This window comes from Streptomyces javensis (assembly GCF_039525925.1).
Taxonomy (GTDB): Bacteria; Actinomycetota; Actinomycetes; order Streptomycetales; family Streptomycetaceae; genus Streptomyces; species Streptomyces asiaticus.
On the sequence record NZ_BAAAIF010000025.1, the window covers coordinates 1 to 115,343 of the forward strand.

Annotated in this window: 92 protein-coding genes and 2 pseudogenes (1 of these 94 running past the window's edge); 52 read left to right on the plus strand and 42 right to left on the minus strand. The window is 72.7% G+C overall.

The genetic code is table 11. From position 1 onward, the window contains the following. Positions 1-254: 254 nt before the first annotated feature. Together ABD329_RS22500 and ABD329_RS22505 are read left to right on the plus strand one after the other, a co-directional pair. Positions 255-1,547 carry a DUF6986 family protein gene (locus ABD329_RS22500; protein WP_198281815.1) on the plus strand — a complete coding sequence of 431 codons (1,293 nt, stop codon included), beginning with the start codon at positions 255-257 and terminating at the stop codon, positions 1,545-1,547. Between the two features lie 135 nt (positions 1,548-1,682). Then, a complete protein-coding gene (locus ABD329_RS22505) occupies positions 1,683-2,894 on the plus strand; it encodes a hypothetical protein (protein WP_198281816.1) in 1,212 nt (403 codons plus the stop codon). A gap of 54 nt (positions 2,895-2,948) precedes the next feature. Here ABD329_RS22505 and ABD329_RS22510 read toward each other — a convergent pair whose 3' ends face one another. Next, the gene (locus ABD329_RS22510) at positions 2,949-3,581 is read right to left on the minus strand and encodes a GAP family protein (RefSeq protein WP_198281817.1); all 633 of its coding nucleotides are present in this window, start codon (positions 3,579-3,581) and stop codon (positions 2,949-2,951) included. A 177-nt stretch (positions 3,582-3,758) separates the two neighbouring features. On the opposite strand from ABD329_RS22510, the gene ABD329_RS22515 reads away from it, so the two are divergent. Further along, the gene (locus ABD329_RS22515) at positions 3,759-4,142 is read left to right on the plus strand and encodes an SHOCT domain-containing protein (RefSeq protein WP_198279725.1); all 384 of its coding nucleotides are present in this window, start codon (positions 3,759-3,761) and stop codon (positions 4,140-4,142) included. Between the two features lie 17 nt (positions 4,143-4,159). Here ABD329_RS22515 and ABD329_RS22520 read toward each other — a convergent pair whose 3' ends face one another. Both ABD329_RS22520 and ABD329_RS22525 read right to left on the minus strand, forming a co-directional pair. Next, positions 4,160-4,612 carry a hypothetical protein gene (locus ABD329_RS22520; RefSeq protein ID WP_198279726.1) on the minus strand — a complete coding sequence of 151 codons (453 nt, stop codon included), beginning with the start codon at positions 4,610-4,612 and terminating at the stop codon, positions 4,160-4,162. A 152-nt stretch (positions 4,613-4,764) separates the two neighbouring features. Next, on the minus strand, positions 4,765-5,832 hold the full coding sequence (locus ABD329_RS22525) for a LacI family DNA-binding transcriptional regulator (protein ID WP_198279727.1): 1,068 nt from the start codon (positions 5,830-5,832) through the stop codon (positions 4,765-4,767). 145 nt (positions 5,833-5,977) lie between these two features. Between ABD329_RS22525 and ABD329_RS22530 the strand changes: the two genes are divergently transcribed. After that, positions 5,978-6,955: an ROK family protein gene (locus ABD329_RS22530; RefSeq protein ID WP_198279728.1), complete on the plus strand. Its 978-nt coding sequence runs from the start codon at positions 5,978-5,980 to the stop codon at positions 6,953-6,955. 902 nt (positions 6,956-7,857) lie between these two features. On the opposite strand, the gene ABD329_RS22535 is transcribed toward ABD329_RS22530, so the two are convergent. Continuing rightward, a complete protein-coding gene (locus tag ABD329_RS22535; protein ID WP_198279729.1) occupies positions 7,858-9,915 on the minus strand; it encodes an NPCBM/NEW2 domain-containing protein in 2,058 nt (685 codons plus the stop codon). 213 nt (positions 9,916-10,128) lie between these two features. Between ABD329_RS22535 and ABD329_RS22540 the strand changes: the two genes are divergently transcribed. The 4 genes from ABD329_RS22540 to ABD329_RS22555 all read left to right on the plus strand — a co-directional run bounded on the left by ABD329_RS22540 (position 10,129) and on the right by ABD329_RS22555 (position 14,498). After that, positions 10,129-11,412 (plus strand): ABC transporter substrate-binding protein, encoded by a 1,284-nt coding sequence (locus ABD329_RS22540; RefSeq protein WP_198279730.1) that lies wholly within the window; start codon positions 10,129-10,131, stop codon positions 11,410-11,412. Positions 11,413-11,424: 12 nt separating this feature from the next. Continuing rightward, entirely contained in the window at positions 11,425-12,339 is a 915-nt protein-coding gene (locus tag ABD329_RS22545) for a carbohydrate ABC transporter permease (RefSeq protein WP_198279731.1), read from the plus strand. Next, positions 12,336-13,256 (plus strand): carbohydrate ABC transporter permease, encoded by a 921-nt coding sequence (locus ABD329_RS22550; RefSeq protein WP_198279732.1) that lies wholly within the window; start codon positions 12,336-12,338, stop codon positions 13,254-13,256. The genes ABD329_RS22545 and ABD329_RS22550 overlap by 4 nt, the downstream gene beginning before the upstream one ends. A gap of 207 nt (positions 13,257-13,463) precedes the next feature. Beyond that, the gene (locus tag ABD329_RS22555) at positions 13,464-14,498 is read left to right on the plus strand and encodes an NUDIX hydrolase (protein ID WP_198281645.1); all 1,035 of its coding nucleotides are present in this window, start codon (positions 13,464-13,466) and stop codon (positions 14,496-14,498) included. Positions 14,499-14,583: 85 nt separating this feature from the next. Here the strand turns inward: ABD329_RS22555 and ABD329_RS22560 are convergent, their stop codons facing one another. Next, positions 14,584-15,945 (minus strand): dipeptidase, encoded by a 1,362-nt coding sequence (locus ABD329_RS22560; RefSeq protein WP_198281646.1) that lies wholly within the window; start codon positions 15,943-15,945, stop codon positions 14,584-14,586. Positions 15,946-16,115: 170 nt separating this feature from the next. On the opposite strand from ABD329_RS22560, the gene ABD329_RS22565 reads away from it, so the two are divergent. From ABD329_RS22565 to ABD329_RS22575, 3 genes are all read left to right on the plus strand, one after another. Continuing rightward, complete coding sequence (locus ABD329_RS22565; RefSeq protein ID WP_198281647.1) at positions 16,116-17,321, plus strand: geranylgeranyl reductase family protein; 1,206 nt, start codon at positions 16,116-16,118, stop codon at positions 17,319-17,321. A gap of 694 nt (positions 17,322-18,015) precedes the next feature. Next, entirely contained in the window at positions 18,016-19,251 is a 1,236-nt protein-coding gene (locus tag ABD329_RS22570; RefSeq protein ID WP_198280955.1) for a sensor histidine kinase, read from the plus strand. A gap of 44 nt (positions 19,252-19,295) precedes the next feature. Further along, positions 19,296-19,961 carry a response regulator transcription factor gene (locus ABD329_RS22575; protein WP_198280959.1) on the plus strand — a complete coding sequence of 222 codons (666 nt, stop codon included), beginning with the start codon at positions 19,296-19,298 and terminating at the stop codon, positions 19,959-19,961. A 191-nt stretch (positions 19,962-20,152) separates the two neighbouring features. On the opposite strand, the gene ABD329_RS22580 is transcribed toward ABD329_RS22575, so the two are convergent. The 5 genes from ABD329_RS22580 to ABD329_RS22600 form a co-directional block, all read right to left on the minus strand. Beyond that, positions 20,153-21,082 carry a DUF2797 domain-containing protein gene (locus ABD329_RS22580; protein WP_425574370.1) on the minus strand — a complete coding sequence of 310 codons (930 nt, stop codon included), beginning with the start codon at positions 21,080-21,082 and terminating at the stop codon, positions 20,153-20,155. Then, positions 21,082-21,321, minus strand: coding sequence for a DUF6332 family protein (locus tag ABD329_RS22585; protein ID WP_198280956.1), 240 nt, complete (start codon positions 21,319-21,321; stop codon positions 21,082-21,084). The genes ABD329_RS22580 and ABD329_RS22585 overlap by 1 nt, the downstream gene beginning before the upstream one ends. A 6-nt stretch (positions 21,322-21,327) precedes the next feature. Further along, positions 21,328-21,858 (minus strand): DUF4442 domain-containing protein, encoded by a 531-nt coding sequence (locus ABD329_RS22590; RefSeq protein WP_246619018.1) that lies wholly within the window; start codon positions 21,856-21,858, stop codon positions 21,328-21,330. Between the two features lie 176 nt (positions 21,859-22,034). After that, positions 22,035-22,769: a maleylpyruvate isomerase family mycothiol-dependent enzyme gene (locus ABD329_RS22595; RefSeq protein WP_198280957.1), complete on the minus strand. Its 735-nt coding sequence runs from the start codon at positions 22,767-22,769 to the stop codon at positions 22,035-22,037. Between the two features lie 53 nt (positions 22,770-22,822). After that, on the minus strand, positions 22,823-24,079 hold the full coding sequence (locus ABD329_RS22600) for an MFS transporter (protein WP_344316817.1): 1,257 nt from the start codon (positions 24,077-24,079) through the stop codon (positions 22,823-22,825). 17 nt (positions 24,080-24,096) lie between these two features. Between ABD329_RS22600 and ABD329_RS22605 the strand changes: the two genes are divergently transcribed. Further along, positions 24,097-25,326 carry an ROK family protein gene (locus ABD329_RS22605; RefSeq protein WP_198281612.1) on the plus strand — a complete coding sequence of 410 codons (1,230 nt, stop codon included), beginning with the start codon at positions 24,097-24,099 and terminating at the stop codon, positions 25,324-25,326. Positions 25,327-25,458: 132 nt separating this feature from the next. Here the strand turns inward: ABD329_RS22605 and ABD329_RS22610 are convergent, their stop codons facing one another. Further along, positions 25,459-25,872, minus strand: a complete 414-nt coding sequence (locus tag ABD329_RS22610) for a hypothetical protein (RefSeq protein WP_198281613.1) — start codon at positions 25,870-25,872, stop codon at positions 25,459-25,461. A 294-nt stretch (positions 25,873-26,166) separates the two neighbouring features. Here ABD329_RS22610 and ABD329_RS22615 point away from each other — a divergent pair, with 294 nt between their 5' ends. Both ABD329_RS22615 and ABD329_RS22620 read left to right on the plus strand, forming a co-directional pair. Next, complete coding sequence (locus tag ABD329_RS22615) at positions 26,167-27,099, plus strand: ArsR/SmtB family transcription factor (protein ID WP_344316818.1); 933 nt, start codon at positions 26,167-26,169, stop codon at positions 27,097-27,099. A gap of 134 nt (positions 27,100-27,233) precedes the next feature. Further along, positions 27,234-27,524, plus strand: a complete 291-nt coding sequence (locus ABD329_RS22620) for an SHOCT domain-containing protein (RefSeq protein WP_198281615.1) — start codon at positions 27,234-27,236, stop codon at positions 27,522-27,524. Between the two features lie 387 nt (positions 27,525-27,911). Here the strand turns inward: ABD329_RS22620 and ABD329_RS22625 are convergent. Next, a pseudogene (locus ABD329_RS22625) lies at positions 27,912-28,367 on the minus strand (ATP-binding protein); the annotation flags it as partial. A 184-nt stretch (positions 28,368-28,551) separates the two neighbouring features. Continuing rightward, positions 28,552-28,887 carry a hypothetical protein gene (locus ABD329_RS22630; RefSeq protein ID WP_020873483.1) on the minus strand — a complete coding sequence of 112 codons (336 nt, stop codon included), beginning with the start codon at positions 28,885-28,887 and terminating at the stop codon, positions 28,552-28,554. A gap of 152 nt (positions 28,888-29,039) precedes the next feature. Here ABD329_RS22630 and ABD329_RS22635 point away from each other — a divergent pair, with 152 nt between their 5' ends. Beyond that, a complete protein-coding gene (locus ABD329_RS22635) occupies positions 29,040-30,188 on the plus strand; it encodes a PLP-dependent cysteine synthase family protein (protein WP_198280623.1) in 1,149 nt (382 codons plus the stop codon). A 123-nt stretch (positions 30,189-30,311) separates the two neighbouring features. On the opposite strand, the gene ABD329_RS22640 is transcribed toward ABD329_RS22635, so the two are convergent. Together ABD329_RS22640 and ABD329_RS22645 are read right to left on the minus strand one after the other, a co-directional pair. Further along, positions 30,312-30,782, minus strand: a complete 471-nt coding sequence (locus ABD329_RS22640) for an SRPBCC family protein (protein ID WP_198280621.1) — start codon at positions 30,780-30,782, stop codon at positions 30,312-30,314. A 24-nt stretch (positions 30,783-30,806) separates the two neighbouring features. Continuing rightward, complete coding sequence (locus ABD329_RS22645) at positions 30,807-31,652, minus strand: DeoR/GlpR family DNA-binding transcription regulator (protein ID WP_198280620.1); 846 nt, start codon at positions 31,650-31,652, stop codon at positions 30,807-30,809. Between the two features lie 202 nt (positions 31,653-31,854). Between ABD329_RS22645 and ABD329_RS22650 the strand changes: the two genes are divergently transcribed. Continuing rightward, on the plus strand, positions 31,855-34,239 hold the full coding sequence (locus tag ABD329_RS22650) for a hypothetical protein (protein WP_246618961.1): 2,385 nt from the start codon (positions 31,855-31,857) through the stop codon (positions 34,237-34,239). Here ABD329_RS22650 and ABD329_RS22655 read toward each other — a convergent pair. The 5 genes from ABD329_RS22655 to ABD329_RS22675 form a co-directional block, all read right to left on the minus strand. Then, a complete protein-coding gene (locus ABD329_RS22655) occupies positions 34,209-36,644 on the minus strand; it encodes a right-handed parallel beta-helix repeat-containing protein (RefSeq protein ID WP_344316820.1) in 2,436 nt (811 codons plus the stop codon). The genes ABD329_RS22650 and ABD329_RS22655 overlap by 31 nt on opposite strands. Before the next feature lie 191 nt (positions 36,645-36,835). Then, entirely contained in the window at positions 36,836-37,438 is a 603-nt protein-coding gene (locus ABD329_RS22660) for an Rv1733c family protein (RefSeq protein ID WP_198279979.1), read from the minus strand. Positions 37,439-37,518: 80 nt separating this feature from the next. Then, entirely contained in the window at positions 37,519-39,276 is a 1,758-nt protein-coding gene (locus ABD329_RS22665) for a GAF domain-containing sensor histidine kinase (protein ID WP_198279978.1), read from the minus strand. Positions 39,277-39,391: 115 nt separating this feature from the next. After that, entirely contained in the window at positions 39,392-40,459 is a 1,068-nt protein-coding gene (locus ABD329_RS22670; RefSeq protein WP_425574368.1) for a universal stress protein, read from the minus strand. A 61-nt stretch (positions 40,460-40,520) separates the two neighbouring features. Further along, the gene (locus tag ABD329_RS22675) at positions 40,521-40,946 is read right to left on the minus strand and encodes an ATP-binding protein (protein WP_198279982.1); all 426 of its coding nucleotides are present in this window, start codon (positions 40,944-40,946) and stop codon (positions 40,521-40,523) included. Between the two features lie 260 nt (positions 40,947-41,206). Here ABD329_RS22675 and ABD329_RS22680 point away from each other — a divergent pair, with 260 nt between their 5' ends. After that, on the plus strand, positions 41,207-41,656 hold the full coding sequence (locus ABD329_RS22680) for a Crp/Fnr family transcriptional regulator (RefSeq protein WP_020873493.1): 450 nt from the start codon (positions 41,207-41,209) through the stop codon (positions 41,654-41,656). Between the two features lie 123 nt (positions 41,657-41,779). Continuing rightward, positions 41,780-42,472 (plus strand): response regulator transcription factor, encoded by a 693-nt coding sequence (locus tag ABD329_RS22685; RefSeq protein WP_309142862.1) that lies wholly within the window; start codon positions 41,780-41,782, stop codon positions 42,470-42,472. 407 nt (positions 42,473-42,879) lie between these two features. Here the strand turns inward: ABD329_RS22685 and ABD329_RS22690 are convergent, their stop codons facing one another. Next, a complete protein-coding gene (locus ABD329_RS22690; RefSeq protein ID WP_086886285.1) occupies positions 42,880-43,377 on the minus strand; it encodes a DUF6643 family protein in 498 nt (165 codons plus the stop codon). Between the two features lie 237 nt (positions 43,378-43,614). On the opposite strand from ABD329_RS22690, the gene ABD329_RS22695 reads away from it, so the two are divergent. Beyond that, the gene (locus ABD329_RS22695) at positions 43,615-45,021 is read left to right on the plus strand and encodes a TerD family protein (RefSeq protein WP_344316836.1); all 1,407 of its coding nucleotides are present in this window, start codon (positions 43,615-43,617) and stop codon (positions 45,019-45,021) included. Positions 45,022-45,046: 25 nt separating this feature from the next. Here ABD329_RS22695 and ABD329_RS22700 read toward each other — a convergent pair whose 3' ends face one another. Then, positions 45,047-46,327 carry a glycosyltransferase gene (locus ABD329_RS22700; RefSeq protein WP_198277263.1) on the minus strand — a complete coding sequence of 427 codons (1,281 nt, stop codon included), beginning with the start codon at positions 46,325-46,327 and terminating at the stop codon, positions 45,047-45,049. 80 nt (positions 46,328-46,407) lie between these two features. Here ABD329_RS22700 and ABD329_RS22705 point away from each other — a divergent pair, with 80 nt between their 5' ends. Next, positions 46,408-47,202, plus strand: coding sequence for a glutamate racemase (locus tag ABD329_RS22705; RefSeq protein WP_198277259.1), 795 nt, complete (start codon positions 46,408-46,410; stop codon positions 47,200-47,202). A 98-nt stretch (positions 47,203-47,300) separates the two neighbouring features. Next, complete coding sequence (locus tag ABD329_RS22710) at positions 47,301-47,858, plus strand: hypothetical protein (RefSeq protein ID WP_198277258.1); 558 nt, start codon at positions 47,301-47,303, stop codon at positions 47,856-47,858. A 101-nt stretch (positions 47,859-47,959) separates the two neighbouring features. Here ABD329_RS22710 and ABD329_RS22715 read toward each other — a convergent pair whose 3' ends face one another. Then, the gene (locus ABD329_RS22715; protein ID WP_344316822.1) at positions 47,960-48,973 is read right to left on the minus strand and encodes an O-antigen ligase family protein; all 1,014 of its coding nucleotides are present in this window, start codon (positions 48,971-48,973) and stop codon (positions 47,960-47,962) included. A gap of 215 nt (positions 48,974-49,188) precedes the next feature. Between ABD329_RS22715 and ABD329_RS22720 the strand changes: the two genes are divergently transcribed. The 3 genes from ABD329_RS22720 to ABD329_RS22730 all read left to right on the plus strand — a co-directional run bounded on the left by ABD329_RS22720 (position 49,189) and on the right by ABD329_RS22730 (position 52,812). Then, positions 49,189-49,668 (plus strand): NUDIX hydrolase, encoded by a 480-nt coding sequence (locus ABD329_RS22720; protein WP_198277257.1) that lies wholly within the window; start codon positions 49,189-49,191, stop codon positions 49,666-49,668. Positions 49,669-49,723: 55 nt separating this feature from the next. Continuing rightward, positions 49,724-50,530, plus strand: a complete 807-nt coding sequence (locus ABD329_RS22725; RefSeq protein ID WP_198277256.1) for a 3-hydroxybutyrate dehydrogenase — start codon at positions 49,724-49,726, stop codon at positions 50,528-50,530. Positions 50,531-50,781: 251 nt separating this feature from the next. Continuing rightward, positions 50,782-52,812 (plus strand): helix-turn-helix domain-containing protein, encoded by a 2,031-nt coding sequence (locus ABD329_RS22730; protein WP_344316823.1) that lies wholly within the window; start codon positions 50,782-50,784, stop codon positions 52,810-52,812. 58 nt (positions 52,813-52,870) lie between these two features. Here the strand turns inward: ABD329_RS22730 and ABD329_RS22735 are convergent, their stop codons facing one another. Then, positions 52,871-54,298, minus strand: coding sequence for an MFS transporter (locus ABD329_RS22735; RefSeq protein WP_198277255.1), 1,428 nt, complete (start codon positions 54,296-54,298; stop codon positions 52,871-52,873). 170 nt (positions 54,299-54,468) lie between these two features. Next, positions 54,469-55,149 carry a TetR/AcrR family transcriptional regulator gene (locus ABD329_RS22740; protein WP_198277254.1) on the minus strand — a complete coding sequence of 227 codons (681 nt, stop codon included), beginning with the start codon at positions 55,147-55,149 and terminating at the stop codon, positions 54,469-54,471. A 121-nt stretch (positions 55,150-55,270) separates the two neighbouring features. Here ABD329_RS22740 and ABD329_RS22745 point away from each other — a divergent pair, with 121 nt between their 5' ends. Beyond that, positions 55,271-56,464, plus strand: a complete 1,194-nt coding sequence (locus ABD329_RS22745) for a cytochrome P450 family protein (RefSeq protein WP_198277253.1) — start codon at positions 55,271-55,273, stop codon at positions 56,462-56,464. Positions 56,465-56,691: 227 nt separating this feature from the next. Here the strand turns inward: ABD329_RS22745 and ABD329_RS22750 are convergent, their stop codons facing one another. From ABD329_RS22750 to dhaK, 7 genes are all read right to left on the minus strand, one after another. Then, positions 56,692-58,053, minus strand: a complete 1,362-nt coding sequence (locus ABD329_RS22750) for a cytochrome P450 (RefSeq protein ID WP_198277252.1) — start codon at positions 58,051-58,053, stop codon at positions 56,692-56,694. 82 nt (positions 58,054-58,135) lie between these two features. Further along, a complete protein-coding gene (locus ABD329_RS22755; RefSeq protein ID WP_198277251.1) occupies positions 58,136-59,497 on the minus strand; it encodes a cytochrome P450 in 1,362 nt (453 codons plus the stop codon). A 14-nt stretch (positions 59,498-59,511) separates the two neighbouring features. Then, positions 59,512-60,435, minus strand: coding sequence for a terpene synthase family protein (locus tag ABD329_RS22760; protein ID WP_198277250.1), 924 nt, complete (start codon positions 60,433-60,435; stop codon positions 59,512-59,514). Continuing rightward, on the minus strand, positions 60,432-61,511 hold the full coding sequence (locus ABD329_RS22765) for a polyprenyl synthetase family protein (protein ID WP_198277249.1): 1,080 nt from the start codon (positions 61,509-61,511) through the stop codon (positions 60,432-60,434). Before ABD329_RS22765 ends, ABD329_RS22760 begins: the two co-directional genes overlap by 4 nt. 670 nt (positions 61,512-62,181) lie before the next feature. Continuing rightward, entirely contained in the window at positions 62,182-62,592 is a 411-nt protein-coding gene (gene dhaM, locus ABD329_RS22770; protein ID WP_020873511.1) for a dihydroxyacetone kinase phosphoryl donor subunit DhaM, read from the minus strand. Next, a complete protein-coding gene (gene dhaL / locus ABD329_RS22775) occupies positions 62,589-63,224 on the minus strand; it encodes a dihydroxyacetone kinase subunit DhaL (protein ID WP_309142723.1) in 636 nt (211 codons plus the stop codon). Before dhaL ends, dhaM begins: the two co-directional genes overlap by 4 nt. A gap of 59 nt (positions 63,225-63,283) precedes the next feature. After that, entirely contained in the window at positions 63,284-64,276 is a 993-nt protein-coding gene (gene dhaK / locus ABD329_RS22780; RefSeq protein WP_198277248.1) for a dihydroxyacetone kinase subunit DhaK, read from the minus strand. Positions 64,277-64,417: 141 nt separating this feature from the next. Between dhaK and ABD329_RS22785 the strand changes: the two genes are divergently transcribed. Next, positions 64,418-66,526 carry a pyridoxamine 5'-phosphate oxidase family protein gene (locus tag ABD329_RS22785; protein WP_344316825.1) on the plus strand — a complete coding sequence of 703 codons (2,109 nt, stop codon included), beginning with the start codon at positions 64,418-64,420 and terminating at the stop codon, positions 66,524-66,526. Positions 66,527-66,663: 137 nt separating this feature from the next. Continuing rightward, positions 66,664-67,842, plus strand: coding sequence for an acyl-CoA dehydrogenase family protein (locus tag ABD329_RS22790; RefSeq protein ID WP_344316826.1), 1,179 nt, complete (start codon positions 66,664-66,666; stop codon positions 67,840-67,842). 88 nt (positions 67,843-67,930) lie between these two features. On the opposite strand, the gene ABD329_RS22795 is transcribed toward ABD329_RS22790, so the two are convergent. Next, positions 67,931-70,324 (minus strand): ATP-binding cassette domain-containing protein, encoded by a 2,394-nt coding sequence (locus ABD329_RS22795; RefSeq protein ID WP_198281468.1) that lies wholly within the window; start codon positions 70,322-70,324, stop codon positions 67,931-67,933. Positions 70,325-70,521: 197 nt separating this feature from the next. On the opposite strand from ABD329_RS22795, the gene ABD329_RS22800 reads away from it, so the two are divergent. The 8 genes from ABD329_RS22800 (at position 70,522) to ABD329_RS22835 (ending at position 80,122) form a co-directional block, all read left to right on the plus strand. Then, on the plus strand, positions 70,522-70,950 hold the full coding sequence (locus tag ABD329_RS22800) for a helix-turn-helix transcriptional regulator (protein ID WP_198281469.1): 429 nt from the start codon (positions 70,522-70,524) through the stop codon (positions 70,948-70,950). Positions 70,951-70,960: 10 nt separating this feature from the next. Continuing rightward, positions 70,961-71,377, plus strand: a complete 417-nt coding sequence (locus ABD329_RS22805) for a VOC family protein (protein WP_198281470.1) — start codon at positions 70,961-70,963, stop codon at positions 71,375-71,377. A gap of 195 nt (positions 71,378-71,572) precedes the next feature. After that, on the plus strand, positions 71,573-72,523 hold the full coding sequence (locus ABD329_RS22810) for an oxygenase MpaB family protein (RefSeq protein ID WP_198279050.1): 951 nt from the start codon (positions 71,573-71,575) through the stop codon (positions 72,521-72,523). Positions 72,524-72,545: 22 nt separating this feature from the next. Beyond that, positions 72,546-74,804 carry a serine/threonine-protein kinase gene (locus ABD329_RS22815; RefSeq protein WP_198279049.1) on the plus strand — a complete coding sequence of 753 codons (2,259 nt, stop codon included), beginning with the start codon at positions 72,546-72,548 and terminating at the stop codon, positions 74,802-74,804. 85 nt (positions 74,805-74,889) lie between these two features. After that, positions 74,890-76,446: a phytoene desaturase family protein gene (locus ABD329_RS22820; protein WP_198279048.1), complete on the plus strand. Its 1,557-nt coding sequence runs from the start codon at positions 74,890-74,892 to the stop codon at positions 76,444-76,446. Between the two features lie 138 nt (positions 76,447-76,584). Further along, a complete protein-coding gene (locus ABD329_RS22825) occupies positions 76,585-77,688 on the plus strand; it encodes an NAD(P)H-dependent flavin oxidoreductase (RefSeq protein WP_037958637.1) in 1,104 nt (367 codons plus the stop codon). Between the two features lie 76 nt (positions 77,689-77,764). Then, positions 77,765-79,336: an acyl-CoA synthetase gene (locus ABD329_RS22830; RefSeq protein WP_198279047.1), complete on the plus strand. Its 1,572-nt coding sequence runs from the start codon at positions 77,765-77,767 to the stop codon at positions 79,334-79,336. A 180-nt stretch (positions 79,337-79,516) separates the two neighbouring features. After that, positions 79,517-80,122 carry a chorismate mutase gene (locus ABD329_RS22835; RefSeq protein WP_198279046.1) on the plus strand — a complete coding sequence of 202 codons (606 nt, stop codon included), beginning with the start codon at positions 79,517-79,519 and terminating at the stop codon, positions 80,120-80,122. 8 nt (positions 80,123-80,130) lie between these two features. On the opposite strand, the gene ABD329_RS22840 is transcribed toward ABD329_RS22835, so the two are convergent. Beyond that, positions 80,131-80,691: a GNAT family N-acetyltransferase gene (locus tag ABD329_RS22840; protein WP_425574369.1), complete on the minus strand. Its 561-nt coding sequence runs from the start codon at positions 80,689-80,691 to the stop codon at positions 80,131-80,133. 9 nt (positions 80,692-80,700) lie between these two features. Next, positions 80,701-82,323 (minus strand): acyl-CoA synthetase, encoded by a 1,623-nt coding sequence (locus ABD329_RS22845; protein WP_198279044.1) that lies wholly within the window; start codon positions 82,321-82,323, stop codon positions 80,701-80,703. A gap of 175 nt (positions 82,324-82,498) precedes the next feature. On the opposite strand from ABD329_RS22845, the gene ABD329_RS22850 reads away from it, so the two are divergent. The 6 genes from ABD329_RS22850 to ABD329_RS22875 all read left to right on the plus strand — a co-directional run bounded on the left by ABD329_RS22850 (position 82,499) and on the right by ABD329_RS22875 (position 89,106). Continuing rightward, a complete protein-coding gene (locus ABD329_RS22850) occupies positions 82,499-83,305 on the plus strand; it encodes a crotonase/enoyl-CoA hydratase family protein (RefSeq protein WP_020873526.1) in 807 nt (268 codons plus the stop codon). A 60-nt stretch (positions 83,306-83,365) separates the two neighbouring features. Beyond that, complete coding sequence (locus ABD329_RS22855; RefSeq protein ID WP_344316827.1) at positions 83,366-84,325, plus strand: Zn-ribbon domain-containing OB-fold protein; 960 nt, start codon at positions 83,366-83,368, stop codon at positions 84,323-84,325. Then, positions 84,326-85,429 carry a thiolase domain-containing protein gene (locus ABD329_RS22860; RefSeq protein ID WP_198276627.1) on the plus strand — a complete coding sequence of 368 codons (1,104 nt, stop codon included), beginning with the start codon at positions 84,326-84,328 and terminating at the stop codon, positions 85,427-85,429. Continuing rightward, the gene (locus ABD329_RS22865) at positions 85,426-86,592 is read left to right on the plus strand and encodes a thiolase domain-containing protein (protein WP_198276628.1); all 1,167 of its coding nucleotides are present in this window, start codon (positions 85,426-85,428) and stop codon (positions 86,590-86,592) included. The genes ABD329_RS22860 and ABD329_RS22865 overlap by 4 nt, the downstream gene beginning before the upstream one ends. A 93-nt stretch (positions 86,593-86,685) precedes the next feature. Then, the gene (locus tag ABD329_RS22870) at positions 86,686-86,931 is read left to right on the plus strand and encodes a DUF397 domain-containing protein (protein ID WP_198276629.1); all 246 of its coding nucleotides are present in this window, start codon (positions 86,686-86,688) and stop codon (positions 86,929-86,931) included. 342 nt (positions 86,932-87,273) lie between these two features. Continuing rightward, positions 87,274-89,106: an AMP-dependent synthetase/ligase gene (locus ABD329_RS22875; protein ID WP_198276630.1), complete on the plus strand. Its 1,833-nt coding sequence runs from the start codon at positions 87,274-87,276 to the stop codon at positions 89,104-89,106. 40 nt (positions 89,107-89,146) lie between these two features. On the opposite strand, the gene ABD329_RS22880 is transcribed toward ABD329_RS22875, so the two are convergent. Then, positions 89,147-90,247 carry an isoafricanol synthase gene (locus ABD329_RS22880; RefSeq protein WP_198276631.1) on the minus strand — a complete coding sequence of 367 codons (1,101 nt, stop codon included), beginning with the start codon at positions 90,245-90,247 and terminating at the stop codon, positions 89,147-89,149. Between the two features lie 252 nt (positions 90,248-90,499). Between ABD329_RS22880 and ABD329_RS22885 the strand changes: the two are divergent. Together ABD329_RS22885 and ABD329_RS22890 are read left to right on the plus strand one after the other, a co-directional pair. Continuing rightward, positions 90,500-93,425 (plus strand): annotated as a pseudogene (locus ABD329_RS22885) (ATP-binding protein). A 61-nt stretch (positions 93,426-93,486) separates the two neighbouring features. Continuing rightward, complete coding sequence (locus ABD329_RS22890) at positions 93,487-93,987, plus strand: hypothetical protein (protein WP_020873536.1); 501 nt, start codon at positions 93,487-93,489, stop codon at positions 93,985-93,987. A 131-nt stretch (positions 93,988-94,118) separates the two neighbouring features. Here the strand turns inward: ABD329_RS22890 and ABD329_RS22895 are convergent, their stop codons facing one another. Beyond that, positions 94,119-96,143, minus strand: coding sequence for an N-acetylmuramoyl-L-alanine amidase (locus ABD329_RS22895; RefSeq protein ID WP_198276632.1), 2,025 nt, complete (start codon positions 96,141-96,143; stop codon positions 94,119-94,121). Between the two features lie 170 nt (positions 96,144-96,313). Next, the gene (locus tag ABD329_RS22900) at positions 96,314-97,417 is read right to left on the minus strand and encodes an aminoglycoside phosphotransferase family protein (RefSeq protein ID WP_198276633.1); all 1,104 of its coding nucleotides are present in this window, start codon (positions 97,415-97,417) and stop codon (positions 96,314-96,316) included. Between the two features lie 248 nt (positions 97,418-97,665). Here ABD329_RS22900 and ABD329_RS22905 point away from each other — a divergent pair, with 248 nt between their 5' ends. After that, on the plus strand, positions 97,666-99,174 hold the full coding sequence (locus ABD329_RS22905) for a DNA-binding protein NsdB (RefSeq protein ID WP_198276634.1): 1,509 nt from the start codon (positions 97,666-97,668) through the stop codon (positions 99,172-99,174). Between the two features lie 174 nt (positions 99,175-99,348). Here the strand turns inward: ABD329_RS22905 and ABD329_RS22910 are convergent, their stop codons facing one another. Beyond that, a complete protein-coding gene (locus ABD329_RS22910; RefSeq protein WP_198276635.1) occupies positions 99,349-100,914 on the minus strand; it encodes a PP2C family protein-serine/threonine phosphatase in 1,566 nt (521 codons plus the stop codon). A gap of 313 nt (positions 100,915-101,227) precedes the next feature. Between ABD329_RS22910 and ABD329_RS22915 the strand changes: the two genes are divergently transcribed. From ABD329_RS22915 to ABD329_RS22945, 7 genes are all read left to right on the plus strand, one after another. Further along, complete coding sequence (locus tag ABD329_RS22915; RefSeq protein WP_198276636.1) at positions 101,228-102,652, plus strand: HEAT repeat domain-containing protein; 1,425 nt, start codon at positions 101,228-101,230, stop codon at positions 102,650-102,652. A gap of 372 nt (positions 102,653-103,024) precedes the next feature. Then, positions 103,025-104,191, plus strand: coding sequence for a glycosyltransferase family 4 protein (locus tag ABD329_RS22920; RefSeq protein WP_198276637.1), 1,167 nt, complete (start codon positions 103,025-103,027; stop codon positions 104,189-104,191). 68 nt (positions 104,192-104,259) lie between these two features. After that, positions 104,260-105,489 (plus strand): glycosyltransferase, encoded by a 1,230-nt coding sequence (locus ABD329_RS22925; RefSeq protein ID WP_198276638.1) that lies wholly within the window; start codon positions 104,260-104,262, stop codon positions 105,487-105,489. Positions 105,490-105,599: 110 nt separating this feature from the next. Beyond that, positions 105,600-106,751: an SGNH/GDSL hydrolase family protein gene (locus tag ABD329_RS22930; protein WP_344316832.1), complete on the plus strand. Its 1,152-nt coding sequence runs from the start codon at positions 105,600-105,602 to the stop codon at positions 106,749-106,751. Continuing rightward, positions 106,748-110,392, plus strand: a complete 3,645-nt coding sequence (locus tag ABD329_RS22935; RefSeq protein WP_198280326.1) for a hydantoinase B/oxoprolinase family protein — start codon at positions 106,748-106,750, stop codon at positions 110,390-110,392. The genes ABD329_RS22930 and ABD329_RS22935 overlap by 4 nt, the downstream gene beginning before the upstream one ends. Then, a complete protein-coding gene (locus ABD329_RS22940; RefSeq protein WP_198280327.1) occupies positions 110,389-111,405 on the plus strand; it encodes an ankyrin repeat domain-containing protein in 1,017 nt (338 codons plus the stop codon). The genes ABD329_RS22935 and ABD329_RS22940 overlap by 4 nt, the downstream gene beginning before the upstream one ends. Before the next feature lie 221 nt (positions 111,406-111,626). Then, positions 111,627-111,893, plus strand: a complete 267-nt coding sequence (locus tag ABD329_RS22945; protein ID WP_198280328.1) for a WhiB family transcriptional regulator — start codon at positions 111,627-111,629, stop codon at positions 111,891-111,893. Positions 111,894-112,066: 173 nt separating this feature from the next. On the opposite strand, the gene ABD329_RS22950 is transcribed toward ABD329_RS22945, so the two are convergent. From ABD329_RS22950 to ABD329_RS22960, 3 genes are read right to left on the minus strand one after another with little or no spacing between them, the layout of a single operon-like run. After that, the gene (locus ABD329_RS22950) at positions 112,067-112,963 is read right to left on the minus strand and encodes a 5-oxoprolinase subunit C family protein (RefSeq protein ID WP_198280329.1); all 897 of its coding nucleotides are present in this window, start codon (positions 112,961-112,963) and stop codon (positions 112,067-112,069) included. Next, positions 112,960-113,610, minus strand: a complete 651-nt coding sequence (locus ABD329_RS22955; protein ID WP_198280330.1) for a 5-oxoprolinase subunit B family protein — start codon at positions 113,608-113,610, stop codon at positions 112,960-112,962. Before ABD329_RS22955 ends, ABD329_RS22950 begins: the two co-directional genes overlap by 4 nt. After that, on the minus strand, positions 113,607-114,386 hold the full coding sequence (locus tag ABD329_RS22960) for a LamB/YcsF family protein (RefSeq protein WP_198280331.1): 780 nt from the start codon (positions 114,384-114,386) through the stop codon (positions 113,607-113,609). Before ABD329_RS22960 ends, ABD329_RS22955 begins: the two co-directional genes overlap by 4 nt. 234 nt (positions 114,387-114,620) lie before the next feature. On the opposite strand from ABD329_RS22960, the gene ABD329_RS22965 reads away from it, so the two are divergent. Beyond that, a protein-coding gene (locus tag ABD329_RS22965; protein ID WP_344316835.1) for a GntR family transcriptional regulator crosses the window boundary here: on the plus strand, positions 114,621-115,343 show its 5' portion. It continues 51 nt past the right edge of the window; the window shows 723 of its 774 coding nt (coding positions 1-723); its start codon is at positions 114,621-114,623; its stop codon lies off the right edge, out of view.

Genomic DNA, 115,343 nt, shown 5'->3' on the forward strand with positions numbered 1-115,343 from the left:
GCCCCGATCTTCGACCTGGTCGACTACGGCGTGGTCGGCGACCTCTTCGAGGTCGTCCCGCAGCTGACCGAGGAGGTCAAGACCCGCAAGGGCTGACACCCGCCGGACCTCCGCGAGGCCCCGTACGCGATGCGCGTGCGGGGCCTCGCGGCTACCGGGAGGGTGTTGACCAGCCGTTCCACGGCTGGCTAACTTCACTGCACGGATCATCGTTTCCGTACAGCGGAAATGGCGGGAAGGGTGGAGGAGTGGACATGGAGTCTCAGGGGACGGTGCGGACCAGCCTGCCCGGTGCCGTACGGGCATCCATCGCCGACTCCCTCGCCGCCGTCGACGCCGAGCTCGCCCGCCGATACCCCGGCGACCCCGGCACCCGCCAGCCCGTCCACACCGTCTACGTCCCCGCCGACCTCTTCACCGCCGGTACGGTGCGCGACTGGGGCGACCAGGCGCTGGCGGCCCTCGACCGGCACGCCCCCGACGCCGCCGCCTTCGCCGCCGTCCTCGGCCTCCCCGGCGAACTCGCCGAACCCGTCCACACCCGGGTCCGGGCCAAGCTCGAGCGCGAGCCCGTGGAGGACCTGCGCATCGACTTCGAGGACGGCTACGGCCCCCGCCCCGACGCCGAGGAGGACGCCGCGGCCGCCCGCGCCGCCTCGCTCGTCGCGGCCGCACAGGCCGAGGGCACCGCGCCGCCCTACGTCGGCATCCGCATGAAGTGCCTGGAGGCAGCCGTACGCGACCGCGGCATCCGCACCCTCGACATCTTCCTCACCGGGCTGATGGCGGCCGGAGGGCTGCCGGACGGCCTGGTGCTCACCCTCCCCAAGGTGACGTACGCCGAGCAGATCACCGCGATGGCCCGGCTGTGCGAGGAGTTCGAGAAGGCGCACGGACTCGCCCCCGGCCGCATCGGCTTCGAGATCCAGATCGAGACCACCCAGGCCATCCTCGGCCCGGACGGCCGCGCCACCGTCGCCCGGATGATCGACGCCGCCGAGGGGCGGGCCACCGGGCTGCACTACGGCACCTTCGACTACAGCGCCTCCTGCGGCGTCGGCGCGACCCATCAGTCCATGGACCACCCCGTGGCCGACCACGCCAAGGCCGTGATGCAGGTCGCCGCCGCCGGTACCGGCGTACGGCTCTCCGACGGCTCCACCAACGTGCTGCCGGTCGGCCCCACCGAGCGGGTCCACGACGCCTGGCGGCTCCACCACCGCCTGGTCCGGCGGTCGTTGGCGCGCGCCTACTACCAGGGCTGGGACATGCACCCCGGCCACCTCCCGACCCGCTACGCCGCCGTCTACGCGTTCTACCGCGAGGGCCTGGAGGCGGCCGCGGAACGGCTCGCCGCGTATGTGGACCGTACGGCCGGAGGCACCGGCATCGCCGACGAACCGGCCACCGCGAAGGCCCTCAGCGGCCACTTGGTGCGCGGGCTCGACTGCGGGGCCCTCGACGGCGCCGAGGTCGAGCGGCTGACCGGGCTCGGCCGCGCCGAACTCGACGCGCTGGCGGGCCGCGCGGCCCCGGCCGCCCCCTGACCCCGGAACACCGGATCCGCGCGGGCCCACGGACCGGCCCCTACCGCCGGGTCGCTGATCCGCTTGGCCATATCCGCTCACCCGCACGTGTCACCCCGGATGCGACCCCGTCGGTGAAGGCGGGAGATGGGTGTCATGGCCAGAAGCGCCGTGTCGGCCCTGCTGATCCTGCTCGGTTGCCTCCTCGTACCGGTGTCCGTGCTGACGGTGTGGGTCCACGACATCGTCCTGGACACCGACCGCTATGTGGCGACCGTCGCCCCGCTCGCGAAGGACCCGGCGATCCAGGACACCGCCGTGGAACAGGTCAGCCAGGCCGTCGACATCCGCCACAACAGCCAGGAGATCACCGCCGACATCGCCTCCTGGCTGCGCGCCCACGGCCTCCCGGAGCGGGCCGCCGACACCATCGAGGGGCTGGCCCCGCAGCTGGACTCGGCCCTGGACCAGGCGGTGCGGAAGGTGGCCGCCCACATCGTGCGCAGCGAGCAGTTCCCCGCCGTGTGGACCGGCGCCAACCGGGCCGCCCACACCGCCGTCGTGAGCGCCCTCACCGGCAAGGGCGGCGGGCCGGTCGGCGTCGAGGGGCACACCGTCACCCTCAACGTCGGCGCCGCCGTGGAGCGGGTCAGACAGCAACTGGTGGACGCCGGTCTCCCCGCGGTGACCGGCGTCCCCGACATCCACCAGCGGCTCGTCCTCTTCCACTCCGACCGGCTCGACACCTTTCGACGGGCGGCGCGCCTGCTCGACCTGGCCGGGAACTGGCTGCCCGCGCTGACCGTGACCCTCGGCGGTACGGGAGTGCTGCTCGCCCGCCGGCGCCGCCGGGCGCTCGCCCGCGCGGCCCTGGGCACCGCGCTCGCCTCCCTCGCCCTGGCCCTGGTCCTCGTGGTGGGCCGCCGCTACTACCTCGACCATGTGCCGACGGGCGTGTTGTCCCGGGAGGCCGCCTCGGTCCTCTTCGACACGGTGGTGCGCTTCCTGCGGGTCACCGTGCTCACCGTGCTGGTGCTCGGCCTCGTGGTCGCGCTCGGCGCCTACCTGGTCGGGCCGGGGCGGCTGCCGAGCACCGTACGCGGCCGGGCCGAGGTCCTCACCGACAGCGCGGCCCGCTGGGGCGCCGCCCACGGGATGCGCACCGGCCGGGCCGGAACCTGGACCGCCGACCACCGGCGGGGACTGACGACGACGGCCCTGCTGGTGCCGGTCGCGGTGTTCGCCCTGTGGAACCACCCCACCGTGCTGACCGTGCTCTTCCTGGTGCTGATCCTGCTGGCCGCCCTCGCCGTGATCGCCCTCCTGGCCGCCACGGGCCGCGCGGGCGCGCACGGCCGGGGCGGCTGAAACCGGATCGGGGCCCGTTCCACGGGCCGTCAGCCGGGGCCCGCTCACAGGACGTCAGGGGGCCAGGATGAGCACGATGAAGATCAGGCACGCGGCGGCATTGACCACCCAGCTGTGGGTGGTGAGCCATTCCCGGAGCCGGGGCATCGCGCGCCGCGCCCGGTGGCCGAGAAGGAGGTAGACCAGCAGCGGCAGTGCCGCGATCAGCACGGTGGCGGCGACGAACGGCAGCGCCGCCGTCCATTCCGCGTCGTGCTGCTCCAGATTCGCCCCCACGGTCAGCATGACCGCGATGTCGGACGGCATGAGCAGGATGATCAGAAAGCCGGTCGTGAGCGCCTTACGGGGACCGGCCTCCATCAGCGAGCCCAGCCACTTCGGCGGCTCGACCGTCCGCCGCTTCACCACGTTCTTCACGGCGACCAGCGCCAGCAGTCCCACCAGCACCAGCTGGACGACGACCGCCGCCACACCCCGGTCGGACGGGTCGCCCGGTGCGATCGCCTGCCCCAGCAGCGCGAAGATCCCCCGGGCCAGGGCGACTCCCGCCGCCGTGGCGACCACCACCCCGAGCAGAAACGCCAGGCCCACCCGCACCGGCCGCGCGGTGGTCACGAGGACGACGGCGGCGACGATCTGCGGCCCCGCCATCATCGTGACGGCCAGGGGCAGAACCTGGAGGTCCATGGCCCACCCGCCCTTCCGGTCTCCGCCGCGTGGTGCCGCCCCGCCCTCCCATTGGTACGCACCGCTCGCCCGTGTGGCATCCGCTGCTGCGCCGACCGGGGGTCGCCGTAAGCTGAGGATGTGGGCCCTGGTGGGGCCCTGGTGGCCCCGCCGGGCGTGTCCGACGGGAGGCAGACGATGGACTATCCACTGCTGAATGTTTTTCTGACCACGATGTGGGTCTTTCTGTGGATCCTGTGGCTGTTTCTGCTGTTCCGCGTGTTCGCCGATCTCTTCCGCGACGATGCGCTGAACGGATGGGCCAAGGCGGGCTGGACCGTCTTCGTCCTGGTACTGCCCTTCCTCGGCGTCTTCGTGTATCTGGTGGCGCGTGGCCGGGGGATGGGCATGCGTGAGACGAAGCGGGCCGAGAAGGCGGAGGCCGAATTCCGGGAGTCCATGCGGACGACGGCCACCACGGGCCGGGCGGCGGAGCTCGAGCACCTCGTGGATCTCAAGAATCACGGCGACCTCACGGCCGAGGAGTACGAGCGCGCCAAGGCCAAGGTGCTCGCCGCCTGAGTGGGGTCGGTACGGGGTCAGTACCGCACCGCCGTGCCCACGTTCGCCGTGATGCGGCCGGTGAGCTTGCGGTGGCTGCGAGCGGTGGCCGGGGTGGGCTGGTCCGGGGGCACCTTGGACAGGCGCAGGACGACGGCGTCCACCAAGTCCCCGCTCGCGTCGCGGAAGTTGACCTCGATGGCGTAGCCGGCCGGGTGCTTGCTCCCGTTGGTCACGGTCAGCGGTGCCACGGCCCGTCCCGTGCCGTCGCGGCTCACCCGGCCGACCTTCACCTCGCCCTTGGCCTGGGAGCCGCCCTTGATCTTGTCCAGCTCGGCCTGCGCCGACGCCCTCGCGGACGCGATGGCGGCGGAGGCCCGGGACACCTCGGACGACGGGGTGCCCCCGTCGTCCGAACAGCCGACGGCGGCCGGCGCCAGCACGGCCATGAGGCTCACCGCGCAGATCGTCCGCGTTCGGCGCCCGCTCATCGCGTCTCCCTCGTTCCGTCGGACCGGCCCCGGGCCCTCCGCCTCCACCCTCGGGGGAGTGGGAGACCGAGGCAACCGGAGCGGGGCCGTTCAGGCGTTCGGGGGAAGCGGGCCGCTCGGGGAGGGGCGATCGGATGCCGGGGAAGGGCCGCTCAGGATGGAGCGTGCGGGGGCAGTTCGCCCGAACCGCGCGGGATCAGCCGGGTCGGCAGGACGAGCCGCCGGGGGTCCCCGCCCGCGCCGTCGAGGCGGCGGAAGAGCAGATCGGCCGCGGTACGGCCGAGCTGGGCCGAGTCCTGGGCTATGACGGTGATCCCGGGGGAGAGCAGATCGGCGAGCTCGAAGTCGTCGAAGCCGATGAGGGCCACCGGCGTGGCGGGCGCGGGGCGCTCGGCCAGGACCCGTACGACCGTGACGGTGACCCGGTTGTTGCCCGCGAAGAGCGCGGTGACCGGCTCGGCGGCGTCCAGCATCGCGGTGGCCGCGGTCCGGACCCGCTCCGGATCGGTGGGGCCGAGCGAGACCCAGGCGTCATGGACCGGCAACCCGGCCTCGCTCATCGCCGCGTGATAGCCGCGCAGCCGCTCGGCGGCGGTGTGGATGCCGGGCAGGTCGCCGAGGAAGCCGATCCGGCGGTGGCCGTGGGCGATCAGATGGGCGACGGCGTCGCGGGAACCGCCGAAGCTGTCGGCGAGCACGGCGTCGGCGTCGATGCGCCCCGCGGGCCGGTCGACGAAGACGGTGGCGACCCCGGCCGCCATCTCGGGCGCCAGATAGCGGTGGTCATGGCCGGCCGGGATGATGACGAGCCCGTCGACCCGGCGCGCGCACAGGGCGAGCACCAGCTCCTGCTCCCGCTCGGGGTCCTCCGCGCTGGACCCGTTGATCAGCAGCGCGCCATGGGCCCGGGCGACCTCCTCGACGGCGCGGCTCAACGGACCGTAGAAAGGGTCGGCCAGATCCTCCAGAACCAGTCCGATGCTCGCCGTACGGCCCTTGCGCAGGATGCGGGCGCTGTCGTTGCGGCGGAAGCCGAGCGCGGTGATGGCCTCCTGGACGCGGCGCTCGGTGTCGGGGGTGACGCCCGGCTCGCCGTTGACCACTCTGGAGACGGTTTTGAGGCCGACTCCGGCCCGTGCGGCCACGTCCTTCATAGTGGGGCGGGTGCCGTAACGGCGTGTGGGGGTGCGGCTGGCGGTGCCCGGGGCGGTGTCGGTCACAGTGCGCTCGTCCCGTCGCTGGTCGTCGTGGGGAAAGGAGTGACGAGCATAGCCCCTGGACAACGTTGTCAGCGGCGGGAAGACTATTGCCGCACACCGAACGCGTCCATGCCCACCAGCATGCCCACCAGGAGAGTCGACACCTATGCCACGTGACCTCATCGCCGCACTGGACATCGGCGGGACCAAGATCGCGGGCGCTCTGGTGGACGGGAGCGGAAAGCTGGTCGTACGGGCCCGTCGCGCCACCCTCGCCCAGGAGGCCGGCGACACGGTGATGGGCCAGGTCACCGCCGTGCTCGAGGAGCTCGCGGCCACCGCGCACTGGTCGCGGGTCGCCGCCGTCGGCATCGGCAGCGCGGGCCCGGTGGACGCCTCGGTGGGCACCGTCAGCCCCGTCAACATCCCCGGCTGGCGTGACTTCCCGCTGGTCGCCGGGGTGCGCGAGACCACCGGCGCACTGCCGCTCTCGCTGGTCGGCGACGGGCCGGCGATGACGGCCGCCGAACACTGGCAGGGCGCGGCGCGCGGCCGTAAGAGCGCGCTGTGCATGGTGGTCTCCACCGGCGTGGGCGGCGGGCTGGTCCTGGGCGGCCGGCTGCACCCGGGCCCGACCGGCAACGCCGGGCACATCGGCCACATCAGCGTGGACCTGAACGGCGATCCGTGCCCGTGCGGCGGACGCGGCTGTGTGGAGCGGATCGCCAGCGGCCCCAACATCGCCCGCCGCGCCCTGGACGACGGCTGGCGCCCGGGGCCGGACGGCGACACCAGCGCCGAGGCCGTCGCCGCCTCGGCGCGGGCCGGAGACCCGGTCGCGCGAGCCTCCTTCGAACGGGCCGCCCAGGCCCTGGCCGCCGGGATCGCCGCGACCGCCGCACTCGTCGAGATCGAGGTGGCGGTCATCGGCGGCGGCGTGGCGGGCGCCGGGGACGTGCTCTTCGCGCCCCTGCGGCGCGCCCTGCGCGACTACGCGACCCTGTCCTTCGTCCAGGGGCTGGAGGTCGTCCCGGCGCAGATGGGCACCGACGCCGGGCTGGTGGGCGCGGCCGCCGCGGCGGCGCAGGAGGCACGGCTGGAGGGGTTCGGCCCGGCGGCGGGCACACGTCCCACCGACGAGTGAGCCCCGCTCCTTCACCGTTTGACCATGACCCGCTGTCACCGTCTCCCCCTGGGCTGTTCGCCCTGAGCCCGGCAGTGGCCGGGCCGGACCGAGGAGCGCGCGAGGGTCTGTCGTCAAAGGGGGCGCCCGGCCGCGGGCAGGGGGCACCTCCCAGCGGTAGCCGGGGGAGTCTGGTGCGGTCGGTCGCAAGGCGGAGCATCGCCCTCGTACTGGGCGTACTCGGGTGATGCGACAACGCGGCGAGCGGCCGTGCCAGGCGTCGGGAGCAGGGCGCCCCCTTTGACGACGGGCCCTGGGGGAGGCGGAGCGGTGACACCGGCGGAGTTGGGCGGCGGGCCGCCGCCCGTTCCCTCGAGCGGGCCAACCGCCTCCGCCGTGCCTCCGGGCTTCGGCCCGCCGCCCGTGGTGGAGCCGCTGGTGGCCGGGGAGCCGGGCGCGGGGGACAGGGCCGGGGCGCGGAGCGCGGGGCGCAGGCGCCGCGGAGCGCTCATCGCGGCCGCGGCCGCCACCGTCGCGCTCATCGGCGGCGGGCTGACGTACGCGCTGGGCGGAGGCGATGGCCACACCGCGGAGCCGGGGCGGACGAAGGATCCGCCGGCGGTCGGTACGACTGCGAGGTGTGGCGTGACGCCACCTCGTACACCCACGGCGGTGAGCCGGTCGGCACCCTCGAGCACGGTGTGAACTACTTCTACTGCCGGAAGAACCTGGGCCGCCGGGAGACCTATGGCAAGTGGACGAACGTGTGGTGGGCCAGGACCGACGACGACAACGGCCATCGCGATGTCTATGCGAGCGTCGTCCACGTCAAGGGCGGCGACAAGCCGCGCCCCTTCCCGGGCTGCCCGAGTGCTGAGCCAGGGACGGCCGCGGGAAGGGGCGGATCTCATCGGTGGATCTCGTCAGCAGGTGAAGGCCGCGTCGGCCCAGTCCCCGTGATCGCTGGTGACGTCGTCCCCGCCGTCGGTGACGACGAGCCGGACCGTCTTCGCCCCGCCGATGGCGGCGTCGAGGGCGGTGGCCGGATCGGCGTTGGTCAGCGTCTTCGACGAGGCCACCTTGGTGTCGTCGGCCCAGACCTCGAAGCCGACCGTCCCGGCGGTGCCCTCCTCGTCGTCCACGCCGACCTGCGCGGTGAACCGCGAGCACCGGCCGCCGGTGTAGTACGTGACCTCACTGGGCGCGTGCACACCCAGGCCCTTGTCGTACGAGGTGCCGCCGAGGGTGAGCGGATGGCCGTCCCCCGCCTCGTTCTCGCCGACGCTGGTGTTCTTCTCCACCGGGCCCCAGCCGTTGAGCGCGCTCAGCCAGGGCAGATCGCTCGCGTACGAGCTGCCGGAGGGCGGAGCGACCACCACATGGACCGCCGAGACCAGCCGGGCGGCGGCCTTGTCGCCTCCCGGTGAGCGGTAGTCGGCGCTGACCGTCAGGTCGTACGCACCGGGCGCGGCACCGGCGGGCGCGGTCACCTGCCAGCGCGTGGCCAGTTTCGACCCGCTGGGCAGCGAGGCGGACCGGGTCGGGGAGGTGGCCTTGATCTGCCAGCCGTCGGGGCCGGTGAGCCGGACCGAGACCTGCTGGGCCGGAGTGCGGCCGAGGTCGGTGAGCGTGGTGTCGATCTTGGCCGCGGCCCCGGCCTCGGTCAGCGCCGTGCCGTCGAGGCCGAGTTCGGCGGCGGGCGGGTAGGAGGCCCAGCGGGTGTCGGCCGAGGCCCGGTAGAGCACGGTGCCGTGGGCCGGGACGGTGGCCGAAATGGCTCCGGCGGTGTTGTAGTCCTTGTGCGACCACAGGTCGCGCAGCCGGTACGCGGTCGCCCGGGGCAACCCGACCCCGGTCGCCGTGGTGGCGATGTGCTGCGGCCGGTCGGTCTCGTTGAACAGCGCGATGGCGCGGCTGCCGTCCGCCATCTCCTTGGCGATGACCCAGCGCCCGCCCTCGGAGGAGACCACGGTGCCCTGCTTGCCCAGCGGGTCCTGATCGACGGCGATCACTTCGTGATTGCCGAGGATCTCATAGGTCTCGGCGTTGGCCTTGCGCAGATCGGTACCGATCAGCAGCGGTGCGGCCATGATCGACCACAGCGAGAAGTGGCTGCGGTACTCGGTGGCCGTCATCCCGCCGTTGCCGACCTCCAGCATGTCGGGGTCGTTCCAGTGGCCGGGCCCGGCGTACTTCGCGAGCGGCAGGTTCTGCTTGGCGATCGACAGCATGCTGCCCCAGCTGTCGCTGATGTCGCCCGTGGTCCGCCACAGATGGCCGACTTCCCCGGCCCACTCCCAGGGCTTGTTCTGGCCCCATTCGCAGATGCTGTAGACGATGGGGCGGCCGGTGGTCTCGGTCGCGGCCTTGAGAGCGTCGCGCATGGTGCGGTAGCGCTGCTTGGCGTCGACACCCTGGTTATTGCAGTTGTCGTACTTGAGGTAGTCGATGCCCCAGTCGGCGAACTGCTGGGCGTCGGACTTCTCATGGCCGAGGCCCCCGGGGAAGCCGGCACTGTTGCAGGTCTTGGTGCCCGCGCTGGTGTAGATGCCGATCTTCAGTCCCTTGGCGTGGACGTAGTCGGCGACGGCCTTGATGCCGTTCGGGAAGCGGACCGGATCGGGCACCAGCTTGCCGTTGGCGTCGCGCTGCGGCAGCGCCCAGCAGTCGTCGAGGTTGACGTACTGGTATCCGGCGTCCTTCAGTCCCTTGGCCACGAAGATATCGGCGATGCCCTTGACCATCGCCTCATTGAACTCCGCGCGGCAGTGGGTCGAGTTCCAGTTGTTGAAGCCCATTGGAGGGGTGAGGGCGAGCCCGTCACCGGGCGCGGCGCCCGGGGCGGAGGCCGGTGAGGTGCCCTCGGCGGGGTGCGCGGGCTGGGCGACGGCCGGGAGGGCCAGGCCGACCGTGGCCAGCAGTCCGGCGCTCAATGCTCCGATGACTCTTCGTCTCGCGGGTCGAAAACAGCGGTGGCGCACGATGCGGGTCCTCCGTTCTCAACGGGGGTAACGCAGTGTCATGGCTGCGTCACATGCGAGCGTTTACGGTAGACCCTGTTGGAGTCTGTTGGAAGAGATGCGATAACAGTTGTTCGATATCTCGTCAAAACCCTTGACGATTCGCCTGGTCGCCGGGTGAGATCCCCTCACTCGCGTTCGGTTGTGTTTGATTGAACCTCTGTGGAGGGGCACATGGCACCGTCATCGTCAGGACATCGGATCTCCCGCCGTGCGCTACTACGAGGCACCGCGGCCGGAGCCGGCGCGGTAGCCCTTCCGACGCTGCTGACCGCCTGTGGTGGTCCGGGCAACGAAGTGAAGATCGGCTCCAACGCCTCCGACGCCGTGCCCCGCAAGGCGTTCGCCGAGGTGTTCAACGCGTACGAGAAGAAGTCGGACAAGAAGGTCAAGGTCAACACGGTCAATCACGAGGCCTTCCAGGAGGGCATCAACCGCTATCTGAAGGGCACCCCCGACGACGTCTTCATGTGGTTCGCCGGGTACCGCATGCAGTTCTTCGCCGAACAGGGGCAGCTCGCCGAGATCAGCGACCTCTGGAAGGGCTTCGACGGCTTCTCGGACGCGCTCAAAAAGCAGTCCACCGGCAAGGACGGCAAGCAGTATCTCGTGCCGTACTACTACTACCCCTGGGCGGTCTTCTACCGGAAGAGCGTCTTCGCCCAGCGCGGCTACGAGGTTCCGAAGACCTTCGACGAGTTCCGGGCGCTCGCCAAGCGGATGGACAAGGACGGCCTCGACGCCATCGCCTTCGGCGACAAGGACGGCTGGCCCGCCATGGGGACCTTCGACTATCTCAATATGCGGGCCAACGGCTACGACTTCCATATCTCCCTCATGGGCGGCAAGGAGTCCTGGACCGATCCCAAGGTCCGAAACGTCTTCGACCTGTGGCGCGGGCTGATGCCGTACCACCAGAAGGGCGCCAACGGGCGGACCTGGCAGGAGGCCGCCCAGAGCCTGGCGCAGAAGAAGTCCGGTATGGCCGTCTTCGGGCTGCCCCACCCCGGGCAGCAGTTCTCCGCCGCCGACCGCGATGATCTGGACTTCTTCCCCTTCCCCGAGATCGACTCCGCCTACGGTCAGGACGCCGTGGAGGCGCCGATCGACGGCTTTCTGCTGGCGAAGAAGTCCAAGCGGCAGAAGGAGGGCAAGGAGCTGATGAAGTACCTCGCCACCCCCGCCGCCGAGGAGATCTACCTGAAGCGGGACCCGAACAACATCGCGGTCAACGACAAGGCGTCCACCTCGTCGTACAACGCGCTCCAGAAGAAGGCCGTCGACCTCGTCTCGAACGCCAAGCAGATATCGCAGTTCATGGACCGGGACACCCGGCCGGACTTCGCGTCCCAGGTGATGATCCGGGCCATTCAGCAGTTCATCAACAAGCCGAACGACATCGACGGCCTCACCAAGGACATCGAGTCCCAGAAGAAGACCATCTTCGCCAGCGACTAGGAGATTCGCGCCGTGCCCCTCACGACCGCGCGGCGTGCCAAACGGCGGGGTCCGCGGAGATTCACCTCCCGCGACCTCGCCGTCATCGGCGTGCTGCTGGGCATACCCGTCCTGCTCGACCTGGCCCTGATCTGGGGCCCGACCCTCGCCTCCATCGGCCTGTCCTTCACCAGTTGGGACGGCATCGGCGATATCCACTGGGTGGGCATCGACAACTACAAGACCCTCTTCACCGACTATCCGCCGTTCTGGCCCGCGGTCCGCAACAATCTGCTCTGGGTGGCCTTTCTCGGCTTGGTCGCGACCCCCTTCGGACTGCTGCTGGCCGTACTGCTGGACAAGGGTGTCCGGTTCAGCCGCTTCTACCAGTCCACCCTCTATATGCCGGTGGTGCTCTCCCTCGCCATCGTCGGCTTCATCGCACAGCTGGTCTTCTCCCGAGACCAGGGCGCGCTGAACGCGATCCTCGCCGACAGACACGACCCGGTGGACTGGCTCGGAGACCCGGACCTCAATATCTGGATGGTGCTGCTGGCGGCCGCCTGGCGGCACACCGGGTATGTGATGATCTTGTATCTGGCCGGGCTGAAATCCGTCGATCCCTCGCTCAAGGAAGCGGCCGCGATCGACGGTGCCAGCGAGACCCAGACCTTCTTCCGGGTGGTGCTGCCCACCCTGCGGCCGGTCAATATCATCGTCGGCGTCATCACCGTGATCGAGGCATTGCGCGCCTTCGACATCGTCTACGCCATCAACCACGGCCGTAACGGGCTCGAACTGCTCTCGGTGCTGGTCACCGACAACATCATCGGTGAGGCCAGCCGGATCGGATTCGGCTCCGCGATCGCCGTCGTCCTGCTGACCGTTTCCCTGGGATTCATCGTGACCTATCTGGTCCAGGAGCTGCGAGGGGGGAAGAAGGGATGACCGTCACCACTCCGCCCGCCCCCGTGCGGACCGTGACTCCGGTGACCAGCACCGGCAAACGCCGGGTGACCCGTGGCCGGCTCGGGCTGCACGCCTTTCTGATGGTCGTGTCGCTCGCCTTCCTCGCCCCGCTGCTACTCGCCGTCTACGCCTCGCTGCGGCCGTACGAGGAGACCGCGAAATACGGCTATTTCTCGCTGCCGCGCCATCTGTCGTTCGACTACTACGCCAAGGCGTTCAACGACTCCGGGATGGGCAAGTACTTCGTCAACTCGCTCATCATCGCGGTGCCCGGGGTGCTGTTGACGCTGTTTCTCGCCTCGTTCGTCGCCTTCTCCGTGACCCGGCTGAGAATACGCGGCGGGCTGGTGCTGCTGATGGTGTTCACGGCGGGAAACCTGCTGCCGCAGCAGGTCATCGTCACCCCGCTCTATGTGCTCTTCACCAAGATCGATCTGCCCTATTGGATGTCGGACTCGATGACGATGTACGACTCCTACTGGGCCGTGCTCGCCGTTCAGGTCGCCTTCCAGGTGGGATTCTGCGTCTTCGTCCTCGCCAACTTCATGCGCACCATTCCCGATGAGATCGTGGAGGCGGCGCGGGTGGACGGCGCGGGGGTCTGGACGCAGTACTGGAACATCACGCTTCCGCTGTGCCGCCCCGCGCTGGCCGCACTGGCCACCCTGCAATTCACCTGGATGTACAACGACTTCCTGTGGGCGCTCGTCTTCATCTCCGACGGCGACAAGCTGCCCATCACCTCCGCGCTCAACAATCTGCGCGGCCAGTTCTTCACCGACTACAACCTGCTCGCGGCGGGGTCGGTGATCGTGGCGCTTCCCACGGTGCTGGTCTTCCTGCTGTTGCAGCGCCACTTCATCGCCGGGCTCACCCTCGGCGCCAGCAAGGGCTGATACGGCAGGGGTCACTGTGGCTCACATGGCCATGGTGACCCCTGTGGCACGTGGGCCACACGATCCCCGACCACGCGCCGCCGCCCCGCCCCACACCCCCCGCCCAACCCGTCCGGAGCGACGCGATCCGTCACTCGGTCGTCTTCGCGCGTTTCCATGGCAGGGTGATGCGGGCAACTGTCAGGAGGCGATGGAATAGGGGGAAATGTGATCGTCTGGCTGAACGGTGCGTTCGGTGCGGGTAAGACCTCCGCGGCCCGCGAATTGGTGGACTTCATGCCCGGCAGCACGTTCTACGACCCGGAGCTGGTCGGTAACGGTCTGCGGATGATGCTCCCGCGGAAACGTCTTGAACAGGTGTCCGACTACCAGGATCTGCCCTCCTGGCGCCGGCTGGTGGTGGACACCGGAGCGGCGCTGATCGCGGAGGTCGGCGGCCCCCTCGTGGTCCCGATGACGGTCCTCAGACAGGAGTACCGGGACGAGATCTTCGGCGGGTTCGCGGCCCGTCGCATCCCCGTACGGCATGTTCTGCTGCACACCGATGAAACGATCCTTCGCGAGCGCATAGCCGAACGCGAGGAGATACCCGGGAACGCGGACGCGAGCGAGTCCGTACGCCAGTGGTGCCTGGCCCATCTCGCGCCCTACCAGGCGGCCCTGACCTGGCTCACCACCGATGCCCATGTCGTGGACACCACCGGGCTCACCCCGCGCCAGACCGCCCAGCACATCGCCGACGCGGTCCGCGAGGGCGCCGGGATCTGCGACATCGTGCAGACCCCGGAGCCGAGGGCGGAGACGCTGGCCGCCGGGGTCCTGCTCTTCGACGAGGAGGACCGGGTGCTGCTCGTCGACCCCACCTACAAGCCCGGCTGGGAGTTCCCCGGCGGCGTCGTCGAGCCGGGCGAACCCCCGATGTGCGCCGGGGTGCGCGAGGTCACCGAGGAGCTGGGGGTACGGCTGGACGAACCGCTGCGGCTGCTGGTGGCCGACTGGGAGCGCCCCCAGCCGCCCGGCTACGGGGGCCTGCGGCTGCTCTTCGACGGCGGCAAGCTCTCCAGCGCGGCCGCCCAGGAGGTGCTGCTGCCCGGCTCCGAACTGCGCGGCTGGCGCTTCGTCACCGAGAGCGAGGCCGCCGCGCTGCTGCCACCGGTACGGCTGAGCCGGCTGCGCTGGGCGCTGCGCGCCCGTGAGCAGGGCCGCCCGCTGTACCTCGAAGCGGGCGTCCCCACGGGCTGACCACACCGGCCCAGCCCGTGGGGGCGCCCCCACGGACCGGGTGCGGGGTGACGGGACCGCCGACCGGGTGCGAGGTGGAGGGGGCTCAGCCCTTGCTCGCCGCGTACATCCCCAGGAACAGCGCCTCGGTGAGCGAGAGCTTCTCCAACTCCTCCGGCGAGACGCTCTCGTTGACCGCGTGGATCTGCGCCTCCGGCTCGCTCAGCCCGATCAGCAGGATCTCCGCCTCCGGGTAGAGCGAGGCCAGCGTGTTGCACAGCGGGATCGAGCCGCCCTGCCCGGCGACGGCCATCTCCTGGCCGTCGTACGCCAGGCTCATCGCCTCCCGCATCGCCGCGTACGCCGGACTCGTGGTGTCCGCGCGGAACGGCTGGCCCTGGCCGATCTGCTCCACCGAAAGTCGAGCACCCCACGGCACCGAGGACCGGAGGTGCTCGGCGAGCAGCCGGTTGGCCTCGGCCGCGTCCACGCCCGGCGGCACCCGCAGGCTGATCAGCGCCCGCGCGCCCGCCTGGACGGACGGGGTGGCGCCGACCACCGGCGGGCAGTCGATGCCGAGCACGGTGACCGCCGGGCGCGCCCAGATGCGGTCGGCGACCGTACCGGAGCCGATCAGCCCGACCCCGTCGAGCACCTTGGCGTCCTTGCGGAACTCCTCGTCCGGGTACTGGAGCCCGTCCCAGACCGCGTCCGCGTCGAGGCCCTTGACCGTGGTCGAGCCGTCCTCGGCGCGCAGCGAGTCCAGGACGCGGATCAGCGCCGCGAGCGCGTCCGGGGCCGCCCCGCCGAACTGGCCGGAGTGCAGATTGCCCTCCAGGGTCTCCACCGAGACCCGCAGCAGCGTCATCCCGCGCAGCGTGGCCGTGACCGTCGGCAGCCCGACCCGGAAGTTGCCCGCGTCACCGATCACGATGGTGTCGGCGGTCAGCAGCTCCGGATGGGCCTCGGCATAGCGCTCCAGACCGCCCGTGCCCTGCTCCTCCGAACCCTCCACGATCACCTTCACGTTGACCGGGACCCCGCCGTTCGCCTTGAGCGCGCGCAGGGCGGTGAGATGCATGATCACGCCGCCCTTGCAGTCCGCGGCGCCCCGCCCGTACCAGCGGCCGTCGCGCTCGGTCAGCTCGAAGGGCGGGGTGTGCCAGGCGTCCTCGTCCAGCGGGGGCTGCACGTCGTAGTGCGCGTAGAGCAGCACGGTCGGGGCGCCGGCCGGACCCGGCAGGAAGCCGTACACGGACTGGGTGCCGTCGGGGGTGTCCAGCAGCGCCACGTCCTCGAACCCCTCGGCGCGCAGCGCGTCGGCCACCCAGCGGGCGGCGGCCTCGCATTCGCCGGGCGGGAACTGCGCCGGGTCCGCCACCGACTTGAAGGCCACCAGCTCGGCCAGCTCGGCCCTGGCGCGCGGTTGCAGGGCGGCGACGGTGGCGGCGAGAGGCGCCTTCTCCATGGGGGGACCCTCCTGGGGTGCGACGGGCCGACGGCGGGTTGCGCGGCGATGGGCACGTATGTACGGCTTGATGCCGCGTGGCCGATCATCCCACAGCGGGGTCATCCGCCGGGGAGCCGTAGGATGCCGGGTAGGCGCATCAGGTCGGTCGATTGGGAGCGGATCCACACGTGAGCAGCGACAACGCAGCCCCGGACAATGAGACGGTATGGGACGTCGTCGTGGTGGGCGCGGGCCCCGCGGGTGCCTCCGCGGCCCATGCCGCCGCCTGCGCCGGGCGCCGGGTGCTGTTGTTGGAGAAGGCCGAGCTGCCGCGCTACAAGACCTGTGGCGGTGGCATCATCGGCCCCTCGCGGGACGCCCTTCCGCCGGGTTTCGAACTGCCGCTGCGGGAGCGGGTGCACGCGGTGACCTTTTCGCTCAACGGCAAGTTGTCCCGCACCCGCCGCTCCAAGCACGCGCTCTTCGGGCTGATCAACCGGCCGGAGTTCGACGCGGCCCTGGTCGACGCGGCCAAGGACGCGGGCGCCGAGGTCCGTACGGGCGTCGCGGTCACCCGCGTCGAGCAGCACGGCCCGGCCGTGCCCGACCGGCGCACGGTCGCCGTGGTGCTCTCCGACGGTGAGACGGTGCTGGCGCGGGCCGTCGTCGGCGCCGACGGCAGCGCGAGCCGCATAGGCGCGCATGTCGGCGTGAAGCTGGACCAGGTGGACCTCGGCCTGGAGGCGGAGATCCCCGTTCCGGAGACCGTCGCGGAGGACTGGGCGGGCCGGGTGCTCATCGACTGGGGCCCGATGCCGGGGAGTTACGGCTGGGTCTTCCCCAAGGGCGACACCCTTACCGTCGGCGTCATCTCGGCGCGCGGCGAGGGCGCCGGGACCAAGCGCTACCTGGAGGACTTCATCGCCCGGCTCGGCCTCGCCGGATTCGAGCCGAGCATCTCCTCCGGCCATCTGACCCGCTGCCGCGCCGACGACTCGCCGCTGTCGCGCGGCCGGGTCCTGGTGTGCGGCGACGCGGCCGGGCTGCTGGAGCCGTGGACCCGCGAGGGCATCTCCTACGCGCTGCGCTCGGGCCGGCTGGCGGGGGAGTGGGCGGTGCGCGTCGCCGAGGCCCATGACGCGGTGGACGCCCGCCGCCAGGCCCTGAACTACGCCTTCGCGATCAAGGCGGGGCTCGGTGTGGAGATGGGTGTCGGCCGCCGACTGCACACGGTTTTCGCCCGCCGACCCGGGATGTTCCACGCGGCGCTCACCGGGTTCCGCCCGGCGTGGCGCGCCTTCACGAAGATCACTCGCGGCACCACGACGCTGGGCGACCTCGTCCGCACCCACCCGGCCGCCCGTCGGGCCCTGGGGGCGATGGATCGGGGCTAGGGGCTGTCGTCAAAGGGCGCGCGCCCTGCTCCTGACGCCTGGCGAGGCACCGCACCAGGCTCCCCCAGCTACCGCTGGGAGGCGCCCCCTGCTCGCGGCGGAACGCCCACTTTGACGACAGACCCTAGGGGGTCTGTCGGATCGGACGCCTGCGGCGGGCCGTTTCCCTGAGGCCTGCGGCGCGCTGTTCCCCTCCCCGCCCCTCCCCACAACTGGGACTCCACCCCAGCCCCCGGGGTCCGGGGCGGAGCCCCTGCCATCGATGCGCGGCCCCGTCGCGTGGTCCGCCGGACGTCGCGGAGAACCTGACACGTTGGGCTGATCTTCGCGGGGCCCGCGACCGCCATGCCGGGGGCGCCCCGCCCGTACGGGGAGAGGCGGAAGCGCTGCCGGGGACGGACGACGTGGGGGCCCTGGCGACCGGCGACCGGCGACCGGCGACCGGCAAACGGCGAGCGGCGAGCGGCGACCGGTCCGGCGGCCCGCGACCCGCGTGGCCTCGCACGGCTCGTCGCCGCGCGCCGCAGGTTTGAGCTCACCGCGCGTCCGCCGCACTGCGGCGGGGAGCCGGGCGCGGCTCGGCCCTGGCCCGCGATCTGCCCGGCAGGGCATGGGCGCCTACTCCGCCGGGAGTAGGCGCGGGCACCGCGCAGGGGGGACGCCCCGGCCGCCCGGCCGGTTTAGCGTTGCCCGTATGCACGGATTCACGGGGGAGCACGGCCCGGGGCAGCGGCCGGGCGGATGGTGGCGCGGGGCGCCCTTCGACCCATCGCGTACGGCCGTACCCTGGCGCTCCTCGCTCGCCATCGCCGTCATCCAGATGGTGGGCACCGGGTTCGCCGCTCACGATCAGCCCGCCCGGGCGGGCCTCGGCCCCGGGAGCGCCGTGCTGCTGCTCGCCGGGCCCGCGCTGCTGCTCATGCGCCATCGCCGCCCCGGGACCGTCGTGGTCGGCACGGCGGCGGTGACCGCCGTCTACCTCGCCGCCGGATATCCGTACGGGCCCGTCTTCCTCAGCGTCGTCGTCGCCTGTGTGGCGGCGATCGCGGCCGGGCGGCGGATCGCCGCGTGGAGCGCGCTCGGGCTGCTGTGGGGAAGCCATCTGCTCATCGGCCACTGGCTCTACCGCTGGCTGCCGCCGGGCGACGACGGGCCCGCCGGATGGGGGCAGGAACTGGCGGTCACCGCCTGGGCGGCGGCGATCGTGGCCGCCTCCGAACTCGTCCGCGTACGGCGTGAGCAGTGGGCCCGCGCGCGGGCCGAACGGGAGGCGGCGGCGCGGCGCCGGGCGGACGAGGAGCGGCTGCGGATCGCCCGCGAACTGCATGACGTGCTCGCCCACAGCATCTCGGTCATCAACGTCCAGGCGGGCGTCGGGCTCGCCCTGCTCGACCAGGACCCCGAGCAGGCCCGCACCGCGCTGACCACCATCAAGGCGGCCAGCAAGGAGGCGCTGGGCGAGGTCCGCCAGGTCCTCGACACCCTGCGGACCTCCGGCTCCGGCGCGCCCGGTGCCGCGCCCCGTTCACCCGCGCCCGGCCTGGACCGGCTGGAGGAGCTGACCGGGCAGGCGGCGGACGCGGGGCTCGCGGTGCGGGTGGAGGTGGAGGGCGTACGGACGGCCCTGCCGCCCGGCGCCGATCTCGCGGCGTTCCGTATCGTGCAGGAGGCCCTGACCAACATCGTCCGCCACTCCGGCTCCCGGAACGCCCATGTGCTGCTGCACTACGCCCCCGGTGAGTTGGAGCTGCGGGTGGACGACGACGGCCCCGCGACCGGGGACGGGGCGACGGGCGGCGGCAACGGCCTGGTCGGCATGCGCGAGCGGGCCGCCGCGCTCGGCGGCACAGTGGCGGCGGGCCCGCGCCCGGACGGCGGCTTCCGCGTCCGGGCCAGGATCCCGTTCAAGGGTGGGAGGGAGACGTCATGAGGGATGAGCGAGACCCCGTGCGGGATGAGGACGGGCCCGAGGCCGTGATCCGCGTCGCGCTCGCCGATGACCAGCTCCTCGTCCGCGCCGGATTCCGCGCCCTGCTGGCCGCGCAACCGGATGTCGAGGTGGTCGGCGAGGCGGCCGACGGGGAGCAGGCGCTGGCGCTCGTACGGGAGCGGCACCCCGATGTCGTCCTCATGGACATCCGCATGCCGGTGCTCGACGGCCTCGCCGCCACCCGTGGGATCACCGGGGACCCGGCCCTCGGCGAGGTGAAGGTGGTCATGCTGACCACCTTCGAACTCGATGAGTACGTCTTCGAGGCGATCCGCTCCGGCGCCTCCGGCTTCCTGGTCAAGGACACCGAACCGGATGAGCTGCTGCGGGCGGTGCGCGCGGTCGTCGGTGGCGACGCGCTGCTGTCGCCCGGGGTGACCCGCCGTCTCATCGCCGAGTTCGCGGCCCGGTCCAGGGAGCCCGCGCCCGCGGCGGCGCTGGCGGAGCTGACCGAGCGGGAGCGGGAGGTGATGGCCCTGGTCGGGATGGGGCTGTCGAACCAGGAGATCGCCCGGCGGCTCGTGGTCAGCCCGCTCACCGCCAAGACCCATGTGAGCCGGACGATGGTCAAACTGGGCGCGCGGGACCGCGCCCAACTCGTCGTGCTCGCCTATGAGTCGGGTCTGGTCCGGCCGGGCTGGCTCGGCTGAGCGGGGGCTCTGCGGCCCGGGTTTTGGGCTCCGGGTTTTGTGGTCCGGGCTCTGCGGTCCGGGTTTTGGGCCCCGGGTTTTGTGGTCCGGGTTTTGGGCTCCGGGTTCTGCGGCCCGGGTTTTGTGGGCCGGGTTTTGTGCTCCCGACCCTCCGCCCAGCACGGCCCTCCGCGCGGAACAGTCCCCTCGGCTCAGAACAGCCCCTCCGGGGCCTCCGCTTCCCGTTCCCGCCGCGCCACCGGCGCCGTCGTCGGGGCGTCCGCGGCGCCCGCCGCCAGTGGCCAGCCCGCCAGCTGTCGGGTGTCCAGCAGCAGGGCCCGGCCGTCCGTCGCGGTCAGATGGATGTCCGGGCCCGCCACGGCGTCGATACGAGCGGCCACGGTGGCGTCGGGGACGAGCCGGACCAGCCCCGGCGCCGGGCGCACCCGGTCCAGATGGAACGCCACGTCATGGTGGACCGGCTCGAACGGGGCCAGGGCCAGCGATTCCGGCAGACCGCTCAGGCCGCGCGCCCGCTGGTGGAGCGCGGCGAGGTCGGCGGCCCGGCGCTCAGGTGGCGGCGGGGCCTCGCGTGCGGCGCGCTTGGCGGCGTAGGGGAAGCGGTCCGGGACGCCGAGCGCGGCGCCCAGCACGGCCTCGGCGCGGCGCGCGGCCATCAGCGGGCCACGGCCCAGCAGACAGTACGAGAGGGCGGCCTGTTCCAGCAGCCGTGCCCCCTCGCGCTCGGCCGCGGTGATCCCCACCTTGACCAGCTCCGGGCCGAACCAGGCGAGATAGACGTCGTAGGGGCGCGGATCGTCCGTACGGGTGTCGGCGGCCACGGAGTACGAGCGGTCCAGCCGGGCGCAGTCCGGGCACTGCGCCGATACGGCGGAGGCCGGGACCTCGGCCCCGGCCGGGCACGGGGTGTGCCGGGCGCCCCTGCGGACGCCGACGCAGGCGCGCCGGGGGCCGGTGGTGAACGAGAGCGGGCGGTCCGGCGTCAGCGGGGAGAGCCGCTCGCCCTGGACCGGATGGCGCCAGACCAGAGCGGGCCCGCCGCGGGCCCAGCGCGCCCCGGCGCACTGCCAGTGTGCGGGCCCCGGGTCCTGGCTCTGGCCCTGGCTCTGGCCCTGGGGCATCAGCGCCGCCGGGAGAAGAGCCACAGTGCCCGCACCAGGCGGACGGCGAATCCGGCGGTGGCCACCGCGAAGGCGGCTCCCTGCCAGGCCCGCTCATGGGCCCGGTCCAGGTCGCCGAAGAGGGCGGGGCTCGCGACCGCGACATAGAGCACGGCCGCCAGCAGACCGGCCGTGACCAGGGCGAACACTATCTCGATGGTGAGCGCGTCGCGTTCGTTCTGGGTACGGGGTCCGGTCATCTCGTGTCAGCCCTCCGTCTGGTGTCCGATGGCCGCCGCCGGGTCGGTACTCGCCGGCCCCGGCCCGCGCTGCCCGTCATGGTGCTTCCGGCGCACATACAGCTGCTTCCGTACGCGTGCCACGACCGTACCGTCCGCGGCGACCACCTCGTTCTCGAACCACGGCAGCGCCTTGCCGCCGTCCGCCGTGGCCTCGCGGATCTCCTCGAGCCGCTCCTCGGTGAGCTTGAAGTCGGCGAACACATCGCCCCGGCCGGGCGAGACGAAGTCGATCTCGCCGGCCTTGTCCCAGACGATGTAGTCCCGGCCGAGCCGTCGCATCACCAGCAGCATCCAGAACGGGTCGCTCATCGAGAACAGCGAACCGCCGAAATGGGTCCCCACGTAGTTGGAGTTGAAGCGGCGCAGCCGCAGTCTGACGCGGGCGCCGCTCCAGTCCTCCGCCAGGTGGACCACCCGCACTCCGGCGAAGAGATAGGGCGGCCACCAGTTCATCGCGCGGCGCAGTCCGCGCGGCGACATCGATCGACGTGACATGACAGGAAGCTAACACGGGTTATTACTCGTCGGTAACTCGAGCGGTTGGCCCGCCCGAGCGGTTGGCCCGCCCCAGCGGCGGGCGCAACCAAGTGGTGCGCGTACCCGAGCGGCGGGCGCCCCCAAGCGGCGGGCGCAACCCGAGCGGTGTGGTCGCGCCCCGAGCCGCCGGGAGGTCAGATCCCCGAGTGCTCCCGCCACAGCTCGGCCAGCTTCTCGTCCCCCTCCGTGGTCAGCGCGGAGATCGGCAGCCGGTTCCAGAGCGCGAGATAGAGGTCGCCGGCCGGGCCGCTGAACTCGCAGTCGGCCGCCCCCTCGCCATGGCGCTCGGTGCGCGGAGCGTCCTGGGACAGCCGCATCGTCCAGACCGCGCCCTGGTCCGTGGTCCGCACCCGGAGCGTGCGCGGGGTGTCCGTGCGCACCCGGGACCGGTCCAGGCTGTGGAAACCGGCCAGCAGCTCATCGACCCCGTCGGCCGCGAACTCCGGGGTGACCGGGGAGAAGTCCCCGCCGCGCGCCGACTCCGCGTCGATCCGGTGGATGGCCGTCTCATGGGCCTGGCGCCGGACCCAGAACGCCAGCGGGGACTCCGAGGGCAGGAAGGTGAAGCACTTCACCTCGGGGTCGGCATGGGTGAGGACGTCGACAAGACGGCCATGGACCTCGCGGTACCACGACACCAGCTCCGCGTCGGCAGGTGCCCCCTCGACGGTCGGCCGGACCGGCTCGGTCAGGCCCTCGGCGACGAACCGGGCGGCCCAGCCGTGCACCCGGCCGATATGCGACAGCAGGTCCCGGACGCGCCAGTCAGGGCAGGTGGGAACGGGGGCGTCCACCCCGGCTTCGGCCGCGGCGTCGGCCAGCAACCGGCCCTCGCGGTCGACGATTTCGATCAACTCGGCATTCTCCATGTCGGAATCATGCCAGCCGCCTCCGACAGCGCCGGGCCGAGCCGGACGGACTGTCAGCTTCCGGCCGTGCGCGCGGCATTCCGCGTGCCGTACGCGACGACGGCCGCCACGGCGGCCAGCGCCGCGACCGTGGTGAGCGCGACCGGCAGCGAGTACCAGTCGGCGAGGAAGCCGATCGTCGGGGGGCCCAGCAGCATGCCGCCGTAGCCGAGCGTGGAGGCCGCGGCGACCCCGCCCGGCCCCGTCAGTGCGCCCGCCCGCGCGATGGCGACCGGGAAGAGGTTGGCCAGCCCCAGCCCGGTGACCGCGAAGCCGAGGAGGGCCGGCCAGATCGTGGGCGCGAGCGAGCCCAGCAGCATTCCGGCCGTGGCCGTGGCACCGCCCGCGATCAACGCTCTGGTCTGGCCGAGCCGTTCGAGCAGCGCGGTGCCGCTCAGCCGCCCGACGGCCATCATCAGGGCGAAGACGGCGTAGCCCGCGGCGGCGAGCCCGGCGGACGCGTCGAGGTCCTGGTGCAGATGGAGCGCGGCCCAGTCGGCCATCGCACCCTCGCCGTACGCCGTGCAGAGCGCGATCAGGCCGAACACGGCGACGAGCCACCGGGCGCGCCCCGGCCGCTGTCCGCCGGGGGACGACTCGGGGTCGGCGGTGGGCCCGGACTCGGCCGCGGGTGCCGTGCCGCTCCTCGGCGTGGGCACCGGCAGCGAGATCAGCGCCCGGCCCGCGACAGCCGTGAGCAGCAGCCCGAAGACCGCGAGCAGCGACAGATGGCGGGTGGGGGAGAGCTGGTCGGCGATCAGCCCGCCCAGCCCGGCCCCGGCCATCCCGCCCAGGCTGAACGCGGCGTGGAAACCGGGCATGACCGGGCGGCGCAGGGCCGCGATGAGGTCGACGGCCGCGCTGTTCATGGCCACGTTGAGGGCGCCGAACCCGGTGCCGAAGACCAGCAGCACCAGGCCGAGGGCGAGCGCGGAGTGGGTCAGCGGCGGCAGCGCGACGGAGCCCGCGAGCAGCACACCGGCGGCCACGGTCGTCGGATGGTTGCCGTAGCGGCGGCACAGGCGTCCGGTGGCCATCATCGTGGCCGTACCGCCCGCCGACACGCCGAGCAGCGCCAGCCCCAGCGCACCCTCCGAGGCGCCCGTCTGGTCCTTGATCGCGGGGATACGGGCGACCCAGCCCGCGAACACGAATCCGTCGAGGAAGAAGAACGCGGTGATGGCGGCGCGGAGTCGGGTGAGGTCGCGATCCGTGGAGACGGAGCGGCGCGCGCCCGGAATGGCCGTCCGTGTTTTGTTTGGAGTCGGCACAAAGTGAGAATAGAGGCGTGACCCAGACACGGACAAGGCTCGAGCGCGGCCGAAGCGCTCTCGGCCCGGCACTGGCACTCGTCCACACCGGCCGCGCCCCCACCCGCGCCGTGCTCACCGCCGAACTCGGGGTGACCCGCGCGACCGCGGGCGCCGTCGCCGCCGAATTGGAGGCGCTCGGCCTGATCCAGGTCGACTCGCGACCGCTCGGGGCCGCCGGGGCGCAGGGCCGTCCCTCTCACCGGCTGTCGATCGCGCCGCACGGGCCGGTCGCGCTCGCCGCCCAGGTGCACGCCGACGGCTTCCGCGCGGCGCTGGTCGCACTCGGCGGACAGACCGTGGCCACCGCCCCCGGCTGCATGACCGTGCCCGCCGACCCGGCGCATGTGATCGACGCGGTCGTCGAGGCCGGCGCCCGGCTGCTGCGGGAGACCGGCCGCCGCTGTGTGGGCGCGGGGCTCGCCGTCCCGTCCGCGGTCGCCGAACCGGAGGGCACCGCCCTGAACCCGCTGCACGTCGCCTGGCCCGCGGGCGCTCCGGTGCGCGAGCTGTTCAACCGCAGCCTGGCCGCGGCCGGGATCCGCGGCGACGACGGCGAGCCGGTCACCGGCTTCGCGGGCAATGACGTCAACCTGGCGGCGCTCGCCGAACACCGCCATGGCGCGGGCGGCGGCGCCCAGCATCTGCTCTGCGTCGCAACAGGGCACCGGGGCGTCGGTGGCGCGCTGGTGCTCGACGGGCGGCTGCACACGGGCAGCGCGGGGCTCGCCCTCGAGGTGGGCCATCTGACCGTCAACCCCGAGGGACCGCCCTGCCACTGCGGCAGCCGCGGCTGTCTGGACATCGAGACCGATCCGCTCGCCTTCCTGAAGGCGGCCGGGCGTGAACCGGGCCCGGAGGTGTCCCTGTTGCGGCAGGCCCGCGATCTGCTGCGCGAGGAGTACGCCACGGCGCCGTCCGTAAGGGCGGCCACCGGGCAGCTCATCGACCGCCTCGGCCTCGGGCTCGCCGGTCTGGTCAACATCCTCAACCCGGACCGCATCATCCTCGGCGGGCTGCACCGCGAACTCCTGGAGGCCGACCCGGAGCGGCTGCGCGCCGTGGTGGCGGAGCGCAGCCTGTGGGGCCGGAGCGGCGGTGTGCCGATTCTGCCGTGCACGCTGGACCACAACAGTCTGGTCGGAGCGGCGGAGTTGGCGTGGCAGCCGGTGCTCGACGATCCGCTGGCGGCCCTGGGCGTGGTTTGATTCCCCCGTTACGGCCGGGTCCCCCGTTTTCCCGGCCGCCGATATCGCTTTTCCGGATCCCATTGAGTTCGCCGGATGCCGCCCCGCTGCGGCGATGCGTATATGCGGTGGGGCGGCGGTGGGTTCAGGCGGTCAGGCGGCCCAGGAACCGTTGGACGCCGCGGTGGAGCGGAAGTCGAAGTAGAAGCGGGTGCCATTGGTGACATCCGTCGCTATCGCCGTCCACTGGTTCGCCTTGGCGAGCTTGTAGGAGCCCTGGCAGTAGTCGCTGCCCGAGCTCGGCTTGAAACACACCGCGACATAGCGGTCGGTCTTGGGCTTGATGTTGATGTCGTTGCAGGCGCTCGTGGTCGTGAGGTAGCTGCCCGGATTGGGATAATAGCGCGCGCCCGACGCCTTGGAATAGGACCTCGCCCCGTCGTAGCAGGCCTGGACCGAGCTGTTTCCGGTCTCGGCCGCGCCGGCGGTGGTGGCGGTCATGAGTCCGCCGGTCGCCAGGAGCAGTCCGCTCGCGGCCGATACGAGAATCCTGCTGCTCTTCCGCATGATCTCCCCGTTCCTTTCCCTCAGGAAAAAGTGATCCCCGTCGAATCCCGCCGTGGTAATCCGGCGATCATGGCGGATAATCGCCTCGCCGGTCCCTTGTGGGGGTTCCTTGTAGCGCCCACTATTGCCACCTCCCGTCCCGCTCGGCCATCCTGTTTCCCGAGGAGTCAAAAGCCGAGATTAAACGGGGGGAACGGCGTGCTCCGTATCCATTTCACCGATGCGGATCTGGGAAAGACCCGGATGTCCGCGACGTTTGATCCATTATGGGAGGTCGCCTCCAGCCTGCATCGATTGCAGAGCCGCGGAGGCCGCTGGGCCTATGCCGACTGGTACCGGACCACCTTGGAGCGGGTCCATAAGCGCGGGCTGAACCGGCTGCTGCGCGAGGTGCTGCTGCCGCTCTTCCCGCGCGCGGTGTACTTCCCGGACTTCCTGACGCCCAGCCAGTCCGAGCACGGTCTGGAGGCGGGCCTGGAGAGCATCCTCGGCACCCCGCGCCACCGGGTCGAGCGGGAGCTGGCCCTCTTCACCCATATCGTCGGCGCCCCGCCCTGGGCGGGCCGGCTGACCGGGATAGCGGGTCGCGAGGAGCTGGTGCGGGCGATCCGGACCTACTACGAGGCCGCCGTCGCGCCCTGCGACGACCCGCTGCGGGCCCGCACCGAGGCGGAACGGGCGGCGCGCGCCCGCGATCTGCTCGACGGCGGCGTGCACGGGATGCTGGCCGGGCTCGGGCCGACGATGCGCTGGCGACCACCCGTTCTGTACGTCGACTACCCCGCCGAGCACGACCTGCGGCTCAACGGGCGCGGGCTGCGCCTCGTACCGTCCTACTTCTGCTGGCGGACCCCGGTCACCATGGCCAACCCCGAACTGCCGCCGGTGCTCTTCTACCCCCTGCTGCGCGCGTCGTCGCCCACTGCGGCGGAGCCCCACGCCCGGCCCCACGGCCCGGCCGGGCCCGACGCTCCGACGGCCCCGCTGACCGCCCTGCTGGGCCGCACCCGGGCGACCGTGCTGTGCGCCGCCGCGGCGGGCGCCGGGGCGACCACTGGTGAACTCGCCCGCGCGGTGGGGGTGTCCGTCTCCTCCGCCAGCAAGCATGCCACCGTGCTGCGCGAGGCGGGACTGCTCAGCAGCAGTCGCTACGCGGCGAGCGTGCTGCACACCCTCACGCCGGTCGGCGCCTCCGCCCTCCGCGCCAGCCGCTCCGCCCCCGCCTGAGCCGCGCGGAGCGGCGCCGTGTACCCCGCCGGGAGTACGTGAACTGTCCCCGGCCGTACGACGACCCGGACGCCGTCGGGAGCGACGCTCGGAAGTGACCCACCAGGACGTCACTTCCGAGGAGCGCGATCACGATGAACACCCTGGCCTACGGGCACCCCGACGGACCCGGTCCCTGGATCCTGCTGTTCCCGCTGATGTGGGTGCTGGTCATCGGCGGCGGAATCGCCCTGCTGCGCCGTACGGCGTGGCGTGGGGGCGTTCCCTGGCGGCAGGGCCCCCCGGCGCTCGGCGAACAGTCGCCGATCGCGGTGCTGGGCCGTCGCTTCGCGGCCGGTGAGATCGACGAGGACGAGTACTGGCGCCGACTGTCCGTCCTGGACGAGCAGTTCGGCCGTCATGCGACGAAGGGCGGGGCCCTCTGACGGCGAGGGCGGAGCCCGGGGCGGTACGGGCCGCCGGGCGTCGCCGGGCTGTCCCGCCTCGCTGGAGGCGGGACGCTCGCATGCTCAGTGGGCGGCTGCCGACCGGGCGGCCGCGGGGGGCCGCTCGCGCACCGCGGGCGCCGGAGCGGCGTTGGCCGGTGCCGGGGCCGGAGCGGCGGCGGCAGCGGGTGCCGGTGCCGCGGCGACGGGTTCGGGGGTGAGGGGTGCGGGCGTCGGTGCCGGGGCGACGGGTGCCGGTGCCGGTGCGACGGGCGCCGGGGCGACAGGCGTCGGAGTCGGGGCGGTGACGGGCTCGGGGGCGGGCGCGGGGCCGGTGAGGGGCGCGGTGGACGCCGGCGCCGGACGGGAGGCGACCCCGCGAAGGGGCGGCGCGGTGCGGCCCGTTCCGTACGAGGCGAAGGGCGGCTTGGCGGTGGCGGCGGGCCGCGGCACGGCCAGCGTGAACCAGACGACCTTTCCGCCGCCGTCGTCCCGAGCGTGCATCCCCCAGCTCTGGCTGACGGCCGCGACCAACGCGAGCCCCCTGCCATGGGTGGCGAAGGGATCGCACGCCTGAACGCGAGGCAGTCGCGGATCCTGGTCGCGGACCGATACGGTCAGCCGGTCCAGCATGAGGGCGATCTCCACCGTGCACTGCTTGTCCGGCTCGGCGTGCCGATGGACATTGGTGAGCAGTTCGGTGACGCCGAGCGCCGCCGGGTCGATGAGCGGATCCAGATGCCAGTAGCGCAACTGCGCCGACACGATTCTGCGGACCTGTCCGATCCGCGACGGCAGGGCCTGGAGCTCCACCGTGCAATGCCTGCTAGGACGACTGATCACGGCTGCGACTCCCTGAAGACGTGGGGCTAGCCTGATTCAGATGCGGGCGACGAACACGTTCAGCAGTGGTGGCTGCTGGGCGCGACCGGTGGGACGGTTCTCAGCGTCACCGCTTGTTGACCCTCAGTGATACTGATACTCGTCCAGGGTCGGTCCCACCGCGCGCATGCGCAACTCGGCCGCCTCACCTCTTCGAGGCGTGCCCCCGGGCGGACCGGACGGCGTCGAGGAAGCGGCTGGCGGCGCCCGAGCCGGACTTGGCCGAGGTGGACTTGGCGTCCTGTGAGCCGAGGGTGAGGCGGTAGCGGGTGCCGTTCACGGTGGCCATGGCCTGGTCCCCGTCCACGAACCAGGGCTTGCTCGCGCGCACCGACTGCACGGGCGCGCTGTCGATCTCGCTGCCGTAACTGGTCAGCAGCTGTAGCCGACCGTCCTTGATCATGACCTGTCCGGCGCGGGTGACCGAGCGCAGGAATCGCTCGATCCGCACTCCCCTGGCGTTGAACTCCGTATCGGCCATCACAACCGCCTCCCCGATGGCTCCGACTGGCACTGTGCCGCCGCCTCTCATTTTCCCTGTTGCGCAGTGTGCCCGTGACCGGCCCCGGACACCAGGGCGCACTGGGGGACAATGAGGATCGAAACGGCATGAGTATGCCACCTGGGCTGGGCATGAGGCACAAGCAGGAGGAGTGGGCGTTGGACGGCACGGCGCGCGGGGGTATCGAGACGATCGACGTGGATCGCAGCGACCACGGCTACCGCGAGTGGCTGAAGGAAGCCGTCCGTAAGGTGCAGGCCGACGCCCAGCGGTCCGCGGACACCCATCTGCTGAGCTTCCCGCTGCCCGAGCGCTGGGGGATCGACCTCTACCTCAAGGACGAGTCCACCCACCCCACGGGAAGTCTCAAGCACCGCCTGGCACGCTCGCTGTTCCTCTATGGGCTGTGCAACGGCTGGATCCGGCCGGGCAAGCCCGTGATCGAGGCGTCCAGCGGTTCGACCGCCGTATCCGAGGCGTACTTCGCCAAGCTGATCGGAGTGCCCTTCATCGCGGTGATGCCCCGCACGACCAGTCGGGAGAAGTGCCGCCTGATCGAATTCCATGGCGGCCAGTGCCATTTCGTGGACGACCCGCGGACGATGTACGAGGAGTCCGCCGCCCTCGCGGCGGAATCCGGGGGCCACTACATGGACCAGTTCACCTACGCCGAGCGGGCCACGGACTGGCGCGGCAACAACAACATCGCCGAGTCGATCTATCAGCAGCTGCGTCTGGAGCGCTATCCCGAACCGGCATGGGTCGTGGCCACGGCGGGTACCGGTGGCACATCGGCGACCATCGCCCGCTATGTCCACTACATGCAGTACGACACCCGGGTGTGCGTCGCCGACCCGGAGAACTCCTGCTTCTTCGACGGCTGGGTGCACCACGACGCCCACGCCTCCAGCGACCACGGCTCACGCATCGAGGGCATCGGCCGCCCACGGATGGAGCCCAGCTTCGTACCGGGCGCGATCGACCGGATGATGAAGGTCCCGGACGCGGCGAGCGTCGCCGCCGTGCGCGCCCTGGAGCGCGGTATCGGCCGTAAGGCGGGCGGCTCCACCGGGACCGGGCTGTGGAGCGCGCTGCGGATCGTCGCGGAGATGGTCGCCGCGGGGCGGACCGGGAGCGTGGTGACGCTGCTGTGCGATCCGGGGGAGCGGTATCTGGACAAGTACTACTCGGACGCGTGGCTCGAGGAGCAGGGGCTGGACATCGAGCCGTATGTGAAGACGCTCGACATCTTCCTCACCACCGGCAACTGGACGGACTGACCTCCGCCCTTACGGCCGCCGTCACGCCCTTACGGCCGCCGTCACGCCCTTACGGCCGCCGTCACGCCCTTACGGCCGCCGTCGCGTCCGTATGGTCGCCACTTCGCCCGTACGGCGGCGTCGTCAGGCCGCCGCCACCATCCGGTCCAGGTTCCGCACCGCCTGGTGGAACGCGCGGCGCAGGCCCGGCCGCATCGCCCGTACGGCACCGCGCAGCACCGCCGTGCCGTCCACCGCGAAGACATAGCGCACCACGGTCCCACCGTCCGCCGGCCGCAGCGTCCACTCCTCCAGCAGCGCCCGCAGCCCCGGTACGTTGGTCTCGTCGACACGGTAGGCGTAGCGCTCATACGGATCCGCCGCCATGACCGTCTCGCGGAAGTGGGTGCCGCCCATGAGGCGGATCTCCCTGCCCTTGCCGCCGTCCGTGGAGCGGGCGTCCTTGACCTGCCGGAACCACCGCGGCCAGCCCTCGACGTCGGTGAACGCCTCGAACACCGCCTCCGGAGCGGCCGAGACCTTGGCGACGAAGGCGAGCCGCACCGGGGCGGTCTCGGCGTACTCCAGTCCGACGGAACGCAACCGGTGTGTCATGGACACACGATAACTGTCGGGGTGTCAGATGTCTGCGGTGCGGACCGGCTCGCCCGCCACCACCAGCTCCGGCAGATACTCGGAGATCTCCGCCCGTGCGTCCTCCGGCAGCCCCGGGTCCGTGACCAGCGCGTCCACCTGGTCCAGCGAGGCGAAGGAACTCAGCCCCACCGTGCCCCACTTGGTGTGGTCCGCGACCACCACCACCCGCCGCGCGGACCTGACGAAGTGGCGGTTGGTCTCCGCCTCCGCGAGATTCGGCGTCGACAGACCCGCCTCCACCGATATGCCGTGCACCCCGAGGAAGAGCACATCGAAGTGGAGCGAGCGCACCGCCGCGTCCGCGACCGGCCCCACCAGCGTGTCCGACGGCGTCCGCACCCCGCCGGTGAGCACGACGGTGGCCGCGCCCGGGCGCGGGCCCACCCCGCCGAGCGCCGCCGACCGCTGGGCGTTGTAGAACACATCGGCCACCCGGACCGAGTTCGTGACCACGGTCAGATCGGGCACCTCCAGCAGCTGCTGGGCCAGTGCGAAGGCCGTGGTGCCCCCGGCCAGGGCGATCGCGGTGCCCGGCGTGGCCATCGCGGCCGCCGCCTTGGCGATGTCCTCCTTGGCGCTCAGCTCGAGGCCCGACTTGGCCTCGAACCCGGGCTCGTACGTGCTCGCCTCGGCCACCGGCACGGCCCCGCCGTGCACCTTCTCCACGACGCCCAGCCTGGCCAGCGCGTCGAGATCGCGACGAACCGTCATGTCCGAGACATTGAGCTTGCGCGTCAGCTCGTTGACCCGGACCCCGCCGCGCCGCCTGACCTCATCGAGAATCAGGGCACGCCGCTGCTCCGCGAGCAGGTTCTGGTTGTCGCTCACCCTGCCTCGTCTCCCTCTGGTCGGCCCTCGTCGCCCGCGCGTTCATCTTCGCATGAGGCGAGGACGGCCGAGTGCCGGTGCACCCAGGGTTACGATTTCGCCACGCCCGCCGTGTCAGGGTCGGGGAAGGTGGCCGATGGGCACAATCCTGGAGCCAGAACGACCGCACCACACCGGATCGGGGGACACGGTGCCATCGACCATGCGTACGGACACACCGGCCGACGCGTCGGAACACGCGAGGACGGCCCGCAAGGGCGGGGCGCCACCACCCGATCTGGAACTCCTCGTACACGGGGTGGGCGGCACCACCCCCGAGGAGATGCTGGGCGATCCGCGCACCAGCCCGGTCACCGGCGACGAGACCGCGGCGGTCTACCGCAGGGCGGACGACATCGACGCCGAGCAGCGCCCGCCGGAGGACCGCGAGGGCCCGGACCGCGACGGCCCGATCCGCGAGGCGTACGTCTGGTGCAACCTCACCTCGGGCAACAGCTCCCGGGCCCTGTGGCTGCTCTTACTGCCGTTCATGGTCGCCAACCTCGCCCACTGGATGCGGCCCCCGGCCGACCGGCGCGAGCGCACCGTGCGCACCTACGGTCTGCTCGTCCGGCTCGTGGCACTCACCCTGTCCGTGCTGCTGATCGCCGGGGCCTGCGAGGTGGCCCTGGACCTGGTCGCCTGGCAGTGCGCCGGTTCGGCCGACTGCGCCGGGGGCAAGTCCTGGCTCGGCTTCCTGTCCCCGGAGAACCACGGCTGGTGGAGCCAGCCCGGCCGCAGGCTCGCGCTCGCCGCGGTGCTGCCCGGCGCGCTCACCGGACTGCTGTGGTACCTGTCCAACCGCACCTGGAGCGCGTACGAGGCCTCCCCGCCGCTGGAGCGCCCCGTCGACGAGTCGGCGCCCGAGGCGGGCAACCGCCCCGCGCTGTGCCTGCCCGGCTTCTGGTACGGCCGCAGGATCGTCGCCCGGCTGCGCGCCGCGCACACCGCCGCGGGCTTCCTCACCATCGCCGCGGGCCTGACCCTGCCCACCACCACCTATGACCGCGAACCGGGCGGCAGCGGGCTTCAGGACACCGCGGGCTGGGCGCTGCTGACGCTGCTCTGCGCGGGCGCGGTCACGGTGGTGGCCGTGGTGTGCTACCGCGGCCGCAGCGAGTCCAAGGTCGACGGGGAACTGGACCGCATCACCATCACCGCGCTGCCCGGCGCCGCCCTCGCGGTGCTGGCGCTCTCCGTCCTGTACGCCGGCTGGTCCCGCCCCGGCTGGGTCTCCACCCACCAGCTACCGGGCAACGAGGCGTTCTGCGCCATCGCCATCGGGGAGGGCGCGCTGATCGTGACCATGGCGGTGTGCGCCCTGGTCCTGCACCGGGCCGCGCCCGGCCGCACCCCGCTGTACGGGCTCGCCGGGCCCGCCGTCGCCGTACTCGCCTGCGGGCTCGGCGCGGTGCTCGCGGGCGGTGTCGCCCAGCGCTTCGCCGACTGGCTGGACGGCGGCGGCACCCCGGGCGAGGGGCCGGGGATAGCGCCTCCGGTGCTGCTGACCTGGCTGGCCACCGCCATCCCCGCACTGCTGCTGGTCCTGGTCGTCCTGCTGGTGATCTTCACCGTAAGGGTGTGGCGGGTGCGCAACCGACTGCTGCCGACCATCATGGACGGCTATCCGGGGGAGCGGCCCGACGCCGTACGCACCCGGCGGATCGCGGCCACGATCGCCCGCGCGGGCCTCACCGACTCCGCGCCCTGGATCGTCGGCCCGGTCGCGTTCCTCACCCTGCTGTTCGGCGCCCTGTGCGTCACCGCGGCCTGGGTCACCGACGAGGTGCCGGGGCGGGCCGCCGACGGCGCGCCCGGGGCCGTGGACGCCGCCGCCCAGACGGCGCAGGCGCTGGGTTCCTGGCTGATGGGGCTGGCCTTCCTGATGCTGGTCACGTTCGCCCGCCGCGCCTACCGCAGCCCCTCCGCCCGCCGCACCATCGGCATCCTGTGGGACGTGGGCACCTTCTGGCCGCGCGCCGCCCACCCCTTCGCGCCACCGTGCTACGCCGAGCGGGCGGTGCCCGACCTGACCTGGCGGATGGAGACCTGGACCCGCGAGCACGGCGGCCGGCTGGTCATCTCCGGCCACTCCCAGGGCAGTGTGCTGGCCGCCGCGGCGGTCTGGCAGGTGGACCACCGCACCCGCGGCCAGGTCGCGCTGCTCACCTACGGCTCACCGCTGGAGCGGCTCTACGGGCGTTGGTTCCCCGCCTACTTCGGGCCTACCCAGCTGCTCTCGCTCCACGGTGAGGTGCGCTGCTGGCGCAATCTGTGGCGCTACACCGACCCGATCGGCGGCCCCATCAAGCTGCCCGACGGCAGCGGGCCCGAGGTCGACTGCGACGCGCTCAAGGACCCGCTGGCCTACGGCCGTACGACCGAACACCCGCTGCCCGCACCGATCCTGGGACACGGCGACTACCAGGCCGACCCCGCCTTCGACCGGGAGCGGGCCGGGCTGCTGGCCCGGCTCCCGGAGCAGACCCCGCCACCCGCGGCGGAGGAGGCCGCCGGTCAGATGAGCTCCGGCAGGTCCTCGGGGTAGAGCAGCGTGAGGTCGTCCGTGGTCGGGTCGCTCAGCTGGGCGACCCGGCCCGCGTGCCGCTCCACCATCGCCTCGAAGGTCTGCCGGGCGGTGCGGCCGTTGCCGAACGCGGGGCCCTTGGGGAGCGCCGTGAAGTACTTCAGCAGCCCCTCCGACGCCCCCTCGCCGATCCGGTACTCATGCTCCTCGGCCTGCTGCTCCACGATCCGCAGCAGCTCCTCCGGGCTGTAGTCGCCGAAGGTGATGGTGCGCGAAAAGCGGGAGGCCACACCGGGGTTGACGGACAGGAAGCGCTCCATCTCCGCCGTGTACCCCGCGACGATGACCACGACCGAGTCCCGGTGGTCCTCCATCAGCTTGACCAGGGTGTCTATGGCCTCCCGGCCGAAGTCCCGGCCGGAGTCCTCCGGGGAGAGGGCGTACGCCTCGTCGATGAACAGCACCCCGCCGCGCGCCCGGTCGAACGCCTCCTGGGTGCGGATGGCCGTGGAGCCGATGTGCTCACCGACCAGGTCCACCCGGGAGACCTCCACCAGATGGCCGCGCTCCAGCACCCCGAGCGAGGCCAGGATCTCCCCGTAGAGCCGGGCTACCGTCGTCTTACCGGTGCCGGGGGAGCCGGTGAAGACCAGATGGCGGCGGACGGAGGCGGCCTTGAGCCCGGCCTCCTGACGCCGCCGGCCCACCTCGATCATGTCGGTGAGGGCCCGCACCTCGCGCTTGACGCTCTCCAGCCCGACCAGCGCGTCCAGTTCGCCCAGCACCGCCGTGGACGGGCGGACGGCGACCGGGGGCTCGGTGGCGGGCGCGGAGGTCTGGGCGGCCCGCTGCGCCGGGACGCCGCCCAGCAGCCCGCCCGTCGAGGCGGTCTCCACGGCGGGCGCGGTGATCGGGGGCTGGGCGGGCGCGCCCGGGGAGCCCAGCGCCGTGGTGGCGCTCTCGTCGCTGGTGCAGTCCTCGACGACCGGCCCCGCCTCGGAGAACTCGTAGCCCCCGCGCGCGCACCGCTCCGTACGGCACCGGGTCAGGGTGGTGCGGCAGCCGTCGATGATGTGGAAGCCATAGCCCCCGCTGCCGGTCACCCGGCAGCCGGTGAACGTGCCGCGGCCCTCGGCGGAGACATAGAACCCGGCCTCCGTCGGCCCGGAGACCGTGGTGCGCTCGACCGTCGGATCCGCGCCCTTGGTGACGATCACTCCGGTGGCGGCGCCGTCTATGGTGCAGTTGGCGAGCGTGCCGCCGCTGCCGTGGTCACGGAACCACGCCCCGGTGGCCGCCTCCCGGATGCGGCAGTCGTCCAGCTGGACGATGGCCCCGTCGCTGACCGAGACCGCGGTGGAGCGCACCTGGGACAGATCGCTGTCGACCACATCGACCCGCGACCCCCGGTCCAGCACGAACAGGGCGTCCGGCACCTCGCGCACCCGGCACGAGTCGAGCACCGCGGTCGCCCCGTCGCTCACCCACACCGCCGGATAGTCGCCGGTGCTCTCGTGCAGCTCGCACTGGTTGGCGTCCACCCGGGTGCCCGGGTCCCACACCGACAGGCCGTTCCGCCCGAACCGGCGCACCGTGGACCGGGTCAGCGTCAGCACCGAACGCGACCTCAGGTCGATCGCGTTCTCCGGGACGTCATGGATCTCGCAGTCGGCGAGCGTGAGCACCGCGTCCGTGTCCAGGTTGACCCCGTCGGCCGTCGTACGGTGCACCCGGCAGTCGGTCAGACTCCCGGTGGCGCGCCCGGAGACCTGCACCCCGGCGCCCCGGATCTCGTACACCTCACAGCCGACGGCCTCCAGCGAGGAGCCCTCGCCGGTCAGCGAGAACCCCGCCCCCGAGGCGTGGTGCACCCGGCAGCGGTCCAGGCGCGGACGGGCGCCGCCGCGCACCGCCACTCCGGACTGCCCGGCGGCCACCACCTCGCACTCCTCGAACACCCCGCCCGCGCCGTCCAGCACGCTGAGCCCGACGCCCGCGGGGTTGTCCACGGTGCAGCGCCGCACGGTCGGGCGGGCGCCGCCGCGCACCTCGATGCCGACCGCGGAGCGCGTGGCCACCCGTACGTCCGTCAGCTCCGGGGTGCCGTCCTCGATCAGCAGCGCGGGGGCGGCCGAGTCCTGGCCCTCGACATGCAGATCCTGGACCACGGCGGAGGCCCGTACCGTCAGGGCGACTCCGTCCACCGGCGCGATCCGCACCGAACCGCGCGCCGAGCCCTCGGGCCCGCGCAGGGTGACGGCCCGGCCCACCACCAGATTCTCGCGGTAGGTGCCGGGCGAGATGGAGAGCACATCACCGTCCCCAGCGGCCTCCAGGGCCGCCGTGAGGGAGGCGTACTCTCCGGTGCGGCGCCGCCACCGCGACGTTCCGCTGTGCGTCACCTGGACGACCGAGCCCTGTGCCATGGTGCTGCTGTGCCCCCACCTCGTGCGTTGCCGGTGTGCGCGCCTGACCGCCGCTGCCGACTGCCGCTGCGCATATGGAATGCCCCACCGTAGCGTGCGCGAGGCGCCATGAGTTGACGTGGCTGTGGAGCACGGGGGGAGTTGTGTGTTCGTATGACAACTCCTGGCCGGACGTTGCCCGGTCGCACGGGTCAGCTGTCGGCGTCCGCCCGTCCCCAGTCCTGACCGGCGCGCTCCCAGGCGATGCCCCACTGTGCGTAGCGCCGGCGCATGAGCCGCCATACGACCAGCCGCCGGGCGCCGTCCACCAGGACCGCCGTCACCCCGGCCGCGCCGATTCCGGCCAGCACGGCGTGGGTGGTGGCCGTGGCGGTGTCCAGCGGACGGCCCACCGGGCGACCGTGGTCATCGGTCCAGATCCGGAACCGCTCGCCGGGATCCGCGCCGGGGTGAGCACCCAGCGTGCCCTCGTGTCTGCTGCCGTCCGGCCCCGTCCAGCGGGCGAGGACGCGGCGATGGGCGTCTCTCGCGGAAGCGGTCTCGGGATCGGAGTCGATGGGTGGCTGCGGCAGCACCTTCACCACGGTGGCCGAGAGCGGATGACGCTCGGCGCGCTGCTTCTGCGCGGCCTTCACCAGCGCCCCGTGTGCCAGGGACCCCGACGTCCAGCCGACCGCGGGGGCGACGAGCAGGATGAGTACCGCGGCGACCAGCGCCGCGCACGCCTCCATCACGTCCGTCTTACGGCGCAGCGGGTTGCGCCGCCAGCGCCACAGCCCCCAGATCATTCGCATGGATCACATACCCCCTTCCCCGTTCGTGAGTACCGCATGGCGAGCCGGATATGCGCGTATTCGGTGGAGAGAGAGCAATATCACGGGGTCAGCCCCTTCGCCGTTCCGGCGGGCCGTCGGCGGGGCAGGGGGACACACCAGACCAGCCGGGTGCCGCCCGCCTCGGGCGCCTCGATGTCCAAAGTGCCGCCCAGGAGCTCGGCCCGGGACCGCATATTGATCAGTCCTCCGCTGGGCGCGGCGCCCCCGGTGCCCACCCCGTTGTCCGTGACCTCCAGGGTGATGTCGGCCCCGACGGCCAGCCGCACCTCCACCCGCTGGGCATGGGCGTGCCGCACGGTGTTGCTGAGCGCCTCGGCCAGCACCGCCAGCACATGGTCGCCGGTCTCGTCCGGCACATCGGTGTCCACCGGGCCGTCCATCAGCAGCGACGGTGCGAAACCCAGGGTGTCCGAGGCCGAGCGGACGGCCTTGACCAGTCGGCGCCGCAGCGTGGCGGGTTCGCCGCCGTCGTCCCCGACCGTGCGCAGGGCGAAGATCGTGGAGCGGATGATCTTGATGGTCTCGTCCAGGTCGTCGACGGCCCGCCCCACCCGCTCGGCCGCCTCCGGTCGGTCGATCAGCCGGCCCGCGCTCTGGAGGGTGAGCCCGGTCGCGAAGAGCCGCTGAATGGCCAGATCGTGAAGGTCCCGGGCGATCCGGTCCCGGTCCTGGAGCAGCGCCATGTGCTCGGACTCGGCGCGGTGCCGGGCCAGTTCCAGGGCCAGGGCCGCCTGCGCCGCGAACCCCGAGAGCAGCTCCACCTCGTGGTCGTCGAACGGCTGCCGCCCGGCCAGCCGGCACAGCCGCAGCGCACCGGAGGCCCGCTCGCCCGTGACCAGCGGTACGGCCACCACCGGGCCGAACTCGCTCTCCGGAGCCGGCAGCGGCCAGGACCGGGCCCGCGAGTCCACCCGTACGTCCGAGGCGACCGCGGGGCGCCCGGTGCGGGCCGCGAGCCCGGCCAGCGAGCCGTCGGACGGCACCACGAGCCCGCCGATGAGCTCGGCGTCATGCCCCTCGGCCACCTCGACCATCAGCGAGTCCCTGCCGGTGGCCGGCAGCAGGATCGCCGCCGAGTCGGCCAGGGCCACCTGGAGGGCGAGCCGGGCGATCAGACTCAGCACCTCGCCCGCCGAGGTGCCCGCCAGCAGCGTACGGGTGATGACGCCGAGCGCTTCCAGCCACTGCTCGCGGCGCCGGCTCTCGTGGTACAGCCGGGCGTTGTCGATGGCCACCCCGGCGGCGACCGACAAGGTGGTCAGCACCGCCTCGTCATCGGCGTCGAACTGGGCCCCGCCGCGCTTCTCGGTCAGATAGAGGTTCCCGAAGACCTCGTCACGGACCCGGATCGGTACGCCCAGGAACGAGCGCATCGGCGGATGGTGCTCGGGGAAGCCGTAGCTGGCCGGATGCTCCGACAGATCGGTGAGCCGCAGCGGCTGCGGGTGCCGGATCAGCTCGCCGAGCAGCCCGTGGCCACTGGGCAACGGGCCGATGCGGTACGCCTGTTCCTCGGACATGCCCACCGGCAGGAACTGCGAGAGCCGATGCCGGTCGACCACGCCCAGCGCGCCGTACTCCGCGTCGGCCAGCACCACCGCGGACTCCACGATCCGGCGCAGCACCTGCTCCAGGTCCAGTTCGCGGCCCACGCTGAGCACGGCCTCCAGAAGGCTGTGCATCCGGTCCTGGGTGGACCGGGCCGCGTCCAGCCGGGCCTGGAGCTCATCGAGGAGCTGGTCGAGCCGGAGTTGGGGGAGGGCCGGATGGCGTCCCTGGTCCGCACTGCCCGACACCTGGCCTCCATCCCCCCATGACCCTCTCACCAGCAGGGTAGCCGGGGCGGGGGCCGGTGGTGGCGGAGATGGAAGGAACTCGGCCAGGGTCGGGGGGCCGCCGGGCGACCGGCGCCTAGGAAACCGGCACCACGGCGACCGGGCACTTGGCGTGATGCAGCACCGCGTGGTTGACAAGCCCCAGTTGCATGCCGAAGTGCCCCTGCCGCCGCCGGGCCCCCACCACCAGCAGATCCGCGTGCGCGGAGGCGTCCAGCAGCGCCTTGCGCGCTGGGCCCTCGACCGGGCGGTGGGCCACCGGCACCGGCGGCAGCCCGGCCGCCGTGGCGCCGCCCAGCGTCTCGTCCAGGAGCTCGGCGGCGCGCCACTCGTGCGCCTCACGCGCGCTTTGCACCTCGCGCGTCCCTTGCGCCGCACGTTCCCCTTGCGTTGCAGGGGCCCCTCGCGTCCCACGCATCCCTTGCGCCTCACGCGCCCCCTGCTCCTCGTGCGCACCGTGGCCCCCGCGCCCGCCGCGGGTCCCGGGCCCGCCGTGGTTCCCGGGCCTCGAGTGGTCCTCCGGGCCCGCGCAGCGCCAGGCGTGCACCGCCTCCAGCTCGCCGCCGCGCAGCCGCGCCTCGCGGAGGGCGAACGCCACGGCGGCGGAGGGCGGCGCGGACTCCTGTTCGCCCGGGCGCTCGCGCTCGGCGATCCCCACCACCACCCGGTTCATCCCGCCGCGCACGTTCTCCGGGCGGCCGCGCACCACGACCACCGGGCACTGGGCGCGGGCCGCGATGCCCAGTCCGACCGAGCCGAGCAGCAGCGAGGCGAACTCGCCGCGGCCGCGCGAGCCGACCACCAGCGCCTCGGCGCTCTTCCCGGCGTGCAGCAGAGCGGTGACCGCGTCGTCCGCCGCCAGATCGGTCATCACCTTCAGGGCCGGCACCCGCCGCCCGGCCCGCTCGGCCGCGGTGGCCAGCACCGCCTCGCTGTGCAGCCGCTCGGCGGGGCGGTCTGCGGCCGTTCCGGGGATATAGCCCTCGTACCGCTCCCACAGCGAGGCGTGGACGATGCGCAGCGGCAGCCCGCGGCGCCCGGCCATCTCGGCCGCCCAGTCCAGTGCGTCCGAGGCGGCGTCCGAACCGTCCACCCCGACGACCACGGGAAGCTCCACCGTGCCCACCGCCTCTCCTGTCGGCACCTGGAAATGTCCCTTCCCATTGTCCCGCCGAAGCGGTCGCCGAGGGAGCCCGGCGGCTCACTCAGCGCAGCCGCATGGCCAGCGTCACCACGGCGCCCACCGCCCCCGCGCTGATCACCAGCCGGTCGGTGACCAGCTGGGTCAGCCACAGCCCGCGGCCGCTGGTCGCGCCGTCCAGCCCCGGCAGGATCCGCGGGATGACGTCCTCGGAGAAGCCGGGGCCGGAGTCGCTGATCCGGCACTCCAGCTCGTCGCCGATCCGCCGCAGCAGCAGGGATCCGGTGCCGCCCGCGTGCTCGATGGCGTTGTTGGCGATCTCGTCCACGGCCAGCACGAAGTCCCCGCGGCGGGTCTCGCTGAGCCCGGCCCAGGCCGCGCACCTCTCGACCTGCACCCGCAGCCGGGGCAGCTCATCGGCGGTGAAATGACGGTGGAGCAGGTGTTCTCCGGCTCGATCGGCGGACCGACGACGAGGGTCGGCTAGCACCAGTGCCTCCCGTTTGGTGACGAGTACGAGCGACAACACAGGGTCGGTGAAGCAGCCGAGGGTACGGGGAGCGACCTCTCACCGGTCGGGACGACCACGAATGACGTGTCATATCGGAAACGTGACCGAAAATGGGTAAGAGTGAAGCGATACCCGATCGTCGGTGTATCGCTTCGGATCGGCTGCCTCTCGTATCCACAGCTCGTCCGCTCAGAGACCGCCGAGGGGCGAGGGGGGAGAGGAGACGGCAGAGTGAGGTCATGATGGGACTGCTGAGCGCGCTGAAGACCGAACACCGTGAGCGGCTGATGGCGCTCGCCCACGATGTGTCCTTCCCCTCGGGCGGCCGCATCTTCGAGGAAGGCCGTAAGGCCGACCGCTTCTGGATCATCCGCACCGGTGCGGTCACCCTCGATCTGCATGTCCCGGGGCGGCGGGCCGCGGTGATCGAGACCCTCGGCCCCGGAGAGCTCATCGGCTGGTCCTGGCTCTTCCCGCCGGACACCTGGCACCTGGGCGCGGAGGCACTCAGCCCGGTGCGCGCACACGAGTTCAACGCCGAGGCGGTCCGCCGGCTGTGCGACGAGGATCCGGAGCTCGGCTACGCCCTCGCGCTGGCCTGCGCCCAGGTGATCGGGCGCCGGCTCCAGAGCGCCCGCACCCGGCTGCTGGATCTGTACGGGCCCTACGCGGGCGGAATCTCGCCATGACCGGGCCGGAGGGTGCGGCGGGCGGCCCGGGGGCCGAATGGCCCCTTACGCTTCCCCGCGCGAGAACGTGAAGCTGGGCAGCCGGATCGCGACCGGCGACCCGCGCGCCATGGAGGAGAGGCCGTGCCCCAGACAGCCGACCCGGACGGCCCCATCGGGGTCTTTCTGCTCGACGACCACGAGGTGGTGCGGCGCGGACTGCGAGATCTGCTCGACGCCGAATCCGATCTGAAGGTGGTCGGCGAGGCGGCCAACGCCCGCGAGGCCATCGCCCGCGCCCCCGCCGTACGGCCGCATGTCGCGGTGCTCGACGTACGGCTCGGCTCCTCGGGCGAGGGCGGGGACCACGAAGGGATCGAGGTCTGCCGGGAGTTGCGGGCCCGGCTCCCCGACCTCGCCTGTCTGATGCTGACGTCCTTCGACGACGACGAGGCGCTGTTCGACGCCATCATGGCCGGGGCCGCGGGCTATGTGCTCAAGCAGATCAACGGGTCCGACCTGGTGTCGGCGGTGCGCACCGTGGCCGAAGGCCGCTCCATGCTCGACCCCGGCGCCACCTCCCGGGTGATGGCCCGGCTGCGCGGCCCCGCGCCCAGCGGGCCCGTGGAGCTGGAGAAGCTCTCCCCGCGGGAGCGGGAGATCCTCGAGCTCATCGGCGACGGGCTGACCAACCGGCAGATCGCCGAGCGGCTGTTCCTGGCCGAGAAGACCGTCAAGAACCGCATCTCCTCGATCCTGTCCAAGCTGGGCGTGGGGCGGCGCATCCAGGCCGCGGTGATCGCCGAGCGGATCAAGGAGCGCGAAGCGGGTCAGTGAGCCCGTGGGCGATGCCTGGCAGCGGTGCGGCCGGGAGCGGACGACACCCTTACGGTGGCTACCGCGATGGCGGTGACCGCCATGGTGGCCGCGTGTGTTTCGCGTGGAGCGCGAGACCGGTCCCCTACCGGCCCCGCGCCCCACGCCGAGTGGGGCGGGACCGGTCGACATGCTCATCACCGCAGTGGAGTGAGAGCCCGGCCCACCCCCGGTGGTGGAGATGGCTCGTGGAACTGTTCGGCCCAGCATCGCGGTGCGCCCCGCCCGTCGGGGAGGGGCCGAACGGCCCTCATAAATCGGGCGCGGACGGCCCTCACAACAAATCAGGGGCCGGACGGGGATACCCCATCCGGCCCGGACCTTCCCGCGACCGGGCGCGGCCCGGTCGCATCACCTCCCGACGTGTGTCAGTAGCCGCCTCCCGGCTGCGGCGCCCGGCCGCCCGGGTACTGCTGACGGCCGTAAGGGTCGTCGTACGGAGATGGGGCGGGTGCCGCCGGGCGAGGCGCGACCGGGCGCGTCATCGCCGGGCGCATCGCCTCGTACCCCATCGGCGAGGCCGGCGCGGGGCGCTGCATCTGCGGCTGCTGCGCGCCCGGGTAGCCACGCGGTCCCGTCGGCTGCGGCGGGATGTAGGGCGAGTGCGCCTGCTGGAGGCCGGTGGGCTGCGGCGCCTGCTGCTGGTACCCCTGGTGCATGGGCTGCGGGGAGGGAGCGGCCGGCAGCGCGGGGAGCGCCGAGGGCAGCGCCGGAAGATGACTTCCGGTGTCATAGGCCGACGGCACCCTGATGGGCGCGATCTGCGGTGTCCCCCGCTCGGCGACAAGACTGTCGTAGATGGGGGTGTCCGGGAAGGACGGCGAGGAGTAGTAGCCGCCACCGTAAGTGCTGCGGGGGGAGGTCATAGACCATAAGTTAAGCCCACCATGTGCTGATTGGGGAGTCCGGTAGGAGGGTTGTTTTCAGTGTTCGGAGTGGCCGTGGATCCCCAATCCGAGCGAACCCGGGAAAATCGGTCGTCAGGGTACGTTGAGATCGTGTAAAGAGCGCGTTTTCAGCGGGTAGCCACCCGTCGACCGCGCTGTGCGACGGCCGAGCGGCCCGATCCGAGCGAACAGAAAGGCAGGGGGACGGAAATGGCGATGCGCAAGGGCGGTAACACGCCAGTACCGGCTGACGCGGTGCGGATCGAGCTGGGCTGGCGCGCCGCACCGGGGGCGCCGGACGTGGATGCCTCGGCGCTGCTGCTGGTGTCCGGAAAAGTCAGGTCCGACGGGGACTTCGTGTTCTACAACCAGGCGGCGCACTCCTCCGGCGCGGTGCGTCACGAGGGGAAGCGGACCGCGGGTGACACGGTGACCGACACCCTTTCGGTGGACCTCGCCCGGGTCGAGCCCGCCGTCGACACCGTGGTCCTCGCGGCCTCGGCCGATGGCGGAACGTTCGGCCAGGTCCCCGGTCTGCACATCCGGGTGCTGAACGCGGCGGGCGGCGCGGAGATCGCCCGCTTCGACAGCGAGGACGCCACCGTCGAGACCGCCTTCGTCCTCGGCGAGCTGTACCGCAGGCAGGGTGGCTGGAAGTTCCGCGCGGTGGGTCAGGGCTACCAGAGCGGTCTCGCGGGGCTCGCCACGGACTTCGGCATCTCGGTCGACGAGCCGCAACAGACGCCGGCTCAGCCCGCCGCCCCGGCTCCGGCCCCCGTCGCCCCGCCGAACGCCGGGCAGAACCCGTACGCGGCGCAGACCCCGTACCCGGCCGCGCAGAACCCGTACGCCGCCCCCGCGCCGCCGTCCGGCCCGCCCGCCGGGGCGTACCCGCCTCCGACGCCCACCGCCGTCTCCACGCCCCTGCCGCCGCCCCCGCCCACCGCACCTGCCGCCCCGGCTCCCGCGCCCGGCTCGGCACCGGTGAGCCTCAGCAAGGTCACCCTGACGAAGGAGGCGCCCTCGGTCTCGCTGACCAAGCAGGGCGGCACCTCCGGCACCATGCGGATCAACCTCAACTGGCAGGTGCACAAGCAGTTCTCGGGATGGGCCTCCAAGCTGGGCCGGGCCATGGCCATGCACAGCGATCTCGATCTCGACCTGGGGGCGCTGTTCGAACTCGCCGACGGCAGCAAGGGCGTGGTCCAGGCGCTCGGCAACTCCTTCGGCTCGCTGCACCAGCCGCCCTTCATCCACCTGGACGCCGACGACAGGACCGGTGCCCGGGCGGCCGGTGAGAACCTCACCGTCAACCTCGACCAGCAGAAGCTGTTCCGCCGGATCCTGGTCTTCGTGACCATCTACGAGGGCGCCCGCAGCTTCGCCAACCTCCACGCCACGGTCACCCTGCAACCGCAGTTCGGCGCCCCGATCGACTTCTCGCTCGACGAGTGCACCGTCCCCTCCCCGGTCTGCGCGCTCGCGCTCATCACCAACACCGGCGGCGAACTCGTCGTGCAGCGCGAGGCCCGCTATCTGGTGCCGCAGCGCGGCACCAGCCCGCAGCGCACCCTCGACCACGCCTACGGCTGGGGCATGAACTGGACCCCCGGCCGCAAGTGAAACCCCGGTGCACGGGGCGCGGCCGTCAGGGCGCGGCGCTGGGGCGGGCGTATGTGCGCCCCTTCCAGGCCGCGCCCTGCCCGAGGTGGTGCCGCACCGCCGAGTCCACGGTCATCAGCAGATAGAGAAGGGCCGTCAGGGGCAGCAGCGGCGCCAGCCACAGCGTCTGCCGGTAGTAGCGCAGCATCGGGATGTAGCTGCCCGCCATCAGCGCCCAGGCGGCGGCGCCCAGCGCCGGCGGCGCGGGACGCCCCGTCAGCACCCCGGCGGCCACCGCCGCGGGCGGCACGAGATACACCACCGCCAGCCCCGCGACCGTCACCAGCAACAGCAGCGGATTGTGGCGCAGCTGGGTGTACGCGCTGCGCGAGACCATCCGCCACAGCTCGCCCAGCCGCGGATACGGCCGCACGCTGTCGACCCGGTCGGCCAGCCCCAGCCAGATCCGTCCGCCGGACCGTTTCACCGTGCGGGCCAGCGCCACGTCGTCGATGACCGCCTGCCGGATCGCCTCCGGGACCCCGGCCCGCTCGGCCGCCTCCCGGCGCAGCAGCACACAGCCGCCCGCGGCCGCCGCGGTGCGCCCCCGGGGCCGGTTGACCCACCGGAAGGGGTACAGCTGCGCGAAGAAGTAGACAAAGGCGGGCACGATCAGCCGCTCCCAGTAGGTCACCACCCGCAGCCGCGCCATCTGGGAGACCAGATCCAGCCCGTGCGCCTCGGCCGCGCGCACCAACTCCCGCAGGGAGTCCGGCTCATGGGCGATGTCCGCGTCCGTCAGCAGCAGGTAGTCCACGCCGCCGTCGTCCTTACGGTCCGCGTCCCGGCCGTCCGCGTCCTTACGGCCCGCACCGTCCGCGTCCCCACGGTCCACGGCGAGGCGGGTCGTGGCGAGCGCCATGCCGTGCCGCACCGCCCACAGCTTGCCGGTCCAGCCGGGGCCCGGCTCGCCGGGGGAGCCGACGGTCAGCGGCAGCCCCCCGTGCTCGTCGGCCAGTTCACGTGCCAGCTTCCCGGTGCCGTCCGAGCTGCCGTCGTCGATCAGGAAGATCTCCGCCGGCCCCGGATAGTCCTGGGCGAGCAGCGAGGGCAGGCTGGCCGGAAGCACCGCGGACTCGTCCCGGGCGGGCACCACGACGGCCACCGAGGGCCACACCGCGGGCTCCGGCGGCCCCGAGCCGTCCAGCTCCGGCGGCCCCGAGCCGTCCGGGCCCGTCCGGGGCAGCCGTACGTCCGTACGCCAGAAGAAGCCCTGGCCCAGCAGCAGCCACAGCCATGCGGCCAACGATCCGGCGGCGATCCACATCAGCGCGCTCACCCGCCGAAGTCTGCCCGAAGGTGTGCCCGGCCGACGGGCGCACGGGACCGATCCATTAAAGTGACCGCGTGAAGATCGCGCTTATGGACTCCGGAATCGGGCTGTTGCCCGCCGCCGCCGCGATGCGCCGACTGCGCCCGGACGCCGATCTCGTTCTCTCCTCCGACCCCGCCACCATGCCGTGGGGCCCGCGTACCCCCGAGGACGTCACCGGGCTGGCCCTGGGGTGCGCACGGGCCGCCGCCGCGCACCGCCCCGACGCGCTGATCGTCGCCTGCAACACCGCGTCCGTACGCGCCCTGCCCGCGCTGCGCGCCGAGCTGGAACCCGGGCTGCCGGTCATCGGCACCGTGCCCGCCATCAAGCCCGCGGCCGCCGGGGGAGGGCCGATCGCGATCTGGGCCACCCCGGCCACCACCGGAAGCCCGTACCAGCGCGGACTGATCCGTGACTTCGCGGGCGGCGTCGAGGTGACCGAGGTGCCGTGCCCGGGGCTCGCCGACGCGGTGCAGCACGCCGACAACGAGGGGATCGACGCCGCGGTGGCCGCCGCGGCGGCCCGCACCCCGCGCGATGTCACGACCGTCGTCCTGGGCTGCACCCATTACGAACTCGTCGCCGACCGGATCCGGACCGCCGTACAGCAGCCGGACGCGCCGCCGATCGTGCTCCACGGCTCGGCCGGGGCCGTGGCCGCCCAGGCCCTGCGCCGGATCGGCGCCGACCCGTTCCCGCCGGACGGCCCGGTCACCCCGGGCGGTCTGACCGTCATCCTCGGCGGACGCGAGGCCACCCTGCCGGAGGTCGCCCTGACCTACGCCGAAGGCGTGCAGCTGGCACCTGTCGCCCCGACGCGCGCTTGACAGCGGTGCCTCGTGCGATGAGCTGACCGAAACGCCCCTCACCAGCGGATTCCTCCGCCCCGCTGCCGTGGTGCCGGAAGGTGAGTACGCTGCCAACCATGAGGCACCATGACCACGGAGAGCCGACCGCCCACGGGCAGCCACCCGAGGTCTGGATCGGACGCGCCCACAATCGTGCGCAGTGGCTGCTGGCCGTGGCTGGCGCCGCGTGCCTGGCGCTCGGTGTCGACCTCGCCGTCGACTCGCCCTGGGGCTCGGGCATCGCCCCGCTCCTGATGGCCGTCATCGGCTGTGTCGCCGCCGGGCTGCTGATGCTCTTCGGCACCCTCGCCTTCGTCCATGTGGCGGTACGGGTCGACGACGAGGTGCTGGAGATCCGCTGCGGCCATATGGGACTCCCACGCCGCCGCATCCCGCTCAGCGACGTGGTCCACGCCGATGTGGCCCGTAAGGTCACTCCCTGCCAGTGGGGCGGCTGGGGCTACCGCTGGCGCCCCGAGAAGGGCACCGCCGTGGTGGTGCGCCGGGGCGAGGGCGTGGTGGTCCGCCTCGGGGACGGCCGCGTCTTCACGGTCACGGTGGACGACGCCGAGGCGGCGGTCCGGGTCATCCGCGACCGGCTGCGGCTGATCGCGGCCCGCACCTCCCAGGTTTAGCCGATCCCCCTTCCCCTCTTCCGGGGGATGCGCCGCCCTTCGGGGCCTCCGGGGCTCGCACCCCCTTTTCGGTGGCGCGTACGCATGGGCCGTGCCGGATCTCATGGCACCGCTCCCGGGTCGTCGTCCAGGCGACGGGCGGTCGCCAGCCCGGCGAGGAGGCCCGCTCCGGCAGTGATCTGGGAGAAGCTGAGGGCGTTGCCCAGACAGGACTCGACGGCCAGGACCGTGAGGGTCGCGGCCGCCGTAAGGACCACGGGAGTGGGGCGCGGGGAGCGCCACAGGGCGTGGAGCATCCAGCCGAAGGCCGCGCCCAGCAGGGCCACCCCCGGCAGCCCCTGACCGGCCGCCTGCTGGAGCGGCGCCGAATGCGGCTTGGCCTCCGGGCCCAGTGGCTGAGCCACCGAGGGACTCAGCTCGCCGAAGCGGTCCGGGCCCGCACCGCGCAGCTGATCCGTCTCCTCGATGCGGGCCGCGTCCTGCCACAGCCGGATCCGGTGCTCGGTGAGATGGGCGCGCAGGGCGGGCGGCAGTCCGCCCGGGACCGAGCCCTTGGCCACCGCCCAGGTGCCGCCGACCGCGACCGCCGCGATCAGCGCACACGCGGCGAGTGCCGGCAGCCGCCGCCGTGGCCGGGCGGCGATGAGCGAGCACACCAGGACGGCACCGCAGGCCGCCGAACCGACCGTCGAGCCGCCCACCACGGCCGTCAGCGTGATGGCCGCTGCCGACAGCCACAGCGCCGGGCGGAGGACCCGCGGGGCGGCCCAGGCCGCGCAGCAGAGCGCGCCTGTGGCCAGGGTGAGCTGGGCCGCGCCCGGCCCCTCGTGGCCGCTGAGCCCGTACGGTGAGGCGCAGGCCAGGCCGAACCCCGCGAACCCGGCGGCCGCCGCCCCGGCGACCGGCAGCAGCGATCCGGCGATCCGGCCGCATGCGTACCCGGCGGCCACCGCTAACACCGCCAGCAGGACTCCCTCGGGGCGGGCCGGCCGCCCCATGGCCGCGATCAGCGCCCAGACGGCGCAACCGGCGAGGATCAGAACCCCCGCGACATCGGACGCGCCGGCGCGGCCCGCGGCCGGTCTGCCGTGGTCCTGCACGACAGGCTCCACCACTGATGACGTCATCCCGCCGACCCCCCGTCGTGACGGGCACCGCGCCGACGCCCTTACGGCCATCGCGCGAGCCATGACACCCGAAACCGTAGCGCTTGTCGTAAGGAATGTGTATATGGTGCGCAGAAACGATGAGTCGGTCGTGAAACGCCCGCCGTGGAGGGCGCCGTGCGGCCGCCGCGCGCGCCCCCATTTCCGCCCGATACCCTCGGCCCATGCCGACCCCCGACTTCATCCGTGGCCTCAGGGCCTCCATCGGTCATGAACTGCTCTATCTGCCGGGCGTGAGCGCCGTCGTCTTCGACGACCAGGACCGGGTGCTGCTGGGCCGCCGGGCCGACAACGGCCGCTGGACCATCATCTGCGGCATCCCCGAACCCGGTGAGCAGCCGGCCGCGGCGGTGGTACGCGAGGTCGAGGAGGAGACCGCGGTGCGCTGCGTCCCCGAACGCATCGTGCTCGTACGGACCCTGGCACCGGTGACCTACCCCAACGACGACAAGTGCCAGTTCGTGGACGTCTGCTTCCGCTGCCGCGCGGTCGGCGGCGAGGCGCGGGTGAACGACGACGAGTCGCTGGACGTCGGCTGGTACCCGCTCGACGCGCTGCCCGAGATGGAGGACTTCTCCCTGTCCCGGATCAAGCAGGCGCTCGAAGACGGCCCGACATGGTTCGAGCCCATAGTCGAGGAGTGAAGTATGTGCCGCCCCCACATCGGTCCGGGCCCGACGGCTGCCTAATGTGCCCCTCATGAGCGCGTCCACCACACCAGGCCCGGACCCACGGCCGTCCGGCGGCCTCGATCTCTCCGGCCGTACCGCACTCGTCACGGGCGCCGCCGGGGGCATCGGCCGGGCCTGCACGCTGCGGCTGGCCGCCGCCGGGGCGCGGGTGCGGGCCGTCGACCTGGACACCGGGGGCCTCACCGACCTCGTCGCCGCGGCCTCCGGACTGCCCGGTCCGGTCGAGGCCCGTCCCCTGGACCTCACCGACCTCGACGCCGCCGAGCGGGCCGCCGCGGGCACCGACATCCTGGTGAACAACGCCGGGCTCCAACTCGTCCGGCCCATCGAGGACTTTCCGCCCGAGGTCTTCTCCCGGGTGCTCACCGTGATGCTCGAGGCCCCCTTCCGGCTGGTGCGCGGCGCGCTGCCGCACATGTACGCCCAGGGCTGGGGCCGGATCGTGAACATCTCCTCGGTGCACGGGCTGCGCGCCTCCCCGTACAAGTCGGCCTATGTAGCCGCCAAACACGGTCTGGAGGGGCTCTCCAAGGTCGCCGCCCTGGAGGGCGCGGAGCACGGGGTGACCTCCAACTGCGTCAACCCCGGCTATGTGCGCACCCCGCTCGTCGAGCGGCAGATCGCCGACCAGGCCGAGGCCCACGGGATCTCCCCGGAGCGGGTGGTCTCCGAGGTGATGCTGGCCGAGGCGGCGGTCAAGCGGCTGGTCGAGCCCGAGGAGGTCGCCGAGGCCGTCGCGTACCTCTGCGGCCCGCACACGTCCTTCATCACCGGTGCCTCGCTCAGCATGGACGGCGGATGGACCGCCCACTGAGCGGCCCATCGGATCGGGCATCGGCCCTTGATGGCCGATTGGCTCAGCCACTGGACCACGAAGGCCGATTGGCCGAGCCACCGGCGGACGGTGGCCGATTGGCTGAGCCATCTCCGGACGGTGGCCCACTGGCTCAGCCATCTCCGGACAGTGGCCCATTGGCTCAGCCACCGGACCGCCTGCTGCCCGGCCGCCCCGTCGACAAGGCACCGGGCCGCCTTACGGCTGGCGCCGCCGCGCCCGGCGGGAGTATGCCTGTGACCATGCCCGACGACCGGCCGGAGAACCCGTACCTGGAACTGCTCGCACGCGGCGCGTCCGCCGAAGCGTACGAGCGCCCGGTGCTGCGCGCCCGCGCCGACAAGGCCCCGGCCGACCGGCTTGCCGCCCTGGAGGCCGCCAAACTGCTCGCCCTGCGGGTGCGCGGTGAGCTGGAGGGGCGACGGCGCCGCGAGGCCGAGCTGTCCGCGCTCTTCGAGACCGCCCACGACCTGGCGGGGCTGCGCGACCTGGACGCGGTGCTCCAGGCCATCGTGCAGCGCGCCCGCTCCCTGCTGGGCACCGAGGTGGCCTATCTGACGCTCAACGACCCGACCGCCGGTGACACCTATATGAGGGTCACCGACGGTTCGGTGTCGGCCCGCTTCCAGCAGCTGCGGCTCGGCATGGGGGAGGGGCTGGGCGGTCTGGTGGCCCAGACCGCCCGCCCTTACGTCACCGAGAGCTACTTCCACGATCCTCGGTTCCAGCACACCCACGCCATCGACGCGGGCGTCAGGGACGAGGGACTCGTGGCCATCCTCGGGGTGCCACTGCTGCTCGGCAGCGGTGTCATCGGCGTGCTGTTCGCGGCCGACCGCCGGGCCCGGGTGTTCGAACGCGAGCAGATCGCGCTGGTCGGCTCGTTCGCCGCGCACGCGGCCGTGGCCATCGACACCGCCCATCTGCTCGCCGAGACCCGTACGGCGCTCGCCGAGCTGGAGGCCGCCAACGAGATCATCCGGGACCGCAGCCAGGTCATCGAGCGCGCCTCCGACGTCCACGACCGGCTCACCGAGCTGGTGCTGCGCGGTGGCGGGGTGCACGACGTGGCCGACGCCGTGGCCGAGGTGCTCAGCGGCTCCGTGGAGTTCCTCGAGGCCGACGAGGCGCCCGCGGCGGCCGTCGACCGGTCCCGGGCCGACGGCCACGCGGTGCGCGACGGCGAGGAGGACTGGGTCGCCGCGGTCTCGGCGGGCGGCGAACTGCTCGGCGCGCTCGTGCTGCGCGGCCACCCCCGGCTCGACCCCGTGGACCAGCGCACCCTGGAGCGGGCCGCGATGGTCACCTCACTGCTTCAGCTCGCCCGCCGCTCCGCGGGCGAGGCGGAACAGCGGGTGCGCGGTGAGCTCCTGGACGACCTCCTCGACACTCCCGACCGTGAGCCCCGGCTGCTGCGGGAGCGCGCCGCGCGGCTCCAGGCGGACCTGGACACGCCCCATGTGGTGCTCGCGGCGGGCATCGAGGCCCCGGGCACGGGCGGCACACCCACCACCGGGTCCGGCAGCGCACACGGCGCCATGCACGGCTCCACGCACGGAAGCGGGCCCGGATCCACGTCCAGCACGTCAGGGGGCGCGCCCGCCGAGGACGCCGCGGGCCGTCGGCGGCTGTGGTCCGCCGCGTCCCACCTGGCGGCCACCCGGCACGGTCTGGACGCCGCCCGCGACGGCGGCACCGTCCTGCTGCTGCCGCTCGCCGCCGCCGTCGCCGGCGCCGCCCTCGCCCGCCGCACCGCCCGGCAGCTGGGCACCGCCGCGCACGCCGCGGTCACCGTGGGCGCCTCCGCGCCCGTTCCCGCGCCCGCGGCACGGCCTGAAGAGGTCGCCGCGGGCTACGCCGAGGCCCGGCGCTGTCTGGCTGCCCTGCGAGTGCTGGGCCGGGCCGGACAGGGCGCCGCCGCCGAGGACTTCGGCTTCCTCGGTCTGCTGCTGGCCGGGACCCGCGAGGGCGCCCCGGACGGCACCGGCGTCAAGGACTTCGTGAAACGCACCGTGGGCGCCGTCATCGACTACGACGAGCGGCGCGGCACCGAACTGGTCCGCACCCTCGACGCGTACTTCGCCGGCGGGATGAGCCCGGCCCGTACCAAGGACGCCCTCCACGTGCACGTCAACACGGTGGCGCAGCGGCTGGAGCGGGTCGGGCGGCTGCTCGGCCCCGACTGGCAGTCGCCCGCCCGCTCCCTGGAGATCCAGCTCGCCCTGCGGCTGCACCGTCTGACCTCGGCCGTGGGCGACTGAACCTCGGCCGAGGGCTGCTGAACCTCGGCCGAGGGGCTACCCGAACCCCGGCCGTGGGCTACCGGGGCGAGGCCGAACGGGCCGTGCGCTTCGCCGCCTCCGCCGTCGGCCCGGGAGAGGGGGCGGAGGTCGGTTCGACGGCGGCCAGATCGCGGTCCCGGGTTTCCTTGGCGACGCCCACGGCCACCAGGGTGAGCAGGGCAGCCGCGATCACATAGAGGGCGATCGGCGTGGCGCTGTCGTAGTCGGCCAGCAGCGCGGTGGCGATGAGCGGTGCGGGCGCACCGGCCGCGACGGACGAGAACTGCGCGCCGATCGACGCCCCCGAGTACCGCATCCGGGTCGCGAACATCTCGGAGAAGAAGGCCGCCTGGGGCGCGTACATCGCCCCGTGGAAGACCAGTCCGACCGTCACGGCGAGCACCAGGGCCGGGAAGTCCTTGGTGTCGATGAGGAGGAAGAACGGGAAGGCCCACGCGCCCACGCCCACCGCGCCCAGGAGATACACCGGGCGGCGCCCGATCCGGTCCGACAGCGCGCCCCACGCCGGGATGACCGCGAAGTGCACGGCCGAGGCGATCAGTACGGCGTTGAGCGCGGTCTGCTTGCCGAGGTCCACATGGTCGGAGGTCGCGTAGACGAGGACGAAGGCGGTGATGACGTAGTAGCTGATGTTCTCGGCCATCCGCGCGCCCATGGCGATCAGCACATCCCGCCAGTGGTCGCGCAGGACGGCCACCAGCGGCATCTTCTCGGCGGCGCCCTCGTCCCCGCCCGTGGCCGCCTTACGGGCCTCGGCCCGGGCCAGCGCGGCCTTGAAGACCGGCGATTCATCGACAGAGAGACGAATCCACAAGCCGACCAGCACCAGCACCCCCGAGAGCAGGAACGGCACCCGCCAGCCCCATGACTCGAAGGCGTCGTCGGAGAGCGTGGCCGTCAGCGCGGAGAGCACTCCGGTGGCCAGCAGCTGCCCCGCTGGGGCGCCGGTCTGCGGCCAGGACGCCCAGAACCCGCGCCGCCGCGCGTCCCCGTGCTCCGACACCAGCAGCACCGCCCCGCCCCATTCGCCGCCCAGCGCGAACCCCTGGAGCAGACGCAGCGCGGTGAGCAGTACGGGCGCCGCCGAGCCGACCGTGGCGTGGGTGGGCAGCAGCCCGATGGCGCAGGTCGCGCCGCCCATCATCAGCAGACTCAGGATCAGCAGCTTCTTGCGGCCGAGCCGGTCGCCGTAGTGGCCGAAGACCAGGGCGCCGACCGGCCGGGCGGCGAAGCCGACCGCGTAGGTCAGGAACGACAACAGCGTGCCGACGAGCGGATCGGAGTCCGGGAAGAAGAGCTTGTTGAAGACGAGCGCGGCGGCCGAGCCGTAGAGGAAGAAGTCGTACCACTCGATGGTGGTGCCGATCAGACTCGCGGCGACGATACGGCGCAGTGAGCCGGGTGGGGTCGGGGGAGCGGAGGCCGGAGAGTCCGGGGTAGGCATGGGTCACCACTTCCGAGCGAGGTGCGGGGACGTTTTTGTGTTGCCACACCGTAGAAATGCGCAGTTCGGCTCGGATATGTAGGCGGGCGACACACTTCACCCGGCCACTGTGGTGACACGCCCTGCCCCGACGCCCCCGCGTCGGCGCGCCCCGCTCCGGAGGTGACCCCCTAGTCGGCGCGTCCCGTGCGCGGCCGCCGTACCTTGCCGAGCTGGAGCATGGCGGCGTTGAGCTGGTCCGGGGTGAGCGAGGGGGCCGGGAGCGGATGGGACCCCTCGGGGCGCAGCCCGTCGAGCAGCAGGGCCAGATAGCGGCGCCAGGCCAGTGGCGCGGCCACGGTCGAGCCGGGGACCGCGCGGCCGAGCGCGGCCAGCATGAACTGGAGGTCCTCCGCGGTGGCGTCCGCCCGGACCATGCCCTGCTCCTGGGCGCGGCCCAGAAGGTTGTCGAGCGTCTTGTGGTTCTCCTTACGGAGCGCGTCGAGCGAGGGGACGCCCTGGATGCCGGTGGTCATCAGGTCGTTGGTGCCCCGGTCGGCGGCGAGCAGACCGAAGATGCGCTCCAGGTAGGCTGTGAGCCCGGCCCAGGCGTCGGTCGCGGAGCGCGCCTCCTCGGCGGCCCGCAGAATGTCCCGGAGGGAATCGCCGAATACCGCCTCGATGAGTTCCGCCCGGCCGGCGAAGCGCCGGTAGAGGGTGGCGCTGCCGACTCCGGCCCGACGGGCGATGTCGTCGAGCGGGGCGTCCACACCCTGATCCGTGTAGATCTCCCGGGCGGCAGCTATCAGCATCTCGCGGTTGCGCCGTGCGTCTCGGCGCAACGGTGTCTCTTTCTCCACACGGCTGCCCATGGCCCGCACCCTAACACTAACCGGGGGAATCTCTCCGGTTAGTGCTAAGATCATCGCCAGAGCGGGGAACGATCCCCGGTTCTGGCTTCGGGGGAAGCCGCCAACCGACTGAGGGGATCGCATGCCCCACGATCTGTCCGCGCTCGGCGCGGATTTCGTCGTCGACCCGTATCCGGTCTACGCACGTCTGCGGGAGCGGGGCCCGGTCCACCGGGTGCGCACCGACGCCTCCGGTGAGTTCTGGCTCGTCGTCGGCCACGAGGAGGCCCGCGCCGCGCTGACCGACCCCCGGCTGAGCAATGACGTCCGTCACTCGGCCGCGTGGCAGGACGACGGCGGCAACGCCATCGGACGGAACATGGTGCAGACCGACCCGCCGCACCACACCCGGCTGCGGGGGCTGGCGGCCCGCGCCTTCACCCCGGCCCGGATAGCGGCCCTGCGTCCCCGCGTCCAGCAGATCGCGGACGAACTGCTGGACGCGATGGCCCCGCTGGGCCGGGCCGATCTCGTCGAGGACTACGCGCTGCCGCTGCCCCTGGCCGTCATCTGCGAGCTGCTGGGCGTGCCGGAGACGGACCGCAAGGCGTTCCACGACTGGTACCTCGAGAGCACCGACCTGACCCGCCCGGAGGCCGCCGGTGCCGCCGCCCAGGCCCTGACGGGCTACTTCGCGGAGCTCATCGAGGCCAAGCGCCGCGGCCCCGGCGGTGACCTGCTCAGCGCCCTGGTCCGCACCATGGACGGGGACGGCGACGCGCTCTCCGACGAGGAGATGCTCGGCATGACGTTCGTGCTGCTGGTCGCGGGCTACGAGACCTCCGCCAACCTGATCTCCAGTGGCACCCTCGCCCTGCTCCGCCACCCCGAGCAGCTGGCCGCGCTGCGCGCCGACTGGTCGCTGCTGGACGGCGCGATCGAGGAGATGCTGCGCTACGACGGCCCGGTGGAGAGCGCCGCGTTCCGTTTCACCAGGGAGCCGGTGGAGATCGCGGGCACGACCATTCCGGCCGGGGAGCCGGTGGGTGTCGCCCTGGCCGCGGGGTCGCGCGACCCCCGGCGCTTCGCCGAGCCGGACCGCTTCGACATCCGGCGCGCACCGCGCGGCCATCTCGCCTTCGGGCACGGCGTCCACCACTGTCTGGGCGCCCCACTGGCCCGGCTCGAAGGGGCCATCGCCTTCCGGGCCCTGCTGGAGCGCTGCCCCGATCTCGCCCTGGACGCCGATCCGGCCGAGCTCGCCTGGCGGCCCAGCCTGATGCTGCGCGGGGTGCGACGGCTGCCGATACGTTTCACCCCGGCTCCGGACGCCTGAACTTCCGGCCAGAAACGCTCGCCGAACGGCCTCGGCCAGAAACGCTCGACGAACCGTCCCAGCCAGGAACGCTCGACGAACCGTCCCAGCCAGGAACGCTCGACGGACCGTCCCGGCCAGGAACCCTCGCCGAACCGTCCCGGCCAGGAACACTCGACGAACCACCCCGGCTCGGCGGACCGCGGTGGCCACCCACCGCGGTCCGCGGCGCCTGTGGGGCCCGGCGTTCAGCGTGGTTCCGGAATCATCCGCAGCGGACCGGCCGTGAGGCTCATCTGCGGCCTGGGCCGGATCTTCGTCCCCGGAATCGGGCGCATCCGCCAGCGGCCCGCGATCGCGGCCAGGGCGAGCGTCGCCTCCGTCATGCCGAAGACATCGCCGATGCACTTCCGGCTGCCGCCGCCGAACGGCAGATACGAGCCGCGCGTCACCTCCTTGGCCCGCTCGGGGAGCCACCGGTCCGGGTCGAAGGACTCCGGGCGGGGGAAGAGGGCCGGATCGCGGTGCAGCACATACGGGCTGATCAGCACGTCCGACGCCGGGGGCAGCCGCCGCCCGCCGAGCTCGGTGGTCTCGGTGGTGGTCCGGGTGAACAGCCACGCGGGCGGGAAGAGCCGCAGCGCCTCGCTGAACACCCGTTGGGTGTACGCGAGCCGGGGGACGTCGGCGTAAGCCGGGGCGCGCCCGCCCAGCACCTCGTCGACCTCGGCGTGCAGCGCGGCCTCGGCCCGGGGATTGCGGCCGAGCAGGAACCAGGCCCAGGTCAGCGCGGAGGCGGTGGTCTCGATCCCGGCCAGCAGCAGGGTCATGACCTGGTCGTGGATCTCCTGGTCCGACATCGTGCCGCCGGTCTCGTCGTCCTGCGCCGCGAAGAGCGCGGACAGCACATCGCCGCGGTCGCCGTCGTCCGACGCCCGGTAGTCGTCGATCATGCGGTCGATGAGCTGGTTGAGCCGGGCGAGCGCGTCGTCGAAGCGCCGGTTCGCCGCGAGCGGGAGCTTGGCCAGCAGCCCGGTGGGGTCGATCGCCTGCCGGTAGGCGCCCTCCACGACGATGGGCAGACAGTGCTGGATCTCGGCCACGGCATGCGGCGCCATATTGGTCGAGAAGAGCGCACGGGCGGTCACCCGCGCGGTGAGCGCGAGCATCTCGTGGCTGACGTCGATGGGCCGGCGCGCCGTCCACGCCGTCGACTCGGCCTCGCACTCCCGCTCCATCACCTCGGCGTACTTGGCGATGCGGGCGGTGTGGAAGGCGGGCTGCACCAGCCGGCGCTGCCGCCGGTGGTCCGCCCAGTCGGAGGTGATCAGGCCGTTGCCCAGGATGGGCTTGGCCTTCTCCTTGACCGGCCCGCCGGTGTCGTAGACCCGCGCGTTCACCAGCACCTGCTGGATCAGTTCGGGATGACAGGGCAGATAGACCGGCCGGGGTCCCAGCCGGAGCTCGACCAGATCGCCGTGGGCGGGCAGTGAGGCCAGGAACTGAAGCGGTTTGCGGGCCATGAGCAGGGCATGGCCGGCCAGCGGAAGCCCGCCGGGGGCGACGGCGTGCCGCCAGTGGCGCGTCGCCGGTTGCTGCGCGGTCCTCATGCGGAAGACGTCCTTCACTCGCGAGGTGGGGTACGGAAGGTGCGGGGCGTCCGGTCCGGGGCGGACCCCGGACCGGACGTCATCAGCGCGGCTCGCACACCATGGGCAGCGGGCCGGGTTCGAGCGTCGCCTTCGGCTCGGGGCGCAACGTCGTCCCGGGCACCGGACGGAGACGCCACCGGCTCGCGATCGTCGCCACGATCAGCGCGGTCTCGGTCAGCGCCAGGACGTCCCCGATGCACTTGTGGCTGCCCGCGCCGAACGGGAGCAGCGCCCCGCGCTCCACCTCCTTGGCGCGATCGCCGAGCCAGCGCTCGGGGTCGAACCGCTCGGGGTCGGGGAACAGTTCGGGGTTGTGGTGCAGTGCCTGGGCGCTGTAGAGGATCATCGTGCCCGCCGGTACGGTCCGGCCGCCGAGTTCGGTCTCGGCCGCCGTGACCCGCATCGCCATCCAGGACGGCGGATACAGCCGCAGTGACTCGGTGATGACCCCGCGGGTGTACTCCAGGGACGGCAGGTCCTCGAAGGTGGGCGAACGGCCCGCCAGGACCTCGTCGATCTCGGCGTGCACCCGCTTCTCCACCTCCGGGTGGGCGCCCAGGAGATGGAAGACGAAGGCCAGGGTCGAGGCGGTGGTCTCGCTCCCGGCCACCAGGAAGGTGACCACCTGGTCGAGGACCTCGCCGTCGTCGAGGCCCTTACCGGTCTCCGGGTGTTCGGCGCGCAGCAGCGTGGAGAGCAGATCGCCGTGGTCGGCGCCGGAGCGCCGGCGCTCGCGGATCATCTCGTCCACGATCTGCCGCAGCCGGGCATTGGCCCGGTCATAGCGCCGGTTGCCCGGGGTGGGGAGCTTCTCCATGATCCCCAAAGGCGCCATCGTGCGCTTGTAGATGCCGTCCGAGACGATGCGCAGACAGTGGCGCGCCTCGTCGATCGTCGCCTCGTCGATCCCGGTGGAGAACAGCGTCCGCGCGGCCACCCGCATCAGCAGGGCGTGCATGGTGTCGCTGATGTCCAGGGTGCGCCCCGGCTCCCAGGAGCCGATCGCGGCGCGGGTGTCATCGGCGACCGCGGCGGTGTAGGCGGCGATCTTCGGGGTGTGGAACGCGGGCTGGATCATCCGCCGCTGGTAGCGGTGGTCCTCGCCCCGGGAGACCGAGAGGCTGTTCCCGAGCAGCTGCCGCGCCTTGTCGAAGACCCCGCCCTTGTCGAACACCCGGGGATTGAGCAGCACCTGACGGACCAGCTCGGGATGGCAGGCCAGATAGGCGCGGCTGGGCCCCAGCCTGACCTCCACCAGATCGCCGTGGGCGGGCAGGGAGGCCAGGAACTGGAGCGGACGGCGCCAGAGCGCCAGGGTGTGCCCCAGCAGCGGCACCGAGCCGGGCGCCGTGCCGGTGGTCCAGGAGCGCTCCGGCTGTGCGGAGCTCTTCGCGGGAGTCACGGGTCCCCGTTCCGTCACTGGATGCGGGAGTTGACGTCGTTGACGGCCGTCTTGTAGCGCTTGTTGCTGGTGGTCCAGACGAAGTTGCCGTAGATCAGATCGAGGAAGACGTCCTGCGTCAGCTGGTCGAACGCCTTGATGCACTCGATGTCCTCGATCATGTCATCGAGCCGGGCCTGGAAGAACTCCTTGAACGCCGTCTCATCGCTCACATCGCAGAGCCGGAAACAGTTGGTGATCTGGCCCAGGGAGACCTCGCGGTCATAGGAGTAGAAGTCGTTGACGATGGTGAGTCCGCGGGTGGTCATGCGCGCGGCCAGGCTCGTCTTGGCGTGTTCGGTGAACTCCGGATGCCGGTAGATCGGATACGACATCTTCATCCAGAAGTCGACGCCGATGTCGGTGACCCGGAAACGGAAATACTGCTCCGGGGACGTGGTGCACAGCGCCGCCTTGATGGGCGAGTCGCGGAACATATGGTCACTGGTGACGAAGGCGCGTGCCGCCTCGTACGCGACCTCCGCGTCCTCGGGGCTGTAGTACTTCTCGCAGATCTTGCGCAGCTGGGGCAGGAAGAGGCCGAAGTCGTGGAGGGCGGGATCCATGTCGTCCCACACGAACGTCACGCAGTTCAGGACGCAGACGGCCTTGAACGCCTCCATGTCCTTGATATGACGGGGGCTCTGGGACCAGAGCACCACCCCCACATAGGAGATCCAGCGCTCATCGGATACCGATTTGCCGAGCGGGGCCACCGCGGCGTTGCAGTCGTCTATGACCTCGCGCAGTTCGGCGTCGGTCAATTCGACCTTGGTGGGCCGGGTGACGACATGGCGGTCGAACATCTCCTGGAAGCGGCGGGTGCACTCCTCCAGGTACGGGCGGACGCTGTTCCGGTTGATGTCCTGGGCCCCGGCCGTGGAAAGTCCTGTCGTCATGAGTTCCTCACAGTGGCCATGCGGGCGATCTGCTTCAGCGCGTTGACCGCGTCCGCGGTGAATGGGGCGTCGTCGAGGGCCCGCAGGGCCTGTGTCCGGCGGTCGTCGATCATCTGCTCGACGGCATCCCGGGCGGTGGTGGCGGCGAAGATCTCCTGAATGGTCGCGGCGTCCCGCTCGTCCAGCAGCGGATTGCCGATGAGGCTGCGCAGCCGCGCCGCCTGGACGCTGTCCGAGCCGCGCAGGGCGAGCGCGATCAGGGTGGTGTTCTTCCCGGCCCGCAGATCGTCCAGCTGGGACTTGCCGGTCGACTCCGGATCGCCGTACACGCCCAGCAGATCGTCGCGGAGCTGGAACGCCTCGCCGAGCGGCAGGGCGTAGGCGGTGAACGCCTCCATGGCCTCCGGGCCGGCGCCCGCGATGGCGGCTCCGACGTGCAGCGGACGCTCGATGGTGTACTTGGCGGTCTTGTACCGGTTGACCGTGAGGGTGGCCTCGACGTCGTCCGTCAGCTCCCCGGTGGCTTGCAGATCGAGGTACTGGCCCAGCATCACCTCGGTGCGCATCTCCGACAGCAGCGGCAGTACGGCGTCGAACTGGACGGGCGTCAGACCGGCGGAGTGCAGGAGCTCGTCGGACCAGGTGAGGGCGAGGTCGCCGAGCAGCACCGCCCCGCTGACCCCGAACCGCTCGATCTGCTCGGGCCTGCGGTCGGTGGCGCACAGCGCGGCCAGGGTGCGATGGATGGTCGGCCGGCCGCGGCGGGTGTCGCTGTCGTCCATGACGTCGTCGTGGATCAGCGCGAAGGCGTGGAACATCTCCAGGCAGGCGGCCACCCGGAACACCGTCTCGGTGTCCTCGCCGCCGCCGACGGCCTGCCAGCCGGTGACACACAACAGCGGCCGTATGCGTTTTCCACCGGACAGGAAATCCTTGAGCAGCCCGGAGAGATACGGCAGATGGTGTTGCGGGGTGGTGTGGGCCTTGGCCGTCAGGAAATCTTCGAGTACGACGTCCACCGACTCACGGACGGTATCCGCATCCAAGCGGCCGGGGCTGAGCGTGGGTGTGGTCATGCGACTGACTCCTCCACGTCGAAATGTCGAAATCCGTTGATTAAGGAGAAGAAAACAGGCACGCGGAAACCCTTGCTTTGTATGGAAAAAGATGGATTGCCGTCCGTGCTCTGTGCGGCACCATGAAGGCAGGCGTGAGACACGACCACCGCCCATGGTCGATATGTCGAACGCCCGTGGCGGGCGCGGAGATCAGACGCTCAGGGAATCGTGCGGTCGGCGCGGCGTGGTCATTTCCGCGCGTGGAATCCTGGCCGGGCCGCAAAGGGGCCACGGTCGGTGCGACACCCGCGTGGACATCATCGGTTCGATGGATGCCAGATGTGCGCGGGCACACTCAATTACGCCCATTTTATTCCCCCTGAGTGCCGCCGGTCCCCCCACTCGGACATGAGCAGTCTAGACGCAAGATCGACGGATTCGGAAGCCCGTTCTGGTATCGCGCCTATCACTTGACGGCCGAAGGGGGCGGGGTGCTGTCACCGTGCCCCGAGCGGTCCGAAACCGGGCAACTCGCCCCGTACGCGCGGAGTATCAGCGGAATAAGCGGCGGCGCAATATGGGCCCGGAGTGTTCGTTGAAGGCTGAACAGGAGTCAGTGGGAAGAGGACCCGGACGGAACGGGGCCCCGCCGTCACCGGCGGGGCCCGTTCCATGGCGTGCGGCGGTATCAGACCTTGCGGTAGTCGTACGCCTCCGAGGCCGCCTGGAGCACCGCCTCCACATCCGCCCCGGTGGAGGCCGTGACGAGCGCCGCGACCGCGCCCTCCACGAGCGGCGCGTCCACCAATCGGGTGCCGTCGGGCAGTTCGTCGCCCTCGGCCAGCAGCGCCTTGACGGACAGGACCGCGCTGCCCAGGTCCACCAGGACCGCCACTCCGGCGCCCCGGTCGACCGCCTGGGCCGCCTCCGCTATCAGCTCCGGGCTGGTGCCGAAGCCGCCGTCCGCGGTGCCGCCCGCGGCGCGGACCGGTGCCGTGCCGCCGCCGGACAGCGCCTTCGCCAGCTCGGCGACGGAGTCGGCCACCGCCGCGCTGTGCGACACCAGGACTATGCCGACCTTCCCGCTCTCGTCGGTCATCGGGCCGCCTCCGCCAGTGCGCCGATGATCAGTGCCGAGGAGGTGGCGCCCGGGTCCTGGTGGCCGACGCTGCGCTCACCCAGATAGCTGGCCCTGCCCTTGCGGGCCAGCATCGGCACGGTGGCCAGCGCCCCCTTCTCGGCGGCCTCGCCCGCGGCCGCGAACGACCCGGTGCCCCCGCCCAGCGCCTCGACGGCGGGGAGCAGCGCGTCCAGCATCGTCTTGTCGCCGGGTGCGGCGCCGCCGAGCTGCGCCACCGCGTCCACCCCGGCCCGCAGCGCGTCCGCCAGCTGCTGCGGGGTGATCTGCTCGGCGTCGCCGAGCGCCTTGCCGGCCCGCCGCAGCAGCGTCCCGTAGAGCGGTCCGGAGGCCCCACCCACCTTGGAGATCAGCTGGCGCCCGGCCAGGATGAGCGCGGCCCCGGGCGAGCCCGGGGGCTCCTTCTCCAGCGCCTCGGACACGGCGGCGAAGCCGCGCTGCATATTGGTGCCGTGGTCGGCGTCGCCGATCGCGGAGTCCAGGTCGGTGAGACGGGCCGCCTCACGGCTCACGGACGTGGCCGCGGCGGTGAGCCATCGGAGGAAGAAAGGGGTGTCGAGCACGTCGTCGACGGCGGGTTCACTGCTGGACACAGACGCCTCCTCGGGGTGTAGCCAACGGCGACAGCGTACGTATCGGGGGCCGGCCGGCCTCAGGCGCCCCAGCGCAGCCCGGCGGTCCGCACGGGCGCGTCCCACAGCCGCAGGAGGTCCTCGTCGACCTGGCACAGCGTGATCGAAGCGCCCGCCATGTCGAGTGATGTGACGTAGTTGCCGACGAGCGTACGCGCCACCGCCACCCGGCGCTCGCCGAGCGCCCGGTGCACCTCGGCGGCGAAGCCGTACAGCTCCAGCTGCGGGGTCGCCCCCATGCCGTTGACGAGCAGCAGCACCGGGCTGTCCGGGCGCAGGTCCTCGACCACCACCTCCACCGCGTAGTCGGCGATCTCGTGGGAGGTCATCATCGCCCGCCGCTCACGCCCCGGCTCGCCGTGGATGCCCACGCCCAGCTCCAGCTCGCCGGAGGGCAGATCGAAGGTGGGACCGCCCTTGGCCGGGGTGGAGCAGGCGCTGAGCGCCACACCGAAGCTCCGCGAGAGGTCGTTCACCCGCCGGGCGATCGACTCCACCCGCTCCAGCGGCGCGCCCTCGTCGGCCGCCGCGCCCGCGATCTTCTCCACGAACAGGGTGGCGCCGGTGCCGCGCCGGCCCGCCGTGTAGAGGCTGTCGGTGACCGCCGCGTCATCGTTGACCAGGACCTTGGCGACCTGGATGCCCTCGTCCTCGGCGAGCTCGGCGGCCATGTCGAAGTTGAGTACGTCGCCCGTGTAGTTCTTGACGATGAACAGCACGCCCTTGCCGCTGTCCACCGCGGCCGCCGCGCGCACCATCTGATCCGGTACGGGGGAGGTGAACACCTCGCCGGGGCAGGCGGCGTCGAGCATGCCGGGGCCCACGAAACCGCCGTGCAGCGGTTCATGCCCCGAGCCGCCGCCGGAGACCAGCCCCACCTTGTCCTCGACCGGCGCGTCCCGCCGGACGATCACCCGGTTGTCGACGTCGACGATCAGCTCGGGGTGGCAGGCGGCCAGTCCGCGCAGCGCGTCGGGGACCACGGTCTCGGGGACGTTGATGAGCATTTTCATAGGTGTGTCCGTCCTCCGCCGGATGGGGGTGTGCACCGCTGCAACAGCGTACGGATCCGCCGCGTCCCTGGCACCCCTTGGACACTGAGCCGAACGGCCTAATAGGACGAAAAAGGTACATAGTCATCATATGGTGCGCGCATGGAGAATACTGCCGCGCCGGCGGCCGCCGTTCTGCCCCCGCGCCCCCAGCCCCGCCCGCCGCGGCGGTACCGTCGTCCGGCCCCCTGGCTCGGCCTGGTCGCCATCGGATACGCCGTGGTCCAGCTCGCCATGGTGATCCCGCACACCGGCCACGCGCTGGGCTGGGACGAGTCCGTGTATGTCTCCCAGGTCGATCCGCGCACCCCGCCCGCGTACTTCAGCGCACCCCGCTCGCGCGGCGTCAGTCTCCTGGTCGCGCCGCTCGTCTCCGCCACCGACTCCATTCCGGCGCTGCGGATCCTGCTGATGCTGCTGTCCGCGGGAGCGCTCTACGCCGCCTTCCGGGTCTGGACCCGGCTGCTGCCCGCGCCCCAGGTGGCCCTGGCCGCGCTGCTGTTCTCCGGGCTGTGGATCACCCAGATCAGCGGGCCCGCGGTGATGCCCAACCTCTGGGTGGCGATCGGCGCCGTCGCCGCCGTCGGCTGGTTCCTCCGGGTGCCGGACGAACCGAACGCCCGCTGGTGGCTGGCCGCCGTCCTCGCGGGCGTCACCCTGGTGCGCACCCCCGACGGGGGATGGCTCACCCTGCCGCTGCTGATCGGCGCGATCGGGGTGCGCACCTGGCGGCCCGCCCTGCTTCCGCTGATCGGCGGACCGCTGCTCGGCGCCGCCCAGTGGATCGGCGAGGCGTACGACCGCTTCGGCGGCATCGGGGAACGGCTGAACGTCTCCAGCGACGTCGAGGGCGGTATGGGCCTCCACTTCAGCGTCGGCGCCGCACTGCGCAGCCTCAACGGACCCCAGCTGTGCCGCCCCTGCGAGGTGCCGCTGCGCCATCCGGAGCTGACGGTGTGGTGGCTGGCGCTGCCCGTGCTGACCCTCCTCGCCGTGCACACCGCCCTGCGCGACCGCCAGGAGCTGCGCCGGGTGCGGGTGGGGCTCGGCCGCCCGGCCGTCCGGCCCCCCGCCGTACCGCTCACCGTCCTGCCCATCGCCTGCGCGGCCACCCTCGCCCTGCCGTATCTGCTGCTCATCGGCTACTCCGCACCGCGCTTCCTGATGCCCTCGTACGCGCTGCTGGCGCTGCCGATCGCCGGGCTGGTGTTCCGCGCCGTACGGGCCGCGCGGTCACCGCAGCACCTGGCGGTCGCCCTCGGGGTGATCATCACGCTCCATCTGGCGAGCCAGTTCGTCATCCTCGACCACACCGCCAGGCAGTCCGACGCCACCACCGGCCGCTATCGCACCGCCGCCAAGGGGCTCCAGGGGCTCGGGCTGCGGCCGCCCTGCCTGGTGACCGGCGACCGCGCCCTGCCCGTCGCGTACCACGCGGGCTGCTCCTCCGCCCAGACCAGCGGGAACAACCGGTCCACCACCCTGCCCTCGCTGCTGCGCCGCGCCGCCCGGGAGCCGACCGCGCTGCTGCTGCGGCGCGGCCGGGCCCGGCCCCCGGCCTACGCCCGCACCTGGGTCGCCTATCCGCTGCCGGGCACCGAGTGGAACGCGTATCTGCCCCCGGACCAGGCGCGGGAGTGGGAAGCCCGGAAATCCCGACAGGAGACGTCCGGAAACGGTCCGAGCATGGGCGCCATGACGATGTCCTACCCGACCACCAGCTGGGCCGGATTCGCGGCGGCCGAGCCCGCCTTCGCCGACTACGCCCAGGACCGCTTCCGGCGCTACCGCCACCATGTGCTGGCCACCCTGCGCCAGGACGGCTCCCCGCGAGTGACCCCGCTCGAAGTGAACTTCCTCTCCGGCGAGTTGTGGCTGGGCATGATGCCGGAGTCGCGCAAGGCGCTGGACCTGCGCCGCGATCCCCGGTTCTCGGTACAGGCCAACCCCGGTCCCGGCGAGGACCTGACCGAGGGCGATGTCCGGGTGAGCGGCCGGGCGGTCGAGGTGACCGACCCCGGGACGCTCGCCCGCTTCGCCGAGGAGGTCCACCCGCCCGAGCCCTTCCACCTCTTCCGCGCCGAGGTGACCGAGGTGGTGCACACCGCCCTGGAGGACGGGCGGATGGTGCTGCGCACCTGGCGCCCTGGCCAGCCGGTACGGGTCCTACGGCCGGGCGGCGACGACACCCCGCCCGGGGCGGAGGGCTGAGACCTGAGGCCGTGGACCGGGCCGACCGGCCCGGTCCACGGCCCTTCCGTATTGTTGGAACACGTTCTACCGTGCCCCTCGATCCCAGGACGCTCCCAGCCCGCCGTCATGGCGCACGCGAGACTCCAGGAGGGGCCGTGGACCTCGAATACACCCCTGATCAGCGGCGGTTGCGCGATGAACTGCGCGCGTACTTCGCCGAACTGGTCCCCGATGACGCCTACGCACGCTACGCCGACTCCAGCGGGCAGAAGCGGTTCTACCGCGAGACCATCCGCCGGCTCGGCACCGACGGCTGGCTGGGGGTGGGCTGGCCCGAGGAGTACGGCGGGCGGGGGCTCGGCCCGGTCGAGCAGTTCATCTTCTTCGACGAGGCGGCCCAGGCCGGGGTGCCGCTGCCGCTGATGGCCCTCAACACCGTCGGGCCCACCATCATGCGGTTCGGCACCGAGGAGCAGAAGGCGTACTTCCTGCCCAAGGTCCTCTCCGGCGAGATCGACTTCGCGATCGGCTACAGCGAGCCCGACGCCGGTACCGACCTCGCCTCGCTCAAGACCCGGGCGGAGCGCGACGGCGACGACTACATCGTCAACGGCCAGAAGACCTGGACCACCAACGGCGACACCGCCGACTGGGTCTGGCTCGCGGTCCGCACCGACCCCGACGCCAAACCCCACAAGGGCATCAGCATCCTGCTGGTCCCGACCGACGACCCCGGCTACTCCGCCACCCTCATCAAGACCCTCGCCTCGCACGACACCACCGCCAGCTACTACGAGAACATCCGTGTCCCGGCCACCCGCCGCGTCGGCGCCGAGAACGAGGGCTGGCGCATGATCACCACCCAGCTCAACTACGAGCGGGTCACCCTCGCCGCCCACGGCACCATGGCCATCCGCGCCCTGCGCGGCGTCCGCCAGTGGGCCGCCGACACCAAGCTCCCCGACGGCCGCCGGGTGATCGACCTGGGCTGGGTGCGCGGCCGGCTGGCCCGCACCCACGCCCGGCTGGACGCCATGAAGCTGCTCAACTGGCAGATGGTGGAGGCCCTCGAGCGGGAGGCCCTCACCCCGCAGGATGCCTCCGCCGTCAAGGTGTACGGCTCCGAGGCGCGCCGCGACGCCTACGCCTGGCTGATGGAGATCGTCGGCGCCGCCGGCCCGCTCAAGGAGGGCTCGGCGGGCGAGGTCCTCCACGGCGAGCTGGAGCGCGGCTACCGCAGCAGCGTCGTCTTCACCTTCGGCGGCGGCAACAACGAGGTCCAGCGGGAGATCATCTCCTGGATCGGGCTGGGGATGCCACGGGTGCGCCGCTGAGCCGCCGCCCGGCGGCGCTTTCCCGCGAGGGGCCCGGCGCCGGGCCCGGTGCCGGTGCCGGTGCAGGTGCAGGTGGAGACTGCCCCGGTCAGCCGCCGACGTACGCCGCGAGGTGCTCACCGGTGAGGGTGGACCGGGCGGCCACGAGGTCGGCCGGGGTGCCCTCGAAGACGACCCGGCCACCGTCGTGACCGGCGCCGGGGCCGAGGTCGACGATCCAGTCGGCGTGCGCCATGACGGCCTGGTGGTGCTCGATGACGATGACCGACTTGCCGGAGTCCACGAGCCGGTCCAGCAGCCCGAGCAGCTGCTCGACATCGGCGAGGTGCAGCCCGGTGGTCGGCTCGTCGAGGACGTAGATCCCGCCCTTGTCGGCCATGTGGACCGCCAGCTTGAGCCGCTGCCGCTCGCCACCGGACAGCGTGGTGAGCGGCTGGCCGAGGGTGAGGTAGCCGAGGCCGACGTCCGTCATCCGCTGAAGGATCTTGTGGGCCGCGGGGGTGCGCGCCTCGCCGCTGCCGAAGAACTCCTCGGCCTCGGTCACCGGCATCGCCAGCACCTCGCTGATGTCCCGGCCGCCCAGGTGGTACTCCAGCACCGAGGCGCTGAACCGCTTGCCCTCGCAGTCCTCGCAGGGGGTGGCCACACTCTGCATGATCGCGAGGTCGGTGTAGATGACACCGGCGCCGTTGCAGGTGGGGCAGGCGCCCTCGGAGTTGGCGCTGAACAGCGCCGGCTTGACGCCGTTGGCCTTCGCGAACGCCTTGCGGATCGGGTCCAGCAGCCCGGTGTACGTGGCCGGGTTGCTCCGGCGCGAGCCCCTGATCGGGGTCTGGTCCACCGAGACCACGCCCTCCGGGGCCGGGATGGAACCGTGGACGAGCGAGCTCTTGCCGGAGCCCGCGACGCCGGTGACGACGCAGAGCACCCCGAGCGGGATGTCGACGTCGACGTCCCGCAGGTTGTTGGCGTCGGCGCCGCGGATCTCCAGTTGCCCGGTGGCCTTGCGGACCGTCTCCTTGAGCGTGGCCCGGTCGTCGAGATGGCGGCCGGTGACGCCGTCGCTCGCCCGCAGCCCCTCGACGGTGCCCTCGAAGCACACGGTGCCGCCCGCCGTACCGGCGCCGGGGCCGAGGTCCACGACATGGTCGGCGATGGCGATCGTCTCCGGCTTGTGCTCCACCACGAGCACCGTGTTGCCCTTGTCCCGCAGCCGCAGCAGCAGGTTGTTCATCCGCTGGATGTCGTGCGGGTGCAGACCGATGGTGGGCTCGTCGAAGACGTAGGTGACATCGGTGAGTGAGGAGCCGAGGTGCCGGATCATCTTGGTGCGCTGGGCCTCGCCGCCGGAGAGCGTGCCCGAGGCCCGGTCGAGTGAGAGATAGCCGAGGCCGATCTCCACGAACGAGTCCAGGGTGTGCTGGAGCTTGGTGAGCAGCGGTGCCACCGACGGCTCCTCGAGCCCGCGGACCCAGCCGGCCAGGTCGCGGATCTCCATCGCGCACGCGTCGGCGATGTTGACCTTGCCGATCCTGGAGGAGCGGGCCTGTTCGCTGAGCCGGGTGCCGTCGCACTCGGGGCACTCGGCGAAGGTGACCGCCCGGTCCACGAAGGCCCGGATGTGCGGCTGCATCGACTCCCGGTCCTTGGACAGGAAGGTCTTCTGGAGCTTCGGGATCAGACCCTCGTAGGTGAGGTTGACCCCGTTGACCTTGACCTTGGTCGGCTCGCGGTAGAGGAAGTCGTGCCGCTCCCTCTTGGTGTACTCGCGGATCGGCTTGGCCTTGTCGAAGAAGCCCGACTCGGAGATGACCCGCACCACCCAGCCGTCCCCGGTGTAGGTGGGGATGGTGAACGGGTCCTCGGAGAGCGACTTGGAGTCGTCGTACAGCTGGGTGAGGTCGATGTCGGAGACCGCGCCCCGGCCCTCGCAGTGGGTGCACATGCCGCCGGTGCGGTTGAAGCTCACCTTCTCGGTCTTCGTCTTCTCGGTCCCGCGGTCGACCGTGAAGCCACCGGTCGCCGAGACCGAGGCCACGTTGAAGGAGTACGCGGCGGGCGGGCCGATGTGCGGGGTGCCGAGCCGGCTGAAGAGGATGCGCAGCATCGCGTTGGCGTCGGTGGCGGTGCCCACGGTGGACCGGGGGTCGGAGCCCATCCGCTGCTGATCGACGGTGATGGCCGTGGTCAGCCCGTCGAGCACATCGACCTCGGGGCGCGCCAGGTTCGGCATGAAGCCCTGGAGGAAGGCGCTGTAGGTCTCGTTGATCAGCCGCTGCGACTCGGCGGCGATGGTGTCGAACACCAGCGAGCTCTTGCCCGAGCCCGAGACGCCGGTGAAGACCGTCAGCCGTCTCTTCGGGATCTCGATGCTCACGTCCTTGAGATTGTTCTCGCGCGCGCCGTGCACCCGGATCAGATCGTGGCTGTCGGCGGCGTGGGGCTCAGGCGACCGCGTGTCCTTGTCCGTGGCCCTGCTCATGGTGTCTCCATCTGTCTCGGGCGGGCGCCGCCTACCGCGGCCCCCGCCGGTGTCGCCCGAATCGACCTGACCGGCTTCGAACAATACGTCCGATTCCCAGATCATGGCTTGACGCTAGCCGCACCCCCGTGACCGGGGCTTCTTCATTCCTGACCGGTTCCCCTCTTGACCGTTTCCCGCTGTGGGAAACTGGGCCGGTGAAACGGCAGGATCTCGATGACCTCGTCCGGCTGCGGCGGGCCCGCGACCGGATGGACCGCGACTACGCCGAGCCGCTCGACGTCCCGGCGCTGGCGCGGGGCGCCCTGATGTCACCGGGCCACTTCTCCCGCAGCTTCCGGGCCGCCTTCGGCGAGACCCCGTACAGCTATCTGATGACCCGCCGCATCGAGCGGGCCAAGGCGCTGCTGCGGCGCGGCGACCTCACGGTGACCGAGGTCTGCGTCGCGGTGGGCTGTACCTCGCTGGGGTCGTTCAGCTCGCGCTTCACACAGCTGGTCGGCGAGAGCCCGAGCAGCTACCGGGCCCGCGGCCATGACGACGGCGCCGTCATCCCGGCGTGCATGGCCAAGATCCACACGCGACCGGTCAGGAACGGAGAAGCGAACCCCGCCGCGCGGCCGTAGCGTGAGCGGCATGGACATCACCCTTTCCACATGCTTCATCGCCGTCGACGACCACGACAAGGCGATCGCCTTCTACCGCGATGTGCTCGGCCTCGAAGTGCGCAATGACGTCGGGTTCGAGGGGATGCGCTGGGTGACGGTCGGGTCGCCCGCGCAGCCGGACGTGAGCATCGTCCTGGAGCCGCCGCTCGCCGACCCGAACGCCTCGGCGGCCGACAGACAGACCATGGCGGAGCTGTTGGCCAAGGGCCTGCTGCGCGGTGTCCTCTTCGCGACGGACGACTGCGACGCCACCTTCGAGCGCATCAGCGCCGCGGGCGGCGAGGTGCTCCAGGAGCCCATGGACCAGCCCTACGGCGTCCGCGACTGCGCCTTCCGCGACCCCGCGGGCAATCTGCTGCGCTTCACCCAGCCGCTCAAGAAGTGAGCCCCGGGCGGCCCCGCCCCGGTGACGGTTGACGCCTGGGGCTTGTCCGGCGCATCTTGACGCCTGCGGCGGGCCGACCCCCTCCCCGCCCCTTCCCGAAACTGGGGCTCCGCCCCAGACCCCGGGGTCCAGAGGCCAAGCTCCTGTGTGGTCCGCCGGACACTCCGTAGGCTTGGCCGTCGGGAGGTGGTGGCCATGGCGGCGGCCATACGGCGGGACGGACCGGACGGCGACCCGGGGCTCTACGGCCCCCGGTCGGTCACCTGGCAGATGCACGGCGACCCGGTCATGTGGATCGCGGGGGTGCGCGCCCTGTACCTCCAGGCGCTGCATCCGCTCGCGGTGCGCGGCGTCACCCAGAACTCCGACTTCCGCAAGGACGCCTGGGGACGGTTGCTGCGCACCGCGCGGTTCGTCGCCACCATCACCTACGGCACCACCGAGGAGGCCGAGCGGGCGGGCGCCAAGGTCCGGGGCATTCACCGCAGGCTCTCCCTGACCGACCCGGTCACCGGGGTCCGGCACGGTGTCGACGAGCCCGAGCTGCTGCTGTGGGTGCACTGCGCCGAGATCGACTCCTACCTCCAGGTGATGCGGCGCTCCGGCTATCCGCTCACCGACGCCCAGGCGGACGCCTATGTCGCCGAGAACGTGGTGTCCGCCCGGCTGGTCGGCCTCGACCCCGCCGACGTACCGGCCGATACGGCGGCGCTCGCCGCGTACTTCGCGACGGTGCGCCCCGAACTCGCCGCCACCCCGGAGGCCCGCGAGGTGGACGCCTTTCTGCGGCGGCCCCCGGTCCATGCCCTGCTCGTCCCGGCGCGCGAGGTGATCTGGGGGCGCTTCGCCTCGCTCGCCTACGGGACCCTGCCCCCGTACGCCCACGCGCTGTACGGGCGCCCCGCGCCCCCGCCACGGGTGGTCACCCGCAGGCTGCGCGCGATGGGCAGGGCGCTGCGCTGCATCCCGCCCACCGCCCGCTGGCAGCTGCCGCCGAAGCACATCATGCGGGCGGTCGAACGGCTCGGCCCGGGCAGCCGCCCCTCGCCCTACAAACTGCGCAGAAACGCGGCCATACTGGACAGCGGGGATGCGGCGGGGGCACGGCCGTTGGCGGCCGGCCTCCACGGGGGCGGCGGGAGCTGACTTCCGCCAAGGCAGGGGGAGCATGGCGGACATCAAGCTGATCCAGGGCCGGTACCGGCTGCTGGACCGGATCGGGCGCGGGGGAATGGGCGAGGTGTGGCGGGCGCGGGACGAGTCGCTCGGCCGCCGCGTCGCCGTCAAATGCCTCAAACCGCTGGGGTCGCGGCACGACCCCTCGTTCACCGGTGTGGTGCGCGAGCGCTTCCGCCGGGAGGCGCGGGTGGCCGCGGCGCTACAGCACCGCGGGGTCACGGTGGTGCATGACTTCGGCGAGCACGAGGGCGGACTCTACCTGGTCATGGAGCTGCTGGAGGGCCGTGACCTCGGCCGGCTGCTGCGCGACAATGCGCGCCGGCCGCTGCCGGTCCCCGAGGTGCTGGACATCGCCGAGCAGGTGGCCGAGGCCCTCGCGTACACCCATGACCAGGGGGTGGTGCACCGCGATCTGAAGCCGGCCAACATCATGCGGCTCACCGACGGCACCGTGAAGCTCTGCGACTTCGGCATCGCCCGCCTCGGCGACGACGTCGGCTTCACCTCCCGGCTCACCGGCACCGGCGTCGCGATGGGCACTCCGCACTACATGTCGCCCGAGCAGATCGCGGGCGACCCGGTGGACCACCGCAGCGATCTGTACTCGCTGGGCTGTGTGCTCTACGAACTGGCCACGGGGGCGCCGCCGTTCGCCCTCGACGACGCCTGGGCGATCCTCGTCGGCCACCGCCACACCGCGCCCGCCCCGCCGCGCCGCCACCGGCCCGAGCTCCCCGAGCCGTTCGAGCGCGCCGTCCTCGCACTGCTGGCCAAGGCCCCGGAGGACCGCCCGCGCGACGCCGCCGAGTTCGCCCGGCGGATCGCCCCGGGGCGGGCATCCCGGCGGCCGCTGCCGTTCCCCGAGCGGCGCGGCGCGCTCCCGGCCGCGGGGCCGCCTGCTCCGCGCCTTCTCACCGCCGGGCCGTCGGCTCCCCGCCTCCCGGCCTGGGCCCGCCGTATGACCACCGGGTCCAAGGCGCACACCGGCGGGGTGGGACTGCTGTCGGCGACCCCGCCCGACGCGTCCGCCGCGCTCACCGGCGCCTGGACCGGGGGCCGTGGCACGGCTGAGCCCGACCCGCCCGGGGAGCGGGCCCGGCTCGCCGAGCGGCACCGCGCCGGGCTGGACCTGGGGCGGACGGGCCGCTGGGCGGAGGCCGTGGAAACCCACCGCGCGGTGGCCGCCCAGCGCGAGCGCGTACTGGGCGCCGACCACCCCGACACCCTCGCCAGCCGCTACGAGATCGCCTTCGCCCTCGGGGCCCTGGGCCGCCCGGGGGACGCGCTGCGCGAGTACGAGCGGGTCGCGGCGGGCCGCCGGTGCGTCCTGGGCCCGGACCATCCCGACACCCTCGCCGCCCGCCAGGAGACCGCGTTCACCCTGGGTCGCCTCGGCCGCTTCACCGAGGCCCACGACGCCTACACCGCCGTGCTCGCCGCCCGCGAGCGGACCATGGGCGCCGACCACCCCGACACCCTGCGCTGCCGCCACAACCTCGCCTTCAACCTGGGCTGTCTGGGGCGCCGGGCGGATGCGTACCGGATGGCGGAGCGGGTGGCCGCGGCCCGCGCCCGGGTGCTGGGCCCCGACCACCCCGACACGCTGGTCACCCGTTACGAGGTGGCGTGCGCCCTCGGGCGCCTGGACCGCTGGGGCGAGGCACTGGGCATCTTCCGCGAGGTGGCCGCCGCCCGCGCCCGCACCCTCGGCCCCCACCACCCGGACACCCTCGCGGCCCGCTATGAGATCGGCGCCGGTCTGGGGCGGCTGGGCCGGGGCGAGGAGGCCCTCGCGGTCTACCGCGCCCTGGTCGAGGACCGCACCCGCGCCCAGGGCCCCGCCGATCCGGAGACCCTGCGCGCCCGGCACGGCCTCGGCGTCGGCCTGGGGCGGCTGGGCCGCTGGGAGGAGGCGCTCGCCGAGGCGCGGGAGGTCTGCGCCCTGCGCGAGCGCGCCCTGGGCCCGGACCACCCCGACACCCTGGTCAGCCGTCGCGAGGTGGCCGTCGCCCTGGGCTGGCTCGGCCGCTGGTCCGACGCGCTGGCCGACTACCGCCGGGTGACCCGCGCCCGCGTACGCGTCCTCGGTGCCGACCATCCCGACACCCTGGTCAGCCGCGGCGACGAGGCGCACTGCCTGGAGCGGCTGGGCCGCCGCGAAGAGACGGCCGAAACGGCTGAAACCGCCGACACGGCTGAAACTGCCGAAACGGACGAAACCGCGGTGCGGCGGGCGCGGCAGACGTGACCTCCGGCGGCGGAGGCGCCCCCGGCGGCCGAGGTGACCCCTTGGCGGCCTGGCCCCGCCGATCACCGCGTGCTAACCAGAGGGCATGTCTCACAGCGATGCGTACGACGTCGTCATCGTCGGCGGTGGTCACAACGGTCTGGTCGCCGCCGCGTACCTCGCCCGCGCCGGGCGGAGCGTGCTGGTGCTCGAGCGCCTCGGCCACACCGGTGGCGCGGCCGTGTCCACACGGCCCTATCCCGGGATGGACGCACGGCTGTCCCGCTACTCCTACCTGGTGAGCCTGTTGCCGCGGCAGATCGTCGACGACCTCGGACTGCGCTTCGCGGTGCGCAAGCGCGCGGTGTCCTCGTACACGCCCGACGTCCGGGGCGGGCGCCCCACCGGGCTGCTGGTGGACACCGCCGCCACGGGCCGGACGCGCGCCGCGTTCGAGCGGCTGACCGGGTCGGACCGGGAGTACGCGTCCTGGGAGCGGTTCTACGGCATGACCCAGCGCGTCGCCGAGCGGGTCTTCCCCACGCTGACCGAACCGCTGCCCACCCGGGAGGAGCTGCGGGCGCGGATCGGGGACGACGCGGCGTGGCAGGCGCTGTTCGAGCGGCCGCTGGGGGAGGCGATCGAGGCCGCGTTCGACGACGACCTCGTCCGGGGCGTGGTCCTCACCGACGCGCTCATCGGCACCTTCGCCCGGGCCCACGACCCGTCGCTGCGTCAGAACCGTTGCTTCCTGTACCACGTGATCGGCGGCGGCACCGGCGACTGGGACGTCCCCGTCGGCGGCATGGGCGCGCTCACCGACGCGCTCGCCGACGCCGCCCGCACGGCGGGGGCGCGCATCGCGACCGGACGCGAGGTCACGTCGATCGCCACCGACGGCACCTCGGCCGAGGTGCGGTACGAGGGCGAGGCGGGGGAGTCCACCGCGGCCGCCCGGTATGTGCTCGTCGGGGCGGCGCCGCGTGAACTGGCCCGGCTGCTGGGCGAGGAGTCGCCCGCGCCGCCCGCCGAAGGGGCGCAGCTCAAGGTGAACATGCTGCTGCGCAGGCTGCCCGCGCTGCGCGACCGCGAGGTGGACCCGCGCGAGGCGTTCTCCGGCACGTTCCACATCGCCGAGGGCTACGGCGCGCTGGAGGAGGCGTACCGGCAGGCGGCCGCGGGGGAGCTGCCGCACCGGCCGCCGTCGGAGATCTACTGCCACTCGCTGACCGATCCGTCGATCCTCGGCCCGGAGCTCGCCCGCGAGGGCTATCAGACCCTGACCCTGTTCGGACTGCACACCCCCGCCCGGCTGTTCACCGAGGACAACGACGCGGCGCGCGCCGCGCTGCTGCGCGCCACCCTCGCGGAGCTGGACGCCCATCTCGCCGAGCCGATCGCCGACTGTCTGGCGGAGGACGCCGACGGGCGGCCGTGCGTCGAGGCCAAGACCCCGCTGGACCTGGACGCCGATCTGCGGCTGCCCGGCGGCAACATCTTCCATCGGGACCTGGCCTTCCCGTACGCCCAGGAGGGCACCGGCCGCTGGGGCGTGGAGACGCGCCACGCCAATGTGCTGCTCTGTGGCGCGGGCGCGGTGCGCGGCGGCGGGGTGAGCGGAATCCCCGGGCACAACGCGGCCATGGCGGTGCTGGAGAGGTGACCCTCGGGGCTCCCGGGAGCCCTCGGGAGCCCGCGGGGCCCCTCCACACGGCCCGGTGCGTGGTTTTCTCGCATCGAATCTGACGTAGCGTCAGAAAAACTCTTCCCTCGTCCGGCGCCCTGCGGCATCCTGCCGCTCATGCAGACGGAGCTGAGCACAAGGCTGGGTGTCGAGCACGCCGTCTTCGGTTTCACGCCGTTCCCCGCCGTGGCCGCGGCGATCAGCCGGGCCGGTGGCTTCGGTGTGCTCGGCGCGGTCCGCTACGGCGCGGGCGAGGAGCTGGCCCGCGACCTCGACTGGATGGAGGCGCACACCGACGGCAGACCGTACGGCCTGGACGTCGTGATGCCCGCGAAGAAGGTGGAGGGGGTCACCGAGGCCGACATCGAGGCGATGATCCCCGAAGGTCACCGCGCCTTCGTCCGGGAGACCCTCGCCAAGCACGGCGTCCCCGAGCTCGCCGAGGGCGAGGCGTCCGGCTGGCGGATCACCGGCTGGCTCGAGCAGGTGGCCCGCAGCCAGCTCGACGTGGCCTTCGACTATCCCGTGAAACTCCTGGCCAACGCCCTGGGCTCGCCCCCGGCCGATGTCGTGGCCCGCGCCCATGACCACGGCATTCTCGTGGCCGCCCTCGCGGGCAGCGCCCGCCACGCCCTCCACCACAAGGAGGCCGGGCTGGATGTCATCGTCGCCCAGGGCTATGAGGCGGGCGGCCACACCGGCGAGATCGCCTCCATGGTGCTCACCCCCGAAGTGGTGCGGGCCGTGGACCCGCTGCCGGTGCTCGCCGCGGGCGGCATCGGCAGCGGCGAGCAGATCGCCGCCGGGCTGGCGCTGGGCGCCCAGGGCGTGTGGATCGGCTCCCTCTGGCTCACCACCGAGGAGGCCGAACTCCATTCGGCCGCCCTCATCCGCAAGCTGCTGGCGGCCGGATCCGGGGACACCGTGCGCTCCCGCGCCCTCACCGGCAAACCCGCCCGCCAGCTGCGCACCGAGTGGACCGACGCCTGGGAGGACCCGGACGGTCCGGGCCCGCTGCCCATGCCGCTCCAGGGGCTGCTGGTGGCCGAGGCCGTCTCGCGCATCCAGAAGTACGAGGTGGAACCGCTGCTCGGCACGCCGGTCGGCCAGATCGTCGGCCGGATGGACTCCGTCCGCCCGGTGCAAGCGGTCTTCGACGATCTGACCCGCGGCTTCGAGCGCGCCATCGACCGCGTCAACCGCATCGCCGGACGCGCCTGACGCGCGCCCCGCACACCACTGCCCACCCCTGTTCGACATTCCCTGACCCCGCCGTCAGAAGGAGGACCGGACCGCCATGTCCCCTACACCCAACGGCTTCTGGGCCCAGGCCGCGCTCGAGCCCGACCGCACCGTGCTCATCGCCCCGGACGGCGAGGAGTGGACCGCCGGGCGGCTGCACAGCGCGTGCAACCGGCTCGTCGCCGGGCTGCGCGCCGCCGGGCTGCGCCGCGGCGACGCCCTGGCGGTCGTCCTGCCCAACGGGGTGGAGTTCTTCGTCGCCGCGCTCGCCGCCACCCAGGCCGGGCTCTATCTGGTGCCGGTCAACCACCATCTGGTCGGCCCCGAGATCGCCTGGATCGTCTCCGACTCCGGTGCCAAGGTGCTGATCGCCCATGAGCGCTACGGCGGGCAGGCGGCCGCGGCCGCGGACGAGGCGGGGCTGCCCGCGACCCACCGCTACGCCGTCGGCGCCATCGACGGCTTCCGCCCGTACGCCGAACTCCTCGAGGGGCAGCCGGAGGAGCCGCCCGCCGACCGCGAGCTGGGCTGGGTGATGAACTACACCTCCGGCACCACGGGCCGGCCGCGCGGCATCCGCCGTGCGCTGACCGGAAAGCTCCCCGAGGAGAGCCACCTCGGCGGCTTCCTGCGGTTCTTCGGCATCACCCCGCGCGACGAGGAGCCCGACCACGTCCATCTGGTGTGCTCACCGCTCTACCACACCGCCGTCCTACAGTTCGCGAGCTCCTCGCTGCACATCGGCCATCCCCTGGTGCTCATGGACAAGTGGACGCCGCAGGAGATGCTGCGCCTGATCGACACCTACCGCTGTACGCACACCCATATGGTGCCGACCCAGTTCCACCGGCTGCTCGCCCTCCCCGACGAGGTCAAGCGGTCTTACGACGTCTCGTCGATGCGCCACGCCATCCACGGCGCCGCGCCCTGCCCCGACCACGTCAAGCGCGGGATGATCGACTGGTGGGGCGGCTGCGTCGAGGAGTACTACGCGGCCAGCGAGGGTGGCGGCGCCTTCGCCACCGCCGAGGACTGGCTGAAGAAGCCGGGGACCGTCGGCCGCCCCTGGCCGATCAGCGAGATCGCCATCTTCGACGACGAGGGCACCCGGCTCGCCGCCGGTGAACTCGGCACCGTCTACATGAAGATGAGCACCGGGGGCTTCGCCTACCACAAGGACAAGTCCAAGACCGAGAAGAACCGCATCGGCGACTTCTTCACCGTCGGCGACCTCGGCCTCCTGGACGAGGACGGCTATCTCTACCTCCGCGACCGCAAGATCGACCTGATCATCTCCGGCGGGGTCAACATCTACCCCGCCGAGATCGAGGCCGCGCTGCTCACCCATCCGGCCGTGGCCGACGCCGCCGCCTTCGGGATCCCCCACGAGGACTGGGGCGAGCAGGTCATCGCGGTCGTGGAGCCCGCCGAGGGACATGCGCCGGGGCCCGGTCTGGCCGAGGAGATCCTCGCCCACTGCACCACCCGGCTCGCGGGCTACAAATGCCCCAAGTCGGTGGAGTTCATCGCCGAGATGCCACGCGACCCCAACGGCAAGCTCTACAAGCGGCGGCTGCGCGAGCCGTACTGGGAGGGAGCGGCCGACGCCGGTCAGACCCCACGCTGAGGGCGGGGATGGCCGCCACGGCCCGCCCGATCCGGCCATCTCGCTCAGGGGGCCGGTTCCGCTTCCCGCGGGACCGGCCCCGTGGCGTGCTCGCGGTGTGGCGCCCTATCGTTCCAGACCCCGCCACCCGGCCGCCTGGACGATGGCGCGGGCCGCCCGTACCGCCGAGAGAGGAACCCCATGCGACCGCATCCGTCCCCGCGTCATGCGCTGATCGCCGTGCTGGCCGCCACCGTGCTGGCCACCGGGGCCACCGCCGCCGTCGCCGCACCGGCCGGCCCGGCCCGGGTCCAGCACGGCACCCTCCGGCCGCTGGTCGACCTGTCCGCGCAGCGGGTGCTGGTGGCCGACGAGGTCGCCGCCGCGAAGTGGGGCACCGACAGCCCGATCGACGACCCGGCGCGGGAGCGGGAGGTCCTGGAGGCGGTGGCGCGGCAGGCCGAGGAGCTGGGTGCCGACCCGGTGGCCACATCGCGGATCTTCCGTGACCAGATCGAGGCCAGCAAGGTCGTCCAGCGCGGCCTGTACAGCCGCTGGGACGCCGACCCCGCACAGGCGCCCACCGAACGCCCCGACCTCGGCCGGGTCCGGCTGGAGATCAACCGGATCAACGGCGAACTCGTGCGCGCCATCGCGGACTCGGCGGCCGTACGCGAGTCCCCCTCCTGCGTGGGGCACCTCGCGGCCGGGGCCGCCGCCGTGGTCCACGGGCGCCATCTGGACCCGCTGCACACCGTGGCACTGGGCCGCTCGCTGCCCTCGGTGTGCGGGCGCGGAGCGCCGTAAGACGGCGGTCAGGGCACGGGGCGGTCGTTGAGGACGCGCTGGAAGAGCAGATGGTCCCGCCAGGCGCCGGCGATGTGCAGATAGTCCGGCGCCATGCCGATCCGGGTGAATCCGCAGCCCAGCAGGACCCGTTGGGACGGGACGTTCTCCACCAGCGTGCTGGCCTCGATCCGGTGCAGCCCCAGCCGCTCATCGGCCGTCCGGCAGACGGACCGGACGGCCCGGGTGGCCAGCCCGCGGCCGACGTGCCCGGCGTCGACCCAGTAGCTGAGATGGGCGTTGCGCCAGGGCCCGAGGACGATGTGCGACAGGGCGACCGTGCCCAGGATCCGCTCGCCGTCGGTCAGCACCAAGGGCACCAGTCGGCCGGACTCCCACTGCTCCAGCTGGTCCCGCAGCCGGGCGGCCTGGCCGCCGGCGGTGAAGAAGCTCTCGTCCCGCGGCGGGCTGGTGGGGCGCAGATGCTCGAGGTTGCGCGTGAACGCGTCCGCGAGCGCCTCGGCGTCGTCCGCGGCGGCGATCCGCATCGTGATCCCGTCGGCCAGGGTCATAGGAGGAGGAACGATCACCCGGTCAGCCTACGGGGTGTCCGGCTGGTCCGCTCCCTCCGCCACCGCCCGCGCCCAGCGGTAGTCCGCCTTGCCGCTGGGGGAGCGCTGGATGCGGTCGGTGAAGACGACCGTACGGGGGATCTTGTAGCCCGCGAGCCGCTCCCGGCAGTGGTCGCGGACCGCGTCGGCGGTGAGCCCGGTGGCCTCCGTACGGGGCTGGACGACGGCCGCGACCCGATGGCCCCAGCGGGTGTCCGGAACGCCCGCCACGAGCGCGTCGTACACCTCCGGATGGGCCTTCAGGGCCTGCTCGACCTCCTCCGGATAGACCTTCTCGCCCCCGGTGTTGATGCACTGGGAACCGCGCCCGAGTACGGTGATCACACCGTTCTCGTCGACGGTCGCCATGTCGCCGAGCAGCACCCAGCGCGCCCCGTCCGCCTCGAAGAAGGTCTCGGCGGACTTCTCCGGGTCGTTGTAATAGCCGAGCGGCACATGGCCGCGCTGGGCGATCCGGCCGGGTTCACCGGGCGCCACCGGGGCGAGGGTCGCCGGGTCCACCACGGTCGTACGGGCGTTGACGCGCAGCCGGAAGCCCTTCTCGGGGCCGGAGTCGGCGGTGGCCGTGCCGTTGAACCCGGACTCCGAGGAGCCGAAGTTGTTCAGCAGCAGGGTGTGCGGGGAGAGCTCGGCGAACTGCGCGCGTACGGTCTCCGAGAGGATCGCGCCCGAGCTGCTGACGCTGAGCAGCGAGGAGAGGTCGGTGCCCTTGAGGGGGCCGGTCAGGGCGTCCACCAGGGGCCGCAGCATCGCGTCGCCGACCAGCGAGACCGAGGTGACCTTCTCCTTCTCGATGGTCCTCAGCACCGCCTCCGGCAGGAACTTCCGGTGCAGCACCACCTTCTGGCCGAAGTTGAAGCCGATGAAGGCCGTAAGGGTGGAGGTTCCGTGCATCAGCGGCGGGGTGGGGAAGAAGACCAGCCCCTCGCCGCCCGCGGCCACCCGCTCGGCCAGCTCCTCCGGGCGCTCGACGGGCTGGCCGGTCGGGGCGCCGCCGCCGAGGCCGGAGAAGAAGAGGTCCTCCTGCCGCCAGACCACGCCCTTGGGCATGCCGGTGGTGCCGCCGGTGTAGATGATGAAGCGGTCGTCGGCGGACCGGGCCGGGAAGTCGCGCTCGGGCGACCCGGACGCCTCGGCGTCGGTGAACGCCACGGATGGGCCGGGGCCGCCGCCGAGGCCGACCCGCACCAGATGGCGCAGGGTGCCGGTGTGGGGCAGCGCGGCGGCCACCCGCTCGCCGAACTCGGCGTCGTAGACCAGCGCGGCCAGCTCCGCGTCGCGGTAGAGATAGACCAACTCGTCTTCCACATAACGGTAGTTGACGTTCACCGGTACCGCCCGGATCTTCAGGCAGGCCAGCGCGGTCTGGAGGTACTCCACGCCGTTGCACAGATGCAGTCCGACATGCTCGCCCGGGGTGATACCGCTGTCCATCAGATGGTGGCCGAGCCGGTTGGCGGCCGCGTCCAGCTGGGCGTAGCTGAGCCGCCGTTCGGCCCCGGTGCCGGGGTGGTCGAGGTACACCAGCGCCTCTCTGCCTGGCACGGTGTCGACGATCGACTCGAACAGGTCGGCAAGGTTGTACTCCACGACTCCTCCTGACCCCTCGATACCCCTCGATCCGGCGGCTCGGCGCTCATTAGAGCCGCGCCGGGATGAGGTGGGAAGGGCTGCGGAACAAGAAATCTGACTGAGCATCAGATTTCTCTTGAAGTCGGTCCCCGGCTGCTGCAACCTGTTCTAGGTCTTGAGACGGGAGGACGTCGTGACAAGCGGGACCGAACACCTCATCGTCGAGCGCGTCGGCGCGACCCTGGTGCTCACCTTGAACCGGCCCGAGGCCAGGAACGCGCTCTCGCTGCCGATGCTGGTCGGGCTGTACGACGGCTGGACCGAGGCCGACGAGGACGACGCCGTGCGCTCCGTGGTGCTCACCGGCGCCGGCGGGGCCTTCTGCGCGGGAATGGACCTCAAGGCGCTCGCGGGCGGCGGCCGGATGGACGGACAGCACGTCCGCGACCGCCTGGCGGCCGACCCCGATCTGCACTGGAAGGCGATGCTCCGCCACCATCGGCCGCGCAAGCCGGTGATCGCCGCCGTGGAGGGCCCCTGTGTCGCGGGCGGCACCGAGATCCTCCAGGGCACCGACATCCGTATCGCGGGCCGCGGCGCCACCTTCGGGCTCTTCGAGGTCCGGCGCGGTCTCTTCCCCATCGGCGGCTCCACCGTACGGCTGGCCCGCCAACTGCCCCGCACCCACGCCCTGGAGATGCTGCTCACCGGGCGCCCCTACCCGGCCGAGGAGGCGGCGCGGATCGGCCTGATCGGCCATGTCGTCCCGGACGGCACGGCGCTGGAGAAGGCCCTGGAGCTCGCCGAGCTGATCAACGCCAACGGCCCGCTGGCCGTCGAGGCGGTCAAGGCATCGGTCTACGAGACCGCCGAGATGACCGAGACCGACGGCCTGAAGTCCGAACTCGAGCGCGGCTGGCCCATCTTCGACACCGCCGACGCCAAGGAGGGCTCGAAGGCCTTCGCGGAGAAACGGCCGCCGGTCTACCGCCGGGCGTGACCCCCACACCTCAGGCCCGCCGCGCCCACCCCGCGGCCGCGCGGAAGGAGACCCACCCCCATGACCCCGGCCCCCTCACCCGAGGTGCTCCAGGCGCCTCTGGTCGTCGAGTTCCCGTTCACCCGCTCCCTCGGCCCGGTGCAGAGCGCCTTCCTCACCGGACTGCGCGAACACACCGTGCTCGGTGTGCGCACCACCGACGGCCGGGTGCTGGTGCCGCCCGTCGAATACGACCCGGTCACCGCCGACGAGCTGGCCGACCTGGTCGAGGTCGCCCCCACCGGCACCGTCACCACCTGGGCCTGGAACCCCGCGCCGCGCCGCGGCCAGCCCCTGCGCACCCCCTTCGCCTGGGTGCTGGTGCGGCTGGACGGCGCGGACACCGCCCTCCTCCACGCCCTCGACGCACCCGGCCCCGACGCCGTGCGCACCGGGATGCGGGTGCGGATCCGCTGGGCCGCGGAGCGCGAGGGCGCCATCACCGACATCGCCTGTTTCGAACCGTACGACGGCGCCGGGGGCGGCGAAGCCGTGCCGCACGGGGGTACGTTCACCGACCCCGTCAGCGGCATCGTGGCCCCCGCCCGCCTCGACTACAGCTACGCGCCCGGCCGCGCCCAGTCGCGCTATCTGAGGGCCCTCGCCGACCACACCACCTACGGGGAGCGCTGCCCGTCCTGCCGCAAGGTGTACGTCCCGCCCCGGGGCGCCTGCCCCACCTGCGGTGTCGCCACCGAGGAGCAGGTGGAGGTCGGCCCGCGCGGCACGGTCACCACCTTCTGCATCGTCAACATCAAGGCCCGCAACCTCGATATCGAGGTGCCGTACGTCTACGCCCACATCGCCCTGGACGGCGCCGATCTGGCCCTCCACGCGCGCATCGGAGGCATCCCCTACGACGAGGTGCGCATGGGGCTGCGCGTGGAGCCCGTGTGGAGCGAGGACGGCCGCTACCCCGACCACTACCGCCCCAGCGGCGAACCCGACGCCGACTACGACACCTACAAGGAGCTGTTGTAGATGCGAGAGGTGGCCATCGTCGCCTTCGGTCAGAGCGACCACCGGCGCGACACCGCGGAGATCTCCGAGGTCGAGATGTTGATGCCCGTCCTCCACCAGGTGCTCGACGCCGTCGGACTCCGGGCGGGCGAGATCGACTTCACCTGCTCCGGCTCCTGCGACTACCTGGCGGGCCGCGCCTTCTCCTTCACCATGGCCCTCGACGGCGTCGGCGCCTGGCCGCCCATCTCGGAGTCCCATGTGGAGATGGACGGCGCCTGGGCGCTGTACGAGGCGTGGACGAGACTGCTGACGGGCGAGGCGGAGACCGCGCTGGTCTACTCGTACGGCAAGTCCTCGCCCGGGGATCTGCGGGAGGTCCTCACCCGCCAGCTCGACCCGTACTACGTGGCGCCCCTGTGGCCGGACTCGGTCTCCCTCGCCGCCCTCCAGGCCCAGGCGCTGCTCGACGCGGAAGCCACCCGGGACACGGGAGACACGGGAGACACGGGGGGCATCGTCGCGGACGAGCGGGCGCTGGCCGGGGTCGCGGCGCGCAGCCGGACCGCGGCCGAGGACAACCCCCACGCCCAGCTGGCCGGTTCGGCCCCGCCCGAGGCCCTCCTGGACGAGCCGTACCTGGTGCGGCCGCTGCGCCGCCACGACTGCCCGCCGGTCGGCGACGGCGCGGCCGCCGTCGTGCTCGCCGCCGGGGACACCGCGCGCCGGATCTGCCGCCGCCCCGCCTGGATCCGCGGCATGGACCACCGGACGGAGGCGCACGGCCTCGGCGTACGGGACCTCACCCGCTCCCCGTCCAGCCGGCTCGCCGCCGAGCGCGCGGGCGCCTTCGAGGCCCCCGTCGACCTGGCCGAGCTGCATGCGCCGTTCACCTCGCAGGAGCTGATCCTCCGCCGTGAGCTGCGGCTGGGGGAGGACGTACGCGTCAATCCGTCCGGCGGGGCGCTGGCCGCCAACCCCATGATGGCCGCCGGGCTGATCCGCCTCGGCGAGGCCGCCGCCGCCATCCACCGCGGCGCCGCCGACCGGGCCCTCGCCCACGCCACCTCGGGCCCTTGTCTCCAGCAGAACCTGGTGGCCGTCCTGGAAGGGGATGCCTCATGACGAAGGAGCCGGTGGCCGTCGTCGGGATCGGCCAGACCAAGCACACCGCCGCACGCCGCGACGTCTCCATCGCCGGGCTGGTCCGGGAGGCCGCCGTACGGGCCCTGGAGGACGCCCAGCTGACCTGGTCGGACATCGACGCCGTCGTCATCGGCAAGGCCCCCGACTTCTTCGAGGGCGTGATGATGCCCGAGCTGTACCTCGCCGACGCGCTCGGCGCGGTCGGCAAGCCGATGCTGCGCGTGCACACCGCGGGCTCGGTCGGCGGCTCCACCGCGCTGGTGGCCGCGGGCCTGGTCGCCGCCCGTGTCCACCGGACCGTCCTCACCCTCGCCTTCGAGAAGCAGTCGGAGTCGAACGCCATGTGGGGGCTGTCCCTGCCCATCCCCTTCCAGCAGCCGCTGCTGGCCGGGGCGGGCGGCTTCTTCGCCCCGCACGTCCGGGCGTACATGCGGCGCACCGGCGCGCCCTCCGGCATCGGCGCCCTCGTGGCCTACAAGGACCGCCGCAACGCCCTGCGCAACCCCTACGCGCATCTCCACGAGCACGATCTGACGCTGGACCAGGTGCGGTCGTCCCCGATGCTGTGGGACCCCATCCGCTACTCCGAGACCTGCCCCTCCTCCGACGGCGCCTGCGCCATGGTGCTGACCGACCGCGCGGGCGCGGAGCGCGCCCCGTATCGGCCCGCCTGGATGCACGGCGGCGCCATGCGCAGTGAGCCGACGCTCTTCGCGGGGAAGGACTTCGTCTCGCCGAGGGCCGGCCGGGACTGCGCGGCCGATGTCTACCGCCAGGCCGGGATCACCGATCCGCGCCGGGAGATCGACGCGGTGGAGATGTATGTGCCCTTCAGCTGGTACGAACCCATGTGGCTGGAGAACCTGGGCTTCGCGGACGAGGGGGAGGGCTGGAAGCTCACCGAGTCGGGGGTGACCGAACTCGACGGCGAACTTCCGGTCAATCCCTCGGGCGGGGTGCTGTCCACCAACCCCATCGGGGCGTCCGGGATGCTGCGGTTCGCCGAGGCCGCGCTCCAGGTGCGCGGGCGGGCGGGCGAACACCAGGTCGACGGCGCCCGTAAGGCGCTCGGCCACGCCTATGGCGGAGGCTCGCAGTTCTTCTCGATGTGGGTGGTCGCGGACACGTCACCCATAGGTTGAGTCTCCTGCTCACTCCTCCTTTCGTGGCCTGTGCGGCACCGGCCACGATCGCTAGGGTGGGGCGCGGACGACGATCCGGGAGGATGAGCTGACGTGGCCGATACCACCACCACCGAACAGCCACTGACAGGAAGCGGCGAGAAGCCCGAACTCGACCTCTCGGGCGCCCGATGGCAGTCGAGCAGCCAGGGCGTGGGCGATGTGGAGATCGCCTTCATCGAGGGATTCATCGCGATGCGCCACGGCCGCCGTCCGGAGGGCCCGGCGCTGATCTTCACCCCGGCCGAGTGGCGCGCCTTCGTCCTGGGTGCCCGTGAGGGCGAGTTCGACCTCACCTGAACCGGGGAGGGTGATCGGGGCGGGCGGATCCGGCCGGACCGGATGGCCCGCCTCGTAGTGCGTTATCGGCCAGGATCAGAACGCGCGGCAGCCTGATGCCGCCTCATATCGTGGCGCCTGGCCCCCGGGTGAGTTTCTCAAAGGTTCATCGCGACTTCACGACCCCTTCACACCCCATGCCGAAAAGTGAGCGTGACTCACGGTAACACCGGCAGGTCGCGCCGGGTCTCCATGGGTGGGAACAGAATCGTCCACGCTCTATGCAGTCTCGGCCCCGGGAGGTAGTTTTCCCTCCCACCTCCCCGTTGTGCGGGGCGGAAAGTCGGCTGAAAAGGGGGTGTCGTGCGCGAATTCAGTCTCCCTCATATGGTGGAACCGCTGCGCGCGGGCGGGCTCGCGGACTCGGTGTACGAGCTGGCGGACCGCGAACCGGATAGGATCCAGTTCGCCCGGCGCGACCCCGCCGACCGAGATCAGTGGAGCCCGGTGACCGCCGCGGCCTTCCGGGACGAGGTCCTGGCGCTCGCGAAGGGCCTGCTGGTCGAGGGAGTGCGGTTCGGGGACCGGGTGGCCCTGATGGCCCGGACGCGCTATGAGTGGACGCTGTTCAGCTATGCCCTGTGGTCCGTCGGCGCCCAGGTGGTGACCGTCTACCCCACCTCATCGGCGGAGCAGGTGGGCTGGATCCTGGCCCAGACGCGCGCCGTTGCCGTGGTGGTGGAGGGCGAGGACGACGCCATGACGGTCGGCGCCGTCTGCGACACCCTTCCCGCGCTGCGCTCCATCTGGCAGATGGACCAGGGCTGCGTCACGGAGCTGTGGCGGCGCGGCGCCGCGGTCCACGAAGAACTGGTCACCGAGCGGCGCTGGCTCGTCGAACCGCGCTGTACGGCGGTCATCTGCTACACCTCGGGCACCACCGGACGGCCCCTGGGATGCATGATCACCCACGCCAATCTCGCCGCCGAGTGCGACACCCTGTTCGCCGGCTGGAGCGGGCTGTTCGCCGAGCCCGGGCAGAAACCCGCCATCCTGGCCTTCCTCCCGCTGGCGCACATCTACGGACTGATGGTCCAGGTGCTGTGTGTGCGGAGCGGCATCCTCATGGGGCACGAGCCCGAGCTCAGCCCGTCCTCGCTGCTGCCGTCCTTCCAGTCCTTCCACCCGACCTGCGTCTTCGCGGTGCCCTACATCTTCGAGCGGATCCTCGGAGCCGCCCGTACCGCCGCCCAGGACGCGGGCAAGGGCTCCCTCTTCGAGCGGGCCATGGACACGGCGGTGCGCTACGCCGAGGCGGTCGAGCGGCAGACACAGGGCGCGGGGAAGGGGCCGGGCCCCGGGCTCAGGGCCGCCCACGCCGTCTTCGACCACATGGTCTACCGACGGCTGAGAACCGTCCTGGGCGGCCGGGTGCGCTACGCGGTCACCGGCGGCTCACCGTTCAGCCGGGAGCTGGGGCTGATGTTCGCGGGCGCCGGGATCACGGTCTACAACGGCTACGGCCTTACCGAGACCACCGCCGCCGTCACCGCGCAGCCGCCGGGCCGCCCCCGGCACGGCACCGTGGGCCGCCCGATGCCGGGCACGGCGGTGCGCATCGCCCCGGACGGCGAGGTGTGGGTGCGCGGCGGCACCGTCTTCGCGGGCTATGTGGACGATCCGAGGGCCACCGGGGCCGCGCTGCGCGACGGCTGGCTGCACACCGGGGACGTCGGATTCCTCGACAGCGAGGGCTATCTGATCATCACCGGCCGTAAGAAGGACATCATCATCACCAGCGGCGGCAAGAGCGTCTCCCCGCTGCCGCTGGAGGAGCGGCTGCGGGCACATCCGCTGATCTCGCAGTGCGTCCTGGTGGGCGACAACCGCCCCTTCGTCGGGGCGCTGATCACCCTGGACGCCGAGATGCTGAGGCGCTGGCACCAGGTGGTCGGCGCGCGGCTCCCGGTCGGCCGGGAGCACGCGTCGGCGAACAAGGCGCTGCACGCGGAGATCCAGCAGGCGGTCTCCACGGCGAACCTCTCGGTGTCCAGGGCGGAGTCGATCAGGGCCTTCCGGATCCTCCCGAAGGAATTCACCGTTGCGGACGGGCTGTTGACGCCCACGCTCAAACTGCGGCGCGACGCGGTCTACAAGCTCTGCGCCGCGCAGATCGAGCAGCTCTACGCGAACTGACCGATCGGGCGGCGCCACCCCGGCCGCACGGTCGGGCGGCCTACGCCAACTGAGCGCCGGTCAGCTGCGCCCAGGGCCGCTGCCGCCCCCCGCTGACCGCCTCGGTGCCCTGCTCGTCGTACCGGGCCGTACGCAGCGACCAGCCCAGATTGCCCGTCATCACATGCCGCATGCCGTCCACATAGCGCGCCACGGCGCGGTGGGTGTCCGGGTCGGCCCCCGCCTCGGCGAGCAGCGCGGGCAGCCCGGCCGCGGTCTCCTCGAACCAGCGGTACCGGGCATTGGCCAGATCGGCGATATGGCGTACCGCGTCCTCCAGTTCACCACCCGCGCGCTCCCGCTGGACGATGACGCTGTTGTGGACGTCGCCGACGGCCAGCTCCTTGTCCAGGGAGGCGATGTCATTGGTGAAGACCACCACATCGTCCGTAGCCTCCCGCATCCGTTCCAGCGGGAAGCCGCCGTGCAGCGCGGACGGCAGGGTGTAGCCGCCGAACGGCTCGTTCAGATCGAGACAGGGCTGTACGCCTATCGAGTGGCGACGCAGCGCCAGTACGTCCTCCACCGAGCGCGGCACCTCCGCGCCGCCGGCCCCGGGCAGGGCGCCGGTCCGCTCCAGCGCCTCGCGGTGGTAGGAGTGCAGGTACTCCAGCCAGTGGTGGCGGAAGCGGTCCCGCCACACCTGCGGCCGCCCGGAGTTGATCCGGTGCCACAGGTCGCGGAAGCTCTCCAGCAGCGGCCCGTCGCCGCCGCCCGCCCTGCTGTGCGCCAGGTCCTCGTCGGTGATCCGTATGACGTCCGCCACCAGCCGCGCCACCGCCTCAGGACGGCTGCCCAGCTCCCCGTCGAACTGATCGTCGAAGACGAAGTACCAGCCCACGAGGTCACTGCCCAGGTTCAGGTCGGCGCCGGCCGCCCGGGGGTAGAACAGGCCCGCCAGCACATCGAAGCGGAGCGCGTCGTACTCGGCGACGGACGCGTGGTCCTCGAAGACGCCGAATCGTGAGAGCCATTGGATGGTGTGGTGCCTGGCCGCCTCGGTGCCGGGGTTGAGGTCGGCGGAGGCCGGAAAGCCGAACAGGGCCGCCCGGCGCAGCAGTGCCGTCCGCCGGGCCTGTGGTCGCGCAGCGTGCGTGTGCATGAGTGGTGTCCGCCCCCTTCGTCGTTCGGGCGGCCCGAGCCCGCATATACCACAGGCGAAAGCGGTATCTGGCCAACCCGTTGAATCCGGTCATCCTCGCGTGCGAGACGTGGCATCGATAGAGGAGGTGGTGAATTGGCGTGTGCCACTGGCAATGCCCGGCGGAAATCCCTCCATGGGGGAGCTACGCAGCGTGCCATTCGCGCTACGCTCGGCGTCACCTGCCGGAGGGGAAGCAACGTGGCGGAGTACATGAGCCAGAACGGGACGCGTCGGACACTGCTGGAACGGGAACGGGAGCTGCGCGCGGTCGACGCCGCGCTCACCGAACTGTGCGGCACGGATCCCGCCGACGGGGCCGAGACCCGGGGCGGCGGAGTGATCGCCTTCGAGGGGCCCGGCGGTGTCGGCAAGACCGCGCTGCTCGGCGAGGCGCGCCGTAGGGCCGCCGCCCGCGGCTGCACCGTGCTCCGGGCCCGCGGCGGTGAGCACGAACAGGGCGCGGCCTTCCATGTGGTGCGCCAGCTCTTCCAGCCGGTTCTCGCGGCGACCGGCGAGGACGAGCACCGCAGGATCCTCGGCGGCTGGTACGAGATCGTCGCGCCCGCGGTCGGCCTGGTGGTCTCGGGCCACGGCGGGGCGCCCGATCCGCAGGGCGTCCGCGACGGCCTCGACTGGCTGGTGACCCGCTTCGCCGTGGAGCACGCCCCGGTCGTCATGATCCTCGACGATGTCCACTGGGCCGACCCCGAATCGCTGGACTGGCTGACCCGGTTCGCCCCGCGCACCGCCGACCTGCCCCTGCTGCTCGCCGTCGGCTACCGCCCGGAGGACCTGACCGCCGATGTCGCCGCGATAAGGGCTCTGGTCGAGCGCCAGGGATCACGGCCCCATGTGCTGGCGCCGCTCACCCCGGGCGGAGTCGGCAGGATCGTCCGCGAGGTCCTCGGGGACCACGCCGACGAGGCGTTCTGCCGCGAGTGCTGGGCGATGACCGGCGGCAACCCCTGGGAGGTCACCGAGCTCACCGCCAAGATCCGCGACCGCAGGCTGAAACCGCAGTCGGAGAACCTGCCCGCCCTGCGCGAGCTGGTCTCCTCGGCCAAGGACAGCGGGCTCAACGACCGGCTGACCCGCCTCGGCACCGCCGCCGTCCGCCTCGCCTGGGCCGTCGCCGTCCTCGGTATCGAGGCCACCCCGGCGCTGACCGCCAATGTCGCCGGGCTCAGCGAGACCGAGGCCACCGACATGGTGACCCGGCTCGTCGACGCACGGATCCTGGCCCCGCCGCGCCCCGGGGACGGCACCCGGCCGCTGGAGTACCTCCACCCGCTCATCGCCACCGCCGTCTACCAGGCCATCCCCGGCGCCCTGCGGGTGGCCATGCACGGTCAGGCCGCCACCGTGGTGCTCGGCGCGGGCCTGGGCTCCGCGGCCGCCGGTCGGCATCTGCTGGAGATGCACCCCGAGGGCGACCCCTGGGTGGTGCGCCATCTGCGGGCGGCCGCCCGGGAGTATCTGCGCGCCGGAGCCCCCGACGCCGGGCGCCGCTGTCTGGCCCGGGCCCTGCGCGAACCGCCCGCCCTGGAGGAGCGCGCCGCCGTGCTCTACGAGCTGGGCTGCGCCGCCCAGCTCACCGAGCCCGACGTCACCGTCAACCATCTGCGGGCCGCGCTCGACGAGCCCGCGCTCGGCCCCGAGCTGCGCGAGGCGATCACCTACCGGCTCGCCCAGGCGTACGGCCACAGCGGCCGGATGGAGGAGGCCGCCCAGGTCTTCGCCGACGAGGTCGGGCGGGCCACCAGCGCCCGCACCCGGCTGCGGATGCAGACCGAGCAGCTGATGTGGAACATGTTCCGCGCCGATGAGAAGGAGTCGCCCGCCCGCTCCCGGCGGCTCGCCCGGCTCGCGGACCACCTCACCGGCCGCGGCATGGCCGAGCGCTATCTGATGGGGCTGCGCGCCTGGGACGCGATGACGCGCGGAGAGCCGGTCGCCACCACCCTGCACTACGCGGAGGAAGCCCTCGGCGACGGCCTCAGCTGGACCGATGACGACTGGGGCTTCGAGGTGCCCATCCTGGTCGCCCTGGTTCTTCCTCCACTGCGACCAGCCGGGACGCGCCGAGGAGCTGTTCAACAAGGGCATCGCCGAATGCGAGCGCAAGGGCTGGCGCGGCTCCCACCTGGCCTTCGGCTTCACCCTCCTCGGCTACGCCCGGCTGCGTCGCGGCGCCCTGGGCGAGGCGGAGGAGCTGGCCCGTGAGGGGATGCGGATCGCCGACCTGGTGGGCTCCTCGACACCCGCCCACTGGACCGCGGTCGGCACCCTCATCGGAACGCTGATCTGCCGGGGCCGGGTCCAGGAGGCGCAGGAGTTCGCGGCCCGGCACCGCGGCGCGACCCTGCCGCAGGCCACGCTCTGCCCCGATGTGCCCGCGGTCCGCGGCGAGCTGCTGCTGGCCGCCAACCTCCACCGCGAGGCCCGGAACCAGCTCACCGAGGTCGGCCGCCGCATGGACGGGCGCGGTATGCGCAACCCCGCCTGGTGCCCCTGGCAGCTCCACCTCGCCCAGACCCTCGCGCTGACCGATCCCGGGCAGGCCGCCGAGGTCGCCGACGACGCGGTGCGCCGCGCCCGTCAGTTCGGCACCCACTCCGCCGTCGGCAAGGCGCTGCACGCCGCCGCCACCGTCACCCAGGGGCCGGGCCGGATCAAGCTGCTGGCCGAGGCCGTCAGCCATCTGATGCGGTCACCGGCCGCGTACGACCTGGCCGTGGCGCTGGTCGACCACGGCGCCGCGCTGCGCCGCATCGGCCTGCCCCAGGAGGCCGGCGAACGGCTCTACCGCGGTCTGGAGGGAGCCGTGCGCTGCGGGGCCGACGCGCTCGCGGCCCGGGCCCGCGACGAGCTGTCCGCCGCCGGGCTGCGCCCCATGCAGCTGCGGGTCGACCACACCAGCCCGCTGACCTCGCAGGAGCAGGCCGTCGCCGAGCGGGCCGCCGAGGGCTGGTCGGACGCCCGGATCGGCGAGGCCACGGGACTTGAGGAGCGCGAGGTGGCCCGGCTGCTGTCGGATGTCTACCGTAAGGTCGGCACCGACCGGGCCGGGCTGGCCAAGCGGCTCATCACCCCCACGGCCGGCCTTCCCCAGCGCCCGGCGGCCGACCCCGGATGAGGGGTGCGGCCCGGCCGCTCCCCGGCACGGCAACCGCCGTGCGGCCACGTACCATGTCCGCATGTCCTTCCTCCGCCGCCGCAGCGCCGCCACCCCCACCGGGCCGGACTTCGACGTCCTCGCCATGGACCCGGGAGACTGGCCCGGCGATCTCGGGGCGGGGCTGCTGCCCGCTCCGGACGGCACCTGCCAGGGCGTCTTTCTGCGCTACGACCTGTTCGGCGGCCGCGGCCCGGCGATGATCATCGGCAATCTGCCCGAGGGCTCACCGGCCCGGGAGGTGGCCGAGGGCCAGCCGCCGTTCGAGGTGACCCAGCTGCTGGCGGCGCTGGGGAACGACGAGCCGGTTCAGGTGGTGGACACCGAGGACAGCCCGGTGATGCACGAGGACAACCTGCTCATCGTCCGCCGGATCAAGCTCTCCGAGGGCCGGATCTCCTGCGCCCAGTTCGACCGCAGCGACGGTGTGCTCGTCACCATCGCCAGCTGGGACCGGCCGATCACCGACGATCTGTACCGGCTGCTCAAGCCGCTGCCCGCGGAGATGTTCCAGCAGCGCTGAGAGAAGCAGCGCTGAGGGGCCTTTCGCCAAGGGCCGTGAGCCGAGACCTTCGCCGGGGGTCGTGAGACTCCGGTGCGGCCGCTCACGGCCCCCGGCCGGCCGTCATACGGCGGACTGACGGCCCATCGGGCTCACTTCCCCGAGCGCCGGACCGTCACATCGGCGGCCCGCACGAACGCCACCCGGTGCCCGAACTGGATCTGGTAGTACACATCCTGGCCGCGCACCACCTGGTGACCGGCCGGATCGAAGGTGGTCGCCCACAGATACTCGCCCCGCACCCTGAGCCCCAGCGGATAGGACTGCCCGGCGAGCAGCTTGTACGGCAGCGGCGAGACCGCCTGGACCGGTACACCCTCCGGATACGCCTCCTGCTCCGGATAGGCGCGGCCGTACACCGGAACCTCCGCCGCCCCGGCCTTGGGCGTCACCACGAGCCCCTTGGCGCTCACCGCCGTCGGCCGCCGCTTGGGGTTCTGGAACCAGGCCCGCTGGCCGAGGTACCAGATCGCCGTCCAGTCGCCCTCGCGCCCCGCTACCGCGAACTGCTGCCCGGTGGTGGCGCGGGCGCCGGTGTCGTTCACCCCGGTCGTGGAGTCCGAGCCGTCCGGGCGCAGCCCTATGTCCTTGACCAGCGGGGCGTCCGCGCTCGGCGCGGTGTGCAGCCGCACCGCGGACGAGCCGTGCGGGGCGCACGCCTGGCCCGCCGTCTCGCAGTCGGTGTAGTCGGGCTGGTTGGTGTCGTAGTCGGGGCGGATGGTGACCAGGCCGCCGGAGGAGCCCGCGGTGCGCCGGAAGGGCGCGCCGAGCAGGGTGAAGTAGTGCGCCCAGTCCCAGTAGGGGCCGGGGTCGGTGTGCATCCCCTTGATGGTGGAGGTGGTGGTGCCCGGCACATTGTCATGGCCCAGGATGTGCTGGCGGTCCAGCGGGATGTCGAACCGCTTGGCGAGATAGCGCACCAGCCGCGCCGAGGAGCGGTACATCGCCTCCGTGTACCAGGCGTCCGGGGCGGTCAGGAACCCCTCGTGCTCCAGCCCGATGGACTTGGCGTTGACGTACCAGTTGCCCGCGTGCCAGGCGACGTCCTTGAGCGGCACATGCTGGGCGATATGCCCGTCGGAGGAGCGCAGGGTGTATTGCCAGGACACATAGGTGGGGTCCTGGACCAGCTTGATGGTGGTGTCCCAGGAGCCCTCGGTGTCATGGATGACGATGTAGTCGATGGACTGCGAGGAGGGGCGGTCGCCCAGGTCGTGGTTGCCGTAGTCGTTGTCCCCGAACTCCTCGTAGGGCGCCGGGATCCACTCGCAGGACACGTCCTTGGGGGCCTCGACCCGCGGATCCCGCGCCCGGGACTTCAGACCGAGCGTCCGCAGCTGCCGGGTGTCCGGGGCGACATCGGGCGCCGCCTCGAGGGAGACCAGTTCGCCGCCGGCGGTCGTCCGCGCGGCACCGCCGCGGATCACCCCGTACACCTCGTCGGCGAAGAAGGCCGCGGCCGCGGCGTCATCGGCGCCGGAGTAGGCCGCCACCGCCGCGTACCAGTCGGCGGGGTCCTCGCTCGACGGCAGCCCCAGCCGCTTCTGCGTGGCGGCCAGCAGGGCCGCGCCACCGCGCACATTGGCGCTCTCGTCGTCGCGCAGCGCCTCCGCGGACAGCCCCGTGAGGTCCGCGGCGCGGCTGAGGGTGCGCAGCCGGGCGGGCAGCTGCCGGGGCTGGGGGACGGAGGCCTTGGGCACCCTCAGCGGCCGGGCCAGATCGCCGCGCGCGTCCTCGGTGCCCTGGCTGTGGTGCGGGGCGGTGAGCAGCGCGGTGTGGGCGTCGGTGAGATGCATGGGGCCGTAGCCACCGGTGACGCTGGGCGCGCCACCGTGGCCGTCCCAGCGCGACTGGAGATATGACACGCCCAGGAGCACGCTCAGCGGAACGCCGTACTCGGTGGCGGCGGCCGCGAAGGCGCGCTGTAGGGCGCCGTCGTCGGCACCGGGTCCATCGGCCGGCCGCTGGTCGGCATGGGCGGCGGGGGTGGCGGATACCAGCGGGAGCAGAAGGGCGGCGGACGCCGCGGCTCCCGCGGTGCGCAGCGTGGTTCTCCGAGTGGGACCGGACGGGTTTCCGTGCGCGTCGTGGGCGCTGTCCTGTGCGGGTCCTGGCATTGCAGCCTCCTCAAGCGGGCCGGGCCGAGCCGAGCCACTTAGAGATATGCGCTGCCAGGCGTGGCGTCAATCGCCGTCACCCGGACGGACGTTCGTCCATCCACCCGCCTGCGGCGCGTCACCGGTCCAGACCGGTGACGCGCCGCAGGCGGCCGCCACCCCGCCTCCGCTCAGCGGGTGCCGACCGCCGCCCGCACCGCGCGCCGCGCCAGCGCGCAGTCGTCGTGCAGCCGGCGCAGCAGCAGCCGCTGCTCCTCACCGGCCGGCACCGCGCCCGGCACCACGGGGGCGGGATCGTGCATGGTGCGCTGCACCGCGGTCTCGTACTGCCGGATCTCCCGCGTCAACACCAGCATCAGATTCACCAGGAAGGAGTCCCGTGCGGCCGGGCCGGCGGCCTGCGCCAACTGGCTGATCTGACGCCGGGTGACGGGGGCGTCGCCCAGCACCGTCCACAGCGTGGCCAGGTCATAGCCGGGCAGATACCAGCCCGCGTGATCCCAGTCGAGGAGCACCGGGCCCGCGGGGGAGAGCAGGACGTTGTTCAACAGGGCGTCGCCGTGGCAGAACTGCACCGGGGTCTGCCGCCCGCAGGCGTGCGAGACGCCGCGCAGCAGCTTCTGTAGGTCGCCCATGTCCCGGTCGGTCAGCAGCCCGAGCTCGTGATAGCGGGTCAGCCGGGCGGCATAGTCGATGGGGGCGTCGAACAGATCGGCGGGCGGCCGCCACTGGTTGACCCGGCGGATCGCACCCAGCACCGCGCCCAGATCGGCTCGCGGCGGGGGGTCGGTGGGGTGGCGCTGCGCGGCCGCGATCCGCCCGGGCATCCGCTCGATGACCAGCGCGCAGTTGTCCGGGTCTGCGGCGATCAGGCGGGGCACCCGCACCGGCGGGCGCTGGCGGACGAACGTCCGGTACATCGCTATTTCCCGGCGGAACCGCTCGGCCCACGCGGGGGAGTGGTCCAGCAGGCACTTGGCCACCGCGGTGCTGCGTCCGGTCGCCCCGATCAGGAGTACGGACCGTCCGCTGCGCCGCAGCACCTGCACCGGGTTGAACTCCGGACAGATGCGGTGGACCGAGGTGATCGCGGTGCGCAGCTGCGCACCCTGTGGACCGGACAAGTCGAGTCTCCCGCGGGGCGGCACGGGGCCGAGGGCGGCGGTCCGCCGGGCCCGGCCGCCGGGGGCGGGATCGAGGTACGGCCCATTGCCGGGCAGCTGCCGCCGGTACGGCCGGGGCGGGACGGACACGGAGGACGATGCTGCGTACATGGGCGAGACAGATCCCTTCGTGTGCCGACGAATTGCGTACGCACCCGGCCCCGGGGGCGGGGCCGCACCCTGGGGAATGCGGTTCGGTCGAACTCGAGCCGCCACCGGGCCGGGTAACGCACTCCTACATCACACCCCTGTGCGGGTGGCACACCATCTGGCGGACCCTGGCGAACCCTGGCGAATAGTCGCACGGCTCGTGACGGGCCCGTTACTGTCAAGTCAGCCGAGGAACCTGGGGGCTTGACGTGACGAGGGAACCCAACACCCGTCTTGCGGACCTGTTCGGCCTCGCCGGCTGGTCCAAGGGGGAGCTCGCGAGGCTCGTGAACCGGAAGGCGGCGGCCATGGGCCATCCGCAGCTGGCGACCGACACCTCGCGGGTGCGGCGTTGGATCGACACCGGCGAGACGCCGCGCGATCCCGTGCCCAAGGTGCTGGCGGCCCTGTTCACCGAGCGCCTCGGTCGAGTCGTGACCATTGAGGATCTCGGGTTCGGACGAGGGGGGCGCGCGGGAAAGGGGCAGTCCGGTGACGGGCTGCTCTGGCCGCCCGAGTCCACGGCCGCGGTCCTCACCGAATTCACGGGAATGGACCTTATGTTCAACCGACGCGGCTTGGTGGGTGCGGGTGCCGCGCTCGCCGCGGGATCCGCCATCACCGGTGCCATGAGCGACTTTCTGCTCTCCGACCCCACCCTCGCCACCGACGCGCCCCGTACCGACAACCCCCTGTCCGTCGAGCCCGTGGGCTTCGACCGCTACGAGGCGGCCCCCGTGGGCTCCCAGGAGATCGACGCCCTGGAGACCTCGGTCGAGGTCTTCCGCGCCTGGGACGCGGCCCGCGGCGGCGGGCTCCAGCGCAAGGCCGTGGTGGGCCAGCTCAACGAGGTGGGCGGCATGCTCGCCTACCGCCACCCCGAGCACCTCCAGCGCAGACTGTGGGGGGTGGCGGCCAATCTGGCCGTCCTCGCCGGCTGGATGTCCCATGACGTCGGCCTGGAGCCGACCGCCCAGAAGTACTTCGTCATCGCCGCCCACGCGGCCCGCGAGGGCGGCGACCGGCCCCGGGCGAGCGAGGCGCTCTCCCGGGCCGCCCGGCAGATGGTGCACCTCGGCCGCCCGGACGACGCCTTGGAGCTGATGAGGCTGGCCAAGTCCGGTGCGGGCGAGGCGGCGCTGCCGCGCACCCGGTCCATGTTCTGCACCATCGAGGCATGGGCTCAGGCGTCCAAGGGCCAGGGCCAGGCGGTGCGGAGGGCCCTGGGCGAGGCGGAGGAGCTGTTCGTCTCGGACCGGGACGACGGGCCGGCGCCGAGCTGGATGCAGCTGTTCAACGAGGCCGATCTGCACGGCATGCAGGGGCTGGTCTACCGCACCCTGGCCGAGCACGAGCCGGGGGCGGCCGGAATCGCCCAGAGTTATGCCAAGAAGGCGCTGCGGATGCGGGAGGGCGGGCGCCAGCGGTCCCAGATCTTCGACCACATCTCCATCGCCTCGGCCTGCTTCCTCGGCGACGATCCGGAGCAGGCCGACCGCTATGCCCGGATGGCGCTGCTGACGATCGAGCAGAACTCTTCGCACCGCACCTGGGATCGGCTGCGCGAGATGTACCGGCTCACCAAGCGCTACGACACCTCACCGGCCATCCGGGAGCTGCGTGAGGAGATCCAGCAGATGATGCCGAAGGGAGGCGCGGGGAAGGGCGGCACAGGGCTGAAAGGGCCGGGCTCCATCGCCAGGAGCGCTGCCGTCTAGCGGCCGGGCCACGCCGTACGAAGGGCATGACGAAGGGCAGCACGCGGGGTCGGCGCCATACGAAGGGCAGACGCCATACGAAGGGCAGACGTCTCACGCGGGGTCGATGCCTCACGGGAAGTTGACGCCTTACGAGGGGCCGTTCACCGCGTCACGCCGACGCGGGGCGCCGCGTCACGCGCGGGCACCGGTGACCCTGGCGATCAGCACACAGGCGTCGTTCTCGCGCGGCTCGTCGCCGAACGCCTCGGCCACCGTCCGTACGCACTCCTGTGCGCCATGGGCGGCGGTCAGCCGTGGCGCGAGCGCGAGCAGCCGCTCGGTGGTGCCCTCGGCGTCCCTGGTGAGCCGTCCGGTGTGCAGCACCAGCAGATCGCCCGGCTCCAGGCGCTCCTCGGCCTGGGTGTACGCGGCGCCCGCCGTGGCGCCGAGCAGCACGCCGTCGGGAGAGCGCAGCGGGCGCCCCGTCCCGTCGCGGAACAGCAGCGGGGCGGGGTGTCCGGCCTGCGCCCACGCCAGGGTGCGGGTGCGCGGGTCGTACCGCGCGCAGACGGCGCCGACCAGCGCGGGCTGGGAGGAGACGGCGAGCAGCTGGTTGAGCCGCTCCATCAGCGCACCGGGCTCGATCCCGGCCACCGCCATGCCGCGCACGGCGCCGAGCAGCATGGCCATACCGCAAGTGGCGGTCACCCCGTGGCCGGTGAGGCCGCCGACGCTCAGCAGGGTGTGGCCATCGGGGAGTTCGAGCGCGTCGTACCAGTCGCCGCCGATCTGGGCGCTGGACTCGGAGGGGAGGTAGTGGGCGGCGAGGTCGAGGGCGGCGCTGTCGGGCGCCGGACCCGTGCCCGGGAAGCCGTCACGGGCCGGGAGCCGGAGGGAGCCGCGCCACGGCGGCAGCACGGCCTCCTGCACCTCCACCGCCAGCCGGCGCTCGGTCCGGGCGATCCGCCGCTGGTGACGCAGTGTGTCCCGGCTCTCGCGCACCGCCCGCTCGCTGCGCCGCAGCTCGCTCACATCCCGGAGCACGGCCCACATGGAGGCGGTGCTGCCGTCGGTGTCCAGCACCGGCTCGCCCGCCATATGGACGGTGCGCACCACCTCGTCCTCGCGCACGACGCGGAACTCGCCGTCGATGGGCTTTCCGTCCACCAGGCAGTCCGTGACCATCCCGGTCAGGATCGGCTGGTCCTCGGAGAAGACCCAGGAGGGGAGTTCGTCGAGGGTGAGCCCGCCGTCCCCGGGATCGCGGCCGAAGATCCGGCAGAGCTCGTCGGACCAGGTCACCTCGTCGGTGAGGAGGTTCCACTCGGCGCTGCCGACCCGGCTCAGCAGTGAACCGCGGCCGGTGGCGGCATGACCGGCGGCCTCGCTCCCGGCCGTGGAGTCGGCCGTGGAGTCGGCCTCCGGCTCGGTGGGACCGACCGTCCCGGACGGTTCGACCTTCCCGGATGGCTCGACGGTCTCGGGGCGCTCATCCGCCTCGGCGGCATCGGCGGGCAGTCCCTCGCGCAGCTCGTCCAGATGCCGACCCAGATCGTCCAGCTGGTGGACGGCGAGCTCGCACAGCGCGCGCTGCCAGCGCACCTGCGCGTCATCCGTACCGCCCAGGTCCGCGACGGTGTCCCGGCGGACGGCGTCGAGCCCGCCGCGGAGCCGCTGGGTCTGCGAGATGAGGGCGTCCACCGTGTCACGCTGGGGAGGCGATGCGGCGGGGTGGTCCGCGGAGCGGGGGGACGGCATGACGTTCTCCGATACGGGCGCGGCGCGGCCGGGTCTTGAGGGAGGGACCGGTAACGACTCTTGCACAGGCTGCGACATCCCGTAAGCGGTTTGGCAATACCCGATCCGGTGGTGCTTGCGGCATATGCCGATGGCCTTCCGGGGGCATGTCGGGCGGGAATCGGCGGAGGGCGCGATTCCGGGTAGGCTGCGGCGCTCGGGAGTCCCTCAGTCCCGCACCGTTCATCAGGCATACGGCGGCAGGACATCGGCAAGAATGCCGATCGATGGAAATCCCGTTGCCAGCGAACCTCCCGCACCGGATGCTGACCTCATGTTCGATCCAGACATAGCGCCCAGCGGCACCCTGCTCGGCCTCCTCCAGCGAGGCCGCGGCGACGGGACCCTGCACGCCCTCGCCGCGCCGCGGGCCGAGGCGCTCGCGGCACTGCACCACTGTGTGCTGCGCGACCCCCGCCGTGACTGGCAGATCGAGAACCGCTCGCTCTATTACGCCAGGCTCTGTCTGGACCTCGACGCCGGGCTCGACGAGATCGAACAGCATCTGTTCCACCCCGACGACCTGGTCGACGACGACGAGGAGCGCACCGGGCTCGCCCTCTCCGTCCTCGGCCACCTCGCCGCCTACGGCAGGTCCGACGCGCTGCGGCTGCTGCGCCGCTACGCCGCGGCCGGCAGCAACTGGGAATGGGCCCTCGACGAGCTGGCCCTGCGCGACGACGACACCGGGCTGCGCGGCCTCGCCCCCGCGATCCTCGCCCACTTCCCCCGGACCCCCGACGGCGACGCCGAACTGGCCGCCGTGGTGCGCGGCGCCTACGAACCCCGCCCCTGGCGGCTGTGGGCCGACGATCCGGACCACGGGCCGCGAGTGCGCGCGGCGGCCGAGCGGGGCGCCTTCGACCGCTGGCAGCGCCAGCTGCGGCCCTCGGGGCCGCGCCCCGGCTGGAGCGTCCACGACATCCTGCTGTGGGCCCAGCGGGAGCACGACCTGAAGCCGGACGCCCGCCGCCCCGACGCGGCCGCCCGCTGTCTCGCCGCCGTCGCCGGTCCCGAGGACCGGCCCGAGCTCCTCGCCGCCGCCGCGTCGGCCCCCGACGCCGCCCGCGCCGCGGCGCTGCGGCACCTCGCGGAGATCGGTGACCCCGAGGTGCTCGATCTGATCGAGGCCGCCGTGACCGAGCCGGACGCCTCACAGCTGGTCTCCCAGGCCGCCCTCTCCGCCTTCGAACGCATGCGCAGTATCGCCGCCCTCGACCGGGCCCGGATCTGGGCCCACCGCCCCGACGCCCTCGGGGACGCGGCGGCCGCGATGCTCTCCTGCCGCGGCGGTCAGTACGACAGCCCGCTCGTGCTCGCCGCCCTCCGCCGCACGGTCCGGGCCGAGGGCCCGGACGCCCAGACCCTGTGGACGCTCGTCGACGGCGCCGGGCGCCTGACGATCTCCTGCGCCGCGCCCGTCCTGCGCCATATCTACCGGGAGACGGCCTCCTCCCACCTCCGCGGCCGCGCCGCCCGCGCGCTGGCCGCCACCGATCCGTCCTTCGCGGCGGGTTTCGCGGTCGAATGCCTCTGGGACTGCGAGGAGAGCACCCGCGAGGTCGCGGCCCGGCACGCCGCCACCGCCGACGCCCGCGTCGTGGAACAGCTCCGCCGGCTGGCCGCCGACCCGGCGGAGGAGGCCGAGGTCCAGACGGCGGTCCGCAGCCGTATCGGGCCCGAGACCCCGGGCTTCTGACCCCCGGCCGCCCCGACGTACGGCCCCGGGGGCCGGGCACTCCGAGGTGCGCCGCCGAGGCACCTGGCGCGGGCAACCGCCGAGGCGCCGGACTCAGGCAACCTCCGAGGCGCCGGACGCGTCTTTCCGGGCATGGGTGAGAGTCGCATCACCCTCCGTATCTCCGCTCCGCCCCGAGCAGGGCGTTCGCAGCGAAACATTCACGCCGGGTGACCGGCCGCCGGTTCCAGCGGGTTCACACGGGTTTGCGGCGATCCCTCCAGGGGCCCTGAAGGGGCCCCTCGGGGTGCGAGGGCCAACGCTCATGGGACGTTCCACGGCGCGAAACGTTCACGATGCCGGGGCCACCCTTCGTACGCCGACAACACCGGTATGCGTGTCGCCATCGTGACTGAATCCTTCCCACCCGACATCAACGGCGTCGCTCACTGCACGCTGCAAACCGCGGACCACCTCCACCGCCGTGGTCATCACCCCTTGGTCATCGCACCGGCGGGTCCCCCCGGAGGCCCACCGCCCGCCGCGGCCGGCGGTCCACCCGAGAGCCAAGGGGAGATGGACCGGTCGCATCCGTACCCCGTCGTCCGTATCCCGTCCCTGCCCCTGCCCGGCTATCCGCAGGTGCGGGTCGCGCTGCCCAGCCGGAAGCTCGCGGCCGCGATCACCTCCCACGGCAGCGATGTCGTCCACCTCGCCAGCCCCTTCGTGCTGGGCGCGCGGGGGATGACGGCCGCGCTCCGGCTGCGGATACCCGCGCTGGCCGTCTACCAGACCGACCTGGGTTCCTACGCCCGCACCTACCTCGGCGCGGGCGAGAACGCGGCCTGGCGGCGCATCCGCGCCGTGCACACCGCCGCCGACCGCACCCTCGCCCCCTCCACCGCCGCCGCTCGCGACCTGGACGAGCACGGCGTGCCGAGGATCCGGCTGTGGCCGCGCGGGGTCGACACCGAACGCTTCCACCCCTCGCGCCGCGACCCGGAGCTGCGCCGCTCGCTCGCCCCCGGCGGTGAGCTGATCGTCGGATACATCGGCCGCCTCGCCCCGGAGAAGAACGTCGAGCTGCTCGCGCCGCTGAGCGAGCTCCCCGGCATCCAGGTGGTCGTGGTCGGGGACGGACCGAGCGAACCCGCGCTGCGGGCGGCCATGCCGAGGGCCCGCTTCCTCGGCCGTCGCACCGGCAACGACCTGGCCCGCGTCTTCGCCTCGCTGGACGTCTTCGCCCACACCGGGCCCCAGGAGACCTTCTGCCAGACCGTGCAGGAGGCCCAGGCCAGCGGCGTCCCGGTGATCGCGCCCGCGGCGGGCGGCCCGCTGGACCTGATCGACCACGGGCGCACCGGACTGCTGGTGCCGCCCGGGGACGCGACCGAGGTGACCGACGCCGTAGCGCTGCTCGCGGCCGACGCGAAGTTGCGCGCGGCGCTGGGCCACGCCGGCCGGGAGGCGGTCGAGGGCCGCACCTGGGAGGCGATCGGCGACCAGCTCATCGACCACTACACCGAGGTCCTGGCGGCCCGCACGGCGGTCGCGGCATGAGCGCTGTGGGAGCTGTGGGAGCTGCGGGAGCTATGGGAGCAGTGGGAGCAGTGGGAGGAGAGCAGAACATGAGCGACGGCAAGGGCCTGCGCATCGTCCGGCTGGCCAACTTCGTCACCCCCGCCTCCGGCGGCCTGCGCACCGCGCTGCGCGAGCTCGGGGCCGGGTACCAGGCGGCCGGGCACGAGGCCGTCCTGGTGGTGCCGGGCGAGCGGATCTCGGACGAGCACACCCGGCAGGGGCGGGTGATCACGCTGCCCGGGCCGACCATCCCCGGCACCGGCGGCTACCGCGTCCTGGCCGACCGGCGGCGGCTGACCCGGCTGCTCGACGGCCTCGCACCGGACCGGCTCGAGGTGTCGGACCGCACCTCCCTCCGCTGGACGGGGGAGTGGGCGCGGCGCGCCCGCGTACCGGCCGTGATGGTCTCCCACGAGAGCGCGGACGCCGTGCTGCGCACCTGGGGTGTGCCGGACGCGTTCGCCGAGGGAGCCGCGGACCGGCTCAACCTCCGTACCGCGCGGGCGTACTCGCGGATCGTCTGCACCACCGAATGGGCGGCGCGCGAGTTCATACGGATCGGCGCGCGGAATGTCGTACGCGCCCCCCTGGGCGTGGATCTCGGCCACTTCCACCCCTCCCACCACGATGCGGCGCTGCGGGACCACCACCGCGGTGAGGCGGCCGTGCTTATCGCCATGTGCTCGCGGCTGTCGCCCGAGAAGCGGCCGGGCCGTGCGCTCGACGCGCTCGCCGAGCTGCGGCGGCGCGGTGTCTCCGCGGCGCTGGTGGTCGCCGGGGACGGGCCGCTCCGGCCGCGTCTGGAGGCTCGCGCCCGCGCCGAGGGGCTTCCGGCCGTCTTCCTCGGCCATGTGGCGGAGCGGGCGGGGCTCGCCGCCATCCAGGCGAGCGCCGATGTGGTGCTGGCGCCGGGCCCGGCGGAGACCTTCGGTCTCGCCGCGCTGGAGGCGCTGGCCTGTGGTTCGCCCGTCGTCGTCAGCGCGCTCTCCGCGCTGCCGGACATCGTCGGGGCGGCGGGCGAGACCGCGGCCGACAACGGAACGGCCTTCGCGGACGCCGTCGAGCGGGTCCTCGGCCGCTCGGAGCCCCTGCGCCGGGCGGCGGCCCGGGCCCGGGCCGAGCGCTACGGCTGGCCCGCGGCGGTCGCCTCCTTCCTGGCCGCCCATGACGCGTCCACCGAGGGCGTCCGGTGCGCCGACGGCAATCGGCTCCCGGCCGCCGCGCTCCCGACCGCTCCGGCCGTCCCCGTGCCCCGGGCCGTCGGCGGTGTGCGGTGAGCGCAGCCGGCGCTCACACGGGGGACCGCGCTGGTACGGAACCGTCTCGTAAGGAGTCCGTCCCCACGGAGTCCGTCCCCACGGAGTCCGTTCTTGCGGAGGCGGTCTTCGTGGAGGCCGCCCCTGGGGAGGCCGCCCTCGCGGAAGCCGCCCTCGCGGAGGTCGTCCTTACGGAGACGGGGTGTGCGGGGCAGGACGTGACCACTGCCCCGCATCCGGTGGGCGGTGCCCAGCATCCGGCGGTCCGTACGCCGGGCACCGCGCCGGGCGACGAGGAGGCCACGGGTGAGTGCGCGGGCGGGGGCGCGGAGCCGCGCAGGCTGCGGTTCGCCGCCCTCGGCGACTCGCTCACCGAGGGACTCGGCGACCCGGCGCCCGGCGGCGGTTGGCGCGGTTGGGCCGCGCTGGTCGCGGCGGCCGCCGGGCCGCACCCGGATGAGCCCGTGGAGTTCGTCAATCTGTCCCGCAGCGGGGCGCTGGCCGCCGATGTCGCCGACGAGCAGCTGCCCGCCGCCCGCCGCGCCCGCCCGCACCTGGTGTCGGTCGTGGTCGGCGGGAACGACACGCTGCGCGACTCGTTCGACATCCACCGGGTCGCCGAGGCCCTCGACCGCACGATCGGCGCGCTGCGCGCCGACGGCGCCGTGGTGCTCACCGCCTGTCTGCCCGACCCCGGGCGGATGCTCGGGCTGCCGTCCGCGCTGGCGCGCCCGCTGGGGCGCCGGATGCGCGCGGTGAACACCGTGGTGCACGCGCTGTCCCAGCGCCACGAGGCGGTCCATGTGGAGCTGAGCGACCACACCTGGGTCGCCGACCGGCGGGCGTGGAGCGTGGACCGGCTGCATCCGAGCGAACTCGGGCACCGGCTGCTGGCCAGGGAGTTCCACGGCGCCCTGCGCGCCCGGTCCATCGCGACCGGCGCCCCGCCGTCCCTGGAGCTCGACGGTGTCGCGCCCTCGCGTGCCGCCTCCGCGTGGTGGATGGCGACCCGCGGCACCCGCTGGATCGCGGACCGCTGCACCGACCTTCTGCCCGGCCTGGTCGCGCTGGCGGCCCTGGAGTGGCGCCACCGACTCAAGGGCACCGGACATCTGCTCGAGGACCGGGACCGGCGGGCGACGCTCGCCGCGCTCACCGCGGTGAGCCGCGGCCCGGCCCCCGCCCACCTTCCGCACCCGTCCACCACCGACCCACTGCCTCACCCGCCCGCCGCTCCGCTCATCGCCGACACACCGCCGTCCGCTGCGACAATGGCGGGGTGACGGGTCGCTGGGAATTCTGGATCGACCGGGGCGGAACCTTCACGGACGTCGTCGGCAAGCGTCCGGACGGCCGCCTGGTCACCCGCAAGCTGCTGTCCCACCACCCCGAGCGCTATACGGACGCCGCCGTCGCCGGGATCCGGCAGACGCTGGGGCTCGGCCCCGGCGATCCGGTCCCGGCCGACCGGATCGACGTCGTCAAGATGGGCACCACGGTCGCCACCAACGCCCTCCTGGAGCGCAAGGGCGAGCCGACCGTCCTCGTCGTCACCGAAGGGTTCCGGGACGCGCTGCGCATCGCGTACCAGAACCGCCCCCGTCTCTTCGACCGCCGGATCCTGCTCCCCGAGGCGCTGTACGACCGGGTGGTGGAGATCCCCGAGCGGGTGGACGCCCATGGCGAGGTCGTCCGCCCCCTGGACCTCGACGCCGCCGCCGAGGCGCTGCGCACCGCCCACCGCGACGGCTTCCGCGGTGCCGCCGTCGTCCTGCTGCACGGCTATCGGCACGCCGCGCACGAACAGGCGGTCGCCGGGGTGGCGCGCGACCTCGGCTTCGCCCAGGTGAGCTGCTCCCACGAGGTCAGCCCGCTGATGAAGCTGGTGTCCCGCGGCGACACCACCGTGGTCGACGCCTATCTCTCGCCCATCCTGCGCCGCTATGTGGAGGACGTGGCCGCCGAACTGCGCGGCATCCGGCTGATGTTCATGCAGTCCAACGGAGGGCTGCGGGAGGCCGCGCACTTCCGGGGCAAGGACGCGGTGCTGTCCGGGCCCGCGGGCGGTGTGGTGGGCATGGCGCGCTCCTCCGGCGAGGCCGGACACGACCGCGTCATCGGCTTCGACATGGGCGGCACCTCGACCGATGTCTCGCACTACGCGGGCGAGTTCGAGCGGATCTTCGGCACCGAGGTCGCCGGGGTGCGGATGCGCGCCCCGATGATGAACATCCACACCGTGGCGGCGGGCGGCGGTTCGGTGCTCCACTTCGACGGCCGGCGCTACCGCGTGGGGCCGGACTCGGCCGGCGCCGTCCCCGGCCCCGCCTGCTACCGGCGCGGCGGCCCGCTGACCGTGACCGACGCCAATGTGATGCTCGGCCGGATCCAGCCGGACCACTTCCCCGCGGTCTTCGGCCCGCACGCCGACCAGCCGCTGGACGCGGCGACGGTCCGGGAGCGCTTTGCCGCGCTCGCCGAGGAGATCGCGCAGGCGACCGGCGACCGGCGCGGACCGGAGGAGGTCGCGGCGGGCTTCCTGGACATCGCGGTGCTCAACATGGCCAACGCGGTCAAGAAGATCTCCGTGCAGCGCGGCCGCGATGTCACCCGTTACGCGCTCACCAGCTTCGGCGGCGCGGGCGGCCAGCACGCCTGCGCGGTCGCCGACGCGCTCGGCATCGGCACCGTGATCGTGCCGCCGCTCGCGGGGGTGCTCTCCGCGTACGGCATCGGGGTGGCCGACGCCACCGCCATGCGGGAGCAGGCCCTCGAGGCGGAGCTGGGCGAGGAGACACTGCCGCGGGTGCGCGAGCTGTGCGCGCGGCTGGCCGACCAGACCCGCGGCGAACTGCTGGCGGACGGGGTCCCGGAGGACACCCTGGACACCGTCGCCCGGGTCCATCTGCGGTACGCGGGCACCGACTCCAGCATCCCCGTACCCGTAGGCTCCGCCCCCGCGATGACCGAGGACTTCGTCCGGGCGCACCGCACCCGCTACGCCTTCACCATGGACAAGCCGCTGGTCGTCGAGGCGGTGTCGGTCGAGGCGGTCGGCGCGTCCGGGCCCACCGGCGGCCATGCCGTGGAACGCCCGCCCAGGGAGGGCGAACTGGCGCCCGTGACGACCGTAAGGATGTTCTCGGAAGGACGCTGGCAGCGGACGGAGCTCTACGAACGCGACCATATGCGCCCGGCGGAGCGGGTCACCGGGCCCGCGATCGTCGCCGAGGAGGACGCCACCACCGTGGTCGACCCCGGCTGGCAGGCCACCATGGGCGAGCGCGGCCATCTGCTGCTCAGCCGCGTCCGGCCGCGCCCGAGCACCACCGCGGTCGGCACCGAGGTGGACCCCGTGATGCTGGAGGTCTTCAACAGCCTCTTCATGGCCATCGCCGAACAGATGGGCGTCCGCCTGGAGCACACCGCCCACTCCGTCAACATCAAGGAGCGGCTCGACTTCTCCTGCGCCCTCTTCGACGCCGAGGGCAACCTTATCGCCAACGCCCCGCACATCCCGGTGCACCTGGGCTCCATGGGCGAGTCCATCAAGGAGGTGCTGCGGCGCAACGGGGGCGCGATGCGGCCCGGCGATGTGTACGCGATCAACGACCCGTACCACGGAGGCACCCATCTGCCGGATGTCACCGTGGTCAGCCCGGTCTTCGACGAGGCGGGGGACGACCTGCTCTTCCTCGTCGCCTCGCGCGGCCACCACGCCGAGATCGGCGGGATCACCCCCGGCTCCATGCCCGCCTTCAGCCGCACCATCGAGGAGGAGGGCGTCCTCTTCGACAACTGGCTGCTGGTACGGGACGGGGCGCTGCGCGAGCGGGAGACCCGCGAGCTGCTGACCGCCGGGCCGTATCCGTCCCGCGCCCCGGACGCCAACCTCGCCGATCTGCGCGCCCAGATCGCCGCCAACGAGAAGGGCGTCCAGGAACTGCGCCGGATGATCGGGCAGTTCGGCCTCGACGTCGTGCACGCCTATATGGGTCACGTCCAGGACAACGCCGAGGAGTCGGTGCGCCGTATCGTCGCCGGGCTGCGCGACGGCTCGTACCGCTACGAGACCGACGGCGGGGCGGTCATCCGCGTCAGCCTTACGGTGGACCGCGACGCGCGCGGCGCCGTCCTGGACTTCACCGGCACCTCGCCCCAGCGGCCGGGCAACGACAACGCGCCCAGCTCGGTGGTGATGGCGGCCGTGCTCTATGTCTTCCGCACGCTGGTGGCCGAGGACATCCCGCTCAACAGCGGCTGTCTGAAGCCCCTTGAGGTCCGCATCCCCGAGGGCTCCATGCTGGCGCCGGTCTTCCCGGCCGCCACGGTCGCCGGGAACGTCGAGACCTCCCAGGCCGTCACGGGCGCCCTGTACGCGGCCCTGGGCGTCCAGGCCGAAGGCTCCGGCACGATGAACAACGTCACCTTCGGCAATGACCGCGTCCAGTACTACGAGACGGTCGCCAGCGGCTCCGGCGCGGGGGACGGCTTCGACGGGGCCGACGCCGTACAGACCCATATGACCAACTCCCGGCTGACCGACCCCGAGGTGCTGGAGTGGCGCTATCCGGTGCGGGTCGAGAGCTTCGCGATCCGCCGGGACAGCGGCGGCCGCGGTCGCTGGCGCGGCGGCCACGGCGTCACCCGCCGCATCCGCTTCCTGGAGCCGATGACCGTCGCCCTCCTCACCGGCCACCGCCGGGTGGCCCCGTACGGCATGGCGGGCGGCGAACCTGGCGCCCTGGGCGCGAACCTGATCGAGCGCGCTGACGGTTCGGTGGACCGCCTGGACGGCCGCGACGCGGCGGACGTCGGGGCGGGGGACGTCCTGGTCGTCCACACCCCGGGCGGCGGCGGTTACGGCCCGCCGGAGGAGGCCGGAGACGGATTGTCGGTGGCGGATGCCAGATTGGACGCATGACCGACTGGCAGGACATCCACGACTGGACGGATCCGCGGGCCGTGCGCGCCGCGCTCGCCGCGGGGGCCGACCCCGACCGCGTCGTCGGCGGCCATATGGCGCCGCTGCACTCCGCGGCCTGCTCGGGAAGCGCCGAGGTGCTGGCCGAACTGCTCACGGTGGCGCGCGAGGTGGACCAGCCGGACACCGCGGGCCGCACCCCGCTGTGGCACGCGGTGCGCAACTGGGACCGGGAGAAGGCGTCGGCGCTCATCGCGGCCGGGGCCGACCCCTGGCGGCCCCGGGAGGTCGACGGGCGGAGCCCGGGGGAGCTGGCCTGGTGGACGCCGCTGGCCGACCTGGTGGCCGGGGTGCCCGGAGCCCGGGAGCCGGCCCCCGGGGAGCGGGCCGCGCAGCGGGCGGCCGATGCGCTGATCGCCGCTTTCGACGCCGAGGAGGGGGAGTACCAGGACTGGGGCTGTGCGGCGTTCGTGGCCGGGCGGAGCGTGCCGGAGGTCGTGGCCGCGCTGGGCGGAGACATCGTCGCCACCATCGGCGAGGACGAGGACGGGGACGAGGACGGGGACGGGGACGGCGAGGAAGACGGTGAGGCCGACTACGCGGATGTCCTGCTGGAGGAGGAGGGCCGGGTGCTGGTCGGCGCGGCGCCCGGCGGTGTGGTGCTCCAGCAGTTCGACGGCATCGCCATCCATGGCGAGGAGGTGCTGGCGCCGCTCTCCCGGGGCACCGTGGCCGTCTCGGTCTTCGACCACCCCGACGCGTTCATCCGCCCCTCCATAGCCCGGGACGGGGTGATGTGCCCCTGCGAGGAGGTCATGCTCGACCCCGAACAGGGCGATCCGGAGGAGGCGTGGCGCTATCGCTTCGGCGACGGCGGGCATCCGTCCGGCTGGACGGCGCGGGCGCTGGCGATGGCCGCCGCGGTCACGGGGGTCGCGGTCGACGGCGGTCCGCGCTGGATCGGCCGGCCGGGCAGCAGCGTCATCCTGCTGCCCGAGCGGCTGCGGAACTGACGGCGGCCCGCGGGCCCCCAGGCTGCTCCGGGCACAACCCGGTAGCCGATATGGGGCATGGCGTGTTCGGATCCGTTTGCGGCCGCCACGATCGGAAACCCGAACCTTGTCAAAGCCCGCCTGGACGCGTCCGCATGACCTACGGACGCCCGCCGCGCGCACCCCGCGCGTGAGCCCGACGGCGGGTGCTTTCAGCAACGTCGTTCCGGGAAGGGGCAGCCATGGCCTGGTGGCATAACGCCGAATGCACGCACGAGGATCCGGAACTGTTCTTCCCCGTGGGGGTGGCGGGCCCGGCTGCCCGGCGGCAGGAGACGCTGGCCAAGGAGGTCTGCGGGCGCTGTCCGGTGATCCAGGAATGCCTGGACTACGCACTGGAGAGCGGAATGACCCACGGGGTCTGGGGAGGTACCGGCGAGGAGGAGCGCCGTGCGCTGCGCCGCAAGGCACAGCGCAGGCAGCGCGTCGGCGCACGGCGCGCCCGCTGAGCGCTCCGCGGGAAGTGCCGCGAGGTGCGGTCGTTCATCTGCGGCTGCGTCGTGGCCGGTAGCCCACGCGGCGGAGCCTCATATCGACACAGCCGCGGCGGAGCCGCACTTCGACACGGCCCCGCGCCCCTTCGGGGCGCACCCGAACCGCCACCGGACTTCAGCGAGGCCGCTCAGGCCCGTCCGGCAGGCGGCCCCCAGGAGGCCCTGGCCAGCGGGGCGAACCGCACCGGAGTGCCGGGGACGGCCTGCGCCGCGGCGGCCAGACAGCGCTCCGGCACGACGCCCACGACCGGGTAGCCGCCGGTCGTCGGATGGTCGGCGAGGAAGAGCACCGGCCGTCCGTCCGGCGGTACTTGGAGCGCGCCGAGCGCCATTCCCTCACTGGCCAGCTCACCGTCCCGCGCCCGCTCCAGCGAGGGGCCCTCGGTCCGCAGCCCGATCCGGTTGCTCGCGGCCGAGACACGGAAGTCCCCGGTGGAGAGGGTGCGCAGCCCGGCGGGGGTGAACCAGTCGTCACGCGGACCGAGCACCACGGGGAGCACCAGCTCCGGTGCGACGCCCCGATGCGGCACCCCGTCCACGGCGGGCACCGGCCCGTGCGGCCGCCCGAGCCGTAGCACCGCGCCGTCCGCGAGCGGCGCCGGGCCCAGCCCGGAGAGCACATCCGTGGCCCGGCTGCCGAGCACCGGCTCGGCCTCGACACCGCCGTCGAACGCCATATAGCTGCGCACCCCGTGGGCGGCGGCCCCGGCCTCCAGGAGGGCGCCCGGCGGCACCCGTACGGCCGCGCCCCACGCGACCGGGCGGCCGTCGACGGTGACCGGGCAGGGCGCGCCGGTGACCGCGACCGTCGCCGGGCGGCGCAGCCGCACCGCACAGCCGGTGAGCGTGGTCTCCAGGGTCGCGGCCCCCTCGGCGTTGCCCACCAGGCGGTTGGCGAGCCGGTGGGCGGGCTGGTCGAGCGCCCCCGAGCGGCCCACCCCGAGATGGGCATGGCCGATCCGGCCCAGGTCCTGGACGGTGGTCAGGGCTCCCGGCCGTACGACGACGAAGGCGCTGTCGGTCATGGCGCCGCCCCTTCCGGGGCCGCGCCATCCGATACCGGGATGAAGCGGACACGAGTGCCGGGGGTGAACAGCGCCGCCGGTTCCCGTCCGGTGTCCCACAGCACGGCGTCCGTGGTGCCGATGAGCTGCCAGCCGCCGGGGGAGGAGCGCGGATAGACGCCCGTGTACCCGCCCGCGAGGGCCACCGAGCCGACCGGGACCCGGGTCCTGGGCGTCGCGTGGCGCGGTACGTGGAACCGCTCGGGCAGCCCCGTCAGATAGCCGAAGCCGGGCGCGAAGCCGCAGAAGGCCACCCGGAACTCGGCGCCGGAGTGGATCCGTACGGCCTCCTCGGGTGTCACCCCCCACCGCCGCGCGACCTCGTCCAGATCGGGCCCGTCGTAGCGCACGGGCACCTCGACGATCTCGCTGTCGCCGCGGTCGAGGGGCGGTATCCGCCAGCCGGGCAGCTCGGCGGCGAGCCGTCCGGGGTCGGCGAGCCCGTCGAGGAACACGGTCCGTGCGGCGGGCACGATCTCGCGCACGGCGGGCAGCCGCCGCTCGGCGGCGCGGCGCAGCAGCTCGGCGTGGAGCGCCTCGGCCGCCTCACCGCTGTCGAGCTCGATGAGCAGTCCGTGCTCACCGACGGGCAAGGTCCGCACCGTCATATGAACGCCGCCACCCGCACCCCCGCGGCGGCCAGCTCGGACCGCACCCGGCGGGCGAGGTCGGCGGCGCCGGGGGTGTCGCCGTGGACGCACAGCGAGCGCACGTCCACCTCGATGCGCCGTCCGTCGATCGAGGTCACCGCGCGGTCGCGGGCGAAGCCGAGGGCGCGCTTGACCACCGTGTCCGGGTCGTGGACCACGGCGCCGGGCTCGGTGCGCGGCACGAGCGTCCCGTCGGCGGTGTAGGCGCGGTCGGCGAACGCCTCGGCGATCACCGGCAGCCCGGCCGTGCGTGCCGCCTCGTGCAGCCGGGACCCGGGCAGCCCCAGCACCGGCAGCGGACCGCCGACGGCCAGCCTGACGCCCTCGACCACGGCGGCGGCCTGCGCCTCGTCGTGCACGCTGCGGTTGTACAGCGCGCCATGGGGCTTGACGTAGTGCACCCGTGTCCCGGCGGCACGCGCGAAGGTCTCCAACGCGCCGATCTGATAGGCGATCTCGTCGGCCAGCTCCCGGGGCGGGACATCCATGCTGCGCCGACCGAAACCGGCCAGGTCCCGGTAGGAGACCTGGGCCCCGACGCGCACTCCGCGCTCGGCGGCCAGCTCGCACACCCGGCGCATGGTCGAGGGATCCCCGGCGTGGAAGCCGCAGGCGACATTGGCGCTGGTGACGATGGACAGCAGGGCCTCGTCGTCGGTGAGCTGCCAGCGGCCGAACCCCTCGCCGAGGTCGGCGTTGAGATCGATGGACAGGTTCGCCAAGGATGCGGTCATATCCGTCCGTTCGGGCGTGGGGATACGTGCGGGGTTGTGGATGGCACCACAAGGTAAGCGATCGTTGAACGATCCGACAAGATGGTTGTTGTCCGGTGACGGTTTCTGGGCTTGACTTCTCGCTATACGGGACGAACGAGACACCGAACAGGGGCTGATGTGGCGAACGGGGCAAAAGGTGTAAACCGCCGTTCCGGCGAGTCGTCGGACGAGTCGTCGGCCGAGGCGCGGGAGATGCCGGAGGTGCCGGGGAAGGCGGGGACGGCGGGGGCCGCGGGGCCGGTGGAGCCGGTGGAGCCGGCCGGGTACGCCCCGGCCCCCGGTCTCGCCGCCGGACTCGAGGCCGACCGGGCGCTGCTGGGGCGCACCAGTACGGCGGAGCGCGTCGCGGACATCCTGCGCGACCGCATCGCCGAAGGGTTCTTCCCACCCGGCACCCGGCTGTCCGAGGACAGCGTGGGCGGCGCGCTCGGCGTCTCGCGCAACACCCTCCGGGAGGCGTTCCGCCTGCTGACCCATGAGCGGCTGCTGGTGCACGAGCTGAACCGCGGCGTCTTCGTCCGCGTCGTCACGGTGGACGACCTCAACGACATCTACCGCGTGCGCCGGCTCGTCGAATGCGCGGCGGTGCGCGGCCTGGGCGAGCCGCCGTACGAGGTGCGGGCGGTCGAGGCGGCGGTCCTGGCGGGCGAGCGGGCCGCCCGGGACCGGGCCTGGCAGGACCTGTCCACCGCCAATATCCGCTTCCATCAGGCGATCGTCTCCCTCGCCGGAAGTCCCCGCGCAGACGAACTGATGCGCGCGGTGCTGGCCGAGCTCCGGCTGGTCTTCCACGTCATGGCCGACCCCCGCCGCTTCCACGCCCCCTATCTGGTGCGCAACCGCCAGATCCTGGAGGTGCTCCAGGGCGGCGACGCGGTGGAGGCGGAGCGGCTGCTCGCCTCCTATCTGGACGAT

What these genes read in the sequence shown, in the direction of transcription:
- ABD329_RS22620 (WP_198281615.1), top strand. Translation starts at nt 27,234, where the DNA reads ATGAACACCCTGGCCTACGGGCACCCCGACGGACCCGGTCCCTGGATC.
- dhaM (WP_020873511.1), bottom strand. Translation starts at nt 62,592, where the DNA reads ATGACCGACGAGAGCGGGAAGGTCGGCATAGTCCTGGTGTCGCACAGC.
- ABD329_RS22950 (WP_198280329.1), bottom strand. Translation starts at nt 112,963, where the DNA reads ATGACCGACAGCGCCTTCGTCGTCGTACGGCCGGGAGCCCTGACCACC.
- ABD329_RS22655 (WP_344316820.1), bottom strand. Translation starts at nt 36,644, where the DNA reads ATGGCACAGGGCTCGGTCGTCCAGGTGACGCACAGCGGAACGTCGCGG.
- ABD329_RS22520 (WP_198279726.1), bottom strand. Translation starts at nt 4,612, where the DNA reads ATGAGCGGGCGCCGAACGCGGACGATCTGCGCGGTGAGCCTCATGGCC.
- ABD329_RS22630 (WP_020873483.1), bottom strand. Translation starts at nt 28,887, where the DNA reads ATGGCCGATACGGAGTTCAACGCCAGGGGAGTGCGGATCGAGCGATTC.
- ABD329_RS22740 (WP_198277254.1), bottom strand. Translation starts at nt 55,149, where the DNA reads ATGGGCAGCCGTGTGGAGAAAGAGACACCGTTGCGCCGAGACGCACGG.
- ABD329_RS22960 (WP_198280331.1), bottom strand. Translation starts at nt 114,386, where the DNA reads ATGACCGCATCCTTGGCGAACCTGTCCATCGATCTCAACGCCGACCTC.
- ABD329_RS22635 (WP_198280623.1), top strand. Translation starts at nt 29,040, where the DNA reads ATGAGGCACAAGCAGGAGGAGTGGGCGTTGGACGGCACGGCGCGCGGG.
- ABD329_RS22585 (WP_198280956.1), bottom strand. Translation starts at nt 21,321, where the DNA reads ATGACCGGACCCCGTACCCAGAACGAACGCGACGCGCTCACCATCGAG.
- ABD329_RS22570 (WP_198280955.1), top strand. Translation starts at nt 18,016, where the DNA reads ATGCACGGATTCACGGGGGAGCACGGCCCGGGGCAGCGGCCGGGCGGA.
- ABD329_RS22580 (WP_425574370.1), bottom strand. Translation starts at nt 21,082, where the DNA reads ATGCCCCAGGGCCAGAGCCAGGGCCAGAGCCAGGACCCGGGGCCCGCA.
- ABD329_RS22815 (WP_198279049.1), top strand. Translation starts at nt 72,546, where the DNA reads ATGGCGGACATCAAGCTGATCCAGGGCCGGTACCGGCTGCTGGACCGG.
- ABD329_RS22830 (WP_198279047.1), top strand. Translation starts at nt 77,765, where the DNA reads ATGTCCCCTACACCCAACGGCTTCTGGGCCCAGGCCGCGCTCGAGCCC.
- ABD329_RS22835 (WP_198279046.1), top strand. Translation starts at nt 79,517, where the DNA reads ATGCGACCGCATCCGTCCCCGCGTCATGCGCTGATCGCCGTGCTGGCC.
- ABD329_RS22680 (WP_020873493.1), top strand. Translation starts at nt 41,207, where the DNA reads ATGATGGGACTGCTGAGCGCGCTGAAGACCGAACACCGTGAGCGGCTG.
- ABD329_RS22560 (WP_198281646.1), bottom strand. Translation starts at nt 15,945, where the DNA reads ATGGAGAAGGCGCCTCTCGCCGCCACCGTCGCCGCCCTGCAACCGCGC.
- ABD329_RS22890 (WP_020873536.1), top strand. Translation starts at nt 93,487, where the DNA reads ATGTCCTTCCTCCGCCGCCGCAGCGCCGCCACCCCCACCGGGCCGGAC.
- ABD329_RS22730 (WP_344316823.1), top strand. Translation starts at nt 50,782, where the DNA reads ATGCCTGTGACCATGCCCGACGACCGGCCGGAGAACCCGTACCTGGAA.
- ABD329_RS22865 (WP_198276628.1), top strand. Translation starts at nt 85,426, where the DNA reads ATGACGAAGGAGCCGGTGGCCGTCGTCGGGATCGGCCAGACCAAGCAC.
- ABD329_RS22925 (WP_198276638.1), top strand. Translation starts at nt 104,260, where the DNA reads ATGAGCGACGGCAAGGGCCTGCGCATCGTCCGGCTGGCCAACTTCGTC.
- ABD329_RS22695 (WP_344316836.1), top strand. Translation starts at nt 43,615, where the DNA reads ATGCGCAAGGGCGGTAACACGCCAGTACCGGCTGACGCGGTGCGGATC.
- ABD329_RS22895 (WP_198276632.1), bottom strand. Translation starts at nt 96,143, where the DNA reads ATGCCAGGACCCGCACAGGACAGCGCCCACGACGCGCACGGAAACCCG.
- ABD329_RS22700 (WP_198277263.1), bottom strand. Translation starts at nt 46,327, where the DNA reads ATGTGGATCGCCGCCGGATCGTTGGCCGCATGGCTGTGGCTGCTGCTG.
- ABD329_RS22500 (WP_198281815.1), top strand. Translation starts at nt 255, where the DNA reads ATGGAGTCTCAGGGGACGGTGCGGACCAGCCTGCCCGGTGCCGTACGG.
- ABD329_RS22860 (WP_198276627.1), top strand. Translation starts at nt 84,326, where the DNA reads ATGCGAGAGGTGGCCATCGTCGCCTTCGGTCAGAGCGACCACCGGCGC.
- ABD329_RS22690 (WP_086886285.1), bottom strand. Translation starts at nt 43,377, where the DNA reads ATGACCTCCCCCCGCAGCACTTACGGTGGCGGCTACTACTCCTCGCCG.
- ABD329_RS22720 (WP_198277257.1), top strand. Translation starts at nt 49,189, where the DNA reads ATGCCGACCCCCGACTTCATCCGTGGCCTCAGGGCCTCCATCGGTCAT.
- ABD329_RS22515 (WP_198279725.1), top strand. Translation starts at nt 3,759, where the DNA reads ATGGACTATCCACTGCTGAATGTTTTTCTGACCACGATGTGGGTCTTT.
- dhaK (WP_198277248.1), bottom strand. Translation starts at nt 64,276, where the DNA reads ATGAAAATGCTCATCAACGTCCCCGAGACCGTGGTCCCCGACGCGCTG.
- ABD329_RS22795 (WP_198281468.1), bottom strand. Translation starts at nt 70,324, where the DNA reads ATGAGCAGGGCCACGGACAAGGACACGCGGTCGCCTGAGCCCCACGCC.
- ABD329_RS22540 (WP_198279730.1), top strand. Translation starts at nt 10,129, where the DNA reads ATGGCACCGTCATCGTCAGGACATCGGATCTCCCGCCGTGCGCTACTA.
- ABD329_RS22650 (WP_246618961.1), top strand. Translation starts at nt 31,855, where the DNA reads ATGCGTACGGACACACCGGCCGACGCGTCGGAACACGCGAGGACGGCC.
- ABD329_RS22785 (WP_344316825.1), top strand. Translation starts at nt 64,418, where the DNA reads ATGGAGAATACTGCCGCGCCGGCGGCCGCCGTTCTGCCCCCGCGCCCC.
- ABD329_RS22660 (WP_198279979.1), bottom strand. Translation starts at nt 37,438, where the DNA reads ATGCGAATGATCTGGGGGCTGTGGCGCTGGCGGCGCAACCCGCTGCGC.
- ABD329_RS22750 (WP_198277252.1), bottom strand. Translation starts at nt 58,053, where the DNA reads ATGAGGACCGCGCAGCAACCGGCGACGCGCCACTGGCGGCACGCCGTC.
- ABD329_RS22590 (WP_246619018.1), bottom strand. Translation starts at nt 21,858, where the DNA reads ATGTCACGTCGATCGATGTCGCCGCGCGGACTGCGCCGCGCGATGAAC.
- ABD329_RS22745 (WP_198277253.1), top strand. Translation starts at nt 55,271, where the DNA reads ATGCCCCACGATCTGTCCGCGCTCGGCGCGGATTTCGTCGTCGACCCG.
- ABD329_RS22940 (WP_198280327.1), top strand. Translation starts at nt 110,389, where the DNA reads ATGACCGACTGGCAGGACATCCACGACTGGACGGATCCGCGGGCCGTG.
- ABD329_RS22915 (WP_198276636.1), top strand. Translation starts at nt 101,228, where the DNA reads ATGTTCGATCCAGACATAGCGCCCAGCGGCACCCTGCTCGGCCTCCTC.
- ABD329_RS22880 (WP_198276631.1), bottom strand. Translation starts at nt 90,247, where the DNA reads ATGCACACGCACGCTGCGCGACCACAGGCCCGGCGGACGGCACTGCTG.
- ABD329_RS22760 (WP_198277250.1), bottom strand. Translation starts at nt 60,435, where the DNA reads ATGACGACAGGACTTTCCACGGCCGGGGCCCAGGACATCAACCGGAAC.
- ABD329_RS22510 (WP_198281817.1), bottom strand. Translation starts at nt 3,581, where the DNA reads ATGGACCTCCAGGTTCTGCCCCTGGCCGTCACGATGATGGCGGGGCCG.
- ABD329_RS22710 (WP_198277258.1), top strand. Translation starts at nt 47,301, where the DNA reads ATGAGGCACCATGACCACGGAGAGCCGACCGCCCACGGGCAGCCACCC.
- ABD329_RS22640 (WP_198280621.1), bottom strand. Translation starts at nt 30,782, where the DNA reads ATGACACACCGGTTGCGTTCCGTCGGACTGGAGTACGCCGAGACCGCC.
- ABD329_RS22550 (WP_198279732.1), top strand. Translation starts at nt 12,336, where the DNA reads ATGACCGTCACCACTCCGCCCGCCCCCGTGCGGACCGTGACTCCGGTG.
- ABD329_RS22530 (WP_198279728.1), top strand. Translation starts at nt 5,978, where the DNA reads ATGCCACGTGACCTCATCGCCGCACTGGACATCGGCGGGACCAAGATC.
- ABD329_RS22810 (WP_198279050.1), top strand. Translation starts at nt 71,573, where the DNA reads ATGGCGGCGGCCATACGGCGGGACGGACCGGACGGCGACCCGGGGCTC.
- ABD329_RS22765 (WP_198277249.1), bottom strand. Translation starts at nt 61,511, where the DNA reads ATGACCACACCCACGCTCAGCCCCGGCCGCTTGGATGCGGATACCGTC.
- ABD329_RS22610 (WP_198281613.1), bottom strand. Translation starts at nt 25,872, where the DNA reads ATGCGGAAGAGCAGCAGGATTCTCGTATCGGCCGCGAGCGGACTGCTC.
- ABD329_RS22725 (WP_198277256.1), top strand. Translation starts at nt 49,724, where the DNA reads ATGAGCGCGTCCACCACACCAGGCCCGGACCCACGGCCGTCCGGCGGC.
- ABD329_RS22805 (WP_198281470.1), top strand. Translation starts at nt 70,961, where the DNA reads ATGGACATCACCCTTTCCACATGCTTCATCGCCGTCGACGACCACGAC.
- ABD329_RS22855 (WP_344316827.1), top strand. Translation starts at nt 83,366, where the DNA reads ATGACCCCGGCCCCCTCACCCGAGGTGCTCCAGGCGCCTCTGGTCGTC.
- ABD329_RS22900 (WP_198276633.1), bottom strand. Translation starts at nt 97,417, where the DNA reads ATGTACGCAGCATCGTCCTCCGTGTCCGTCCCGCCCCGGCCGTACCGG.
- ABD329_RS22820 (WP_198279048.1), top strand. Translation starts at nt 74,890, where the DNA reads ATGTCTCACAGCGATGCGTACGACGTCGTCATCGTCGGCGGTGGTCAC.
- ABD329_RS22945 (WP_198280328.1), top strand. Translation starts at nt 111,627, where the DNA reads ATGGCCTGGTGGCATAACGCCGAATGCACGCACGAGGATCCGGAACTG.
- ABD329_RS22955 (WP_198280330.1), bottom strand. Translation starts at nt 113,610, where the DNA reads ATGACGGTGCGGACCTTGCCCGTCGGTGAGCACGGACTGCTCATCGAG.
- ABD329_RS22735 (WP_198277255.1), bottom strand. Translation starts at nt 54,298, where the DNA reads ATGCCTACCCCGGACTCTCCGGCCTCCGCTCCCCCGACCCCACCCGGC.
- ABD329_RS22595 (WP_198280957.1), bottom strand. Translation starts at nt 22,769, where the DNA reads ATGGAGAATGCCGAGTTGATCGAAATCGTCGACCGCGAGGGCCGGTTG.
- ABD329_RS22825 (WP_037958637.1), top strand. Translation starts at nt 76,585, where the DNA reads ATGCAGACGGAGCTGAGCACAAGGCTGGGTGTCGAGCACGCCGTCTTC.
- ABD329_RS22505 (WP_198281816.1), top strand. Translation starts at nt 1,683, where the DNA reads ATGGCCAGAAGCGCCGTGTCGGCCCTGCTGATCCTGCTCGGTTGCCTC.
- ABD329_RS22910 (WP_198276635.1), bottom strand. Translation starts at nt 100,914, where the DNA reads ATGCCGTCCCCCCGCTCCGCGGACCACCCCGCCGCATCGCCTCCCCAG.
- ABD329_RS22920 (WP_198276637.1), top strand. Translation starts at nt 103,025, where the DNA reads ATGCGTGTCGCCATCGTGACTGAATCCTTCCCACCCGACATCAACGGC.